Below are 97,070 nucleotides of genomic sequence, written 5' to 3'. Positions count from 1 at the left end.
CTCGGCTTCTCTTATCATCTTATCTATGGCACTTCTAAGCCGCGTACACTCGCCCTTTGCTCCGTCCATTCTAAAAACGCAGACGTTCTTAGCCTTAACTGCGTTCTGCTCGTTAACGCCAATCCACTCGCCTGCTCTGCTTAAATCTATTCCATCAAGTGTATCTTTCTGGGTCTCAATCTGTCTGATATATCCGTCGATAACTGTCTGTTTCTCCCTCATTGCTCTGATATCTTCTCTGATCTCTTCAATCTTTCTTCTGCAATCCCCGATTCTACTCACTATAACCTCCAATACGTTGTTGTAACATATTTTTTTACATAGCAAATGTGTCAAACACAGGCACATTAATCATCTTTGTGAATATTAATTTTTAATTCTTCACAAACATTCACAAAAGTATTATCACACAATCCAAACATGTTGTAAATCAAAAATAGTAAAACCATCAATTACATCGTTTTTCAAAATAACTGCCCTTATTCGCAGTATACTTGCCAAAATTTAGTCCGGTTATTTAACGATATACTAGATGATGTCCTTAATCAGGCGGTGAACGCCGTCCTTAGATTCGTAAACAAAGATTTCGCAGTTCTTGGGACGGGGACGCCAGATGTAGCCGCGTTTTGAGTTTTCAAAATAGCCGCGGATTGGACGAATGATTCCGCCGTGGCAGACAACGAGTACGTTTTCATAATCTTTTTGCTCAAGTTCTGTGAGGAAAGATTTGGTGCGATCGACCATGTCTTTTACCTTTTCGACTCCCGACGGTGCGGGAAAGATTTCGGGAATCGTCCAGTATGCAGTCATTGGAAGTGCAACTTTGTAATAGTTTACTCCGTCATATTTTCCAAAGTCCGCCTCTATGATACGTTCATCCTTTATAATTTCCGAAGGATCTGTATCTCCTATTATCGATGCAGTCTGAACCGCTCTAGTAAGCGGGCTTGCATATACCGCGTCAAACTTAACATCGCCGATCTTGGCTTTGGTTGCGCGTGCCTGCTCCATTCCTGTCTCATTGAGAGGAATATCAATTCTTCCCTGCATCAGTTCTTTTTTGTTGTAATCTGTCTGTCCGTGTCTTGTAACGTATATCTTCATCTTGTATTCTCCATTGATGCGGATTTCTGCAATTTCATTTAAAATGTCATGCTTCTTAATTATCAAGCGCAAAAGTCAGCGTCTTGCTTTTTTGCTGTAATCCGGCCTTGCGTTCTTTAAATCCTCATATATTATCTTGTAATTTTCGTAGCGAACCGCAGAGATTTTCCCTTCGCTGAGCGCATTTTTTACTCCGCAGTCCGGCTCTGCAATATGCGAGCAGCCACCGAATCTGCACTCGGGCTCATACTCCTCAAATTCAGGATAGTACTGCATAAGATTGTCTGTCGTGACATCATTTAAGTTAAGTGAAGTAAATCCCGGAGTATCGAAAAGATAGGTCTCTTCGTCGCCCTGCGACAACTCACTTACGTAAAAGAGCTCCGAATGTCTTGTTGTATTTTTTCCTCTGTCTATCTTACGACTAAGTTCTCCCGTCTGCATAAGAGCATCAGGTACGAGCTTATTTAAAAGCGAAGATTTTCCGACTCCGCTTGGTCCCGCAAGAGTTGTGGTCTTTCCGCGAAGGAGCTCTTTTAACTCATCAAGCCCCTTTTCCTCTTTTACACTTATAAAAAGAACTTTGTATCCACACTTCTCATATGCATTATAAAGTTCCTGCTGCTCTTCCTGCGTCGCAATGTCCTGCTTGTTGAAGCAGATAATCACGGGAAGGTTCTGCTGCCTCATCATGATAAGAAAGCGATCAAGCAGATTGTAATTGGGATCAGGCTTAACTATGGCAAACAAAATAACCGCCTGATCCACATTGGCAACAGGCGGTCTTAAAAGCCGGTTCTTGCGGGGAAGTATCTCTGTGATATTCCCCTTTTTATTCTCTTCGTCGATAATGTCTATCATGACGTTATCGCCAACCAGCGGTTTTACATTATCTTTTCTAAAGATGCCCTTTGCTTTACATTCATAGATTTTCTCATCATGAGTTTCTATGTAGTAAAAGCCGGCAATTCCTTTAATTATCTTTCCCTGCATTAATGGGTCTCCTGTGTAAACTGAGCTCGCATTTGAACATCAACCCGCTCCGGAACATAGCCTGCATCGGGTTCTTGTGCAGGTACTGATACGTAATATGTATAACTTACAACACCCGTAGGTGTTTTAATTCCGGTAATCTCAACAGGATACGGGAATGAAGTTGTATCAAACTCGCGAAGTACCGCACCATCAGAAGAAGTAATGGATATATGTACTTTATCTCCGGGATTATAAGGATATTTTCCACCTTCAGGTAAAGGTAAGCTCTCCTTAAATGAATATGAAACTTCTCCGGGGCCTGTAGATACCTCTATGTGCACAACAGTTCCTTCCTTGACCTTCTTTCCGGCTTCGGGAATCTGTCTGCAAACCTTATCCATAAGTTTAGGATCGGAATTCTTCACATCCTTGGCTGTTCCAAGTTCAAGTCCTGCTTCTACCAACACAGCCATAGCTTCATCTGTCTCAAGTCCGACAAGATCCGGAACTTCTATCTCACCTTCCATTGAAGAAGCATCAGATGATGCATCTGCTTTTCCCTTATATTTTGAACCGTTACTTACATACACAGTGATCGTAGAGCCTTTATCAAGCTTCTCACCGGCCGCAGGTGATGTTGATACAACGGTATTGTTGGGCTGTGTGTTATCTTTATCGGCTTCTTTTTTTACCTTATAGCCTCTGTCATCTTCAAGCAATGACTTTGCCTCTGCATATGTCTTTCCAACTACATCGGGAACTTTTCCCTTGTCGCTGTCCTCGGCTGTAACCTTAGCATCACTTGCACCTGAGGAGCCTTCGTTAGACTCAATCGTTCCGAAAAGTCCGATTCCTCTGGCAACAAGCAAGACAACAACAAGAGCAACTATTACCGCCATCACAATGGCTATTGAAGATGTGATTCTCTCAATCTTACCATCTTCCTGCATTGTTCCTCTGCGTCTTCTGTCATGCTCTTCGCGGTAATAATAATCTTCCTCTTCTTCATCGGCATCGTCGTCTTCATAATCTCTGCCGTATTTTCTTATTTCTCTATCATAATCGTCATAGTCATCCTGTTCATATTCTCTGACAACATCGCGTTTGAGCCTCATCTGCTCAGGTTCAGGCATACGTGGATCTCTATTCTTCACATGCCTCACCTCCTCATCGGACGCAACTCTGGTTACGCCGTCCTCATCGGGATCTACCATGGATACAAAATCCTTGTCAGGTGTAATAAGTGACTTCTTAAGATCCTGAATAAGCTCAGCTGCATTCTGATATCTTCTGTCAGGACTCTTTTGACAACATTTAAGAACAATCTTTTCCACACTGATAGGAATTTCTTCATTAAAGTCCGTCGGTGTGGGAAGTTCCTCCTGAATATGCTTAATAGCTATTGCAACGGTAGTGTCCCCGTTAAAAGGAACTCTTCCGGTAAGCATCTCAAAAAGCGTGATACCAAGTGAGTAAATATCACTCTTGGCATCGCTGTATCCGCCTCTTGCCTGCTCGGGAGAAGTATAATGCACCGATCCCATAACATTTGAGGTGATGGTGTTACTTGTAGCTGCTTTTGCAATACCAAAGTCGGTAACCTTAACCTTACCGTCTTTGGAGATCATAATGTTCTGAGGCTTGATATCTCTGTGAATAATATTGTTATTATGTGCAGCCTCAAGACCCATGGCAACCTGTATGGCAATGCTGACAGCCTCTTTTACAGAGAGTCTGACCTTTTTCTCAATATATTTTTTGAGAGTGATTCCGTCTACAAGTTCCATGACGATATAGTTGATACCGTCCTCGTCACCAACATCATATACGTTTACAATGTTAGGATGCATAAGCCCCGCTGTTGACTGCGCCTCAACACGAAACTTTGCTACAAAATTCTCGTTCTCGGAAAATTCCTGTTTCAGTATTTTTACCGCAACAAGACGATTAAGTTTATGATCTTTTGCTTTATAAACATCGGACATTCCGCCGGTGCCGATCTTCTCAAGCACCTCGTAGCGATCTCCGATCACCATACCTATTTTAATCATTCAGTCCTCCATCGCGAGTGGGTTCATCGGCAAAGGGTTCTATCAGGATAACTGCTATATTATCCTTGCCTCCGTTATTATTTGCCGCGACAACCAGCTTCTGGGCCTTCTCAATAATGTCTCGCTGACCGCTGACAATCATGCGGATTTCTTCATCTTCAAGCATATTCGTGAGACCGTCCGAACACATAAGGACGATATCCCCTCGATTAAGTTCCACTGTAAAAAAATCGATGTCTACAGTTTCCGTGGCACCGATTGCCCTCGTGATAATATTTTTATCAAGATGTGTCCGAGCAGTTTCTCTATCAATTCCGCCCATTCTGACCATCTCTTCCACAAGGGAATGGTCTCTTGTTATCTGGGTGATTTTATCATTGATGACGTAGAGCCTGCTGTCACCGACATTCGCTACTTGCAAATACCTGCCGATAACCGTACATGCGACAACCGTTGTTCCCATACCAAAGAGCGACGGGTTTTCTGCCGCTTTTTCTCTAAGGTTGCGATTCGCTATCTTAATCGCGTTCTCCAGAATTTTAACAGGACTCTGTTCAAAAGACTTCTCTATCTCTTCTACCATTGTGTCAACCGTATACCTGGACGCATAGTCACCTGCATTGTGACCTCCCATGCCGTCCGCAACAATAAACACATTGGAAAGATTACCGATTTTTCTGTCTGAGGAAAAGATATAATCCTGATTAAGCTTTCGCTTCTTTCCAATATCCGTCACGGAAAAAGTCTTCAACAAACCAACATCCTCCACAAACCCTTTTTCATCATACACACACAAAATAAGCAGGTACTACACTTTCTCCTCCAAAAGCTTCCTGCAAAGTAGTTTACAGGCGCTATAAACATCCCTGCTCATTTCACTCCTAATTATAACCAACTTTATAGTCTTTAGCAATTATAAGTGTTTGATATTGTATTTGCAATCTTTTCATATTTTAGTCATCAAATGCCTTTATATCCCCATTTTTATGTATCGACCGCGATCACTTTTACATTGCCATCGCAAGAAATGCCAAAATATATATCGCTATAACCGATACCGTCGCAAATATATCAAATATACCTAAGATCTTTACAGTCTTGTCGCCTTTTCCCAATGAACGTCCCACAAAAAAGAACACAAAGCCAAAAAATGCAAAAAACATTGTAATTGAATTGATTGCTCTTATAAAGTTTGAGTCCTCAAAAGCATATAAAAAGATAAAATTCAAAACTGCCGATACTATCGGTACTATCTCCACTATTGTTGCTATCTTTTTCTTGTCCATTCCCCTGTTATCATGGTCATCCGAAAATGACCATTACTCCTTTCCTTTTCTTTCCAATCACTTGAATTCTATTCTAACTCATAATCGGATTTTTTTTAAGTTTCGATATTTCGTCAACCCCAGAAATAATCAGAACTTTCTCCCCGAACCGATCTCAAAATGGCACTTCACGATGCCGATATCCACCTTGCTGAAAGGGCCGCCCTTGTCAATAAATTCAACTTTTTCACCATCTGCAAATTTTATCACGAACTTCTGCTGATTTATTGCAGTGGGAGCCAAAAGAGCCATCTCAACGCCTTGATTAAACCAATCCGGACGCTCACCTGCTGCCTCAACCACCTGCTCAAAAGTCTTGGATTTTCTAACTTTCCCCTGATCCTTGCCATAACCTATTGCGATAGCTATAACAAGTTTTTCATCGGGAGCAACTTCGGCAGATATGGTCTTATGATTAAAGCCCCCTGTCCAGCATGTGTTAAGTCCTAAACTCTGTGCAAAAAGAACCAGTTTCTCGCCATAGTAACCAATCTTTTGTTCCAGGTCATCCGAAGCTCTGCCGACACATGCGATAACGCTCGGTGCCGAACCAAGTCCCCTTGCTCTGTTTATCAGATTATTATATATTCTTCCCGCATCTTCAATAAACTGCAAATGAAGTCCGCTCTCAGCATTGAGCTCACTCACTTTGGCTCTTAGCTGTATGATTTTCTCCGGCTCGATCATCTGCGGCTTATAACTTCTAACCGAATGTCTGGCCTTGATTGCTTCGATTTCTGTCATATTTTTTCTCCTTCCAGATATGAAATGGTCTTCCCATGTCTCTTTGCATATTCAATCTCAGATCTTGTGCTGTCTCCGATATAACCTCCGACATTTATCACAAAAATCTCATCAGCCATATCTATCTTTCTCTTATGCATATCATCAAGCATTTCTTTTGTCTTTGTAAGCGTTCCCTCGTCCATGCTCTCCCAGACTTCTTTATCACCTGAATGACCAAAAAGCCCTACGCTGATAACGATTTTTCCATCCAATGTCAGTTTCTTCTGAGCTTCCATAAACTCGCTCTTAAAACGTGTGCTGCCGCATAATGTGACTACTTTGTAGTTTCCGACCATTGATAAACACTCCCATTGTGTATTTTTCTTATCTCTATTTATTCTTGAATATAACATTCAGATATTTTATGAACAAGGTAATTTTTATATTTATTTTATACTTTTTCTCTTCATATACAAAACGCTTCCGTCGATAATAAAAATAAGAAATGGGTAAGTATTCGCTCATTGTATTTGAAACGGATGTCAGCACTGATACGCTCTATGTTTTATGACAATTTACCGGAGCGTTTTTTACAAGGAGGTAAAAAGAATATGTCAGGAATTAACAGTATTTCCTCATCCGGAGGAAGCTCAGAAATCAATAAAACTTCTTATACAAATAAAAGCAATCAGACAAGCTCAGCGAAAAATACTCAGTCGTCTAAAGTTGAAACCAAGTCATGGAGCCCGATAGATACAAAGAGTTCACTTGTTCCATCTATGACCGATTACGGCATGACTATCGGCAACGTTGAACTTTCGGACAAGGCTAAAGATTACCTTGATAAACTCAAAGCCAAATATCACAACATGGAATTCATTACCGTCAGTAAGGATATGAAAGCGCAGGTTCAGCAGAATGCTGCTGCGTACGGCAATGCCAACAAAATGGTGGTTCTTATAGATGAAGAAAAACTCGAGCGAATGGCTACAGACGAGAATTTCCGCAAGAAATATGAAGGCATCATCGCTTCATCTCAGGCAAAAATGTTACAGGCAAAGATGGGCCTTACAAGCAGCGGCGCAAATATAAAGAATTTCGGAATGTCCGTCGATTCAAACGGAAAAGAGAATTTCTTTGCTACAGTTGGTGACTCTCTGGATCTGCAGAAGAAGCGTATCGAGAAGAAGGCCGCAGAAAAGAAAGCTGAGAAAGCAAAGGAAAAGAAAGAAGCCGAAAAAGAAGCCCGCGAAGATCGCATTCAGAAAGCAAAAGACAAAAAAGCCGAAAAAGCTGAACCTGATAAGAGTGAATCGGATAATGATATTGATGAAGTCAATGACGAGAAATATGTTATGTTTGAAGCTGATTCAATGGAAGAGCTTCTTTCCAAAGTACAGACCTACTCTTACAACAGCTCATCAAACAAGATCATGGCCGCTTCCGAGCGCACCATCGGCACCACAATTGATTTCAAGGGATAAAAAGCAAATGCCTGAGCGCTGTCGCTTAACAATGCTCAGGCATTTTTCTATTTTTCACCGACATATCTTCTTCTGAGCTGGCCACAGGCTCCGTCTATGTCCCTGCCCATCTCTCTTCGAATTGTCGCATTTATCCTGCTCTTTTCAAGCTTTTCCTTAAACTTAACCGCATGAGAACGGTCGGTAGGTTTGAAATCTCTTTCTTTTATCGGATTCACGGGAATAAGGTTTACAACGCAGTTAAGCCCCGACAAGAGCGTAGATAGTTCAGCCGCATCCTCATCCGAATCGTTAACTCCGGCAACAAGCGAATACTCAAAAGTAAGCTGTCTTCCGGTCTTGTCAAAATAGGTCTTGCAGGCGTTCAGAACCTCATGAATCTCGTACTTGTTTGCTATGGGCATTAGCTCTTTTCGCTTGTCGTTATTGGATGCATGAAGAGAAAGCGCCAGATTTATGGACAATTTCTTTTCCGCAAGCTCCAAAATTTTAGGCACGATGCCGCATGTGGATACCGTAAGATTGCGCTGTCCGAGATTCATTCCGTGCTCATCTGAAAGAAGCTCAATGAACTTAAGCAGATTATCATAGTTATCAAGCGGCTCTCCGCTACCCATGACAACGACTCTGGATATCTTTTCCCCTGTATAACATGCTATCGCGTATATCTGATCAAGGATCTCCGAGGGCAAAAGATTTCGCACCACGCCGTCAATTGTAGACGCGCAGAACCTGCATCCCATCCTGCATCCAACCTGAGATGATACGCAGACGCTGTTGCCGAATTTGTATTTCATGAAAACACTCTCGATAACGTTGCCGTCGTAAAGTCCAAAGAGAAACTTCTTGGTGCCGTCAATCTGCGATTCCTGCACCTGCACAACCTCAAGGCATGTATAACTGCACTTCTGCTCGAGCTTCTCTTTAAGAGACTTCGGAATATTCTTCATCTCATCATAGTTTCTTGCTCTCTTTACATGCATCCAGTCATAGAGCTGCTTTGCCCTAAATGCCGGCTCACCGATTTCCTTTACAAAAGCCGTAAGTTCATCGAAGTTTAGGGATTTTATGTCTATTCTGTTATCTTTTCCTAAAATGTAATCGTTCATAATTCTTTCCATTGACTATCAAACATTCGTTCTATATAATCTTATTTTGGTGCTACCAGTAATTACGGTAGGCGGTTAGTCCTTCAATCGGAGGACTGTGACCTCCGTTAATCATAGAAATCTCTCATGAGAAATCTTTGTTGGAGGAACTTGCGTATGCTCACCATCACTGACCTTATCGCAGTGCTTGCGCTGTGTGCGACTTTTTATAGTCTTGGTTATATGCATGGAAAGCATGATTCCAAGACACAAAAATAACCGCCCATCGTCCTGCCAGACTGAGCGGTTATCAAAATAACTTATCACGAATCAGGACTAACCGTCTACCGGTAGCACCTTTTCTTTTATTATACTACCATCAACTTATAGCATCGTCAAACAATTCTTCTCTACTCCTGGCATAACACCTCACCTCTGCAAACTCTGCGGTTTCTGAGTATCAATCCCAGCACCAGTATAAACGCCAAAGGAATAATACCGCTTACAGGATTCATAAATATATCATAAGTCTTATTTAATTTAAATTTCCCTGCAGGCACAAAGATAAGCGAATATGAAAGTTCCTCGGTCATATGCAATAAATACGCAGGAATAAATGATCTAGTAGCTCTTCTTACTTCAACAAACAGCGGTGTCCACATAAGCATAATCACGATTCCCGAAAGTATTGTTTTTAATTTCATATCGCCATCCAGTCCGACAAAGTAAAGATAATACGGGATATGCCAACATCCCCAGATAAGTCCTGTTGAAAGATATATCAAATAATCGTTCCACTCTGTTTTTTCAAAAAAAGGAACCATATTGCCGCGCCAGGTTATTTCTTCTACTAGGTTCTTGAGAACAGCCCCGGCCACAACAACACCTACAAGCGATCTGTTAAATCCACCAACTATAGTCTGATTAAACTGATATGCTGTTCTTGTACATACAATTGAAATCAACGGAAAAATAAGAAGTGAAATAGCATAGATTTTTGCATTCCGGCCAAAGTTCATTTTGAACCCAACAGGCTCGAAGTACCCCTTATTGGTCAATCTGATGATCACAGATATAAGAAGCGGAAGTATTAACCATATCAGCATTCCCAAAGACTGCCCTTCAGGCTGCTCTGTCAGTACCATATCTACAGCTCTTCCTATAAAACCTGCTGCCAAAGTAAAAACAGAAAAAGCAACAATTACAAGCTTATCTCTTTTCTTCATTATTCAATCCGCCTTCCGCCTTATTATGTCATTTCAGTAACTTCTTTGCCTTGGTACACCACTTGAGATACGTCTCGCATGTATCTATCCCGAAAGTAACCGTGAGATAGAAATTTATATGATCTTTTTCATCTATTACTTTTTCAAGATTCTCCTTATATATCCTAAAAATCTGCAATTCATCTTTTACCTGATTCTCAAAAACTTCAATATTGCGTATTGTTACTGCCTTATCTTCCCCGCCGCCAAAATAGATTTTTAAAAGCGTCTCGTACTTAAGGTCATTGCTTGCACATTCTTCCTTATGAGATGCATTTTCCTTTTTCGGCTTCTATATGGAGTTGCGGCAAATGAAGCCGGCCAGGACTGATCCTGTAAACCGACACTTTAATTATCTTTTTTATTTCACTACTCTTTTAAGCTTTGCAATAAAGAACCCGTCTGTTCCGAATTCTCCGGGAAGGAGCTGTATGTAGCCCTTCTTTGCGGTATCTTTTATGTTATATTTATCATTTTCAATGATGTACTTAGGAAGTACATCTGTGATATCCACGGGTTCAAACGGAAGCTCGGTGCAGATTCTTTTTACCATCTGCTCATTCTCGGCCTTGTTCACCGTACATGTAGAATACATTAGCGTTCCGCCGACCTTAACATAGTCCCAGCAAGACTTTACGATGTCCCACTGAAGTTTGGTAAGTTCGGTCAGTTTTTCTTTTTTGATATTATGCTTGATATCGCTCTTTCTTCCTATGATCCCAAGTCCGGAGCAAGGAACGTCGAGATAGAGATAATCAGCATTTCTCTTCATGTTATCATCATGAATTTTGGCATCGACGACCTCTATCGTGATGTTATCAAGTCCAAGTCTGGCGGCGTTCTCTGCAATAAGCTCTTTCTTGGACACCGATACGTCTCGGGAAAAGACCTTTCCGTCCGCGCCGACTTTCTGCGCCGCGTGCATGCTCTTTCCACCGGGAGCGGCACATACATCAATGACTGTATGTCCTTTTAAAATACCGGCAATCTCAGTCACAAGCATGGAACTTACGTCCTGAACCGCAAATCTTCCTTCCGCATATCCGGGAAGATACTTAATGTTATCAGTCTTCTCAAGTTCAAGAGCATATGGCAGGATCGGATTCTCTTTTACAACAACTCCAGCATCCTCAAGCTCTTTCTTGAGCTTATTGGCATTTTCCGTTGCAATTTCCATATCTGATGATCCACTAACCCCGTCCCTGGGGTCCACTGTGCATCTGATGGCTGTGGGGCGAGGTTCAAGGAAGAACTTGAGCATTTCTTCGGTTCTTTCAAAGCCGTACTCAGTAAGCCACATCTTGCAAAGCCAGACAGGAACCGAATAGAGCACCGAAAGATAGTCTGCTCCCCCGTTCTGCGTTTTATCCGGATATGAAATGTTTTCTTTATTCCTTGAAATATTTCTGAGAACGCCGTTCACAAAACCCTTGAGTCCCGCGAACTTATGCTTCTGCGCAAGTTTAACCGCCTCGTTACATGCTGCGCTGTCGGGAATGCTGTCCATAAACATTATCTGGTACGTTCCCATTCTTATAAGACTTCTTATCAGAGGCTGCATCTTTTTTACCTCTGTCTTGGAAAAAGAATCTATAACGTAGTCTATCTGTATATTTCTCTCAAGACAGCCCTCAACCACTCTTTTGATAAACGCTTTGTCTCTTGTTTCAAGATAATCGTATTTTTCAAGCGCATCCTTTAAAAGCGTAGTTTTCCTGCCGCCGTCCTTGTCGTACTCCATCAGGATGTTAAGTACTATCTCCCTAATATTCACCATTTATCAGTGCCTCTCATTTTTATTTTCGTATCTTTCGCAGAACCTTGCAGAAAAAGAAGGTTCTTCCCCCGCGATATTAAGATGAGTAATGTCTCCCATGCCTATTGTTCTGAACGTTCCTATCCCCTTTTCGCGCTCCTCGGAAGCGACGATCGTAACCGAAGTCGGTGCAAGTGCAATAAACTGAAGTGGAACAAAAGGTGAGACATTCCATAGATATGACAGAAGAACAGACGTAATGCCATAGTGGCAGAAAAAAGCTATAACTTTGTCATTACTCTCATTTATCTTAAATATCAGTCCGTCTTTCTCATACCCTTGCCTACGCAAGAATTCATCAAAAGACGAAACTACATAATCATACACCTTACACATGTCGCTGTATATAACAGGTTCGGCATTTCTCCACGCATCTTTGTCAAAAAGCTCCGGATGAGCGCCATAATACGACGGAAGCATATCCCACAAAATCCTCGTCTCGTATTTGCCTGTCGCAGGATCTGTCTTAAGCTCGGTTTTATAAGCCTGCCTTGCACTCTCTGAAAGATTCGGATCGAACTGAGCCGAGAACTCTTTTAACCAGTCATAAGTAACCGCCTCTTTTCCTAGTGCCTTAAGCGAATACTCCGCAGTTTTCTGCGCCCTTCCAAGAGGCGACATATAGATCTCATCGATGTTGTAATTCTTTATGTACCCGGCAAGGAACTGCGCCTCTCTCTGCCCCTTCTCGGTGAGCCCGTCAATCTCATAGTCCGGATCACCGTGCCTAATAAATATCAGTTTCATTTCTCTTTCCTTCATCAAAAAAATTAGCTTTCGCCATGTAATTATTATATATCCAAAACGGCTCACGGTGGGCTCTTATTAAGAATCCCGCTTTACAAATCCCGTCTCATTTTTCTCGACTTTCAAAAAACTTTTATTGTTTCTCAATAAAAAAATATTGCAAATCAAAAAAGAACGTGTTATAAAAAAATTATACAAGTACTTGGTGAAACAATTGGAGGATAACATGGATAGTAGATTAAATAATTTCGTTAAAGCCATCTTGGATCTTTGCTTTTATTTCGGGCTTGTGGTCATTGTCACAGTTCCTTTTTTCCTAAAGCATGCAGTTAAGCTGGCAGTCTACACTTTAGGTGAAAGCACAGAATACAGTGCGATCAACGATCACTTCGGATACGCGCTGGTTTCTATCATGATCGCGGGCAGTGCTGCTCTTCTCATTTTGTACGAACTTCGAAAGATGATGAAAACAGTAACCGATGACAACTGTTTTGTTGATGCGAATGTAAAAAGCCTGTACCGCATGGGAACTTACGCTTTTATCATAACAGGGATCAAGCTTCTTAGATGTTTCGTATACTTCACCCCGGCAGCAGTGGTTATCGCAGGTGTATTTCTTTTCGCCGGACTGTTCAGTAAAGTCTTGGCAAGGGTCTTTGACAGGGCCGTGAGATACAAGCAGGAAAACGATTTAACCATTTAACGGGGCAGGTGAGAATATGATTGTAATTAACTTAGATGTAATGATGGCAAAGAGAAAAATGGGACTGACCGAGCTCGCCGGCAAAGTCGGTATCACCCTGGCTAATCTTTCTATCCTAAAAAACAATAAGGCGAAGGCCGTCAGGCTCGAGACCCTTGATGCAATTTGTAAAGCTTTGGATTGTCAACCGGGAGATATCCTTGAATACGTTGACTCTCAGGAGGAATAAAAGTATGGAAACACAAAATAATCAGATGCCGCAGAATAACAATAACGGATATGAATATAATGGACAAACAGGCAATTACACCCCTGTCGGAGCCATGCAACAGCCCTTAAATCATTTTGCGATTCAAGCTGCTGCCGTTCAAAAAGAAAGCGCTGAACATTTTAAAAAATACGGAATATTATCCGCTATATTCGGCTTAATATACAGCATCTGTCTGTATAATAACCACTCAAGCATAACATACCCCGTATTTATGCTCTGCGCTCTGATAATACTCAAACTTGTAAGGGGAAAAGACGGCCTCTCACTGATAGCCGACTGTAACGGAAAAAAAGGACTCGGAATCTTTTACGTAGTTTCCCTGATGCTTCTTTCCGTTCACAGATGCCTTACAACCAGTTTCACATTGGCTTTTTGGGAAAGAACCGCTATCTTCATGCTGTTCTTCAGCTACATAATCTATCTTTATGTAGACACGACAGGATTCAGTATCGGTGAGTGGCTCATAGGTCTTTTTTCAACCGTCATAAAACCTTTTGAGCACTTTTCACGCCCGTTCTCAGACTTTGTTGCACATGTCAAGCTCAAGAACAACGATGTTGACACAAGTGAGAAAAAGAAAACTATCCGTGCGGTACTCATCGGAATTGCCATCGCAGTGCCTATGCTTCTTGTGATTGTTCCTCTCCTTTGCTCTGCGGATATGGTTTTTAAAGATGTACTGACAACCATAAATATCGATTTCAGCATCACTGAAGAAATCTATCATACGATAATGATGGTCTTTACTGCAGTTTTTGTCTTCTGGAGTTCGTATACCATCATCACTTCGATGATTGCAAAAGAACTGAAAATAAAGATCAATGACCTCGGCACAAAGAATCCTGTAATTGCCATTACATTCACAGGCATCATCGGCGCTGTTTATGTTCTGTTCTGTATTATTCAGCTTCTTTATCTTTTTAGCGGAAGCGTCGCTCTTCCCGAAGGATATACTTATGCAGAATATGCGCACGAAGGTTTCTACCAGCTTTTGACCGTTTGTATCATTAACATCGTTATGGTATCGGTCTGCCAGACCTTTTTCAAAGAATCAAAGGTACTTACAGCCCTGCTTACAGCCATAGCCGGATGCACATATATAATGATCGCATCTTCAGCAATGAGAATGATACTCTACATCGGCGTTTATCACCTGACATTCCTTAGACTTTTCGTGCTCTGGTTCCTTGCCGTACTGTGCTTCTGGCTCGCCTTTCTTATTGCAAGCATGTACATCAAAAACTTCCCTGTATTCAGAGCCGGAATGGTGACGATAACAATTGCGTTTTTGATATTTATCTACAGTAATCCGGAATACAGGATTGCCAAATACGACATTGAAGCGACAGGCCCGTCAATAAACGTGCAGTCTCCCGACGCCTCATATATAAAGTGGTTTCTTTCTTACGATGCGGTTCCGGCGCTTGAAGGAAATGAAGTCTTAATATATGACTACAAGGACGGCCGCAAAGATTACAAATTTGATGATGAGAAAAAATATACGGGACTTAGAAGGTTCAATTTTTCGTATCATATTGCGCAGAAGTATCTGAAATAAACTTTTCAGGCGGACACCTTTACGTGCCCGCCTGAATTTTTACAAAGAAATTTCTTTATACGATACTTCCGTATACATTTCCGGAATCCCAGCCTCCTTCGAACAAACACAGAGACTGTAATTTCCTTCAAATTCATATCTCATAAAATGATATTCACCGGATTCTTCACCATTTTCACAAAGTATGTACTCTCCATCTTTTTTTACGATTCCAAACTTATCAAGCGGCTTGGACAATCCCATCCCGATACATTTTATGTACGCCTCTTTAAGACTCCACATGTCGTAAAAGAGCTTTCTCTTTGCAATATCTGAATCCGGAGCTTTTTTAAGCGCATCTTTTTCTTCCTGTGAAAAGAATCTGTCGGCTATATCAAGACTTCCACTCTTATGCTCCTGCACATCGATTCCGACAGGGCTACCGGCGACCGCGCATACCACATAGTCTCCCGAATGTGAGATATTGAAATGAACACCTCTTTTTCCGACTACATGAGGCTTTCCGTACTTATTCTTTTCCACTCTTATCTCATCTGAAGAAATTCCAAACGCCTTAGCTATCGCATATTTGGATAAAAGAATTCCTGCGAGAGCTCTTTTTTTATCCTCAATGAAATGAAATCTCATTATCCTGTCTTTCTGCTCAGGATCTATCTTGGACAAAGCGCATTCAAATTCAGCATCACTTAATTCATTTAGCGCATTTATAACATATACCTGCATATGCGATCACCATTCAGACAAGTACTCCGCTTGCTTTTCTCCCTCGATTATCTTTTTGATCTTTCTTGTAAAGACTGCTCTTACAAGGAAACAGATCAAGTTTAATATAACAAACATATAGACAATCGTAAAACCTGAAACCTGAAACGGCATGTAATCGCCTGTTGCAAATGACGTATTTATCTGTATTTTTCTCGCCGCATATATGCAAATCGGAATCGATAGGAAAAAGATTATATTCGATACGATCAGGTACGGATCAAGAAGTATACTGTTTATCTTCTTATTGTCATATCCAAGCAGGTCAAAAATCAGGATGCTCTCCGTGTTTCCGGACAGTCCTATAAATATCGCAAGGAAGATAAGCAGGCACCCTGTTGCAACGCCGATGCTCTGGTTTATTATCGCGCTCGCTTTGTTGGAAGTCTGATCTCTTGAAAGCGCCTCCATCTTATCTTCATAGAGAGTGCTTGCGCTCTCATCCAATGGAGCATTTGACCAAACACCGTTGTATGCTGCATTATCAACATCCATTAACGCGGCAAGTTTTTCTTTTGAAATGTACATGCTCTTTATGCCGGCATTTCTTGCGAGATTCGTCGCTTCGATTTCAACTGCTTTTCCATTAACCTCGATACTTAATTTGTCTCCGACTTTAATGCCATAGTTCTCGGCAAGTTCAGGATTAAGAACAACGCCCGGTTCGTTTGAAAGATCGATTTTATTGTGCTTTTTATCATATAGGGAAAAGAGCTCATTATTGCTGTCGGTGCCTATGATGTTGTAGGATATCTTTTCGCCGTCATGATCGATTGCTGCATTATATCTGAGATAATACGAAATATCACCGGCGCTGTCAGGTGGTACTGTATCTGTGTTTCCTTCATCTGCAGTACTTTCCTCGACATTTCTTACCTCATCATACTCAGTCACATAGCTGTATTCTCTTCCTTCGCGCTGCGATCCCATAATCTCTCTGCTACTTAGAAGAAGTGATACGCTAAGAACAAACATGATTCCAAACGTAACAATCGCAGTGACAAGAAGCAATAACTCACTTATATTCTTCAAAGTAAGCTTGTACTTATATCCGCCTTTCATCTTGAAGAATCCGATGAACTTCTCGACAAATCCGGGTTTACCCGCTGAGCTGTCAGCTTTTTTCATAAGGAGTGCGGCTTCCTTGTTAGCGGATAATGCATATGCAATAAGGGTCACGATATCTATAAACGACGCCCATGCAAATGGATAAATGAAAGCCGCAAAGCTTATACCCTTTGAAAGAGACTCCACCATGTAGGTCTTCTTATATGCGGAAATAAGTATGCTTGAGCCGAAAAATCCGGTAAAAGCTCCTATCAGAGCAGTAATCCAAGACACTACACTCAATAAAGTGAAAGTATGTCTTGCTATATCCCAGGTTGTAAATCCAAGCGACTGCAAGAGTCCCACCTTTGCCTGATTCTTCTTTATGGTATTTGTCAAAAAAAGAAATAGTATCAAAAGAAATACAACAATCATCGCAGATGACATATTTCGAATCAGAACTTTATTGATCTCAAGCGCGTTAATAAACTTGAGCTCGTTCTCGGCAAGAGCCGATTGATCAAGGTTTCTGTATATCTTTAAGTTTTTATCAACAGAAAAGTGAACAAAGTAATGTAGAAAGGATGTACCGATTAAAAACAACGACAGAATCGCCATCATTGTTTTTTTTGCCAAAAAATCTTTTTTAATATGCTTATATAATAATTTCATTGTGCTCAAATCCCCCATGCCATCGCGTCAGGCTCAATGATCTCATCGTTCATATAATCGTTTATGATATTTCCGTCTTCGAGCACCAGCACCCTGTCGGCTGTCTTTGCTATTTCTCTGTTATGTGTGGTAAAAAAGATCGTGGTTCCGAATTTCTTTTTTATCTCATGAAGGAGCTTAACGATATTGATGCTGTTATCCTTATCAAGCGCTCCCGTTGCTTCATCGCAGAACAAGATCTCAGGATTTTTTGCAACAGCTCTTGCAATGCATACTCTCTGTTGTTCGCCTCCCGAAAGCTTATATGGGTACTCGTCAAGATACTTATCTATTCCAAGAAGTGCGCTTAGTTTCTCAATTTCACTCATATCAGTTTTATCATGTTCATAAACATCTCTTTTCTCCGCTCCAAGGAAAATATTCTCTCTTACAGTGAGATTCGGAAGAAGCATATAGTGCTGGAAAACAAAGCCTATCTTGTCTCTTCTTAAGTTTGCTATCTCTCCCTTTGAAAATCGGGTAATATTTTTTCCGTTATAAAAAACTTCTCCGCTTGAAGGCGTAAGAATCGTTGAAAGAACATTTAAAAGTGTCGACTTTCCGGAGCCGCTATGCCCCAAAGCCGCGATAAAATGGCCTTTTTCAACAGAAAGACTGACTTCGTTAAGTACATTTCGTTCGTCAAATTTCTTTGTTACTGATTTTGCTTCAAGAATTACGCTTCCCATGACTGTCTCCTCTTTTCCTACTGCTGTCTTTTGTTTCATTAGTGTTGCTGTCTCAATAACATGTTTCTACTTTTAGCCGACGTTGAACTTCTCAAATGTAGTCTGCTCAACAACCCTGTTTCCCAGAAGTGTAATTGCCTGCGCAGGGCAATGACTGATACATCTGTAGCAAATGGTGCACTTGCCCTGCGGCACCGGTTTACCGCCTGATTGCTGCACAAGATTGTCCATTGGACATTCATTGACGCAAAGTCCACATCCCACGCATGCATCACTTATTTTTAATTTATCCGAATACTTTAAAGTCTTTCCGTAAAACCACAAGCGCTGGCCGAACAAACCTGCAATATGATCGCAAAATCCAAGTCCCTCTTTCGGGTACTTTCCGCTCTTGATCTTCGCTACCCATGCTTCAATCTTTTCATCAGCCTGTTTAACTATCTTCTTATTTGCCTCTTCTGTCTTTTTCAAGAGCTTGCTGTCACAAACAGAATCAGGCATCTTGATCTGCAATCCGCCTGTCACCGTAGCTCCGTAAATCTTAAACAATCTTGCGGTGCAACCTGTACCGTCGCCGCTAAAAGCACCCATGGTATTTATGCAAAAGATTCTTTTACCTTCCCAAATGGTGCTGTTATTCCTGATAAAATCTCTCACCATAAGCGGTGCATTGGAAAATTGCGTAGGATAGCCCACAACAATATCCGTCTCATTTTTAATTTCTTCAATAACTTGTGGATTTTCAATTGGAAAAGTCCTGCCGTTTTCATCAAGTAACTGCACAAACTTTTCCACACAGTGCTTAGAATTGCCTGTTCCGCTTAGATATAAGCCAATCATTCCCCCTACCTCCCTGTTAAAACAACATAAAATATATTTTAGCAGGGTAACGTAGTGAATTGCAACTCTTTCCATTCAAAAAGAGTGCTATCTCGCACTAAGATAACACTCCTCGTATACTTTACTCAACACTCTCTATCATAAATTTGACCGTCTCACCGCAGTCTGTGCACTGGTAAGGACCCGGTCTGAGATTTCCGCCTCTTCTGAAAGCATAGACAAAGGGATAAATTGCATTCATCGCAACCATGCACACATTGTCGCTCTTCTCTTTATCAAGCAGACTTCCTTCGAAGCAGATCACATCACCCTCTTTATACTTGGGGCAATGGCTCTCGATCACTGTAACTTTCACTTTATTATCCGTAAAATTCATTTATCAGTCTCTCCTTCTGCCGTTCAAGAGAATAAGTCTAAGAAGCTGTACTACTGCTGCCGCTGCACTAGCAACATATGTCATTGCAGCAGCTGAAAGAACTTTTCTTGAATCCTTAACTTCCTCGTAGCCGAGAATACCGTACTCTTCAAGCATTACAAGTGCTCTGTGAGAAGCGTCAAACTCTACGGGAAGTGTCACAAGCTGGAACAAAACAGCTAATGAAAATACCCATATTCCTATTGTGATAAGCGGAGAAAAGCTTACCAACATACCAAGGAAAATAAGTGGGATTCCTGCCTTTGAGCCGATATTGGCAGCAGGAACTATAGCTGTCCTTATCTTAAGAGGTACGTAGCCGTAATAATGCTGGCAAACGTGGCCGCACTCATGCGCAGCAACGCCTATTGCCGCAACACTCGGAGAATTGTATGTCGCATCCGAAAGACGGATAACTTTCGCCTTCGGATCGTAATGATCTGTAAGATTACCACTGACGTGCTGTATCATAACATCGGTGATCCCGTTTCTTCTAAGTATCTCAGCAGCAACCTGTGCTCCTGTCATGTTACACATACTGCGGATTCTCTCATATTTTTTATAAACGGATGAAACCCTGTGACTTGCGATAAGGCACAAAATACCCATTATTATCACAAGAAAATACATTGGATCAAATCCATATCCGTACATCATTCTTCCATAACCGTAACCCATTTAACTCACCTCCGATTCCGGTATACCATCATCCTATCACTATGCATTGCATCTACTACAGTAAAAATCTGCCGTCTACCATAAATGCTTTGCTCAGATCATATAGACTAATTCTTATTAAATCATATTATCAACGCATCTGGAAACTTGTCCCGATCTCTACTTTATTTCCAAGCAAAAAATCTTTCACAAGCATCCTCTTTTTACCTTCAAGCTGAACTTCCTTTAAAACCAAAGTTCCCTTTCCCGTTGCAACGCCGATAACTTCTTTTGTGACAAAAGAAACTGTTCCTGGCTCAGCATTCTTCATAACTTCGGCATTTCCCGCAATTTCTTTTACATTCTTATCATCAATAGCGTCAGCGGTCCAAATCTTGAGCATCTTGCCGTCAAGACGGGTAAATGCACTGGGCCAGGGATTAAGGCCTCTTACAAGATTCCTTATATCCGCCGCGCTCTTATTAAAATCTATTTTTCCCATGTTCTTGGAAAGTTTTCCACACTTTGTCGCGAGTTTTTCATCCTGCGGAACAGGTGTAAGCTCGCCTCGCTCTATCTTGGGAAGCGCCTCTACGATAAGCTCCGCGCCAAGTTCCGACAACTTATCAAACAGACCGCCACCCGTTTCATTGTCGCCAATAGGTATTTCCCTCTGAAGGAGAATATCGCCTGTGTCCATGCCTGCTGCCATCTGCATGATCGTGACGCCCGTTGTTTTCTCGCCGTCAATAATTGCCTGCTGGATAGGCGCAGCTCCTCTGTACTTGGGAAGGAGCGATGCATGAATATTGACGCATCCAAACTTAGGAATATCAAGGATTTCCTGAGAAAGAATCTGTCCGAAAGCTGCAACAACGTATATGTCAGCCTCATAGTTTTTTAAATAAGCAACATTTTCGGGAAGCTTTATTCTTTCAGGCTGAAACACAGGGAAACCATGTTTCAGAGCACATGCCTTAACATCCGAAACCTGAAGTTCGCCGCTTCTGCCCTTTGGCTTATCGGGCTGTGTAACCACCAGAGTTATCTCATGCCCCGCTTCAACTATTTTTTCCAAAGCGCTCGCCGCAAAATCAGGCGTACCCATAAAAATTATTTTCATATTTACGCATCCTCATTTTCAGCCATGAGATTTTCGTTATCTACAAGCTCGCCCTCAACTTTTTCAACATACATATGTCCGTCAAGGTGATCGTTTTCGTGAAGAATCGCTCTGGCCATGAGCTCTTCGCCTTCTATAATAAACTCTTCACCTTCAAGATTGATTGCCTTAGCCTTTACATAATTAGGTCTTGTTACGATTCCTGATTTTCCGGGAAGTGAAAGGCATCCCTCATATCCCGTCTGCTCTCCGCTTGTCTCAAGTATCTCGGGATTGATAAATACTATCGGTGAATCACCCTCAGGAGATACATCTATAACAAATACTCTTTTAAGTATTCCAACCTGCGGAGCGGCAAGTCCTACACCGTTTGCATCATACATGGTGTCGATCATGTCCTGCACAAGCTCTTTTATCCTGGGCGTGATCTCTTTTACTTCTTTACAACGGCTCTCAAGTACATTGTCGCCGTATTCTCTTATAGTTCTAAGTGCCATTTCGGTCTCCTCTTACACGTTTATTAGAAAAACAACTATAGACGATTGTCTAATATTTTAGTTTCATCATGTTATTATAAAACGCACCCACACTATTATCAAATCATTTTAATATCGGCCATTATAACATAGTTTCTTTCAACATCCGTCTTATTCCTTTAATATCAAGAGGATTTCCTATTGTTTCATATGTAAACAGCAGATTCTTCCCGGGATATATTCCGTTATCCCTGTAAATATCCATCTTACATAAAGTATCTTTTCTATAGCTCTCATCATCCATAAAGCCAAAGTGTTCAAGATATACAACTTCTCCCGTTCTCTTTTTAAGCAAAGTAAAATCCGGATACTTTATCTTTCCATCTCTTAGCCTAACCGGACACTCGTAATGATACGGAATCCCCATTTCAAAAAGCATATCTGCGATTATAGCTTCAGATTTAGACCTGACTTTTTCTCCTCTTCTCGTGTCATATATTTTATTTTCAATTTTATATGGATTTGTCTTAAATGTCTTAGACTGCCATTCTTCAGCAATTTGATCATCCGACGGGATATATGATGTAACAAGATTTTGTCTTTCTTCAGATAGGTCTTCATATGCGGTTTCAGATTGTTTTTTTTGATAGCTTGCAAGCATTTTCTCAAGCATTTTCAATTCGTCCGCAGCAGATTTAAGAAAATGCTTATTGTAGTCTTTTTGTGCCAAAAGCCTTATCATGCACATTTGCTCGTTCTTGGGCAGATACTCTCCGCTTGTATCCCGTTCTTTACTTACTTTATAATACCGTATTCTCCCGTTACTCCTACTGGTTCGTAATCTCCCTTTCGGAAAAGAGCCTTTCTCCTTCTCTGCGCGCCTTATTACACGCTTCAGAAACGCGATACGATTGTTTACACTTTCAATAATGGTATTCATTTTTCTTTTGATAATCTCCTTTATTATTTGCTTATTGAGTCTACTTTGGGTTTTGCACTTTTTACTTCTGTGTTTGTACTGCCTGCTTCTGTTTTTGTACTGCCTGCTTCCATGGAAGACTTTCCGAACATTGTAAAAAATACAAAAAGTGACTAATTCGATCGTTTTCATGTTCCTTAGTCACATTTTCCGCTAAAATCTGCGCTTTTGGAACCTTCAATACCGGAAAAGGTGAGAGAATTTTGACTATATCAAATGTTATGAAACATATTAGTCACTACACCCTTATATATTCAAGAAAAAACGTGACTAAATCGATATATTTTTTACGCATTAGTCAAAAAATGGATTTTTCACGAAGACTGCGCTATAGAGCGCGTTCGTAGCATCTTGCAGAACACTCCGCAAGCACTGCAAGCAGCGCCATAGAGTATAATCGACGCGACGGAACCAACCGCCGCGATTGAGTAATAGTACTGCTGTCCCCCAATATCTCGCCCTTTTAAGAAAAGTAAATTGTCATTCTGCAAAGCAGAGGAATGAGCTGTACCGAGCGATACGGCAATTGCCGACAACAATGCAAAAAACACTTCAGCCAAGTAATAAAGTCGACTTATTTGGTGACAGCAACACTATTTTATATATAGTATCAGAACCCATTTACCGGGTCAAAGTCAAACTGAACCGATATAGTCTTAAGCCTGCCGGAATCCTGCAAATCTTTTATGTATTTCTCAAGTACATCTTTCAGAAGGATCAGGCCGTCATAGTCATCGAGCTTAACGTACACAGCGATTCTGTACACATCGTTGATCCTGCCGATTGTGGCAAGCGCCGGCCCGATAAATACAGCATTTTGAATATGCTGTTGCTCCATAAGAGCTCGTAGCCTATTTGAAAAAGCCATTCCCTCTTCTTCATCCCTACTCTGGATCTGAACCGACATCATATGAGAGATCGGAGGATATCTCAAAATGTCCCTATATGCGATTTCTTCGGCATAGAAGGCATCGTAATCCTGCTTTGCCGCCGTCTGAATGCTGTAGTGGTCGGGCTGATAGCTCTGAATAACTACGTTTCCTGCCCTGTCTCCTCTTCCTGCTCTTCCTGCGGCCTGCGTAAGAAGCTGGAAAGTCCTCTCACTTGCTCTGTAATCCGAAGCATAGAGCGACATATCCGCGGCTAGCACGCCTACAAGCGTAACATTGGGAAAATCGTGTCCTTTGACTATCATCTGCGTTCCCACGAGAACATCCGCTTCCTTATTTGCAAATGCGGACAAAATCTTCTCATAACTTCCTTTTGTCCTCGTTGTATCAGCGTCCATTCGAAGGACTCTCGCATCAGGCCAGAACTTTTTGACCTCATCCTCAATCTGCTGTGTTCCTGCCCTAAACGAAGACACGAACTTGGATCCGCACTTGGGACATATCTTCTTTACAGGCTCCTCATATCCGCAGTAGTGGCAGACAAGCCTGCCGCCCCTGTGCTCCGACAAAGACACATCGCAGTGAGGGCATTTAAACACATGACCACAAGACCTGCAGGAAACAAATCCCGCAAGCCCTCGCCTGTTGATAAAGAGCATCGCCTGCTCGCCTTTTTTTATTCTGTCATCCAGAAGTTCCTGCAATCTCAGGGAAAAAATAGATCTGTTACCTTTTCTGAGTTCTTCTCTAAGATCCGCTATCTCAACGGTAGGAAGCGTTCCTCCCGTTAGTCTCTTAGTTAGTTCAAAAAGCTCGTACTCTCCGCTTTTTGCTTTGTAATATGCTTCAAGAGAAGGTGTTGCACTTCCGAGCACCACACAGGCGCCGTCCGGAACGAGCCTTGCAAGCTCTATCGCGGTCTCTCTTGCATGATATTTGGGCATCGTCTCACTCTTATAGGTAGTCTCATGCTCCTCATCGATTATGATGATTCCCGTATTGGGGAACGGGGTAAAAAGAGCCGATCTGGGACCTATTATTATATCTATATCCCCTGTTCTTGCTCTCTCCATCTGATCAAACTTTTCGCCCGGAGACATAGAGGAATTTACCACAGATACCCTGTCTCCAAAATGCCTGTAAAAGCGCATAAGTGTCTGATATGTAAGTGCTATCTCAGGAATAAGGACTATCGCCTGTTTTCCCTTTTTTACAATCTCATCTATAAGCGCTATATAAACTTCAGTCTTTCCGCTTCCGGTTATGCCGTGAATCAAGTAAGTCTTTCGTTTACCCTCATCGTAATCTCTTATAACACTGTCAACAATGTTCTGCTGTTCGTCGCTTAGAGTCTTTTTCCCATACCTTGTGGTTTCTGCAGCAACAGGATTTCTATAGTATTCTTCACTGTCTATCCTGATGATTCCTTTATCCGAAAGGCTCTTTAATGTTGCAGAAGTGACATTCAGCTTACTTGTCACAAGTTCATAAGGGATCCTGTCTTCGGGATTATCGAGAAGTTCCCTGATGATTCTCTCCCTTGCCGTCTGCTTCTTTCTCACACATTCGTAGTAATACTCGGTCGCATCACGCTGGGATATTCTGAGCGAAACATATTTGTGAACCTGCCTGTTCTGCTTTTTTCCCGAAGGAATAACCGTACGGAGAGCCGCATTCATGGTTGAACCGTAATGTCTTTTCATCCAGGCCGCGAGCTTCATTGAAAGGTCTTCAGCCGAAACGGTATCTCCGGCTATATCAATGATTTCTTTTATCCTGTCCACTTCCCACTGAGGCTCGTCGGTAAGTTCGACAACATAGCCTTTCCTGACATTGTTGCCTCGCCCAAAAGGAATGTTCACCGGACTTCCTACATCCACCTTGCCGATAAGCCTGTCCGGAATACGGTACTGAAAGGGTCTGTCAACCTTCTCATGCGATATGTCTACTATTACATTAGCGTATATAAACTCGGCCACAGCCCCTCCTTCATGCGCAATTTATTTGATAGGTACTATCAAATAAATTAGTTTAATGAATTAAACTAATTTTATTTCTCATCCAATATCTCCTGAATTAATTCTCTTTCATCCATGTGATATTTTACACCTTTTATTTCCTGATAATCCTCATGTCCTTTTCCGGCAAGAACAATGATATCTCCCTTCTCGCCGTTCTCGATAACGTAGCGGATTGCTTCTTTTCTGTCGGTTATCTTGATATATTTGCCATCAGTCTTCTTCATACCTGTCTCGATGTCATCGATGATGGCTTCAGGCTCTTCAAATCTCGGGTTATCAGATGTAATAACTGTAAAGTCTGCATACTTTCCGCTTACTTCACCCATCTCAAAGCGTCTGTATCTGCTTCTGTTTCCGCCGCATCCAAAGAGACAGATAAGTCTGTTAGGATGATAATCCTTGAGCGTTGTCAAAAGACTCTTGAGCGCCATTGCATTGTGCGCGTAATCTATCATAAGAGTAAAGTCATCGGAAACCTTTACCATCTCAATTCTTCCTTTTACCTTGGCCTCTTTGAGAGCAGGTGCGATTTCCTCAGGTGTGCAATCAAAATGTCTCGCAACAGCGATAGCGCAAAGCGCGTTATAAACGCTGAACTTACCGGGAGTTCTTATCTCGGCGTGCATGTTTATAAGTCCGTCTGTGTCAAAGAAGACGCCAAGCTGACCCGGCTTATGGATATATGCAAGATTTATTGCTCTTATATCCGCACCCTCAGAGAATCCGTATGTCTCAACTTCGCAGGTATGACCTTCAAGAATATCATCTGTATGCACATCATCGGCATTGCAGATACCTACTTTACACTGTTTGAACAAAAGACCTTTGCAATGCATATAGTCTTCAAAATCCTTGTGCTCGTTTGGTCCGATATGATCCGGTTCAATATTTGTAAAGATACCCATATCAAAAACAAAGCCCTGACTTCTGTGAAGCATAAGTCCCTGAGATGAAACTTCCATAACAACACTGTCGCAGCCTGCTTCTACCATTTTTGACATATAATACTGAAGCATATATGACTCAGGTGTAGTATTCTCGGCATGTATATGCTCATCACCGATGATAACTTCGATTGTTCCGATAAGACCTACCTTGTGGCCTGCGTTCTGAAGCATATCTCTTATAAGATATGTAGTTGTTGTCTTTCCCTTCGTTCCTGTTATTCCTATTGTCTTAAGCTTCTTTGCGGGATGTCCGAAGTAAGCCGCAGAAATAAATGCCATCGCATATCTTGTATCTTCCACATGAACAACAGGCATTTCACATCCTTCGGGAAGTTCTACATCATGGCAGACAACGATAGCTCCGGCCTTTTTCTCGGAAGCCTCTGCCGCACAGGAATGTCCGTCAAAATTTGCGCCCTGAATACATAAGAATAAAGAACCTTCCGCAATCTTTCTGTTGTCATTTACCACATCTTTAATCTCTACAGACGCGGGATCAACGGTCTTATCTGTGTTTCCGGCAGTTACAGTAAATGTAAGTCCCTCTAATAATTCACTTAAAAGCATATTCAATCCTCCGTTTACTTTTATTAAAATTATCTCTAAAATAAGAAAGTTTAATTATCGAATTTAGCTCAAAAAGATTAATTCTAATTTTTTATATTTTCGACACAATTTATTCATAATTTTAGTATATGATTAATAACATAGAAGTGAGTTGTTAATTCAACTCGCTATCTCCCCCTCATAAGAAACCGCAAACACACGCTTCGCGTGTGTTTTTGTGGTTTATGCGGAACACTTGCTGAGGTCTTATCGAAGCTAGTGTATGCTATGGGATATACTTAACGAGGTTCCTCACGAGTTTAGTATATATCCCATATGCGGAACTTTTTAATAAATTATGTGAAGTCATTCATAATTATCTGAATACTTTCTCTTCCCTGATACGTATTTATATCAGGCTGATACGCGATACTGACTTTCATTGTTCCGTCAGTTGATCCGCTGTACAGATTTTCCACATTACTCTCACCATATTTATCCTTGAGGAAATTATGCCATCTTTCCATATCACCAAAGAACAACATGTCATATAACTTACCGCCTTCATCGGTGACTCTGTATTTACCGCAATTTTTATTCTTGCCCATAATACGTCCCGATAAAAGAGATACGTCTCTTTGTGCAAATAAAGGCTTTGAATTGCCGGTTCCGAACGGCTCCAATATAGAAAACTCTTTTACAAGATCCATATCGATATATTTAAGCGGCATGACCATATCAAGATGCAATACGGGAACAAAGTCCTCCTCGGTAAGATCGCAATTCTCATTGAGCTTCGTTCTGAGGATCTCTATATTCTCTTCGGGAAGAGAAAGCCCGGCCGCCATCTTATGGCCTCCAAACTTGGTAAAAAGCTCCTTACAGCGAGATAATTCCTCGTACATATCGTAGCTTTCGATAGAACGTCCGGATCCCTTCGCACCGCCATCTGCCGCCTTTGTGAGGACTATTGTGGGTCTGTAATACTTTTCCTTTATCTTACCTGCAATAATTCCCGCAATCGACTCATGAACTTCAGGAAGGTACAGAACGATCACCTTGGGCATTCCGCCCTTTTCGATTTCCTGCTCAACAAACGTAACCGCCTCATCAACTCCGTTTTTGGTCATATCCTTTCTGCTGTCGTTAAGGCTCTTCAAATCCCCTGCAATCTTGGCTGCCTCAGCGGCATCATCCTCAAGGAAAAGAGAAAGCGCCCTTGTTGCAAGATCAAGTCTTCCCGTTGCGTTAAGGCACGGTCCTATAACGAATCCGTAATTATATCCGGTCATATGATATGCATCAAGACCGTTTACGTCTATAAGAGCTTTTAAGCCCTTATTATCCGTTTTTGGAATGCGTTTAAGTGATTCCCTAACTATTACTCTGTTTTCGTCCTTAAGCTCCATTACGTCGCACACAGTGGCTATACCGGCAAAGATAAGCTTCTGGAAAAAGAATTCCTCTCTTTCCTCCTCTGAAGGTCCTTCTTCTTTGCTAAGCTCAGACATTGCTTCAAGGAACTTATACGCAACAACAGCTCCACAGATTTCTTTAAACGGATATTCTCCTTCAGATCTCTTGGGATCAATCACGGCATCAGCCGGAGGAAGTATCTCCGTTTTGTTTTCATCATCGTCCATCTCAAAAGGAACTTCGTGATGATCGGTAACAACAACAGTCATTCCCTTTTCCTTTGCGTGCTCAATCTGCTCCGCTGCGGCGATTCCGTTGTCACAGGTAATTATGGTATCAATTCCCGCTTCATAAGCCTCATCAACAAGTTTGACGCTCAGACCGTAGCCATCTTTTATCCTGTCCGGAAGAACACAATCAACATCAGCTCCAAAAAGCTTTAAGCCGGATACCAGTATGTATGAAGAGCATATTCCGTCAACATCGTAGTCGCCGATAACTCTTATGCTCTTATTATCGCGTATCTTATCGAGGATAATCCTTGCACCCTGCTCCATGTCCTTCATCAAAAAAGGATCGTGGAGAAAAGAGATATCCCCGTTTATATAGGTCTTAACCGCTTCCTCGTTACACTGAATATTTTCTTTTGTCCTGTCTGTGATAAGCCTGTTGGCTATCAGTCTCGCAGTTATGTTTTTTATGGAGAATTCGCGGGCCAGCCCGTCAAAATCCGCCTTCTTATTTGCTATCATCCATTTTGCCATATCAAACTCCGTATATATATATTAAAAAAGGCTTATGAGTTGGTAATAAATGCTGTGAAAAAAGGTAATACTACCCCCTAAGCCCGGTGAACTTAAAAACGCCGTCTTGGGTGTAAAACTACACCAAAGACGGCGCCCTTATTTATTATACATCAGCAATTACTTTTTAGCTGCCTTTTTGACCTTTGTCTTAAGATCATACCATACAGGTGATGCGATGCAGATTGAAGAATATGTACCGCAGATCACACCAACCATAAGAGGAAGTGCAAATGCCTTAATATCGGCCACACCAAAGATATAAAGAGCAAGTACTGTGAAGAATGTTGTCAAAGATGTAAACAAGCTTCGTGTGATTGTCTGAGACACACTCTTATTAACAAGTTCGCCAAGCTCTTTCTTATTGGTTGCATTGTGCTGGTTCTCACGGATACGGTCAAATGTAACAATCGTATCGTTAATTGAATAACCGATAATGGTAAGAACTACAGCAATGAATGTTGTTCCTACAGCATATCTTGAAATTGCATAGGCAACAACAACGACAAGTGCATCATGTGCGAGTGCGATTATAGCAGCCGCACCAAATTTAATATCCTTAAATCTGATCCAGATGTAGATAAGCATAAGTATAAGAGCAATAACAAGTGACTTAACCGCATCTACTCTCATCTCACCACTGATGGTTGAGCTGATCGTCTCGGCAGCAATGTTGTCATTGCTTACGCCATACTTCTCTTCCATCATCTTATCAAATGCTTCTCTCTGATCTACAGTAAGTGTACCTGTCTTAAATACAATCTGATTTGTTCCTTCTACAGCCTGAGGAAGGACTTCCTTAGCACCTGTAACTTCTTTGATCTGAGGAACTATGTCAGACTCTACTGTAGCAAAATCATATGCCTTATCAAATGTAACGGTTGTAGATGTACCACCTACAAAGTCAAGGCTGTAATTGAATGCTCCCTTTCCCTGTGAAGCATTAACTATCATAAATACTACTCCGACTGCAACAACAGCGCATGAAATAGCATAGAATATCTTTCTCTTCTGTACGAAAGGCTTTGTTGAAACTGTTTTAGCCTTGCCGTAGAATACAGGATTCTGAATACCAAGTCCGAAGAAGATTGAAGTAATCGCTCTTGTAACAACAAGTGCCGTGAACATTGAAAGGATGATACCAAGGATAAGTGTCTCTGCAAATCCCTTAATTGATCCTGTTCCTCCGACTCTAAGAACTATGGCAATAATAAGTGTTGTAATATTTCCGTCGAGGATTGATGAAAGAGCTTTGTTATAACCGTTCTTTCTCGCATCATCAACAGCTTTTCCGACTGCAATCTCTTCTCTTATTCTCGCAAATACAAGAACGTTTGCGTCAACCGCCATACCGATTGAAAGAATGATACCTGCAATTCCGGGAAGTGTAAGCGTCATCTCGAATGCTGAAAGCAGGAATACGATAAGTCCGCAGTAGAATCCGAGAGCAAGTGTAGCTGAAAGACCGAGTATTCTGAAGAATACGATCATAAATACCGCAATAAGTGCGAATCCGACAGCTGCTGCGATCAAACTTGTTCTGATAGCATTTGAACCAAGCTGTGCTCCGACAACATTTGAACGAAGTTCCTGAAGCTGAAGCTTAAGCGATCCGACTCTGATATTTGTTGCAACCCTATCAGCCTCTTCAAATGTAAATCCACCGCTGATAACACTCTTTCCGTCAAGGATTTCAGCCTTAACAGAAGGAACGCTTATGAATCTTCCGTCATAGTAGATTGCAATAGTATCCTGATTGTTGTTAAATGCTTTTTTGGTTGCTTCTGCGAAAGCTTCTCCGCCCTCTTTAGTAAACTCAAGCGATACTACAGGCTCCTGCTTACCATACTCATCATTCTGTCCGACTACCTGAGAAGATGCAACCTGATCACCCGAAAGAACAATCGATCCGTCCGCAAGAAGCTCATCTATTGACTTATTGAGCTGATATCCGGGCGTAACACCTTCTTCAAGTTTCATATTACCGTTTTCATCGGTAGTAAAACCACTGTGATATGTGTAATTCTCATTGCCGTCCTTATCAAGATGGCTGATGAAGTAAAGATTACCGGGCTGACCAAGTTCCGAAAGAATCTTGTTTGCATCGGAAGCTCCGGGAATCTCGATGTTGATTCTGTTGCTACCCTCCTGATAAACCTGTGCCTCTGTGCTATACTGATCGACACGCTGCTGAAGCTTGAAGATTGTATCGTTCATATCTTCCTTGCTGGGATTCTCATCACCAACAACTTCGTAAGTGATGCTGACACCACCTGCAAGGTCAAGTCCAAGGTCAATACTTGACAATGATCCGGATTTGTCTGCACCCAATCCGTATGCTGCTGAGTAACCAATTCCAACCAAAAGAGCAAGCATAAGGATCAAAGCAGGAATCCACTTTAACTTTTTCATTATACAGTTCCTCCCATGAATTTTTCTTATTCGGCCAACGCCGCTTTAATCATAATCGCACACTCTATACGTTTTCTCTGAAGCTCACAACCATGCTTGTAAGTTGCATTGATGTCTCCGTTGAAATTGTATGCGTTAGCAGCACAACCACCGCTGCAATAATATCTTGCAAAGCATTTCTGACATTCGGGTCTTGAATAAACATTGCTCTTCTTGAACATGTCCCTTATGTCGGGTCTGGTTATTCCATCGAAAACGTTACCCATGATAAAGTCTTCGTTACCAACGAACTGGTGGCAGGGGTAAAGGTCTCCCCAAGGTGTTACACCAAGGTACTCACATCCCGATCCGCAACCTGACAATCTCTTGGCAACACAAGGGCCGCCCTCAAGATCTATGTTAAAGTGGAAGAAATTAAATCCTTTTCCTTCCTTGTGTTTCTCAATATAATACTTTGCAAGTTTGTCGTACTCTTCACAGATGATCGGAATATCCTCATCCTTAAATGCGTACCAATCTTCAGGCGAAGCAACTACAGGCTCTACGGATATCTGCTTAAATCCAAGCTCTGCAAGATGCTTAACATCTTCCGAGAAATCAAGATTGGCATGAGTAAATGTTCCTCGAACGAAGTATCTGAGCTGGTGACGGCTCTCCGCAACCTTCTGATACTTGGGAACAATGTCATCATAGCAACCCTGTCCGCCTGCTCTGGGACGCATGGAGTCATTGACTTCCTTTCGTCCGTCGATGGAAAGGACTATATTACCCATCTCCTTATTAACAAACTTAAGTATCTCATCATTTAAAAGAGTTCCGTTTGTTGTGATAGTGAAACGGAAATTCTTGTCATATTCTTTTTCAATTGAGCGTCCGTACTCAACGAGCTTCTTGACAACTTCCCAGTTCATAAGGGGTTCGCCGCCAAAGAAATCGACCTCGAGGTTCTTTCTTCCGCCTGAATTCTTTACAAGGAAATCAAGCGCAGCCTTTCCGACCTCTTCGCTCATAAGCGCTCTTCTACCGTGATACTCACCTTCATCCGCAAAGCAGTATTTACATCTCAAATTGCAGTCGTGAGCCACATTCAGGCAAAGTGCCTTAACAACGGTTTCTCTGTTCTGAAAATCATCCACATATCCTTCATACACATCATCCGTAAAAAGAACCTGTGCCGCTCTCAGTTCAAGAATCTCTTCGATTCCCTCTTTTATATCCTCGGTTGAATATTTAGATGCCAGATCTGTTTTTGCCAGGACACCTTTATACAACCTGTCAAGTTCGCCCGTAATAACCGTAGTCTGACCTTCGGGTGCCGCTGCGGTACCGTATGTTCTCTTAAGCTTATCCTCAATGATCTTGACAAGGTCAAAAACTACATCGTCAACAACATGTACCGATCCGCTATTAACATCCAGAACAATATTATACCCATTGTTCTTATATGCGTGAATCATAATATCTCCTGTAACCTACATACGGCGGGCAGCGACCATGGCCGCTGCCCGCCTAATTTTACTTTAATTAAACAATATTATTTGCTAAGCTGCTCACAGCTCTGATTTCCAACTGTGCATGATGTCTTGCATGCTGACTGGCATGATGTCTGGCACTCACCGCATCCGCCCTTCTTCATTGATTCTTTAAGATTTCTTGTAATCAAAGACTTAACGTGCTTCATCGATTTTCCTCCTACTGATTGCCTCAAAATACTTATAGTTTCTGAGCCTTATACATCGACTCAGTATATCATATATTTCTGAAATATTAAAGTGTTTCTTTTTGTTCCTTCGATAGTTCGCAGTTGACTGTCATAAGCACTTTCGTGATCCTGTTTCTCTTGATACCGCGCGCTGTAAGCGTTATTCCGCTGTCAAGAGTGACCGTCTCCCCGTAGCTCGGAAGCCTGTCAAGATTCTCTATCATCAGACCGCCGATAGAATCGTAATCTTCTGATGAAAGATCGGTTCCGAGAGCATCATTGATATCTGCGAGCTTCATATTTCCTTCCACAAGGTATTTCCTACCGCCTACATTCTTTATTAGCTCGGCTTCATCCGAATCATACTCATCTCTGATCTCGCCGACTATCTCCTCAAGAAGATCTTCAAGCGTTATCATTCCCACAGTAGATCCATATTCCGAAAGGACAAAGGCTACGCTTCGTGTCTTTTCTCTCATTTCCACAAGAAGGTCCGATGTCTTCTTGTATTCATATGTGTAATAGGCCTTTCTGATGTGGTCTTTTACCTTGAAATTCTCTTTATCCTTGATAAGAATGAGATCTTTTACATTTATAAGACCAATGATATTATCCTGATCGTTTCCGTCATACACAGGAATTCTTGTGTACATATCCTCTTTGAATACGCGCATCACCTCTGTATAATCGGCATCCGAACTCACACAGCTCATATCAATCCTGGGAATCATTATGTCTTTTGCAAGCGCATCGCTGAAATCAAAAAGGTTAAAGATAATCTTCTTCTCATCACTTTCGATAACGCCGTCCTCATGGCTTACATCAACATACGTCTTAAGCTCATTTTCGGTCACCTTCTGTTGCTTGTTGGTATCAATCCTGAAGATCTTAAGTAATGCAGTCGCTATCCCATTGATAACAAAGCTGAACGGAACCATAAGGATCATAACGGTCTCTATGAGCGGTTCATACAAAAGAGCCATGTTCTCCGCATATGCCTTGGCTATTGTTTTCGGAATAATCTCACCAAATATTAGAACTACCAAAGTAAGCGCTCCGGTTCCGAGCCCTATGTAAAGATTGCCCCACATATCCGTGACAAACACTGTCATAAGCGCAGAAGCACTCAAGTTTACAATATTGTTTCCGATAAGGATCGCAGAAAGCATCTTCTGCGGGTCGTCATATATAGCAAGGATCCGTCCCGCCTTTTTATTCCCATCATCTGCAAGAGCCTTGATTCTGACTCTGTTGATCGTCATGTAAGCTGTCTCCGCGGATGAAAAAAATGCAGACAACAGAACCAATAATACCAAGGTGATTATTCTGACTAAGTGGGTGTCCAATCACATTCCTCCTCTAAGAACCCGGGCCGCTCTGCCTGTCTTATTCAAGCGGCTTGTCATAAAAGTCCCTGAACTCCTCATATCCCTGCTCTGTAAGGCTCTGCTTCTGGAACTTCTTATTCTTATTCATACGTACAACAAGAACCTGCTTTCCTTCCGCTCTCTCCTTCTGCGCTTCGGATATGATCTCCGCAAGTCTGTCGCCCTTTATACCCTTTTCGATAAGGAAAGCAACTTTTGTGCTCGCGCCGGGAATCTTGAATCCTTCGTCCATCATTATCATGATGATTCTCTCAAATCCGATTGAGAAGCCGCAAGCAGGTGTATCCTGTCCAAGGAACTTTCCTACCATCTTGTCGTATCTTCCGCCACCACCGCAGCTTCCGCCGTACTGAGGCATGGATACTTCGAAGATTGTTCCCGTATAATACGACATTCCTCTTACAAGCGTGGGATCGAATACCATCTCAAACTGTGCCGACTTTGTCTTCTCAACACTGTCGATGATCTCGGTAAGACCTTCACTGACCTCAGCGTCAAGATTATCACTGATCTTGTCTGCAACTGCCTTAAGAGCATCAATTCCGCTCTTTCCGCTTATAAGTTCAAAAAGCTCGATATACTTATTTACAGAATCGGCATCATAACCGTCCTTAATAAGCTCTTCCTTTACTCCGTCAAGTCCGATCTTATCCATCTTATCAAGTGTGATGAATACGTCATCGTACTTCTCCTCAGGGAATCCGCTGTATGCAGCCATTGCCTTGAGAATCCTTCTGTCATTGATACGGATCTTAAAATCCTTGAATCCGAGATTTCCGAGCGTTGTGGTTGTCGCAAGAATAAGCTCTATCTCAGCAAGATTTGAAGGCTCTCCCAATATATCAATATCGCACTGCATGAACTGACGGTATCTTCCCTTCTGAGGTCTGTCGGCTCTCCATACATTTCCCATCTGAAGTGCCTTAAAAGGAGCCGGAAGCTCATTTGCATGATTTGCATAAAAACGAACAAGAGGAACCGTAAGGTCATAGCGAAGTCCTGAATCCGTAAGGTCGTTCTCTTCCTTCGCCGTAGCCAGGTTAAGCTTTTCTCCTCTCTTCATTACCTTGAATATAAGCTTCTCGTTCTCTCCGCCCTGCTTACTGTTGAGGTTTGCAAGTGACTCAACACAAGGTGTCTCTATAGATGTGAAGCCAAATTCAGCATATGTCTTCTTAATAATACCTATACAATAGTCTCTAAGTTGCATCTCGGAAGGAAGAATGTCCTTCATTCCGGTAACCGGTTTCTTTATCAGTGCCATACTTTACCATCCTTAAATTATAATCAAGCATAAATTTTACACTCACTAAGCCCCCATTGCAAGGAAATACTGATCAAGTAAGTTCCCCTCAATTATTATTCTGCAGGAACTCAATGAACTGGTCCCTTGGCATAGGTCTTGCATAGAAAAAGCCCTGAATATGGTCGCATCCAAGCCTGATTATCTGCTTTGCCTGCTCTCCAGTCTCAACTCCCTCAGCCACTATTTCTTTTCCGAGGCTCTTAATTATCTTTATCATATTATACATGATCATGTATGAATTCTCTGATTCAAAGGCCACCTGAACGGTACTCTTATCAAGTTTAAAGATCTTGACCGGCATATCGGCAAGTCTTGAAAAATTCGAATATCCCGTTCCGAAATCATCCATGGAAAAAGTGATTCCCGAACTCATAAGTTTGCTGATATTCTGATCGATCACGGATGTAACATCTTTATCCCAAGTCTCCGTTATCTCAAGATTTATCCTCGAAGGTCCTATATTATACGCTTTCAGAATTTTAAGAATACTCTCGGCAAGATTGGTCTGAATGCAATCGACAACGGAAAGATTGACTTCGACATATTCGAGGCCGTAACTTACCGCCTTCGTAGTTGCCAGCATCTCACATACAGATGAAAGTACAAATCTGTCAATTCCAAGAACCGTTCCGTTCTTCTCAGCTATCGGCATAAATACAGCAGGAGAAATATAGCCCGCCCTCGGGTCCTTGAGCCTTATAAGCGCCTCACATGAAGAAAACTTTCCGGTAACAGGCGAATAGATAGGCTGATAATAAACTTCAAGCAAACCGTTATCAAGAGCATGACGCACAAGATTTCCGATCTTTTTATCATATTCGATATGCTTAAGATTAAGGTCCGACACCCTGAGCACATATTTACTGTCCCTCGAAAGTGCCTTGTACATCATATTGCTTATCTCATCAAACCGCTCTATCGTTTTGAAATCAGCTGGAAATCCTATCGCGCTTGTACTTACATCAAAGCCAACTTCCAAATCTCTTAATTTAAAAGGCTCTTTAAACCTCGCCTTTATGGCATCCGAAAGCTTGTCGATATCCTCCGAATTTGATTTTACATCAGGGATGAGCAGGGCAAAAAAGCCGTCTCTTGGAAAAAATACTTCCGCTCCGAAACAGGACTTTTTCAAAAACTCGGTCATCTGCCTCAAAAGATCGGAAGCCGCTTCCACCGACTCACTTCCGATTGTTATGGGAAGTTTATCCACTCTTATTTCCATGAGTGTGAACGTCTTCTTTTGTAAAAGTTTTGTATATACTGCGAAATTCAGGGCATTTTTTGTACCGACTCCGGACATCCTGTCCACAAATTCACTCGGATTCTGGAAAGTAAAGACGCACAGCAAAAGAGAAATCGCAACGCTGAACTCGAACACAGTCCCCGTCCTGAATATGATCCTCATGGGAACTCCAAGGAGCATCAGAATGTAGTACGTATAGATAGCCATAGTTTTTTCGCTCGCCAGAACTCTTCCGTATTTGATCATCAGATATGACGCAAAGATAAGATACAGAACTATTCCGATACTTACAAGAATCTCATTTGGGAAAAAATAGATAATCTCACCGTTATGATCGAAGTAATAGAAAAAGTCGGTAAAATATCCCAACATCAAAATAAGGATTGTAAACACCGTCGGCAATATTATGACAAGTTTTTTCCACAACTTGTTTAATTGCATACCAAAAATAGCCATCAGATACAGGATGGAAAAGAATGCAACAAGATACGACATCACTTTTTCCACCATGACCACAAGGCAATTCATTTCGTAAGTCAGGCAATCTTTCATCCACCTGTTGTTCACCCACAGAATATGAATTAATCCCATCACATTAAGAATCGTTCCGACTATGATCAATACGCCAAAGATACGACTCTGCTTTCCGTAAGAGAACTCTTCCGAAGAATATATGATTATGATAACTGCCATCAGCACAAGTGCCGATATCGATAAGCAAGCATCATAGCTGTTCGGATCGGTTAAAAATCCCATCAATACCCCTTTTCAAAATACTCATCAATCCTGTTCACGTATGAACTGTCATTTACCGGTTTTCCCATGTAGTTACCTATAAGATAATCGCACCCGATTTCTTCCGCTATATCCTTGTCCTCAGCTGTATCCACTCCTGAAGCACACACAAACAGACTGATATCGTGGAACATATTGACCAGCCCGCTTATAACGTTCATCATCCGCTTTGATTTCCCCGCCATTTTGATCAGGCTCTTTGCAAAATTTATCTGAACCACCGGAAGCGAAATTATTCTCTCGATATTTCCGTATCCGTTTCCGTATTCGTCAACTATAATATTGACATTGATATCACCGAGCATCTTAAGATTTCTTTCAGCCACATTATTCATTGTTGTTATCGCTGTCTCTGTGAGCTTTAAGCTGATCCAAGATCCTTCAACTTTTTCTTCTTTGAGAAGTGCCTTAAACCACCTTAAAAAATCTGTTCTTGATATTCCCGCCTGTGACATCGGGATAATAGCTCTGTACTTACCGTTCTTATCTCCGGCATTCCAAAAAGACAACACTCTCAGAGTATTTTTTAAAACATACTCATCGATGTCGATAATAGTCTGAGTAGATCCGGTATCTTCTATATACTTTCTTACCTCAACTTCTCTCTCGTTATCGTCATATATATAGCAGACCGCTTCGGCCGTGTAATCAATCCTGTAAATTTTGGAAAGAATAGGTCTGAATTTAACGATTGCCTTTTTCTCGGCAATATTTTTCTTTGCAAGTACTTCATAGTCATACGCGCCAAGCTTTTTCTTGAAATCTATCTTATCAATATCGATCACGGCATCTGACCACTGTGCCACATCATCGCTTATAAGCTCAACTTTCGACATAAGCTCCGCAAGATTGCCATACCTGTCGGGATAGCTCATCATAAAGCAATGGCACTCGGCCTTTATGGTCATATCCATATAATTCCAGGGTTCACGGATTCTGGTCGCAATCTTATACATAAGAGACTCGGCTCTTTTTTTATCATTTGTATTTACCGATATCGCAAAGATATTATCACTGTATCTGTAAACATATGTGACAATATTCAGCTCTCTGCTTCCCACTTTTTTAAGATAACCGGCAATTGTCTTGATAACGCCGTCAGCCTGATTATTACCGATCTCGGAGCTAAGGGCTCTTACATTGTCTATTGTCACAAAAACTATATAATGCGGAGTTTTCTTTTTTATCTTAAGACCAAGTGACTCGAAAAAGGCTCTTCTGTTAAGGACATTTATCCTTCCGTCCACCATTTCACCCGGATTCTGAAGAGTTATAAATACCAGGGTTATACTGATCGTGCTGAGGAAATTTTCTATAAGAAGCTGCGGATAGCGGTACTGCAGATAGATTCCCAAAGCAACAAAACCAACATGAGTAAGAATGATCACCTTGGTCTTTAATCTCATCAGATTGCTGTATTTCAGCGTCAAAGTAACTCCATACACAATGTAATAAAAAGCGATCAGATAAAATCCGACTATGAGACTGCCTCTAAAATATATTCCCTTTTCGTCATATCCAAACAAAAGCGGGCTGAACCAGTTCATTATGACCGTTATGATTCCCATGACATAGCCGAGATACACAACAAAGAAGCCCTTAACGGATTTCGTGTCATAAAAAATATCAAGAACAGCCATTATGTACAACAGATAGCAAAGTCCCGATCCCAGATGCGCAAGAAAATAAAAACTTCCGCAGACCATCTCCGCATAGTGATACCATGCTCCCTCATACGGATTCATCTGCAGGAAAGTCTCTATTCTCTCAAAAAGAGTTGACATAAATACAGCAAAAAGAAGCAGCGAATAAACTTTCTCTCTCGATGACGGAACTCTTTTTCTGGACAGAGAGATTATTCCAATCGTTGCCAGTATACATAACGCACATGTGTCAAAGTAAAAATTGTATTGCATGGAAAACTCCGTAGCTTCTATTTTTAAATAAACACAACAGATAATATTATTATACGTCAAATCGTAATATTTTCATACGATATACAATAATTAGCCAAATTTCTTCATGTAATATGAACCCGTCTGAGTGATAAGCCCCTTTCCGCACATATCAAACAACTCCTTAAGAAGGTCCGGAACCGCGATATCTATGCCAACCATGCTAAGCTTGTCAGCTATGTAGGAAAAAGAAACAGGCACAGCGTCAAGCAGATCAAGAATCGCTTTTTCTATATGCGATGCACAGGCTCCGCTCCGGTCTTCATCAAAGCTGTGCGGATCCGCCAAAGAATCTTTTCTGTAATTCCATGACGCAAGTCTTTCTATCACGTCATCAACATCAAGCACAACTCCCGCCCCCTGACATATAAGGCGGTTACATCCGTCACTTAGCCTGTCCGTGACTCTTCCCGGTACCGCAAGAACCTCTCTTCCCTGCTCAAGCGCAGTATCTACGGTTATCTGCGTTCCCGAATGAAGTCTTGCTTCCACAACCACAACAATGTCGGACAATGCGCTTATTATCCTGTTCCTCATAGGGAAAAAAGATGCTTTGGGCATAGTTCCCGGCGCATACTCCGAAATAATTCCTCCGTTTAGTGAAAGTTCCTCGTAAATTTCCCTGTTTTCATCGGGATAGCATATATCCGCGCCGCACCCTACAACAGCATAGGATTTTCCTCCGGCGCACAATGCCGCTTTCTGACTTACGCCGTCAACGCCCTTTGCCATTCCGCTTATAACCTTAACTCCCGCAAGCGCCAATCCTCTACCGAGCTGCCTTGCCATGTACCTGCCGTATTCTGAGCAAAGCCTCGCCCCTATTATTGCAACCGACGGACTGTCGTCTCCCGGAAGTTCCCCTTTTACATAGATAGCAAAAGGGGGATTCGGGATATTCTTTAGCTTCTCGGGAAAACGCGGATCAATCCTTGATATAAACTTTATGTCGCTCTCTGCAAGTTTCTTTTTCTCCTTAGTAAAATCCCAAGTGTATCTTGTATCCAAGACCGCCGAAACCTGCTTCGGTCTTAAAAGTTTCTTAAGCTCCGCCTCTCCCATCTCATATATTTCCCTGCATGTCCTTCCTCCGCATAAGAGTCTGTCAGCAGAGACATTTCCTATGCCCGGAGTTGAAAAAAGCCAGTGAGCATAGTCATTTTCCGTTATATTCTCTGATTTATTTTCTGATACTTGTGCTTTTGCTGTCTGCATCAGCCTTCCTCCTGTCTCCAATATTTTCCGTCTGTCATCCTGTAGCTGACAGCCTCCATCAGATGTATCTCTTTTATCATCTCCTCGCCTTCCAGATCGGCTATTGTCCGCGCAAGCCTGAGAACCTTATGATAGGCTCTGGCGCTCAGATCCATGGAACAAAAAGTCTTTTCCAAAAAAGCTCTCTCCCTCATACCAAGCTTGCAATATTTTCTTATATCCGCAGGCGTCATCTCGGAATTGAACTTGAGGCTCGTTCCCCTAAACCTCTCTTCCTGTTTCTTCCTTGCCAAAAGAACTCTTTCTCTCATGGTCTTACTTGATTCATTACAGGTATCGCTCTTCCCCGAAAGCTCCCTGATATCGACTTTGGGTGCTTCTATGCAGATATCGATCCTGTCCAATATCGGCCCCGATATTCTGCCAAGGTACCTTCGAATCTCATTTGATGTGCACTTGCATTTATTCCTGTCGGGATAATACCCGCACGGACAAGGATTCAGCGCACCTATAAGTTGAAAGTCCGCAGGGTACATGAAAGTTCCTCTGTTTCGCACGATATGAACCTTTCTGTCCTCAATCGGTTGCCTTAGCATATCAAGTTTTGTTCTGGGGAATTCAGGCATTTCATCCAGAAAGAGAATGCCTCTGTGTGCCAAAGAAATAGCACCGGGTCTTGGAATCGTACCGCCTCCGACAAGCGATGCTTCGGTTATAAGGTGATGCGGACTAACAAACGGCCTCTTTGTTATAAGCGCCTTGTTCTCGCCCATCATTCCGGCAACCGAATAGATTGTTGAAACTTCAATACTTTCTTCAAGAGAAAGACGCGGAAGTATCGTAGGAATGCGCTTTGCAACCATACTCTTTCCCGAACCCGGAGGTCCTACGATCAAAATATGATGAAAGCCCGCCGCCGCTACCATCGCCGCTCTCTTAACGGCTGATTGCCCGTTGATATCTGCAAAATCCACTCCTTCACTACTTTCTTCATCTTCAGAAAAAATCTTATCAAGGTTAACCCTTGTTGGCTCTATAAGCCCATCCCTTTCTCTTTCGGGCGTCGAAAGATACATGATAACTTCTTGAAGCGATGATACTCCGACAATCTTCATCCCGCTTACCACAGCACCTTCTCTGGCATTTTTGATAGGAAGGATAACTGTCTTGTATCCTGCTTCTTTTGCCTTTGTAACTATGGGGAGAACCCCTTTTACTTCTTTAATATCTCCGTCAAGTCCGACTTCGCCGAGCACGACCGTATCATCGGCACATCCCGGGCTGACCTCTCCTATTGCCTCCAATATTCCGACGGCAAGCGGAAGATCTACCACAACGCCTTCTTTCTTGATATCTGCCGGGGACAGATTGACGGTTATCTTTGATGCGGGAATCTTTATACCGGCGTTTCTTAAGGCAACTTTTACTCTGTCACCTGCCTCTCTGACGTCGCCACTCATGAATCCCACCATGTTGAATCCGGGAAGCCCGGAAGATACATCCACTTCGATCTGCATCAGATAAGAAATAATTCCTCTGACGCCACCGGATGTAATAGAACTGTACATTTTTCCTCTTTTCCGATATGAGCATAAACAAAAATAGGAAATTATACGCACAACGACCTGCTGATTATACAGCAGGCCGTTCTATAAAGTCTTTAAGGTTTTCTTAGTATTTCCTTAAGATTTTATGTAGTTGATTTTATCTTAACTTTTTGCCCCGACAATTATTATCTGAGCATTTTGTTCTGCATTGTCTCAGGATCCTGAGCAAACTGAAGGGCAGCTTCTCTTGTGATCTTCTGCTGCCTGTACAGCTCAATAATAGCCTCATCCATGGTTATCATTCCCTGTTTCCTGTATGTCTGCATGTATGTAATGAGCTGATGATTCTTACCCTCACGAATAAGGTTTCTCACAGCGCTGTTTACATGAAGAACTTCAAATGCCGCAAGTCTTGATGATCCGTCAGCCGCAGGAAGAAGTTGCTGTGAAATAACTGCTTCAAGCACGCTCGCAAGCTGTATTCTCACCTGTTGCTGCTGATGAGAAGGAAATACATCTATAAGTCTGTCCACCGTATTAGACGATCCAATCGTATGAACGGTAGAAAGAACGAGATGTCCCGTCTCCGCTGCCGTAATAGCTGTACTTATGGTCTCAAGATCTCTCATCTCTCCGACAAGGATAACATCGGGATCTTCTCGAAGTGCCGCTCTCAAAGCATTGGCATATGAATTCGAATCGGTTCCTATTTCTCTCTGATTGACTATCGATAATCTGTGCTGATAAGTAAACTCTATGGGATCCTCAAGTGTAATTACATGCGCTTCCCTGTTGTTATTTATCATGTCGATAATGGAAGCAAGTGTTGTAGACTTACCGCTTCCCGTAGGTCCCGTAACAAGCACAAGACCTCTTTTTTTCTTATAAAGATCAATAACGGTCTCAGGTATGCCAAGGCTCTCCGCTGTGGGAATCTCTGTTGCAACAACTCTGAAAGCCATCGCTATGGAGCCTCTTTGCTTAAAGATATTAAGTCTGAATCTGCCAACTCCCATGATAGCGAAGGACAAGTCGTGTTGACCGTTCTCCTCGAGCATCTGCTTCTGTTTATCATTTGTAACTTCATGTGCGATTTCCTGAGTGTCGCTCGGCATCATCTTGCCATAGCTTTCCATGGCTATAAGTTTGCCGTTAAGTCTCATCTTAGGCGGCACACCGACAGTAATATGAACGTCCGAAGCGCCTTTTAACTTTGCTTCCTTCAGGATTTCTTCAATTTTAGACATATACTTCCATCCCTGTTCTGATAAATTCTATTTGTATGTGTCGCAAGTACAGCTATACACCACAGCATAATCCGCACTTTCACACATACTCAGGCTCTTCCACGACAATACCGAGGCCTTTGACTTTGGACAGATCCATCATATATCTGTTATCCATAGTCTTCATAATATCTATAATCTCAATATCACCGTATGCCCTTCTATTCGAAAGGTCGATAATGCTGTTATCCTTAAAACTCAAAACAGTCGGACGCAGGAAATCAAGATCGTTAGTCTTGATAACCAGAGCTTTTTCACCGGTGTTAAGCTCAACGCTGACTCCCGGAACAAGAATGTTTATGGAATCAACAAGTGCCTGAACCACTCTCGGGTCAAAAACATCACTTCTCTGCATCATCCTTCTGATAACAAGAACTTCGGAAATAGGCGCATCATCTACTCTCGCAGCCGTTTCCTTATCAAATATTCCCGCAACTATAAGAATCCTTGCAGATAAAAGAGTCTTGGAAATGTCCACATCATTTCCTTTTCTGTAGTCAAGAAGTACTTTTCTTGCCTGATTACATGCTCTCTTTACATTCGGCAAAGAAGAAAATGCATCGTCAATGATAGGATAGCCCGCCATCTCATGGGCATCTATCGTATTTATCTCTTCAGGTGTACACTTAAGTTTGGACTGAAGTTCCGCAGAAAGAGTAAGTTTTCCGATATCATGTATAACACCGGCCATTACCGCTTCGTTCTGATCGGAAAGCGAAGCATTTAACGAATGTGCGATCATCGCCGAAATGATTCCCACATTCAGGCTGTGTTTGTATATATAATCCTCGGTACTCCTAAGTCCCTGCTGGAAAGTAATCTTCTTTTTTAGATTACCGTAATTCTTTATAATCTGGGCACAAATATTAGGAAACTTCTCCTGTTTGTGCACCTTAACAATATGAGCAAGTTCCTCCATGATATCGTGATACATAACGGTCTGAAAACGCTCAAACTCAATATCGTCCTGAGTCATAGGCGGAACAGGCTCTGCGGGTTCAAGAATAAACACGCCAATAAGCCCAAAGTTCCTGATATTATCAATACTTTGCTCATCCTTAAGGACATGGGCCCTGTCATATAAAAGTGCGCCTTTCCTACTGTATATCGGTCTTGCTAGTCTCATCCCCGGTCTCAGTTCATCACACTTAATAAAAAGCATGGTAAATATTTCCTCCCTATATACAAAGCATAACACCCCAATTTATACACTAATTATCGCGCTATCATGCGGAAAAATCAATAAATAAAGTCTTAAGTTAACTCATCCAAAGTATTTCCGTAAGATGAAAGGAACTCATTTACAAAATCAAGAACCTCGGGAAGCTCCATATACAGGCTTCTCACGGATTTTTCAGTGCTCTCCTTCGCGGTTCTGAACTCATTGTTGCCGGCACTTGTTTCTGCCATACACTTGATAAGTGCGGATAATTTGTCTGCAGCTTTTACAAGACGTCTCATATAGCGCTCATCTTCGCTGTCATCCGCCTTAAACACCTGTTCAAAAGAAGGCTTAAGATCGTCGGGAAGCTTTTCAAGCAGCTTATCATCTGCAATCGCCTCAACCTGCTTATATGCTGTTTTTAATTCCTTATTGTAATATTTTACGGGAGTCGGCAGATCTCCTGTAATGATCTCGGAAGCGTCGTGATAAAGTCCGACAAGAGCCGCCTTATTGGCATCGAGATGCCTTCCGTACCTTGTATTTCCTATAACACAGAGAGCATGAGCTATCATTGCAACCTCCATTGAATGCTCACAAAGATTTTCCTGCCTTGTATTTCTCATAAGTGCCCATCTGTCTATATATTTCATTCTTGAAATAAGTGCAAAGAAATTGTAATTCATCTTTTATTCTCCCAAGTTATACATTCAGAATAAATATATCATCAAAGTAAAAAGTCCGCCATTACCGTATTGCAAACGTCAAATCCCCGCTCGGACAATCTAAGATATGCCGCCTTCTTTTTATCACAGGTGATATTCATATCCTTATCACGAAGCTCAAGAAGCGACATCATAAGATATTTATCGATAACTTCGTCATAGACATCAAATACTGTCTTTCCGAATTCTCTATTAAAATCATCCGTTCTTATACCTTCCGTAAGCCGAAGCCCAAGGAACATAAACTCTTCCGTCTGTGCCCTTACGGAAAGTTCTTCTCTGTCTATTTTTATCCCGTCTTTAGATAAGCTTATGTACTCCGCCATGTCACGGGTGTTACTAAAACGCACATTGTCTACAAGAGAGGCAGCACCAAGTCCCAATCCAAGGTAGTTTCCCCTTTTCCAGTAAACCTTATTATGCCTGCAATCAAATCCGTCTTTGGCATAATTTGATATTTCGTATCTGTGATATCCGTACTCATTAAGGATTTTGGCGGTCTTGTGATACATATCCCTGTCTGCGTCTTCTCCCGGAAGGTCAAGGTCCATGTCAAAAAACGGTGTTCCCTCCTCAATAATAAGGCTGTACGCCGAAATATGCTCAGGGCCCAACTTTACCGCTTTATTAAGAGTATCAGTGTAAGATTCCACGCTCTGCCCCGGAAGCGCACTCATTATGTCGATATTTATGTTGTCAAAGCCCGCTCTCACCGCATCTTCGTAGGTTATAACCGCAGTCTTTGAATCATGTATTCTTCCGAGTCTTTTAAGTTCTTCATCGTTAAAAGACTGTATGCCTATACTTAATCTGTTAAATCCCGCATCCCTGTAGCTTCTCATCTTGTCAAAAGAAGCTGTTCCGGGATTAAGTTCAAGACTTATTTCCGCATCTTTGGATAAAATATAATTCTCTTTTATATCGGCTAAAATATTACAAATATAAACCGCATTAGGCAAAGAAGGTGTTCCTCCTCCGAAGAACACCGTTTTTACCTCTCTGTCTCTATAATCGCCCGCACTTTCCTTAAGTTCTTTTGAAAGTGCCTTAAAGTACTCATCCATAAGGCTTTCTTTATCACCAAACGACAAGAAGTCGCAGTAAAGACACTTCCTGACACAAAAAGGTATGTGCACGTATAAAGATAGTTCGTTATTCATTTAGTAATGCCTCATAAAACTTTCAAACAATAAAACCTGATTTTTGCATCACATCAGTCTGTACTGTCAAGCTTAAGAACGCTTAAGAATGCTGCCTGCGGAACTTCTACGTTACCGATCTGGCGCATCTTCTTTTTACCCTCTTTCTGTTTCTCAAGAAGCTTCTTCTTACGGGTAATATCACCACCGTAGCACTTGGCAAGGACATCTTTTCTATAAGCCTTTACTGTCTCTCTTGCTATTATCTTGCCGCCAACAGCAGCCTGGATAGGCACTTCGAAAAGGTGCCTCGGTATCTCTTCCTTGAGCTTCTCACACATCTTGCGTCCACGCTCATACGCACCGTCCTTATGAACGATAAATGAAAGCGCATCGACTTCTTCTCTATTGATGAGAATATCAAGCTTAACAAGATCCGATCTCTCATAGCCCTTGAGTTCATAATCAAATGAAGCATAGCCCCTTGATCTTGACTTAAGCGCATCAAAGAAATCGTAAATAATCTCATTGAGCGGAAGTTCGTACTTAAGAATCGCTCTTGTCTGCTCAATGTAATCCGTACTTATATATTTGCCTCGTCTCTCCTGACAAAGCTGCATTATAGCTCCGACATAATCGGTAGTTACCATGATCTCGCCGTTTACCATAGGCTCTTCCATGTACTCTATCTCTGTAGGATCGGGCAAATTGGAAGGATTGGTAAGATCAAATACTGTTCCGTCATTCTTATGCACCTTATACACAACGCCGGGCGCTGTAGTAACGAGGTTAAGGTCATACTCTCTCTCAAGTCTCTCCTGAATAACTTCAAGATGGAGGAGTCCCAAGAATCCCGCTCTGAATCCAAATCCGAGAGCCTGTGAAGTCTCCGGTTCATAGAATAAAGAAGCATCATTAAGCTGAAGCTTTTCAAGTGCATCTCTAAGATCTGAATAATGCGCCGAATCTGCAGGGTAAAGTCCGCAGTAAACCATCGGCATAACTTTCTTATATCCGGGAAGTGCCTCTGCGCAAGGGCTTGCAGAATCAGTTACCGTATCACCGACTCTGGTATCCTGAATATTCTTGATAGAAGCCGTGAAGTATCCGACATCTCCGGCTGTGAGCTCATCGTTCGGAATAAATCTTCCGGGTCCGAAATATCCAACTTCAACTACTTCGGATTCTGCGCCGGTAGCCATGAAACGTACCTTCATGCCCTTCTTAAGAACACCGTCTCTTACTCTTACAAATACGATAACTCCTCTGTATGAGTCATATATGCTGTCAAAAATAAGCGCTGTAAGAGGCTTTCCTGCATCTCCGTTAGGAGCGGGGATTTTCTGTACGACCGCCTCAAGAACTTCCTCGATTCCTATTCCGTTTTTTGCCGAAATAAGCGGAGCGTCCTGAGCCTCAATGCCTATAACATCTTCTATCTCATCCTTAACTTCCTGTGGCTGTGCACTGGGAAGGTCTATTTTATTGATAACAGGAAAAACATCCAGATCATGGTCGAGCGCCATATACACATTTGCAAGTGTCTGAGCCTCTACACCCTGCGTAGCATCGACAACAAGAATTGCTCCGTCACATGCCGCAAGACTTCGGGAAACCTCATATCCAAAATCTACGTGTCCGGGAGTATCTATCATATTAAATGTATATTCTTCTCCGTCCTTGGCCTTATATATCATTCTTACAGCCTGAGACTTGATGGTAATTCCTCTCTCCCTCTCAATATCCATATTGTCGAGGACCTGGTTCTGCATCTCTCTGCTGGTAAGAACACCCGTCTTCTCGATCATTCTGTCTGCAAGAGTCGATTTACCGTGATCGATATGTGCAACTATACAAAAATTTCTAATTTTACTCTGATCCACAAAGCTACCTCTATTCCTATTCATCTTTCATTACATCATCATATGATACCATGACAAAAGGCAAAAATCTATTGACAGTTTCTTGAAATTCATCTAATATATTTACCGTATGTAGCATTAACTGTCCGTGTCCGGCTTAATGCGCACACGAACTTACAAATAATAATCATATTATTTTTCGGAGGTAACTATGGCAAATATTAAATCCGCCAAGAAAAGAGTTTTAGTTAATAAGAAAAAAGCAGAAAGAAATCAGATGATCAAGTCAGCAGTTAAGACTGAGATCAAGAAAGTTAGAACTGCTATCGATGCAGGTAACAAGGATGAGGCTGCTAAGGCTCTTCTCGCTGCTACATCTGCAATCGACAAGGCTGAGTCAAAGGGTGTTTTCAAGAAGAACACAGCTTCAAGAAAAGTTTCTCGTCTTGCTCAGGCTGTAAACAAAATGGCTTAATTATTTTAAAATTGTGTATATAACAAAACCTCATGTCTTCTCACCGACATGAGGTTTTTTATTTCTTTGATTTTTGTTCTGTTTTTATTTCTTACGAATGTTTGAAACCTTTTCTTTTATTTCTTCCAAGCTAAGCTTAAACTTCTCTGATACCATACCCGGATTTCCCTGAATAGTCTTTTCCCTGTACCATTCAAAGAATCCCTTTATAGGCTCGGGAGTAAGCTTGGACATAAGGATTCTGTACTTTGCATAAAGCTCGGATATCTCATCCTTAACATCATTCACATAGCCTGAAGGATTCACGTTTATCTTTTCCCTTATCTTCTTAAAAGAGCTGTCGAGCGTTGCACTGAGCGCATCAACTCTCGTTTCGATTCCGCCTCTCACATTCTCACTCTTGGATGTAATAAGTGCATCAAGCCTCTTCTGCATCTTTCTCATCTCATCCTTGGCTTTCTCCATATAGATAAGAACATCTCTAAGATCGAGAGCAGTCTTAAATGCTATCATGAAATCTCCGCCAAGAAGGAAAGTAACAATAAGAGTAACTATAGAGAGCACGTGATAAGGAATCGCACGTACCAGATGCTCTATGGGAATCTGGAAAAAGTGCGAAAACACTACCGTCAGAACTCCCCAAAAGAGTGTTGATTCAAGACAGATATGCCCCTTGAAATTAAAAGGCTTATGAGAATAATCCCAGTATCTTACCTTAAACAACGCCTCCATGGTAACTCCGGTGATATATTCAAGCAGAGTTGCTCCAATGCAGCCGGCAATATATACCATAAGTATATTGTTGTAGAAAGGCTTTGATACAACAAGCATCATTACTCCGCCACATCCGTATAACGGCAAAAAGGGGCCTCTCATAAAGCCCCTGTTTACCAACTTTTTCTCTAAAATTGAAACATATGCAGATTCGAAACACCAACCAAAAAAGCTGTAGAAATAAAACAGAAATAACCACTGTATTGGAAGATATTCAAACATATAAGCTCCTGTTTTTACATATATTATTGCTGAGGATTAGAGAAATCAATTACAGGATACTCGGGAGCATCCGTCTTCTCTATAGAAAGCGCCTCAAGAACCGGTCCTTCCCCGTTGTACTCGGGAACAAATTTCTTTGTAACTTTGGCAGTCACAAGAATCCATTCTTTTTCTGTAAGAGTATCTACTTTGTCATACTCACAGGCAAATCCAAGGAACTGCATATCCTCCGCACAACAAGTCATAGCCATTCTTCCCGGAACAAATCTGTTCTTAGGGAACTCAGGCGGTATAAGTACCATCGCCTTGAACTTAACGTTCTTTCCTTCATATCTTTCAACATGCTCAAGAGCATCCAGATAGAACATTCCGTATCCGAAATTATTGAGCTCTATTGGATCTGCGTTAAGGTCAAAAGGAAGATCCTCATCAAGTGTAACATCAACCTCGCCGTTCATATCTTCAAATATGATATCAGCCTTCCGGTTGATTGCTTTTACATTTCTCTTAAACGAAGCAAGATCTCTTATTCCGTCACATCTGTTGAACAAAATGAGGTCGGAACCACGAAGCTGTTCTGCCAAAAGAGACTTCATGTTATTGAAATACAACTCAAAATTGGAAGCATCTATAACAGTGATCTGCTGTTCCAGATTCCACATAACGGGAAGCTTCAGATTCTTATAGTTCCACATTCCGTTGTACTCGATAAGAATACGTTCCGGATTGTACTTGGCGTCAAGTTTTACCAGATTATCGGGATTAAGCTCCTCTTCATCTTCTATCTTCTCAAGAATAGTATTTGTAGACTTAAGAAGTTTCTCTTCATAATCATTCTCACCCTCTTCACACACCAAAAGAAGAGTCTTACCTCTGGTCCTGAAATAAGGCTGAGCTATTGTATAACGGAAAAAATCAGTCTTTCCGCTGTCAAGGAATCCATTGATAATATATACCGGTTTCAATTTCTTTCTCCTTATCAAAGTTTGCGGAAAAGCTGTTCAAGTTTATCTTCGTTAAGACCTGAACCGATTACGCAGATCTTTCCTGTAACATCGGCAGCGCCGCTTCTTACATCAGCTTCGCCGGGAACATAGTCAAATTCGATCCATGTGCCGTCTGTTGCGGGAACAACGCCCTTAGAACGAAGAACAATTCCGTAATCAGAGTCTTCATCAAGCTTTTCAAGCATATCCTTGATCTCGTCAGCCGTATACTTAACGGGAGTTTCCATTCCCCAGCTTGTAAACACCTCATGAGCCGCATGATCGTGATCATGCCCGTGACCATGACAGCAGCAATGATCGTGCTCTTCTTCGTCCTCATCGTCATGATGATGGTGACAACAATGTCCATGCTCTTCTTCATCTTCATCGTGATGATGGTGGCAGCAATGTCCGTGCTCCTCTTCATCTTCATCGTGATGATGGTGGCAGCAATGTCCGTGCTCCTCTTCATCCTCATCGTCGTGATGATGGTGGCAGCAATGTCCATGCTCTTCTTCATCTTCATCGTCGTGATGATGTGCTCTGTATACTACAGAACCATCTTCGTTAACCTCTTTGTGGTTTCCGTGATGATGATGGTGATGGTGATGTTCCTCAGCCTCTTCCATTACAAGCTTAAGGAGCTCTGCCTCAAGATCGCTGTTTCCTTCGAATGTATCAAGGATCTCTTTTCCTGTTATCTCATCAAGAGGAGTTGTTATAATGGTAGCCTTCTCATTGTGGCTGCGGATAAGCTTAACCGCCTCCTCGATCTTCTTCTGATCTGCCTTATCTGTTCTTGAAAGAATAATGGTTCCGGCATTCTCAATCTGATTAATAAAGAACTCACCGAAGTTCTTGATATAAACCTTAGCCTTAGATACGTCAACAACAGTAACCGCGCTGTTAAGTTCCATATTGTCATCTGCATCGGCAATATTCTGAATTGCTCTCATTACATCTGAAAGTTTACCAACTCCCGAAGGCTCAATGAGAATTCTCTCAGGAGCATATGTTGTCATAACTTCCTTAAGAGATGTCTCAAAATCTCCTACAAGCGAGCAACAGATACAACCTGAATTCATCTCTGTGATCTCTATTCCGGACTCCTTCAAAAAGCCGCCGTCGATACCAATCTCACCAAACTCATTTTCAATAAGAACAACCTTGGTTCCGTTAAGCGCTTCCTTAAGAAGTTTCTTTATAAGGGTGGTTTTTCCGGCACCCAAAAATCCTGATATAATATCAATCTTTGTCATTTGTACTCCATTCCGCACATGTTAGTCTGTGCTACATCTACTACAACAAAGTATATTCTATTAACACAATATCAAAATGTCAAGGAAACGCTATATCACTGACTTTGATTCCTATTTGCTCACCCGCGCCCCGTTCCGGTAACGTAGTCTCACAATCCTCTTTTTCTTCGATACCACTACTCTGTTCAGCATTTCCACTATAATCTGCAGTTTCTTCGCTACTATCCGCCGATGCATCTTCCTTTTCCGGTACATCATTACCATTATTCAGATTTTTTATCAATTCGCACGCCACGCCTGTTTCCATATTTGATTCAGCCGTTCCTTCTTTGTTACATGTTTTATCATCCGGCTTTTCGCAGACATTTTCGGCAGTTCCTGCGTTCTGAGTAACTTTCTCATCTTCGCTATGTACATCTTCTTTTATACTCTCAGGTGCGGAAATTTCCGGAGAATCTGAATATTCACTGTCGCTACCATCGTTATCTGAAGACTCCTCATAGTCTTTTAATGCATCAATACGTGATTGCATCTCAGAATTACTAAGCCTGAAATCCCCAAAGGGCGCTGTCACGGCTCTTGTAGCTATGTTACTTGTCCTAAGTGACCTCGATGCATTTATTGCAGGCACTGTCGAATTATATCCCGAATACCTGCCATTGAACTTAATGTGAGCCGAAACCACCTGTCCATGAGCAAAACCGCAGGAAGGAGAATACCCTTCAACGTAGCTCTCATTTTTATTACATACCATTATTGTCTGTGAATTAACTCTTACTACAACGCCATCCCTATCCTTAGCTTCATCAAGTGAATAAACAGTTTCTTCATGCCAGCCGTTGGTATTGTTAAACCTTATTCCACAGTGCTTACACTCATACGAAAAAACCGGTGTTCCGTCCGAATAATCTTTTACATGACCGCGTCGCCTTGTATCTTTATTTGTACTGATGACATACACGTTACTTGTACTATAGCACGCATCGGTATGTCTGTGATATACAGGTGTCGTGTAACATCCGCCATATCTGTCCGTTGATACATAATTATCGCCGCAGGTCTGCCCTCTTCCGTCTTTATGATAGTGATAATCATACTCGATACTTGCCGCGGTATCACCGGAATCGATAACAACCTGTGCAGGTATGTTCTCTATGGCTCTTACAAATTCCATAAATGTGGCATCCTCTTTTATCTTTACACCCTTAGTGAGTAATGCGGATGCCAAAAGCTTTTTGCCATTACTCACACGCTGAAAAACCTGGTCGAGCTTGTTGTTTATTCCTGCGGATTTCGCATCGATATAGCCCTTAATACCATCCATATTTGTGCTTATATTTTTGTTTATGTCGGCATTGATATTGGTAATTCTTTGGTCAATCTTATCACCTCTTGCCTTACTTTCAGAATTGTAGTTTTCTATCTTTTGGCCAAGCGCATCTCCGCGTGCTTTGCTTTCCGAATTATAATTTTCAATCTTCTGTCCGAGAGCATCTCCCATCGCCTTATTATCCGAATTATAATTCTCAATTCTTTGTCCAAGGGATTCGCCTATAGCCTTATTGCCCGAATTGTAATTCTCTATCTTTTGACCGAGAGCATCTCCCATCGCCTTATTATCCGAATTATAATTCTCAATTCTTTGTCCAAGGGATTCACCTATAGCCTTATTGTCCGAATTGTAATTCTCTATCTTTTGACCGAGTGCATCTCCCATTGCCTTGTTATCTGAATTATAATTCTCTATCTTTTGGTCAAGCGCTTCGCCCATCGCTTTATTCTCAGAATTATAATCATCAATCTTTTCATTTATCTCTTTTCCGAGGTTTTCACTCAAAGTTTGAAATTCACTCTTTAAATCCGAAACAGAATCCATATTTCTTTTTTCAAGTTCCTTATCTAACTCTGTAAGCTTCTTTAGGAGCTCCTCATATCTTGTAAGTGAATCCGTTGATATCTTGTCATCGCCATTCTTCACCTCGGTTCTGATCTCATTATCGAGGTCTTCCATCAGCTCTTTATTCTGCTTCTTTACATTTTCATATTCATTTTTTATATTCTCAAGCTCTCTTCCAATCTCATCAAATTCCTTGGCTGCCTTTTCTCTTGTCTCGCCGTTCCCGTTTTCGATAAGTTCTTTAAGGCTCTCAATTCTGGTCTCTGTGCTGTTTACCGAAGTATGAATATCTTTTAGATTCGTACCAAGTCCGGTAACCTTCTCACTGACCGCATCTGTATTTTTATCACCCTCAAGGCGATCATTCCTGGTCTTTTCATAATAAGAATCGATTCCCTTCTGATTCTTAACGATCATCTTATCAATATCCGTCAGGTAATTATGAAGTTCATCAAGCTTCTCAGTAGTCTTTTCGTTATTCTTGTTTTCCTTCTGCACAACCTGATCCCTTGCGCTCGCCGCAACAACGGGAGTACTCATATAGATAAGTCCTCCGCACAAGACAAGTGCAATAACAACCGCCACAGTTACAACAAAAGTGTCGTGTCTTCTAAGTTTCTTCATAAGCAGTTTGACTGAATTATTCTGCTTTTCCCAACGTTCTCTTAAATTCATTTCGTTCCTTTCCATACTCATCAAGCACGGAAAAAAGCAGACTTTTACCGCGCCAAACAGTAATAAATAATATTGATTAAAAAATGTGGAATTATCCCGGATGAATATCCAAGATTTCGTCAGCAGAAAACTGACAGAAATTTATTATACATATAAAAAACAAAAATGCAACCCGTTTTTTCAAAGACGAAAACAATTACCACATTCATAATTGAAATGCTATTTTTGCAATGTTTTCTGATATACTTTAGTTTGAAATTATTTATATGAGAGGCTTTTAGTGGATAAAAAACTATTCAAAAAAAATGATCTTATTCTCATAATCTTTTTAACACTTACTTCAGTCGTCATGCTGATCGGCATCTCTCTTTTTTCCCAAAAAGGTGCAACAGTAGTCGTCAGTGTCGATGGAAAGGAAGTCGCATCTTTTCCCCTTGACGAAGATACCGTTTACAACATCGGCGGATATCACGGAGGCGAGAATATTCTTGAGGTAAAAGACGGAAAAGCTCATCTTACAGATGCATCATGTCCCGACAAGCTTTGTGTCAGCATGGGCTATATCAACAAAAGCGGCCAGTCTATCATATGCCTTCCCAACAAAGTAGTAATCGAAATAAAGGGAAATACCAAAGATAACAATAACTTTGACACCATATCGGAGTAAAAGAATTTATGAATATAAAGACCAAAACAAGTAAAACAGCAATCTACGGCGTACTTACCGCACTCGCAATAATCCTAGGCTATGTAGAAATGCAGCTTCCGGCCTTCTTTGCCGTTCCGGGCATCAAACCCGGTTTTACAAACATCGTAGTAGTAGTCGCCCTATATTCTATGGGTGAAAAGAGCTCACTCTTTATCAACTTCGTCAGAATTGCCATAGTATCCATGCTCTTCGGAACCCTAATGGCTTTCATGTTCTCACTGGTAGGCGGTCTACTCAGCACCATAATCATGATTCTATTTAAAAAGACCGGCAAATTCAGCCCCATCGGTGTAAGTGCCGTAGGCGGTGTAACCCACAACATCGGTCAGATCATCGTAGCTATGTTCGTAACCGGCACCACCAACGTCCTCTGGTACTTGGTTGTCCTGTGGATTACCGGCACCGTAAGCGGAATCATCGTCGGACTCATTGGTGGGCTAATCTGCAACCACCTCGATATTAGTAAGATATGTAAAAACTGATTTTGGCATAATCCTGATTTCGTAGACAGCCCTGTCCCAAGCTATCCGTTTAGAAACGTAGATATTTCACCATAAGGCAATAAGGCGGATTTTCGCAGTATTTAAGTATGTTGCAATATTCAAGAGCAATAAAAAGACTTAAGCTTTCATTCTGTTCTCGCTCCAACTGTTTGAGCCCATTTATGGGCGAGTTTTGGAGCGAAGAATAAAAGCTTAAGTCTTTTTATGCCTTGAATATCAACATACTTGGCAACAAGAAAATCCGCCTTATTGCCTTATGGTGAAAAACAACCGCCTTCAAACGGATAGCTTGGGACAGGGATCGAGCAAGTAAAGGCTGCCGCACCAAATTGGTGTGACAGCCTTTATATGATTTAATATTTTATGAAGAATACTTATTAAACAATACCCTGAGCCTTCATAGCCTCTGCAACCTTAAGGAAGCCTGCGATGTTAGCACCTGCAACGTAGTTGCCTTCCATGCCATACTTCTTAGCTGCATCATCAATGCTGTGGAAAATGTTAACCATGATCTGCTTAAGCTTAGAATCAACCTCTTCGAATGTCCATGAAAGTCTCTCGCTGTTCTGTGACATCTCAAGAGCTGATGTAGCAACACCACCTGCATTTGAAGCCTTACCACAAACAAAGAGAACCTTGTTAGCCTGAAGATACTCAGTAGCCTCGATAGATGTAGGCATGTTAGCACCCTCACATACAGCCTGAACACCGTTAGCTACAAGCTGCTTAGCATCCTCAAGAAGAAGCTCGTTCTGTGTAGCGCAAGGAAGAGCTACATCACACTTAACTGACCATACACCCTTACCTTCGTGATACTCAGCAGACTTTCTTGCTGCAGCATACTCTGTAAGACGTGCTCTCTTAACTTCCTTAACTTCCTTAAGAAGCTCAACATCGATTCCTTCGGGATCATAAATCCAACCTGTTGAATCTGAACATGTTACAGGCTTAGCACCAAGCTGCTGTGCCTTCTCGATAGCGTAGATAGCAACATTACCTGCACCTGAAACTGCAACCGTCTTACCCTTGATATCAGAGCCGTTGCACTTAAGAAGCTCCTCTGTAAGGTAAAGAAGTCCATATCCTGTAGCCTGTGTACGAGCAAGAGATCCGCCATATGTAAGGCCCTTACCTGTAAGTACGCCTTCGTATACGTCTCTGATTCTCTTGTACTGACCGTACATATATCCGATCTCACGTCCGCCAACACCGATATCTCCGGCAGGAACGTCTGTATCAGCACCGATGTGTCTGTAAAGCTCTGTCATGAAGCTCTGGCAGAATGCCATAACTTCTCTGTCTGACTTACCCTTAGGATCAAAGTCAGAACCACCCTTACCACCGCCGATAGGAAGGCTTGTAAGAGAGTTCTTGAAGATCTGCTCGAAACCAAGGAACTTGATGATACCAAGGTTTACTGAAGGATGGAAACGAAGTCCTCCCTTGTAAGGTCCGATAGCTGAGTTAAACTGTACACGGAAACCGTTGTTAACCTGAACCTGTCCCTTATCATCTACCCAAGGTACTCTGAAGAGGATCTGTCTCTCGGGAGTTACAAGTCTCTCAAGAAGAGCATCCTTACGATACTCGTCCTCGTTAGCTTCAATAACAACACGAAGTGACTCAAGCACTTCTTTTACTGCCTGATGGAACTCAGGCTGAGCAGGATTCTTTGCTACGACATAGTCGTAAATCTCATCTACATATGACATTTTTTGGTTCTCCTTCCTGTGCAAAAGCACATAAAACATTTAATTACTGAGTAAAAACTCATATTAACACAATTCATAATGTATCTGCACACCGTCTTTCCTTAATAGAAAAAGGGCGTAGGAAACCAGTGGTCTCCACGCCCCATTGCGCAAACATCATTGTCTGAATGGTATTATACGCTTTAGACTTTTAAAGTGCAATAGTCTTTATTACATTAAATCAAAAAAATCTTTCCGCTTTTTTCAAGTGAAGATATTTACTCGTCATCGCTGTCATCCTCATCGTTCGAATCATCATCTGAATCATCGCCCGAATCCTCGTCATGGTTTTCTTCTTCATTGTTCTCTTCCGCAGGAGCTTCCTGATTCTGTTCAGGCTGTGGCTGCGATTGCTGCTCCTCTGGCTGTGGTTCTTCCGGAGGTTTCTCCTTGACAACCCACTTGTAAAAGAATGCATGATTACCTACCATGGTATACTCAGCTATTCCATAATGATCGGCCCAGTACCTTGTCATAAAGAAAAGATAATCACCTGTACGGGCGCCACCCAAAACTGCCTGTGCTGCTTTTAAGCACATAGTATTGGGACCTCTACCCATAATAAGTTCAACTTTACCCGAGCGATATGATGCAAACTGCATATTCTGAGTAATAACACCGACAACATCATTGGGAAAAGCCGAACTCTTTACCCTGTTCATTATAACAGAACCGACACCAAGCTTTCCTTCATAGGACTCTCCGTCAGCTTCCGCCTGTATTGTAGCCGCCAGCCACAAAAGTTCGGAATCCGAAGCGGCATAAGCACCACCTGTATTCTCTTTAGGTCTGTTGGTAAGTCTTTTTGCATACTCAGCCTGTGCGGAAGCAACTTTAGCAGCCAGTTCCTTCTGAAGCTGGTCAAGTCTTGCAAGCTCTTTATCATAGTCCGCAAGCTTTCCGTTTTCGTCACTAAGCGTTTTGTTTGTCGACCGTAACTGTCCGTTGACAGTTGCTGTCAAAGATTCCAATGTATCCTGCTTATTATCAAGCTCATTCTGTATGGACTGAAGTCTTTCTTCTTCATGCTTAACTTCATCGGTCTTCGCTTCTATCTCTCTCTGTAAAGCCTTGTATTCGCTGATTTTCTTATTATCATAGGCAACTACCGCATTTAAGTATTCAAACCTTGTCAAAAAATCACGAAAAGAGCCGGAACCCAAGAGAGTCTGCAATACACCCTTATCTCCGCCTTTTTCATAAGTTGCCTTTATACGAAGCTTAAGATTCTTATAGCGCTCTTCTTCCTGCGCTTTTGCTTCGGAAAGCTCATTTGACAACCTGATTATATTTTCCGAAACCGCATCCATCTCAGCTTCGTTGTTCGATATTTCCTTACTTATAACATTTAATTTGTTGGAATAATCATTGATCTGATTCTGAAAACCTTGTTTTTGATTCTTAAGATTTTCTACGTTCGACTTTGTCTTCTCTTTTTCACCCTGAAGATTTTCTATAGCTTTTCTGGCTTCATCAGTCTGCCTCTGCAGATCGGAGATCTCTCTCTCTGACTCTGCGATCTTATCATCATATTCATCGGCATGACCGGACACAGGAAAACTAACCCACAAGAATATAAATACAAGTGTCCCCAAAAAAAACTCTTTTTTCATATTTCTTCCGCTCAACTGACTTTTTTTACCGTTTAATTATAGCTTATTCAAAATCGTCCTCTTCGGCTTCTTCATAAAACTCATCTTCATCTATTTCATCAATTCCTTTCCACTCCCCGGGGAATGTTATATCATTTCTTTTCCTAATAAAATCCATAAATTTGAGCATCATGAGAGACTCAGAATGAGGCATTTCGGAACATTCCGTCAATTTCTGCTGTATAGCCTTCACACAGGCATCAATCTCATATTCGTATCCGGTCTTCTGCCTGTGACGCTTATGATATGCAACCTCATTGTGATTCTCATCATATACCGAAATTCCTTCGATATTATTGATGTTATCTACGATAATATAGCCTTTGCTTCCATAAATGACACCACTTCTGTCGCTCATAGAAAGCGCAGAAGCATTGAGCACAGCCATCCTACCATCCTTATATTTTATGGTGATGCTGTCATTCATGTCCATTCCTTCATCGTTATAGGTACAAACGGAAATAATATCATCAACATCATTGCCAAACACCATAGAAGCAAAATTAAGCGTATATACACCAAGATCAAGGAGAGCACCGCCTCCAAGCTCCGGTTTTGTTATCCTGTCTTTATCGGCAACGTTATATCCAAGGCTCGCAGTAAGCATATTGGGCTCACCGATAACGCCGCTCTCAAGTATTTCCTGAAGCTTCTTACGCATAGGATGAAATCTTGTCCACATAGCCTCAGAAAGAAAAATACCGTTCTCCTCGGCGTAATTAAATACCAAATCCGCCTGTTTCTCATTAAGCATAAATGCTTTTTCACATAATACATTTTTTCCGGCTAAAAGAGCCAGTTTTACGTTCTTAAAATGCTCAGAATGAGGTGTCGCAATATAGATAAGGTCTATCTTGGGATCTTTTACCAATTCCTGATATGAACCGTATGCTTTTTTTATGCCTAACTTCTTCGCAAAGCTGTCGGCACTTTCTTTTGTCCTGGAACCAATAGCATAACATGACACATTTCTCATTGATTTGAGTGTCATTGCCATGAGCTCAGCCATCCTGCCGGTGCCCATGATTCCCACCTTAAATCGTCCAAACATTCAACAACCTCCGTATTACTGGTCGATAAATTCACTCTTAATATATCCTGTCTGTCCCTCATATTCAACTTTTGACCATCCGGATGGAAGATTCTCAAGCACTTTAACAGTTGCTCCCTTATCCATGCTGGTCAGAATAGCGGAATCTGTTCCCTGTCCGCTACGGAGTCTGACTGAATCTCCATTTACAGTCTTTGTCTCGCCTTTTCCATCTGATTTGTTATCTTTAGTATCAGTGTTTTTATCATCAGTGTCTTTTTTATCTGACGAACTATCTTCTGCACTGTTATCTGTAGATTCTGAAGAAGCATCATTTGCAGCATCTTCGGATTGCTCATCATCTGCACCGGTTCCGTCATCGATAAGCTCAAAATACTCCGACTTTACATATGCTTCAATGGTCTCTCCATTTCTCTCATAAGAGATCTTGCTCCATCCGTTGGGAAGTTTCTCGATTTCCTGATATTCCTTACCTATCTCAGTCTTCTCAATAACTTCTGCCTCTGTACTGTCACTCGCTCTGATATTTACAATATCGGTAGCTCTGATAATACGCACCTGGTGCGCATCAATATTTTGCCACTCTTCTTTCTTTTTCTCATCAGCAATTGCAGCATTGGCCTTTGCCTTATCTTCCAATCCATCTTCCACTTTCTTCTTGATTGCAGTGCTCTTTGCCGCAAGAAACGATGAAAGAGATTCATCAGAATTTAGTATCTCATTATATTCAGATGAAACCTTATTGTTAAGATCGATCACATCTGCCTGGGCATTCAGTGCTTTAACATACTCAATGACCGTCTGATCATCCGTATCACCGCATATGTATAACTCTCCGTTTTCCGTGTTGGTACAAATATACAGCGTTTCCAAACCGGGTAATGCTTCGTCGTAATCAGCAAGCTTTACCAGCTGATATATAAATGCAATATAACTGTTGGGAACGGGACCGGGCTTAGTATATACCCTGATTGAATCATATCTCTCAATGATTTCGCTTAAAGCCTCAGCCTTTATTCCCTGCGAATTATCAAATCCTTTGTAGATACTGTTTACTTCATCCGCATTGCCTTCAATGATGGCAGTATAGTACCTGCTGATAAGATTAATTATATCGGGATCAGTACACTCTTCAAGAGCGCTCTCCTCAATCTGATTTGATCCGCCCATGGAGGCTTTACCGGCCTTAAGTGCAGAATTGGACACCATAAGATTTGCCTTATATGAAACTGCTACAGTTACAAATGCAGCGGCAAAAAATATTATAGGCATAAAAATGTTTTTATTGTCGGAAAAAAACGACCCTTCTCTATGCCTTACATTTCTCACTTCTGCAGATTGATTTTTCTTTTTTCGTTTCATGATCTACCCCTGCCCGACGACAACTTACTTATCAGCCGTCGATAAACTCGCTCTTAATATATCCTGTCTTTCCATCATATTCAACTTTTGACCATCCGTTAGAATATCCCTCGATTACCTTAACAGTTGAGCCCTTATCCATAGTAGCCAGGATAGCTGAATCGGTTCCCTGTCCCTTACGCAGTCTGACAGAGTCACCTTTTATCTTCTTGCTTTCATTTTTGGCTGTCGCATTACCGTCTGCTGAATTCGATGCAGCATCTGATGATGTATCTGCCTGTCCCTCACCAACTTCGGTTCCGTTATCGATTCTTTCAAAGAATTCTGTCTTTACAAAAGCTTCGCCGCCGTTATATTCGATCTTACTCCAACCATTTGGCTGTGCTTCAATCTCTGTAAGTTCATCACCGGCTTCAACCTTACCGATTTCCTCGGCGTCCGTACTGTCGCCTTTTCTGACTTTTACATTATCCTTAGCTTTGATAGTGTGAGTAGTTGGCACCTCAGCGTCCATAGAAGCTCCGTCTGAAGCAGCCTCTCCCGAGTTGTCCGCAGATGCATCTCCTGATGACTGATCAACCATTGCTTCAGCCACCTTAGCCTGAATATCTTTTCTCATGTTTGTAAGCTGTGCCGCAAGATTTTCATCGTCATTAATCATCTCGTTATATTCAGACGCAACCTTATTGTTAAGATCGATTACATCAGCCTGAACACTAAGAGACTTAATATAATTAATGATGGTCTCATCCTCTGAATCACCATTAATATACACTTCTCCATTCTCATCTGTACATACATAAAGTGTTTCAAGTCCCGGAAGAGCCTTGTCATAATCATACAGCTTAACCATATTATAAACATATGCTATATAACTGTTCTGAATCGGCCCCGGCTTTGTATATACCTTGATTGAATCATATTTTTCGATAAATCTGGATATAGCCTCTGCCTTAAGTCCCTGCGTATTATCAAGTCCTCTGTAGATATTATTGACTTCTTCCTTATTTCCGTCAGCCATAGCCTGATAATATCTGTTAACGAGATCTACTATGTTCTGATCTTGGCATTCTTCCATTGTGATTTCCTGAATCTCATTCACTTCTCCAACCGAAGAATTATCACCCGCCAATGCATCTTCAGAAGCCGTGCGGTTTGCCTTAAATACAATTACTACAGTTATAAGGACCGCAATAAAAAAAATAACCGGCATGAGAAACTTCTTATTATCGGCAAATATCGCCAAAATACCGGTTCTATCATTTCTCCAGCCTGTAACTTGACTACGCTTTCTTTGTTTCATGCTCTACCCCTGATCGTTTCTTAATAGAGAATGCATTACACTCTCAAAGCAAATACACCCGACAGGAATCGAACCTGCATTAAAGGCGTCGGAGGCCTCCGTTCTATCCATTAGACTACGGGTGCATACCCAACAATAATACCATATGGGCATTGCAATGTCCAACCGGAGCGAACTTACAGGTTTAATGATTCCAGCCGATGTGTATATTTTTTAAATCTTTAATTACCTCCGTATCACTGCTCAATAAATTCTGTCTTTACGTAACCTGTCTGTCCCTGATACTCAACCTTTGACCAACCGTTATCGCAATTTTCGATAACACTTACGGTTACTCCCTTGTCAAGGCAAGCAAGTACAGCAGAATCCGTTCCCTGTCCTTTACGAAGATTTACTGCATCATTTTTGATCTTCTTGTTTCCTAATTTTCCATTTGCACTATCTGCATTATTATTAGCTTCCGTTGTATCGGATGAATCATTCTGTCCATCACCCGCCTGCTCATCAACACGATCAAAGAACTCTGTCTTTACGAAAGCTTCTCCGCCATTGTATTCGATCTTACTCCATCCGTTAGGCTGAGCTTCGATCTCTACAAGTTCCTGGCCGGCTTCAGTCTTACCAAGTTCTTCGGCATCTGTGCTGTCTCCTTTTCTGATCTTAACAACTTCTCTTGCTTTAATAGTATGAGTAGTAGGCGCCTCCGGTTCCTGTGATGCCTCTTCAGAAGCAGCATCACCCGCCTCATCTGTAGATGCATCGGCATTTGCCTGATTAACCATGGCTTCTCCCATAGCTGACTTAAGATCATTCCTCATAGCTGTAAGCTGTGCTGCAAGATTCTCATCCGAATTTATAAGTTCATTGTACTCAGACGCAACCTTATTATTGAGATCGATAACATCAGTCTGTACGCTAAGAGATTTAATATAATCAATGATCATCTGATCTTCAGAATAAGCATCAAAATATAAATCCCCGTTTTCATCTGTACAGATGTACAACGTTTCAAGACCGGGCAGAGCTTTATCATAATTTACCAGTTTAACCATATTGTACACATATGCAATGTAACTGTTGGGAACCGGACCGGGCTTAGTATATACAGTAATAGATTCATACTTCTCAATAAACTGTGATATTGCCTCTGCCTTAAGTCCCTGTGTATCATCAAGTCCCTTGTAAATACTGTTTACTACATCCTTATTTCCTTCAGCCTGTGCCTGATAATATGTATTAACAAGATCGATTATTTTCTGATCCTTACACTCTTCCATCTTGATCTCTTCAACTTCTTTTACATCTTCCATGGAAGCCTTGTTTACTTTCAGTGCCGACTCAGATGCCATAGTATTTGCCTTATGTGCTACAGCTACAGTTATAAGAACTGCTACCAAAAAGATTCCAGGCATAAGAAACTTCTTGTTATCGGCAAACACTGCCAATACCCCCTGTCTGTCGTTTCTCCATCCTGTTACTTGATTTCTTCTTTTTCGTTTCATGATCTACCCCTACCCTCTATGCGTTGTTGTGCATAATATTTTGTTGCAAAACAATTAATCTAATTACAATATATATTTTAACATTTAATGAAGATAAAATAAAGTATAATATATATTCAGTATTTATGCACGTTTCAGCGCACACTTATTCACAAACGGCGAGATTTCCTACACTTTTTTCATAGTAATAAATCTTATCGCTCAAAAATTCTTCTCTTGTAAGCACTCCTGCGTTGACTTGGCGCACTATTGATTCAAGCATTTCTGCTTCATTTTCATCGCCTCGTTCCGGCAAAACCAAGACTTCATGCACCGATGCAGGAAGAACATACAGGTTTTTCCCGTATTTATCGGATATTTTCTCAAGTACTCCCGGATATAATATGGCACCTGCTCCATAATTCTGTTCTTTGTTAGAAACTATGATGATATTTTGTAAAAACCCAGAATCGTTAATATATTCTTCACCAAGAAAATCAGACATACTTACCAACTTTATCCGGGATATTTTTGCAGCATTCTCTATAAGGTTTTCCCATAATCTGTCATAGGTTATTCCCCAAAGATCCAGATGCGAATTCTTTATGGTAATATGTCCTTCTCCTATTTCAGCGTTTCTTACCATACATATAGGCACCATTGCAAGATCTTCAAATTTACGGTAGGGAATATCTTCAAGATACTCCAAATTATCTTTAATACCAATTAATTTAAATGACAATTTATCCTCAACGCCATCAAAGCTTCCAAAGAAACTTAAATCAATATTTCCATTATTTACTATAATATTTCTCATTAATATCTCTCCTAAAAATAATAAAAGACAATAGCTTGCGCATATATAAATGCGAAATCTATTGTCTTACATTTGTTTCTTTATAAATTTAATATGACCGTTTTACGTGTCAGTTAGGTATTGTGTCCAGATTATACTCTTGAAAGATACTCGCCGGTTCTTGTATCAATCTTAATTACGTCTCCTTCGTTAACGAAGAGAGGAACTGCTACTGTAGCACCGGTCTCAACTGTTGCAGGCTTTGTAGCACCTGTTGCTGTATCACCCTTGAATCCGGGCTCAGTCTCTGAAATAGTAAGCTCTACGAACATAGGAGGCTCAACTGCGAATACGTTTCCGTTATAAGAGTTAACCTTGCAGATCTCGTTTTCTTTAACGAACTTGAGAGAATCTCCGATCTGATCTGCTGTAAGTCCGATCTGCTCATAAGTCTCGGAATCCATAAAGTTGTAAATATCTCCATCCTGATAAAGATACTGCATATCCTTCTTGTCGATACGAGCTGCAGGGAACTTCTCAGTGGGGCGGAAAGTTGTCTCTTTAACACCACCGTTGATAATATCCTTGAGCTTAGTTCTTACGAAAGCAGCGCCTTTACCGGGCTTAACGTGCTGGAATTCAATAATCTGACATACATTGCCATCGATTTCGATGGTCATACCATTTCTGAAATCACTTGCAGAAATCATATAATAATCCTCCTAAAACTTTACATCAAACAACTAGTTTATATTAAACTATAGGATTTGATTTTTCAACTATTTTTTTCATCTTCTCCGTTATTATCTATATCAAATATTGAGCTGCGTATCATATTTGTATAGAACGGATTCATGCTGTTTGCAGCAATTTCTCTCTGTGTCTGATGCTCCGATACTTTAATTACATCAGTATTAAATCTACTGTGTGAAGCGATATTGTCAGCGATCATGCTGCCTATATCATACTTGGGAAACGGAACGGTTGTATCTATACGCCTTGCACTATCCGATTCAGCTGTAGTTGCTGTATTTTTTGCAGGCGAAATATCTGCCTTATCATAATTATATGGATAAGCTGCCGGGGGATCCATGCTACCAAGCAACGACTTAAATGCGCCTTCACCTGAAATGCCCTCGGTTTTCTTCTGCGTTTCATCAAGCATAGCCTTATTAAGATACTTTTCAAAAAGGCCGCTCAGATTGGGATCAAAAGCCGTCTCGCTTTTTTTCTGCGCAAGAAGCTTATTGGTATCGGATATAGAGTTTAAATACTTATTTACCGATCCTGTAATTGCAGACAGATCAATTTCCATCTCATTTCCCCTCAAAATATTTTAGTGAACGATAACCGCCGTACCTACGTCTATCATATCATACAATTCGTAAGCCGTCTCGGTAGGAAGATTTACACATCCGTGAGATCCGTCGGATTTATAGATATTTCCGCCAAATTTGCTTCTCCATCCGGCGTCATGCAGTCCGACATTTCCCGTAAATTTCATCCATCTGTCAACCCATACGTTCCATGTAGGTCCGACAAGATATTTTCCCGGAATCTTGGTTCTTAAAACAAAACTGCCCTTCGGAGTTGAATTACCCGTGTTTGGATTACCTGTAACACAAGATGATGATAAAACGACCTCTCCGTCTTTGTAAAAGGTCATCGTCTGGTTTGCGATATCAACATCAACATATGTATCGATTGAACAAGAAGCCACGCCTGTTGCCTCTTCTGCAGCATTCTTAAATCTTCCCTCATTCATTCCGAAATTGAGGTAATGACAGTAAAGATCTATCGGTTTGCTTCCAATAACCGCACGAACATCGGGATATGCATTGGCATAATATTCTGCATCAAAATCATCTGTATCACTCGCGTGTGAAGGCACTGTACATATTATGTTCAAAAATAATACCGCGAAAACAAGTGCACTCATTCTTATAATTGTTTTCATACTATAACTCCTTTAAAGAAATATTTATTCACATACGTAATATCTCCTTAACAATTTAACACATTATAAGCATAAGTCAATCATTCGTGGTTATATTTATAAATTATTTTTTTAGAAATCATTATCTAAAGCGTTCGTTTAGCCTTATATAATATATTTATTTAAGCTTGATCTCTTTAATATAATCAATCGCTTCAAGATAACCGTCAAGACCGTGTCCATATATCTGCTTATCGCAGGCAGGTGCTGTCACGGACACTTTTCTAAACTCTTCTCTGGAACTGATATCCGAAATGTGCACTTCCACTTTTGTGATATTCTCAAGACTCTTTAGAGCATCGTGAATGGCATAGCTGTAATGTGTATATGCGCCCGGATTTATTACTATTCCGTCGGTTCCGTCAAAATACGCTTCCTGGAGCCTGTCTATTATCGCGCCTTCATGATTGGACTGGAAAAGAATTACTTCATCTTTTTCAGCATCCGCTTTCTCTTTGATCATATTGCAAAGATAGTCATAATCCTGATTTCCGTAGATTGCTTTCTCCCTGATCCCAAGAAAATTCAGATTAGGCCCGTTTATTACAAGTATTTTCATCGTTCACATCTCCCTATCATTAAGATATACAAAATATTTCGCTTAATATTATATCCAAGTAACCCTGAGATTCCTATACTCGGCTGTAAGCTCGCTGCTTTGCTTAAATCCGATGCTTCCGCCCGTAAGTATATCTCCGCTGGTAATACCGTCATCCCTGAAATCAAGAATAACTGTCTCATTTTCTGAAAAAGTCACCCTGTTTCCCTGCTTAATAACGCACATTCTGTACCATGGAAGATCTTCCGACGCATCGGGAATAGGATCCGGCCCTTCCGCCACGATAAACTCCCCTTTGTCCTTTATGAGTTTACACATATGAAAAGCCCTGTCTTTATCGTTTTTTCTTCTGAAATATGAGACATAAAAAGCATTCTCATCCTTAATCGCAAAAATAAACGTAGCTTCTCCGGGCTCCTTAAGCGGTCTGAACTCCCATTCAACCTTGATATCTGCAGGAAAAGAAACAGGACACCACAAAACTACCGGCATATCATTTACTCTTTTGCCCGAAAGCCTCATGGCATTGTTCTCAAAAGATATCTCGGCGATGTGCTCACACACAAAATCTTTAATATTTTCTTGTATTCCAAGCGAATTTTCGTAGATTAATTTAGACATATTTTTTCCCCATAGCTCATTGCATAATTATAGCATATCTTGGCGCTTCTCGGGGAATAAATGTTAAAAAGAAATTTATATCATCACATTTTCAGAATAAAGAATTCCCGGCCTTAACCAAATAAGACCGGGAATTAAACTACTTAGAAATATACTGATTTTAACCAGTTATAACTTAATATTTTATATACTTTAGCACCGCTTAAATCTTTGCGATATCAACAAGCTCAAGTCCTTCTTCCGTGCTCTCGTTCTCAAGACTTGTAACAAGGGCTTTTGCGGTATCAAGGGCTGTAATAACATTTACGCCTGTCTCGATAGCGGTTCTTCTGATAAGGAATCCGTCACGGCTCTTATCTCTTCCCTGTGTAGGTGTATCGATAACAAGATCGATCTTGTGTCCTAGTATAAGGTCGATGACCGTAGGTGATTCCTGGTTGATACGATTGATCTTTCTTGCCTTTACGCCGTTCTCTGTGAGCGTATCAGCCGTTGATCTTGTAGCGTAAATGATATAGCCAAGCTTCTCATAACGTCTTGCAATATCGATGATCTCGCCCTTATCGGAATCCTTAACAGTGATGATCATCTGCTTATATTTAGGAAGGTTGACTCCCGCACCAAGGAATGCCTTATAAAGAGCTTCGTTAAAGTTCTTACTGATGCCGAGACACTCACCTGTAGACTTCATCTCAGGTCCAAGACTGATCTCAGCGCCTCTGATCTTCTCAAATGAGAATACGGGCATCTTGATAGCCACGTAACCCGCTTCAGGCTGAAGTCCGGGTGTATATCCGAGGTCTTTGAGCTTCTTTCCGAGCATTACTTCTGCAGCGAGGTCAACGATCGGAATACCTGTTACCTTACTGATATAAGGAACTGTACGTGATGATCTCGGGTTAGCCTCGATGATATAAACATCATCCCCTACAGCAATGAACTGTACATTTATAAGTCCGATTACATGAAGTGCTTTTGCAAGTCTTCTTGTATACTCTGCAATTGTCTGCTTAACCTTATCGGAAAGAGACTGTGCGGGATATACAGAGATTGAATCTCCTGAGTGGATACCGGATCTCTCGATATGCTCCATGATACCGGGGATAACAATATCCTCACCGTCGCAAACCGCATCAACTTCAGTCTCAACGCCCTGAAGGTACTTATCTACAAGGATAGGATGATCCTGCGCATATCTGTTGATGATGTTCATGAACTCTTCTATCTCTTCATCGCAAAGAGCAATCTGCATGCCCTGTCCGCCAAGTACGTAAGAAGGTCTTACGAGTACGGGATATCCGAGGCGGTTGGCAACTTCTTTTGCTTCCTCTGCAGTATAAACAGTAGCACCCTGTGCGCGCTTGATCTGAGTCTCTTCAAGAATCTGATCGAAGATCTCTCTGTCTTCTGCCGCATCTACGTCCTTAGCATCTGTTCCGTAGATCTTTACGCCCATCTTCATGAGATCCTGAGTGAGCTTGATAGCTGTCTGTCCACCGAACTGAACAACCGCTCCGTCGGGCTTCTCAAGTCTTACGATATTCTCAACATCCTCGGGTGTAAGAGGCTCGAAATAAAGCTTATCGGCAATATCAAAGTCTGTACTTACAGTCTCTGGGTTGTTATTTATAATGATTGTCTCAAATCCGGCTTTCTTAAATGCCCATGTTGCGTGAACAGAGCAATAGTCGAACTCGATACCCTGTCCGATTCTGATTGGGCCTGAACCGAGTACAAGGATCTTTTTCTTGTCAGTGCTACTCTTAAGTGCTGCCTCATCCTCTGAATCGGGTCCGTTGTAAACTGAGTAGTAGTAAGGTGTCTCAGCCGCAAACTCAGCCGCGCAGGTATCAACGATCTTAAATGTAGCCTTGATGTTGTAGTCATATCTGAGCTCTTTTAACACATCCTCAGAGAAGCGTGTAAATCTGCTGATAACAGCATCGGGATACTCAAGACGCTTAGCCTCAAGAAGTGTCTCAAAGCTGATGATCTTCTTTGCTTCCGCAAGGTCTGCATCCTTACCCATTGTATTCTTCTCACCGATTCTAAGAAGCTTAAGTTCCATCTTAACAAGTGAATGAAGCTTATCAATGAACCAGATGTCGATGAGTGTGATGTCATGGATATCTTCGTGTGAGATTCCTCTTCTGAGTGCCTCTGCGATAACCCAGATTCTCTGGTCGTCTACAACTTTAAGACGCTCTCTGAGTTCTTCATCATCAAGCTCTGAGAAGTCATAGCTTGTAAGGCAGTCAACATGCTGCTCAAGTGAGCGGATAGCTTTCATCATGGCACCTTCAAAGTTGGTGCAGATACTCATTACCTCACCTGTAGCTTTCATCTGCGTTGTAAGAGTTCTCTTTGCAGTGATGAATTTATCGAAAGGAAGTCTCGGGAACTTAACTACGCAGTAGTCAAGTGTAGGCTCGAAACTTGCATATGTTTTACCTGTAATTGCATTCTTGATCTCATCAAGTGTATAGCCGAGCGCGATCTTAGCCGCAACCTTAGCAATCGGATAACCTGTTGCCTTAGAAGCAAGTGCAGATGAACGGCTTACTCGAGGGTTAACCTCAATTACGCAGTACTCGAAGCTTGTGGGGTGAAGAGCGAACTGAACGTTACATCCACCTGTGATCTCGAGCTCATCAATGATGTTGAGAGCTGCGCTTCTGAGCATCTGGTATTCCTTATCTGAAAGTGTCTGAGAAGGAGCCACAACGATGGAGTCACCTGTATGTACACCGACGGGATCGATATTCTCCATGTTACATACTGTGATGCAGTTTCCTGCTGAGTCACGCATTACCTCGTACTCAATCTCTTTCCATCCTGCAATGCATCTCTCTACGAGAACTTCATTTGCACGTGAAAGTCTGAGTCCGTTCTCAAGAATTTCCTCGCACTCAAGCTGATTGTGAGCGATACCGCCGCCCGATCCACCAAGTGTGAACGCGGGACGAAGAACTACGGGATATCCGATTTTGTTAGCAAACTCAACACCGTCCTGTACGTTATGAACAACGAGTGATGCTGCGCAAGGCTCACCGATTCTCTCCATGGTGTCCTTGAATTCCTGCCTGTCCTCGGCCTTTCTGATTGTCTCGGCTGTTGTTCCGAGAAGCTTTACGCCATGTGACTTAAGGAATCCTGACTCATCAAGTTCCATACCAAGGTTAAGTCCTGCCTGTCCTCCAAGTGTGGGAAGGATTGAGTCGGGCTTTTCTTTTTCAATGATCTGCTCAAGGACCTTGACTGTAAGAGGCTCGATATAAACCTCATCGGCAATGTCCTTATCTGTCATGATTGTAGCGGGGTTGGAGTTTACGAGGATAACCTCTACTCCTTCCTCTTTAAGTGAACGACATGCCTGAGTTCCTGCATAGTCAAACTCAGCAGCCTGTCCGATTACGATAGGTCCTGAACCGATTACCAGTACCTTTTTTACATCCTTATTCTTTGGCATCAGTTCTTACCTCCTACTTTTCCTTTTTTCATCATATCTATAAATCTGTCAAACAAATAGCTTGAATCCTGTGGTCCGGGGCATGCTTCGGGATGGAACTGCACTGTAAAGATGTTCTTACCAACATAAGCAAGTCCTTCGTTTGTTCCGTCGTTAACGTTTATGAAAGCAGGCTCAGCCACGTTCTTATCAAGTTTGTCCATGTCTACTACATAACCGTGGTTCTGTGATGAGATGTAAACTCTGCCGTTTGAAAGGTCTTTTACCGGGTGGTTACCACCTCTGTGACCATACTTCATCTTGAATGTATCCGCACCTGTTGCAAGCGCCATGAGCTGATGTCCAAGGCAGATTGCAAAAATAGGTGTCTCTGAATCGTAGAGTTTCTTCACCTCTTTAATAACATCCACACACTCCTTCGGGTCTCCGGGGCCGTTTGAGAGCATGATTCCGTCGGGAGCGTCCTTAAGGATCTCCTCGGCCGTTGTATTTGAAGGATAGATTGTAACATCACATCCTCTTGCTGCAAGTGAATCAGCGATATTCTTCTTGGCACCTACGTCGAGAAGCGCTACCTTAAGACCTTTGCCGTTAAGTTCTTTAACGATTGCAGGTCTCTTTTCTCTTTTTGAATGATCTCCTGCAAGATCGGCCTTGTAGTTCTCTGCATTAAATACCGCACTTCCTGAAAGAGGTCCGTTCTCTTCAAGGCTTGAAACACCCTTTAAGAACTTCTTTTCTTTGCAGGAAACCTTGCTTACAACATCGCCTGTTGTATAAGCGTGAAGTTTTTCCTTAATATCATCGTACTTTAAGTTCTTGTTTGTTGTGATGATACCGTTCATTGTTCCCTTTTCTCTGAGAATTCTTACAAGTTTTCTTGTATCGATTCCTTCGATTCCGGGAATCTCGTATTTATCCATAAAGTCCTGAATGGACATGTCACAGCGGAAGTTTGAAGGTATATGAGAAAGCTCTCTTACGATGATCGCATCAACCCAGGGTCTCTCTGATTCCATATCATCGAGACAAACTCCGTAGTTTCCGATAAGCGGATAAGTCATACATACCGCCTGTCCTGCGTAGGAAGGATCTGTGAATACCTCTGTATATCCTGCCATAGATGTGTTAAAAACAATCTCGCTTATCACATCTTTATCTGCACCTATGTGCTTGCCTTCAAAGACTGTTCCGTCTTCTAATATCAAAAAAGCTTCCATTACTACCTCCGATTTTCTATGCTAAAGTTCTGTCTTGTTAAAGCCCCCGATCTTACTATGACCAAGACCTTTTTTCAATTACTTGAAGTACTTTACACCTGACTCAAATATCTTAATATCCTGATCTCCGAAGATGTTTACGGCTACGCCGTCGCCTCTTCTCTCTGAGTGAGCCATCTTACCAAGGCATCTTCCATCAGGTGAAAGAATACCTTCAACTGCTCTGTAAGATCCGTTGATATTCCACTCATCATCCATTGTTACATTGCCTTCAAGGTCGCAGTACTGTGTTGCAATCTGGCCGTTCTTGAAAAGTTCATCAAGAACCGCATCGGGAGCAACAAATCTTCCCTCTCCGTGAGAAGCAGGGTTTGTATATACTCCGCCGAGCTTTGCTTCCTGAAGCCAAGGTGAATTGTTTGAAACCACCTTGATATATGCCATCTTGGAAATGTGTCTTCCGATGGTATTGAATGTAAGTGTAGGTGAATCCTGAGTCTGGCCTGTAATCTTTCCGTTAGGAACAAGTCCGAGCTTTATCATAGCCTGGAAACCGTTACAGATACCAAGCGCAAGGCCGTCTCTATTCTGTAAGAGGTCTTCAACCGCCTCTTTTATCTCCTGATTCTGGAACGCTGTCGCAAAGAACTTAGCACTTCCGTCAGGTTCGTCACCGGCTGAAAATCCACCGGGGAACATGATGATCTGTGCATCCTTTATAGCTTTCTTAAACTCTGCTACAGACTCCACGATATCCTCTGCATTTCTGTTCTTGAATATCTTGATGTTTGTATTTGCGCCTGCTCTCTCGAATGCCTGGGCACTGTCGTACTCACAGTTACTTCCGGGGAAGACAGGGATGAATACTGTAGGCTTTGCAACCTTATTCTTGCATACATATACGCTGTCAGCCTTGAACAGAGGGCTTTCTACAGCTGTCTTTTCCTCATTTACGGTTGAAGGGAATACCTTTTCGAGGCTTCCTTTCCATGCTGCAAGAGCTTCATCCATTGTGATAACGGCTCCCTGAACCTCGAATGCAGCGTTGTCCGTAACTTCACCGACAAGGCGTGCACCTGCTACTTTAAGAGCATCTGTAAGCTTATCTGCGCTTACTTCTGCAACGATGTCAGCCATATCGTTTGTAAAGAGCTCTTCAGCCTTAACACTGTCGTCAATCTTTACTCCGAGGCCGTTACCGAATGCCATCTTACTTACTGCAGCGGCGATTCCGTAGCTGTCCTCAGCATATGCTGAAACGATACTTCCGTTTCTCATAAGCTCTGTAATTGCACTATATATCTCCATGACCTTATCGTAATCGGGAAGGTCATATGAATCTCTGGGAAGCTTGAACTGTACAAGCTTGTTTCCTGCCTTTTTAAGCTCAGGTGTGATAACATCCGAAAGCTTTGCAACATCTACCGCAAAAGATACGAGTGTAGGCGGAACGTTGATCTCATTAAAGGATCCTGACATTGAATCCTTACCACCTATTGAAGCGATTCCGAAACGAAGCTGTGCTTCGAAAGCTCCAAGGAGTGCTGTGAAAGGCTCGCTCCAACGCTGCGCATCTTCGGTCATTCTCTTGAAGTATTCCTGGAATGTGAAGTGGAGCTTCTTATAATCACCACCTGATGCAACTATTCTTGATACAGACTCTGTTACTGCATAAGCAGCTCCATGATAAGGGCTCCAACTTGAAAGATAAGGATCGAAGCCGTAGCTCATCATTGTTACCGTGTCAGTCTTTCCTGAAAGAACAGGAAGCTTTGCAATCATTGTCTGTGTCTCTGTAAGCTGGTACTTTCCACCGTAAGGCATAAGAACCGATCCTGCGCCAATTGATGAATCGAACATTTCTACAAGACCTTTCTGTGAGCATACGTTGAGGTCCTGAAGCTGTGCTATCCATGCAGCCTTAGCGTCATTACCTGAAAGTGCAGACTTAACTTTATCTGATGCTACTTTATTGAAGTAGTTATCATTTTCCTTAGGAAGGTCAACTTTAACCTTTGTCTCCTGATGTGCTCCGTTTGTATCAAGGAATGCTCTCTTTAAGTTAACGATCTTCTTGCCTCTCCAGTTGAGCACAAGTCTGGGATCTTCTGTTACAACGGCAACCTTAACCGCCTCAAGGTTCTCCTCTGCCGCATAGCCAAGGAACTTCTCTGCATCGGCAGGAGCAACAACAACTGCCATTCTCTCCTGTGACTCAGAAATAGCAAGCTCTGTTCCGTCAAGACCTGCATACTTCTTGGGTACAAGATCAAGGTTGATATCAAGACCGGGTGCAAGCTCACCGATTGCTACGGATACACCGCCGGCACCAAAGTCGTTACATTTCTTGATAAGTTCACTTACTTCAGGTCTTCTGAAAAGTCTCTGGAGTTTTCTCTCTGTAGGTGCATTACCCTTCTGAACTTCTGCTCCGCAACTTGTAAGTGACTTTGAATCATGAGCCTTGGAAGAACCTGTAGCTCCGCCGCAGCCGTCTCTACCTGTACGTCCGCCAAGGAGAATAATGATATCTCCGGGATCTGCAGACTCTCTGATCACATGTTCCTGAGGAGCAGCACCCATAACAGCACCGATCTCCATACGCTTTGCAACGTAGCCGGGATGGTAAACTTCTTTTACATATCCTGTTGCAAGTCCGATCTGGTTACCGTATGAAGAATAACCTGATGCAGCACCGCGAACGAGCTTCTTCTGTGAAAGCTTGCCCTTCATTGTCTCAGCAACGGGAACTGTAGGATCTGCAGCACCTGTTACGCGCATTGCCTGATATACATATCCTCTTCCTGAAAGCGGATCTCTGATAGCACCGCCAAGACATGTTGCAGCGCCACCGAAAGGCTCGATCTCAGTAGGATGGTTGTGTGTCTCATTCTTAAAGAATACAAGCCAGTTCTCTCTCTTTGTTCCCTCGCCGTAATCTACGTCGATAGGTACAACAACTGTGCAGGCATTGTTCTCTTCAGACTCTTCCATGTCTGTAAGCTTTCCGTCTTTCTTGAGCTTCTTCATACCCATAAGGGCGATATCCATAAGAGAAATGAACTTCTCTTTTTTCTTCTCTTCTGTCTTATAGAGGTCCTCTCTTGCTGAAAGGTACTCGTTATATGCATTAACAATAGGCTCTTTGTAGAAGCCGTCCTCGAACACAACTTCCGTGAGCTCCGTTCCGAAAGTTGTGTGACGGCAGTGATCTGACCAGTATGTATCAAGAACTCTGATCTCAGTCATTGAAGGATCGCGGTCCTCATCATCGTGGAAATAAGTCTGGATCCACTTGAAATCGTTGAATGTCATTGCAAGTCCAAGTGACTCGTAGAGCTTTTTGAGCTCAGCCTCATCCATATCCTTGAATCCGTCAAAGATTTTTACATCTTCAGGTTCGTCGAATACAGAAACGAGTGTCTCAGGCTTCTTGTCAGCTGCGATTCTTGAATCTACAGGGTTCATTGTGTAATCGCAGATCTTTTTAACTTCTTCGTCGGAGACGTTACCGATAAGCATGTATGTAACTGCTGTCTTGATGACAGGCTCCTCGTCTCCCTTTATAAAGCGAACGCACTGTTCAGCTGAATCAGCTCTCTGGTCGAACTGACCGGGAAGTGCTTCTATGCTGAATGTTTTGGCATTAGCCGGAACTTCGATCTCTTCTCTGTAAAGAATGTCTACAGGAGGCTCGGAAAATACTGTTGTGCAGGCTTTCTCAAACACTTCATCAGAAACATTTTCAACATCGTATCTGATGAAGATTCTTACATCCTCAACACTCTTTATTCCAAGGTAGCCCTTGATCTCAGCCTTAAGCTCCTTAGCCTTGCCTGCGTAAGGTGCTTTTTTTTCAACATAGATTCGTTTTACAGTGCTCATAATATCTCCTTGTTTATCATAAAAATTTATAGCTAACTCATAATAATAGAGTGCCTTAAAAAAAGCACTCTCTATTAATCATCATTAATATTTAATTCTTCGGGCACTAATCCCTCTAAAACATACATTAGTTCTTTGTCAATGGCTTCTTCTGAAATGCCGACAGTCTTGGAAGTAATCTTGAGTCCTTCCACAACGTACATAAGATTGCGAGCACACCCCAAAGGGTTCTCACAATAAAACTCACCGCTCTCGATGCCGTTTTCAATTAATCTCTCAATAATCCTGACAGCAGTATCAAACTGGTCTTTCAAAGGATTATCTTTTGGCGATACTTTATTAACGGAAAAATATTCATATGTTGCGACAGTAAGATTGTTCTTCTTTCTGAGAATTTCTTTCTTCTGTTCCTTCAAAAAAAGAGCCAACATATCACCGGCAGTTGCAGTTCCTGTAAGAGCGGCAGTAATGGTCTCTTCATCATCCTCATCGGTCTCTGAAGAAAGAACCGAAAGGAATAATTCATCCGTACTTGAGAAATAGAGATAAAGACCCCCACGACTTATCTCGCAGGCATCAACTATATCTTTCATTGTTACATTCTTAAAACCTTTATCAGCAAAAACTGTTCTTGCTTTATCAAGAATGTACTTTTTCTTGATCTCGGACTTTTCTCCCATTCTTCGCTATCCTTACTTACAGTCTAAAACTATTTGATGTACCTTCGCCCTGTCCCCAGAACTCTACAAGCTCATTCATCTTATTAACTACGCTGTATAAAACTCCGTTATTAACACCCTCGGCCCATACGGTGCCTTTGGTCATACCGGAAAGAATATACTTGGACAAAATTCCGGAAAGCTCATCCATTTCGGTGATTCCGGCTTTTTCTATAAAAAGAAGTTCATCCTTGTAGTTACGAAGACGATTTCTGCTGTAAACATAGACATAATTGCGGTCGAGCAGATTTGTACTCTGTGCTGCCTTTACAAAAGCCAACAGATTGGAGTCGTATATCGGAAAAGACATAGACTTAAGCTCGCTGTTGGAATATGCCTGCGCTACATCAACGCTTGCGTTACTCCTAAGCCATTTCAAATATGGAGTCAATTTCTTGAGCTCAGGACGATATCTTTCAACGACATCTTCGACACTGCCTTCATTGACATTGTTGTCATTTTCTAAATTCATGAAAACTCGCTCCTGTTCTGGCTTTCAGCCACATGCCACCCGATTTTTTGCATTCAAAAAAACTCCCAGTCAGAGTTCTTGAAACATTATAACAAGGTCGTTTGGTAATATCAACTAATTTTTGCTAGAATAAAAAAAGAAAAAAGGAGCAAGACATGACCAACAACCTTGAATATTACAAAGTATTTTATTATGTAGGAAAGCTCTCAAGTATAACTCTCGCATCCAAGGAATTGTCCATCTCACAGCCTGCCGTGAGCCAGTCAATCCACCAGCTGGAAAAGGCGCTTGGATGTACTCTTTTCCGAAGGACCGCCAAGGGCGTACATCTCACAACGGAAGGAAGCCTTCTCTACAGATACATAGAAAGAGGCTATGAACAGATAGAGCTCGGAGAACAGCGCCTTAAACAGCTCCTTCATCTTGACGCCGGCGAAGTCAGGATCGGCGCAAGCGACATGACGCTTAGATTCTTTTTGCTCCCTTATCTTGAGAAATTCCACGAACAATATCCAAACATAAAGGTTACGGTCACAAACGGCCCGACTCCAGAGACTCTTGATTATCTTTCGGATGACAAGATCGATTTCGGTGTGGTCTCGACTCCTTTTATAATGAAAGAAGACATTTCATCTCTCCCTGTTGCAGAGATTGAAGATATATTCGTTGCGGGCAGAAAGTTTATCCAATATAAAAATAAGATGCTTGATTTCTCAGATCTTGAGAAAGTTCCTCTCATAATGCTTGAGGGCAAAACAAGTACAAAGAACTATATCAGTTCTTTCCTTGCAGAGAACAGAGCCGATATACGCCCCGAATTTGAGCTTGCAACAAGCGATATGATCGTTCAGTTCGCGCTCAGAAACTTAGGCGTAGGCTGTGTCGTAAAGAGTTTTGCGGAAGAATATCTGGAAAGCGGTGTTCTCTTTGAACTTCGCTTTAATAAGATCATTCCAAAAAGAGAGATCTGCGTCATCACCGATGACACGAGACCTCTCTCAATTGCCGCAAGTAAATTATATGAACTTATAAAAGAAGATATTTCAAAAGAAAAATAAACTTCCTTAATATATAACTCCGAGTGCTTCAAGTTCTTTTTTGGTGCTCGCATAGTCCTTGTACACGATTCCGTTCCAGCCAAGTTTTTTTGCCGCATCGATATTTACCTTGGTATCATCGATGAACACGGTCTTTTCCGGAACAAGGTTGTAACGCTCAGCAAGCAGGTTATATATAGCATGATCGGGTTTTACGACCTTATCTCTGTAGCTTAAGATTCCGCCGTCAGTCTCATCGATAAATGCCATTGCATCGGGACAAGCTTCAAGAACCTGCCATGAAAAGTTTGAAAGATACAATACCTTATATCCTGCTGCCTGAAGAGCCTTTATCCAAGGAATCGCATTATCCCTCTTGGTAACTATATCGGTAAGGTCCTCGAAGGTCTTCTCTATCACATCCGCAATCTCGGGATCGTTTTTCTTAAATCCGTCAATTATCTCTTCTGTAGAAAGAACGCCGCGGTCATATTCCGTCCACTCTTTGCTGTGAACAGAGGCGTCTGCGATTCTTTTTGCCAGCTCTTTATCAGAAACTTTTTTCTCAATAAAATCCATGTAAACAAAGTCTGTGAGCACATTTCCGATATCGAAAACAACCGTATCAATCTTGCCCTCAGCCACAACGTTTCCTCTTAAATCGTGCTGCTTATTTGAAGTCAGAGGATCAAGCGATGCGATCGTATGTCTTCCGGTTATACTGCTGAAAGCCCAGATGCAGATCCATGTAAAAATGGGAATAGCTACCGTAGCCACAACAGCGCCCATAAAGTAATCAAACGGCGTGCCTATTATCGCCATCACAAAGAGAATCACGTAAGTTGATAAAAGAGCGATTATTCCGATTATCGCGATCACTCTTTTTGCCATAGGTGTCTTGTTATTATCCGTCATTTTAAAACCATCCTTCTATATATTACTGTACTTCATTTTGACATTTATATCGCGGTTGTAATTTCCAAAGCCCTTGCCGAATATCGTAAGACCCCCGACGTGTTCTGCGTTCTCGGGAACTTCGAGCCTTAGTTTAAGCGGCGTCTTATGAGTCAGCTTGAGTTTGTCGACTGTGACATCAGAGAGCTTCTGTCCGTCTATAAAAACGCCCTCATGATTTATGACAAGCATCTTAAGTAGACCATACTGATTCCACAACGGGAACCACCAGTCCGGTGTAAAAAGACCTTTCACATCGCCGAAATCCCCCGGAGAAGTCCATGTTCCGAGCAATGTGCCATTCAGATAAAAGTATATGTCGGAAGGGTAATTATTATTATATCCGGGCGCCTCTGAGCACATCTCTGCCGCAATACTAAGCTCATCTATCTTCTGATTAAACGGCACAAAATTGGGAATGTCATATTCGACATAGCCTCTTGTAAACCAGAGAATGTCGGCATCGAATCTCTCGCCATGCGCAAAGTATCTTGGATCGTCGACTTCTCCTATAACCTTCTCCGAAGAAGCAAGTCCGCATGTCGGCTCTATATGGCAGTCCGAAAAATGTCCAACCTTTATGTCAGTCTCATAAATAGCCTCATTCTTTTTAGGTGACCTTATATCAATAAGGATATTGTCAGGCTGAACTGAGCATATTTTCTGGTTGCCATGCCCCGTTGTTTCCGAAGTAACCTGAACAATACCGCACTCTTCAAGCTTCTTGATATGGCTTGTAAGCGCACCGTTTGTAATCTTGAGGCGCGTCGCGAGATCATTCATATTTGAACTTCCCTCAGAAACAAGGATCTTCACAATCTCAACTCTTATGTCCGATCCAAGCGCCTTAAAAAGCGCAAGTCCTTCGTCCAATGACTGTATATGAATCATAGTTATATACCTTTCAGTTATATACTTTTAATAAGATATATTGAATATGTCTGCAATACGAACATTATAAAGTAGAGCTTTTGTAAAAGCAAACAGACAATGGAAAAAGTCCCCCACGCAGACCCTGTCTACGCAAAGGACTTTTGTAAACTACCCCAAAATACATTTAGGATATGCAATTAACCACTTATTGTAAATTTTCCGATGAGGTCGTTGAGACTCTCTGACTGTATCGAAAGTTCCTTGGATACTTCGCTTGACTGCTCGGCTGTCTCGGAGTTCTTCTGAACTACTCCCGAGATCATCTCAATTCCCTTATCGATCTCTTCCATGCTCTGAGCCTGTGCCTGAGCAAGGTTTCCGGTATTTTTGATCATATCTGTGATTTCTTCTACGCTGTGCTGCATGGCATCGAGCGCATCCGTAGTCTCGGCAACAACCGCATTTCCGTTCTTGATCTCTTCCATTGTATCTGCAATGAGCTGATGCGTATTCTTTGCAGCTTCACTTGACTGATCTGCAAGCTTTCCTATCTGATCGGCAACAACCGCAAATCCTTTTCCTGTTTCACCTGCTCTTGCAGCCTCTATCGAAGCATTGAGGGCAAGGAGCGATGTCTGGCTTGCAATCTCTTCAATTGTATTCGTAACCTGCTCAATCTCTGCAGATGCTTCCGTAATCCTTGTCATGGCGTCGGTAACAAGATGCATCTTTCTGGCACTGACTTCCGCCTTGTCCTTAACATCTCCCGCCATGCCGTGGCTTCTCTGTGCAACTTCCGCAAGCTGTCTTGTCTGATCTGTAACGGAGTTTACAGATGCCGTAAGTTCCTCAACTGCAGCCGCCTGATCCGTAGATCCTTCCGCAAGGTCCGTTGCCCCTTGTGACATATTAAGAGCGCCGTCCGAAACAAGCGTAGATGAGTTTCTTACTTCAAGAAGTGTATGACTTAAGTTACTTGAAATATTTCTAAAAGCCTCTTTTATCTGAACATAATCACCTATATAGAGCTTCTCATTTCTTGAACCGCAGGAGAAATCTCCGGTAGACATGCGATTGAGAGTATCACTTATATCTTTTACAATATCAGCGATAACATCGGTCGAATATGTTATATCATCAGCAAGCTTTCCGAGCTCATCTTTTGAATCGGAAGGAACCTTGATGTCAATCTTACCTTTAGCCATATCATCGGCAGCTTCTGAAAGAGCCTTTATAGGATCAAGGATATTACTTGCAAGTGCGGCTTTCGCCTTATTTGAATAAAGAATTGCATATATAACGATAGCCATTGAAAGAACCGTAAGTATGATAACTATCGTAAGTGCTCCGTTATATGCCTTCTGAGCCTGCTCCTTGGCAGATATTCCAATTTCTTTAAAATCTTTTACAACTATCTTGATAGCTTCATTTACATTAGCAACATAGTATTCATACAATTCAGTGTGCGATGCGCCCGATGAAAACATGCCGTTAAGAGTCTGCCCGTAGTTGTCTATATCAGCGATATGCGAATAGACCGTAGTAAGATCGTCTTTATAAACTTTACTCAGCGTTCCGAGTCCGTCATTCAATTCCTGGATCTTTTCGGAAGCTCCTTTCATCTGTTCATCGCGGTCGGCGTCATCCTCGGCATTAAGCGCCCAGAGATAATACTTTGCAAGAGCCTGGATTGTTATACGAATCTCGCCCTGCTGCGTATTCTGTTCATAGAAAACGTTATATATACTGTGCAGATTGAATATTGAAAAAGCATCTATCAGTAGAACCACAATAAAAACCAGAACCAGGTTGTTCTGAAGTCTATAAAAAACTTTTTTGAGCTTATCCGCTACAGAAAGATTTTTAAATGTCTCGTTACCAAATTTCTTCTTATCATCGATCGCTTTTGCCATACTGACCTCCTGATACTATTGAATAAAGAGCTTCTGTGACTCTTTCACGCACGAATTAATCTAATGTACAGCCACTTACAGATTATATGTATAATTGTAGCGCTTTTTTGACGAAAATGTGTCAATAAACTGTATAATTTTATATAAAATTTCGAAAAATAAGCAATACTTATATCATTCATAAAAAATATTGATTTTACTTATATTTCTTTTTCCGTTATTATACTAATGTACGATTTTAATCATGTTTTCTATTAAGGAGGAACAATAAATGGTAAAAGCAGTCGTAGGCGCTAACTGGGGCGACGAAGGAAAGGGCAAGATCACAGACACTCTTGCAGACAAAGCCGACGTTGTAATCCGCTTTCAGGGAGGTGCCAACGCAGGACACACCATAGTTAACGATTATGGTAAGTTCGCACTTCACACAATGCCTTCAGGCGTTTTCCATCAGAATATAATGAACATCATCGGAAACGGTGTTGCTTTTGATATTACAAAGTTCATGAACGAGCTTAACGAAATCACATCAAAGGGCGTTCCCGCTCCTCAGATCATGATTTCAGACAGAGTACAGGTTATGATGCCTTACCATGTTCAGTTTGATTCCCTTGAAGAAGCAAGACTTGCAGGAAAGTCATTTGGTTCAACAAAATCAGGAATCGCACCTTTTTATTCAGATAAATATTCAAAGATTGGCTGGCAGATCAACGAATTTTTCCAGGATGACGATGTTATCAAGGAAAAGATCGACAGAATTGCCCAGATTAAAGATGTAATCCTCGTTAATCTCTACCATGCAGAGCCTATCGACAAAGAAGCGCTCTTTAATCAGATCGTTGAATGGAGAGAGCAGGTTAAGCCTTATATCGGAAACGTATCTCTCTACCTCGATAAGGCAATCAAGGAAGGAAAGACAATCCTCTTAGAGGGACAACTCGGAACCATGAAGGATCCCGATCACGGAATCTATCCTATGGTTACATCATCTTCTCCTCTCGCAGCTTACGGTGCTATCGGAGCAGGTATCCCTCCTTATGAGATAAAAGAGATCGTAACTGTTTCCAAGGCTTATTCTTCAGCTGTAGGAGCAGGTGCATTCGTATCTGAGCTCTTCGGCGACGAAGCAGACGAACTCAGAAATCGTGGCGGAGACGGCGGCGAATATGGCGCAACAACAGGAAGACCCAGACGTGTGGGCTGGTATGACTGCGTAGCAAGTAAGTACGGTTGCAGACTTCAGGGAACAACAGATGTAGCTTTCACTGTACTTGACGTACTCGGCTACCTCGATGAGATTCCTGTATGCGTAGGTTATGACATTGACGGAGAAGTAACAACAGAGTTCCCTGTTACTCACCTTCTCGACAAGGCTAAGCCCGTATATAAGACTCTTCCCGGTTGGAAATGCGAGATCAGAGGAATCAAGAACTACGAAGATCTCCCTGAGAATTGCAGAAAATACATCGAGTTTATCGAAGAGCAGATCGGTTACCCCATCACAATGGTAAGTAACGGTCCCGCAAGAACAGATATCATCTATAGAAAGAGCGCTCTTAAAAAGAACTGATATTATCTGATTCATGTGAAAAGTAAGAAGCCATCGCGGTTAAGCGATGGCTTCTTTTTAGTGGGGGATACAATTAAAATTTTATGTTTATTTAACCTGCGGAATCCTGCCACATGAACGCAGCAGAACGTTCATGTGACTTTTTACAGGAATAAACTGCGTTATTAAACGTGCTTTTTAAGAGTTTCTCTTACAGCACCTGTGCCTGCGATAAGCTCCTCGAAATATCCGATGATGATATCTGAAAGACCTGCAGCTTCAAGATCTGTTCCAAAGATTGTAGCATCCTTAAGAAGAGGAAGAACCTTGCTCTTAAGTGTCTCTTTGTCATAGTTTCCGCCAAGCTCGATGTCTTTTACATAAGACTGTGCCTTCTCAAGAAGCGGATCGGGGCTGGGCTCAAAACTGTTGCCGTTATCGTCAACACCCATGAGGTAACGAAGCCATCCTGCATGTACAAGAGGAATGCACTTAAGATCAGCTACATTGAGCTTATCTGAAGCCATGTAAGCCTTAATTGTCTCACCAAATCTGATTGCAAGCTTCTGTGATGTATCTGTTGCAATTCTCTGAGGTGTATCAGGCATAAACTTGTTAGGTATTCTTACATTTACTACTGTATCGATGAATTCCTGAGGCTTGATAACTCCGGGATCTGTAACAACGGGAAGTCCCTCTACATATCCAATAGTCTTAACGAGCTTTACAAGCTCCTCATCCTTCATCTCTTCTGAAATCTTGTCATATCCAAGGAGGCATCCGTATACAGCAAGTGCTGTGTGAAGAGGATTAAGGCATGTGCAAACCTTCATGCGCTCAACCTTATCAACTGTCTCCTTCTCTGTGAAGATAACACCAACTTTCTCAAGTGCAGGTCTTCCGTTAGGGAACTTGTCCTCGATTACGAGGTATTCGCTCTCCTCAGCGTTTACGAAAGGAGCAACCCAAGTCTTCTTAGAAGTAACTACAGGCTCAAGCTCTTCTACACCGTCGTTCTTAAGAATCTCATTAACTGAATCATCAGGTCTGGGTGTAATCTTATCGATCATTGACCAAGGGAAGCTAACCTTGCTGTCATCCTCGATGTAAGCAACGAATCCTGCCTCTGCCTTGCCGTTTGCAGTCCACTCTTTTGCGAACGCATGAACAGCATCAAAAAGCTTATCTCCGTTGTGTGAGCAGTTATCTGTGCTCACCATAGCAATCTTCTTCTCTCCTGCAAGGAATCTCTCATAAAGAAGAGCTGCAACCTTACCGATATAGCTCTGAGGCTTTGAAGGTCCGTTTACGAAATCGTCCTTAACAGCTGCAAGAAGCTCGCCTGCGGGATTTACAAGTGAATATCCCTTCTCTGTGATTGTGAAAGTAGCAAGCTGAAGAGAATCGCATCTGAAGATCTCTTTTAATCTGTTGAATTCCTTATCATCGTTTGAATCAAGGATGCATGACTCAGCGATGCTGGCAATAACTGACTTCTCAACAGAACCGTCTGCCTTAAGTGTAACAAGAAGTGAAAGATTGTCATGAGGTCTGTACATCTTCTCGATGATCTCATAATCAAATCCCTCTACTACTGTAAGTCCCTTGTCGTTCAAGCCGCCATCAAGCATTCTCTGAGCGAGATTAGCCTGAAAAGCTCTGAAGATGTTACCTGCTCCGAAGTGTACCCACTCAGGTGCCTCAACTGTCTTCTTTATCATGTCTTCCTGGTTAAAAGTAGGGATATAATATCCTTTCTCTTTCCAAGTGCTGTCTGTTGCTACGCTATTAGCATTTAATTTCATTGTTAACCCTTTCCGCTTTATCCCATATAACAAAGCTTATGTTTAAATTCCACGCTGGTGTGACTTCTCAATAGCCTCCCAGAGACCGTTGATGTATGTTGCTCCGAGTGCTCTGTCATAGAGACCGTAACCGGGCATTGCAACTTCACCCCAGATCATCCTTCCGTGGTCGGGACGGATAGGTCCGTCAAATCCTGTCTCGTAAAGAGCCTTAACTATCTCATACATATCGAATGTTCCGTCAGATGAAAGGTGTGCTGACTCCTCGAAGTTTGTAGGAGAAATGAACTTAAGGTTACGAACATGTGCAAAGTGAATTCTTCCCTCAAGTGCTCTGATCATGTGAGGAAGGTCATTTTCAAGGCTTGTTCCGTATGAACCTGAGCAGAATGTAACACCGTTGTGTACATCATCCACTGCCTTCATAAGCTTAAGGATGTTCTTCTCGTTGTTGATGATTCTGGGAAGTCCGAATACAGACCAAGCAGGATCATCGGGATGGATAGCCATCTTGATATCATATTTGTTACATACGGGCATGATTGCCTTTAAGAAATAAACGATGTTCTCGAAAAGCTTCTCTTCGTCGATTCCCTTGTAGAGTTCAAAGAGCTCCTTAACATGCTCCATACGCTCAGGCTCCCAACCGGGCATAACAGATCCGTTTGTGTCACCTGAAAGTGTCTCAAACATCTTCTCGGGATCGATCGCATCGATTGCTTCCTGTGTATAAGCAAGAACTGTTGAACCATCGGGTCTCTTTCTGGCAAGCTCACTTCTTGTCCAGTCAAAAACGGGCATGAAGTTGTAGCAAACCATGTGGATATCTTCCTTACCAAGATTCTCAAGAGTCTTGATGTAATTATCTATATGCTTATCTCTGTCCGGTGTAGCTGCCTTGATGGCATCTGAAACGTTGACAGACTCGATTCCTGCGATGTGCATATTCTCAGCTGCAACTTCGTTCTTCAGAGCCTTGATCTCGTCCTGCTCCCAAAGCTCGCCTGCCTGCTTGTTGTAAAGAGTTGTGATAACTCCCTTTACACCGGGAACCTGTCTGATCTGCCATAACTTAACAGTGTCATATTTGCTGCCATACCAGCGAAGTGTCATTTCCATTGATACTAAATACTCCCTTCGTCTAATAAATCATTTCCTACTTTGTTAAAAAAACAGTTTTCGAACGTTAATATCCGTATACATATACAATAACTTTTTAAGCAAAAAAATAGAATTGAATATTTTGTTTCACACCTTGCAAAAATTGCCACAGGTAGTTATTATGTATTTATGAAAAATAAATTACGATCATCATTTAACACAAGACAATACATGGTATCTTCGGATTTCGAGGTCTACTACTATTCCGACAAGAACTTTACAACCTTGAAGCCGCACGCCCACGACTACTACGAATGTTACCTTTTCATCGAGGGTGATGTCACCATGGAAATATTCAATGCGGAAGGAGTTGCATCAAGATACAAGATGTCTCCCGGCGACCTCATGCTCGTTCCTCCGGGAATAATGCATCACGCCCTTATGAACAATCCCGAGGCAAACTACAGACGTTTTCTTTTCTGGATAAGCAAAAGTTGCTGTAACAGGCTCATGCAGGAATCTGTGGACTATATGTATCTGATACAGAAAGCGGAGGCATTCCACAAGTACATATATCACATGACTCCCGCCCAGTTCCATATGATAGAATCCAAATTCCTTCGTCTTCTTGAAGAAGTATCAAGTGAGAGATACGGAAGCTCGGCCTTTATACACCTGTGCCTGTGCGACCTCATTCTCACCATCAACAGGATTGTTTACGATGAAGAGAATATGAAAAACTCAAGCGATGAGCTCACTCTTTTCCAGAATATCATTTCTTACATCGAGGGAAATATTGAGGAATCGCTTACACTTGACGATATTGCGGGCAAATTCTTTATAAGCAAATACTACGTTGCCCATCTGTTCAAAGATACGCTCGGTGTCTCGCTCCATCAGTATATTATAAAAAAACGTCTCGATGAATGCCGAAATGCTATAACAGGCGGAGCAAGCATCACGGGAACTTACGAGAAATTCGGCTTTAGGGACTACTCAAGTTTCTTTAAGGCGTTTAAAAAAGAGTACGGTATGTCGCCGAAGGAGTACCAGAGCCTATACTCGCACAACCTCATTCCGTAATGTGGCACAATATATGAAAAAATAAGGAAGTGCTGATTCAATCAGTGCTTCCTTTGATACATTATTTATGGATAAACAATCCAAGATACAAGGACAGACTATGATTCAGGATATTTCACCGGCACATCTTAACAATCATTACGATCCGACAAAGACAGCGGACGAAAACTCAATAATATTATTTTTTACAAAAGAAAAAAAGCTCCTGGGACGCCTTGACGACAGCACTCAAGAGATTTCTTTTCCCAGATTTAAGGATGCAAAAGATATTGCAAAAGAAAAACTCACTTATCTTTTCAGTATTGATGATGAGGATTTCTTTTTGATGGTCGCAGATTCCGAAAATATGGACTTTTTGGATGTCTCTGCACAAGATTCGGATTCCTACATGTTCCATGATTTCAGAAAGTTCAGAAGTGCATACTACTATCCGCAAACTTACGTCTATGCATCCTTTACGGCATACCAGCTCGCCGAATGGTACATGGTCACCAAGTTCTGCGGAAAGTGCGGTGCAGAAAACGAACACTCTAAAAAAGAGCGCGCCATGATCTGCCCAAAGTGCGGAAATATAATATATCCGAGAATTAATCCCGCTGTGATAATCGGAGTAATCGACAAGGAAACCAATAAACTCCTTGTTACCAGATACAGAGTTGGCTACGGCCACAACGCTCTCGTGGCGGGCTTCACCGAAATCGGCGAAACTCTTGAAGAGACCGTGAGCCGTGAAGTCATGGAAGAAGCCGGCATCCATGTAACCAACATCCGCTACTACAAGTCGCAGCCATGGGGCATCGCAAGCGACATCCTCGTAGGTTTCTTCTGCGAAGTAACCGGAAGCCGCGAGATCACCATGGACAACAACGAACTAAAATTCGCAAGCTGGCTCTCTCCCGAAGAGATTGAACTCCAACCACTTGAGTACAGCCTTACCAACGAAATGATGAAGGTATTTAAAGAAGGAGATGTGCACTGAATTAGTGTACATCTCCTTTTTTAATCATCATAATTCTTTTATATAATTCTTACTTCATTAACAGCATGTGCATCTACACCATGGATAACCTGCACTTTCCCTACTCTCTCCCAAAATTCTTTTCGGTAATGATTAGTCTGAAGCTTAGATGATTCGTTCATCTCAAGCGGAATATTCCTTTGGAGGGCACCTTCAATTATCCGATCAGCCATCTCAGTCATGTCTACTGACCATGTTTTTTGCTTCCTGAAAATCCTGTCAGGATGAGCAACCACATCAAAATATCCACTCTCAATTCCCTGTATCTGCGCATTTCCAAGGGCTATATATTCTTCACGGCATAGCTTTTCTTTATCCCACGAAAAAGTATATTCCCCAAGGCCTGTCTCTGCCATGTGCTGACCTAGCAACAACACCTCTAAATTATCTTTTGATTTGAGTTCTTTGTAATATCCTGCCTTGTCAAAAGACGGAAAATACTCAGTCTCCAGACCAATATGAACGCTTATTGCACTTTCATATTTCTGCTTTAATTCAAAAAGAGTATTAATATACTCATCGAGCTCAGAATACTTCATTCTATTCCCAAACGGATCTCCCGGAAATGGAGCATGATCCGTAAACCATATTCCCGAAGCCCCTAGAGATATTGCCTTTTTTATATATTCTTCGTCCGAAACATTTTCGGCATGTCCACAGCGAAATGTGTGTACATGAAAAATATCTTTTTCTCTGATGTCCATCTTCTTCAACCCCAAAATTTATTTTGCTATTGAGATTAAAGCCTCAATAGCCTTTATAATTTCAACACCATCCTCAGAAAAATCCCCCTCCGGGTGATTATGTGTGACAGAAATCCATTTTTCTTTATTAAATCTAACCACTTTCTTATATAAATCAACCTCATCAACATCTGCAGCTATTGCATATTGATTCTTTTTCGAAAAATAAATAATCAATCGCGGGCAACCTTCATAATATTTTGAATTCCCTTCATAATCAAAATCCTCATTTGGAACCCATTCTACTCTATACATTCCTTTATAATAGTTATAAACGCTTTCCATTTCTGCCTTTTCAGCATTACTCATCACACTGGTCCTCTTCTTTTTTATTCCATTTTTCACCCCAAGCGGAATATGTGTTTTATAACAACGTATCCACAACTACTTTCTTATTATTAGGAAAGTTTTGTACAGTTAGAGCGGGGTAATCCCCGCTCTAACTGTATACTATTTCTTAATTCCTTAAAAAATTATATATTATGTTATGATATATCCACATAGAATATCACATTTTACTATTACAAGCCTTTTCTGTTAAAACAAATCTTAACCCCTTTCTTATCCACAGCAGAATTAAATTTCATAATGTTTTCCCATTCATCACCGCAAATAAAAATAGTTTCGCCACATTTATCTACTGCCCTAATGCCGCCTACCCTAACGCATGGAGTCAAATATTGTATGTCGCTTATCTTTACATTTCTTATCCCCTTAAATGAAATTACACAAATCTCTTCAGAAAACATTACTAAGCAATATGTATTGTAAAAAAATACACCATACATAGCTATTGCAATATTAAAAGCCGTAAGAATTGAAATCAAAATAACAGCAGCTATTTCTCCTGTGCTGTAAATTATCATTGGGCTCAAAAAAGCATATGCTAAAAAACATAATGCATAATTAGCATATTTGGAAAAGATTGATTTATTACCCGGATAGCAATAATACTCCCCGAAACGTAACCTAGTTTTATAAATTTAGGTTTCAAAATTATATTTGTGCTCATACTATGCATCACTCTCCTGATTTTTTTCAACCTGAATAGACAAATACTTCATTCCTTGACCAATTGGACCTCTTTCAAAAGATTTCTTGCATCAAGGTGTCTTGATATCTTAAACTCTACTGTATAAAGTAAAATAGCGTCATGACTGCGCCTACAAAAACAAGGCAAAAATTCAAAATAACACCTATAAAAATTGTCATATTTAACCCTCGCATTCATATGCAAAATCTGCCACTGCATTTGCACAGTGACAGATTAATAATTTAGCTTTATTGATTAAACATACGCAATACTGTGTACTGTCATAAATTGCATTGTTGCTGTTTTATTCTACGCACAACATTTTCCGATATCAGCTCTTTGCATGGTATTATTCAACTCATTCTATTTATTATTGGTAAGTCTTCTCCATTCTTTTCTAAAATAATAGATAATGAAAATGAGTTCCGGAATACTACCTCCAATAACAAAAACACTATAACTAATCGGATACTTTTTATATATAAAATAAATACCAAGCAGCCATAAAAAGACAATTTGTAAACCTGCACCAATTATAAATTTTATAAGTTTTCCTCTATCGCTCTCTTTATCAGGAGAAATCTTCTTTTCCGGAATTGTTACTATATTTTCTTTTTTCCAATATTTATCATTTAGTTCAGCAAGAACTTCTTCACTAATGTTCTTAATAATTATCTTGTCTGTATCAACAGAAACGACTAATGAATTTCCACTTTTCTCTATATTTGTAATCTCTTCTTGGCCATAAAATTTGGTAAAGATAATAGTATCATCAAAAATCATACCGTTAGACTTCTGAATAAATATTTTTCTTGAATCACATATTGGTATCAGATAACAATTAAATATAGTTATTATCAATATATTTTTCCAAATATAACCGGATGCACACCCAAAAAGTATCAACAAAATCAAACAAACTTGTTCCGTAACAAAAGAATATTTCAGAATTTTATTTAAAGTTTCATATTTATAAAACGCATATTTATCTCTATCTGATAGCAGAGAAAACACATAATATATCAATCCAAATACTATTATAATAAATGACGTAAACAATTTAGTCTTTGCATTATCCACAGTCAATTCCCATAAGTATGTCAAAGGTGTAATAATAAATAATTTTCGATAATATGTAATCATTGCTATCAAAAAAAACCCAAAACCTCTACATACAAACATATCAGATTTAGTTTCTTTTTCTTTCTCATTAAGCAATGCTGAATTATTTACTATAGAATACAATGCTATAGTTGGAATGCAAAAAATCATCATCACAGAAACAATTAACATATAAATTATTCACATCCTCCCTCATCAAAAATAATATCTTTTGCTTTTTCAAATAATAATTTTGTTCCCCAATCCGCGATGAGGTAATTACCAAATCCTAGAGGGCCTTGTCTAAGTACATCATTAATTATTGTCCATGCTGCCTTACTATACTTATCCGTCATAGCTTTTCCTAAAATATCTCCTGTTCCACCAGCTATTCCTTGTAGAAGTGCATATATTGACGATGTAGACATTATTTCCTCGAAAGATTTTGTACTTGTTCCTTCCGCAACATTCAATGCTTCCGTTAAAGTATTCCCAACAAATCCTGCGCGCATGTTTCCAATAAATCCCCCTCTTTTAAACGTCATTAGATTATTTACTGCTCCTCCAATAAATCCAGCACCAAAAGATCCTCCTGTACCGACATTGGAAAGTCCACTAACCGAGCCAACTAATGTAGCTTTTGCATATTTATTAGTGAGAACTGTTGCTATGCCACTTACTCCTTCGGCTGCAATTGTTCCCACCGACCACACAGAAGTTGCCCCAATAGCCGCCCCTGCAGCTGCATTACTGCATGCCTTATGTAAATTTGCGTGTTTATCATTTTTCCAATCGGATATTACTGACGCATCATACGCAACGCCAGCTCCAACAACAGCACCCGCTGCTATAAGCGGAAGAGAAACCGGTGCAGAAGCTGCAATAGCTAGACCAATTGCAGCTGCTCCAAAACCGGCAGCTATAGTTCCCACTGCCATAACTGCAATTGCAGCACCATCATGCGCATTTAAATCTTTTCGTTTAATCCACTTTCCGTTATTATCAACATAATCTAAAGGACTATTTTCACAATATAAATATTTATTTAAAGTATTAGGAGATCCTTGGATTCCTGTCAGCTGATCTTCACCTAAAAATCGTCCATTATCTGCACTATAGTATCTTGCCTGCGCAAACTTAAGGCCTGATATTTCATCTTCCTGATAGCCAGTGAATGCAAACGGTTGGATGATGTTGCCCTGCTTGGTGTATCCGTGTTTCTTCTGTTTTCCTGTGAATGGATCTATGTTTCTTCCAAAGTCATCAAATGCATATGAGCTTACAGCCATTCCGTCTGTACCTGTCATATACATAGGTGATCCGAGTTCATCCTGAAGGTAATAGAAGTTGCTTCCGCTCTTTGACATCGAGATCACGTTGTTATCGTAAACAAAGCTCTCTGTCTCTCCGTTTACAGTTCTTTCAAGAAGGTTATAGTAATCCTTCGAAAGGTCGCAGAGATAGTCTATTCTTTCCTCAGGTCTTGTAGACTCTACTCTAAATCCAAGACCGTTATAGCAGTTTTCAAGTTCTCCCTTATCCTTATCGACTACCTTTGAGAGCATATTTGTAGCATCAAAAGTAAAGGTTTTCTGTAAGAGACCATTTATAAATTTCTTTGTCTGATTACCACGGTTATTATAATCGTAGGTCTTAAGGATTGCCTGATATTTATATCATTGCTTTCATTTGTCTAATATATAAAAACGATTCATCCATACCTATATCTGTTTTTTGGTTCAATATATCTGCCGCAAGTAAATAATCTTTTGATTTAACTTTATCGATTACTTCTGAAATATCCACTTTACACTCATCAAAAAATTGGGTTGTACTCGACCTGTCAAAGGAATATCGTGATTTATTTTCCATATTGGAATAGTAATATAACGGACTGTCAGAATACATCCCCAGTATTCCACGTTCAACCAAATAATCTTTTAATAAATCATAATCCGACAAATAATATGGAAGCTTTATTTTTTTTCCGTTATATATTTTCATGACCACTCTTGCATTAGTATATCTTCCACAGCTATCTAGATAAACTTTGCAAACATCCCTCCAGCGATATGACCGTATCTTTTTTGTCGGCAAAACATGCATAACGCCCGTATCCGAAACTATAATTTTCTCATTTGCCATAGACAAAAACAAAGGTATGTTAAACATTGTATAAATAAAATATGAGAACAATATCCATTTCAAAATATCTAAATGATATTTTTTATCCACATATATAAAAAATGGAATTAGTAAATATACCATTGCCTCTGCTATAACATAAGTAATGCACCTTTTAGTAACAGTTACTTTATCAACACTCATTACTACACGTTCTCCTCTTTTCAAATTACGCGCATAACATTAGTAGTAACTATATGCCAAAGAACCATACATTTCTTCTATTTCCTTTTTTGATATATCCCCTCTGGGCGCTACAATAATTTCAATAACGCTTTTGTTATCTGCTGTAAAAAAATATATGATTTTTTCAATATCTTCCAATCTATATTGTAAAAAACACTCATCAAAACTCGGCTTATTACTTACCCCACTATCAACAACAACTCCACTGTTATTCCCAACAAATTCTGTTAATTCATACGCATTCTTGATTGAATTTACTTCTTTAATTTTTTCAAATGAAATATCAAACTGCTCTAAAATATCAGAATCTATGCCTTCACAATCAGGACCAACTCCCAAAACCAAATAATCATCAGAATGAAGGAATACATAATCCTCTCCCTCAATTCTATCTAACCCACCTGTAATTCTATTAGGCAAACGAAAATGGGTATCACCAAATCTTATGACATCATATTTTGAATTTTTGTTCATTCCCTTTACCATGAAAAGAATGATAACAAAAACAACTATATATACCCATATTTTGGACCAATCAACTTTTTTTACCCTGCACATTCTCCATCTCCTCTATAAATAGAATTCATTATGCTTTCTTTAATATCTGTAATCATATTATATATATACTCTACCGGATAAAATGTTTTTGAAGTTTCAGACATAGTTACATGCCCCTCCGCCACACTTGGTGTTACGTTAGCGCCCACACTCACGTATCCACCATATCTATGTTTATCCTTTATACCGTTTTCTCCAGATCCCCATTCTCCAGAAGCCCAAAAGCCGCCTCCTAATACTATGACTTCGCCTCCGCTTCCGCCAACTTCAGTTCCAAAGCCTTCTAGCTCAGATATACTTTCAGCTGAATATGCTCCAAGGTAAATTGTTGCTTTTGCTTCACCAGGGCCAGCGCTTATAATTCCTCCTGTTCCACCTACTGCCTGAAATCCCAAAGCATGTGCAGGATCTGTAATCACCTTTAGTGGATCCAAAACCATTTGACCACCACCACCAAGATATAAATCTTGCCCAAATGCCCCTGAAATGCCAAACACAATAATAGGACGTTCGTCACCCTCAAAATCTTCAAGTTTTTCAATTATCTGCTCTTTAACCTTATTTGCAGAAGATATTATTGATTTTCCAAATTCTTCTGTATCCTTAATGAATTTTGGCAAATTGCCATCATTATCGACAAGTACTATCGGATTTGCCCAACAATAGCCATAATGATTGAGTGTAAATGGTCTATTGACGAATCCCTTTACATTATCTTCAGACTGGAACCTTCCATTATCAGCGCTATAGTATCTCGCCTGCGCAAATTTAAGCCCTGATACTTCATCTTCCTGATAGCCCGTAAAAACAAAAGGCTGAATGATATTGCCGTTTGTTGTGTAAGCGTACTTTGATGCATTCTGATTTCTGTCGTTACGTACTTTTCCTGTTAACGGATCGATATTTCTTCCAAAATCATCGAA

Annotated in this window: 83 protein-coding genes, 1 tRNA gene and 1 pseudogene; 11 read left to right on the top strand and 74 right to left on the bottom strand. The window is 41.3% G+C overall.

Features of this window, described 5'->3' with window-relative positions; translation table 11 throughout:
- The 8 genes from DL92_RS0111135 to DL92_RS0111100 all read right to left on the bottom strand — a co-directional run.
- A partial coding sequence (locus tag DL92_RS0111135) for a hypothetical protein (protein ID WP_026667748.1) occupies positions 1 to 282 on the bottom strand: 282 nt, incomplete at its 3' end.
- A gap of 246 nt (positions 283 to 528) precedes the next feature.
- Positions 529 to 1,104, bottom strand: a complete 576-nt coding sequence (locus DL92_RS0111130) for a histidine phosphatase family protein (RefSeq protein WP_026667747.1) — start codon at positions 1,102 to 1,104, stop codon at positions 529 to 531.
- A 75-nt stretch (positions 1,105 to 1,179) separates the two neighbouring features.
- A complete protein-coding gene (gene rsgA / locus DL92_RS0111125; RefSeq protein WP_026667746.1) occupies positions 1,180 to 2,097 on the bottom strand; it encodes a ribosome small subunit-dependent GTPase A in 918 nt (305 codons plus the stop codon).
- Positions 2,097 to 4,130: a Stk1 family PASTA domain-containing Ser/Thr kinase gene (gene pknB, locus DL92_RS19040; protein ID WP_051625311.1), complete on the bottom strand. Its 2,034-nt coding sequence runs from the start codon at positions 4,128 to 4,130 to the stop codon at positions 2,097 to 2,099. Before pknB ends, rsgA begins: the two co-directional genes overlap by 1 nt.
- Positions 4,123 to 4,881: a Stp1/IreP family PP2C-type Ser/Thr phosphatase gene (locus DL92_RS0111115; protein WP_026655447.1), complete on the bottom strand. Its 759-nt coding sequence runs from the start codon at positions 4,879 to 4,881 to the stop codon at positions 4,123 to 4,125. Before DL92_RS0111115 ends, pknB begins: the two co-directional genes overlap by 8 nt.
- A gap of 256 nt (positions 4,882 to 5,137) precedes the next feature.
- Positions 5,138 to 5,416, bottom strand: coding sequence for a hypothetical protein (locus tag DL92_RS0111110; RefSeq protein ID WP_026655448.1), 279 nt, complete (start codon positions 5,414 to 5,416; stop codon positions 5,138 to 5,140).
- Positions 5,417 to 5,545: 129 nt separating this feature from the next.
- The gene (locus DL92_RS0111105) at positions 5,546 to 6,199 is read right to left on the bottom strand and encodes a nitroreductase family protein (RefSeq protein ID WP_026667745.1); all 654 of its coding nucleotides are present in this window, start codon (positions 6,197 to 6,199) and stop codon (positions 5,546 to 5,548) included.
- A complete protein-coding gene (locus DL92_RS0111100) occupies positions 6,196 to 6,537 on the bottom strand; it encodes a hypothetical protein (protein WP_026667744.1) in 342 nt (113 codons plus the stop codon). Before DL92_RS0111100 ends, DL92_RS0111105 begins: the two co-directional genes overlap by 4 nt.
- A gap of 255 nt (positions 6,538 to 6,792) precedes the next feature.
- Between DL92_RS0111100 and DL92_RS0111095 the strand changes: the two genes are divergently transcribed.
- A complete protein-coding gene (locus DL92_RS0111095) occupies positions 6,793 to 7,665 on the top strand; it encodes a DUF6033 family protein (protein ID WP_051625310.1) in 873 nt (290 codons plus the stop codon).
- Positions 7,666 to 7,712: 47 nt separating this feature from the next.
- On the opposite strand, the gene rlmN is transcribed toward DL92_RS0111095, so the two are convergent.
- From rlmN to DL92_RS0111070, 5 genes and pseudogenes are all read right to left on the bottom strand, one after another.
- Positions 7,713 to 8,774, bottom strand: coding sequence for a dual-specificity RNA methyltransferase RlmN (rlmN, locus tag DL92_RS0111090; protein WP_034468973.1), 1,062 nt, complete (start codon positions 8,772 to 8,774; stop codon positions 7,713 to 7,715).
- A gap of 389 nt (positions 8,775 to 9,163) precedes the next feature.
- Positions 9,164 to 9,979 carry a CPBP family intramembrane glutamic endopeptidase gene (locus DL92_RS0111080; RefSeq protein WP_026667741.1) on the bottom strand — a complete coding sequence of 272 codons (816 nt, stop codon included), beginning with the start codon at positions 9,977 to 9,979 and terminating at the stop codon, positions 9,164 to 9,166.
- Positions 9,980 to 10,007: 28 nt separating this feature from the next.
- A pseudogene (locus DL92_RS21860) lies at positions 10,008 to 10,244 on the bottom strand (hypothetical protein); the annotation flags it as partial.
- Between the two features lie 135 nt (positions 10,245 to 10,379).
- The gene (gene rsmB / locus DL92_RS0111075) at positions 10,380 to 11,795 is read right to left on the bottom strand and encodes a 16S rRNA (cytosine(967)-C(5))-methyltransferase RsmB (RefSeq protein ID WP_026667740.1); all 1,416 of its coding nucleotides are present in this window, start codon (positions 11,793 to 11,795) and stop codon (positions 10,380 to 10,382) included.
- 3 nt (positions 11,796 to 11,798) lie between these two features.
- Positions 11,799 to 12,581 (bottom strand): histidine phosphatase family protein, encoded by a 783-nt coding sequence (locus DL92_RS0111070; RefSeq protein ID WP_026667739.1) that lies wholly within the window; start codon positions 12,579 to 12,581, stop codon positions 11,799 to 11,801.
- Positions 12,582 to 12,807: 226 nt separating this feature from the next.
- Between DL92_RS0111070 and DL92_RS0111065 the strand changes: the two genes are divergently transcribed.
- The 3 genes from DL92_RS0111065 to DL92_RS0111055 are packed head-to-tail and all read left to right on the top strand — an operon-like array spanning position 12,808 to position 15,113.
- Positions 12,808 to 13,284, top strand: a complete 477-nt coding sequence (locus DL92_RS0111065; RefSeq protein WP_026667738.1) for a DUF2975 domain-containing protein — start codon at positions 12,808 to 12,810, stop codon at positions 13,282 to 13,284.
- 16 nt (positions 13,285 to 13,300) lie between these two features.
- Complete coding sequence (locus DL92_RS0111060; protein ID WP_026655458.1) at positions 13,301 to 13,513, top strand: helix-turn-helix domain-containing protein; 213 nt, start codon at positions 13,301 to 13,303, stop codon at positions 13,511 to 13,513.
- Positions 13,514 to 13,517: 4 nt separating this feature from the next.
- On the top strand, positions 13,518 to 15,113 hold the full coding sequence (locus DL92_RS0111055) for a DUF4153 domain-containing protein (protein WP_026667737.1): 1,596 nt from the start codon (positions 13,518 to 13,520) through the stop codon (positions 15,111 to 15,113).
- A gap of 39 nt (positions 15,114 to 15,152) precedes the next feature.
- Here the strand turns inward: DL92_RS0111055 and DL92_RS0111050 are convergent, their stop codons facing one another.
- The 26 genes from DL92_RS0111050 to lepA all read right to left on the bottom strand — a co-directional run bounded on the left by DL92_RS0111050 (position 15,153) and on the right by lepA (position 49,217).
- The gene (locus DL92_RS0111050) at positions 15,153 to 15,836 is read right to left on the bottom strand and encodes a 4'-phosphopantetheinyl transferase family protein (RefSeq protein WP_026667736.1); all 684 of its coding nucleotides are present in this window, start codon (positions 15,834 to 15,836) and stop codon (positions 15,153 to 15,155) included.
- Between the two features lie 6 nt (positions 15,837 to 15,842).
- Positions 15,843 to 17,594, bottom strand: a complete 1,752-nt coding sequence (locus DL92_RS0111045) for an FtsX-like permease family protein (RefSeq protein WP_026667735.1) — start codon at positions 17,592 to 17,594, stop codon at positions 15,843 to 15,845.
- A 5-nt stretch (positions 17,595 to 17,599) separates the two neighbouring features.
- The gene (locus DL92_RS0111040) at positions 17,600 to 18,361 is read right to left on the bottom strand and encodes an ABC transporter ATP-binding protein (protein ID WP_242845856.1); all 762 of its coding nucleotides are present in this window, start codon (positions 18,359 to 18,361) and stop codon (positions 17,600 to 17,602) included.
- Between the two features lie 33 nt (positions 18,362 to 18,394).
- Entirely contained in the window at positions 18,395 to 19,162 is a 768-nt protein-coding gene (locus DL92_RS0111035; RefSeq protein ID WP_026667733.1) for an EFR1 family ferrodoxin, read from the bottom strand.
- A gap of 121 nt (positions 19,163 to 19,283) precedes the next feature.
- Entirely contained in the window at positions 19,284 to 19,538 is a 255-nt protein-coding gene (locus DL92_RS0111030) for a TIGR04076 family protein (protein ID WP_026655465.1), read from the bottom strand.
- Positions 19,539 to 19,541: 3 nt separating this feature from the next.
- A complete protein-coding gene (locus DL92_RS0111025) occupies positions 19,542 to 20,255 on the bottom strand; it encodes a zinc metallopeptidase (protein ID WP_026655466.1) in 714 nt (237 codons plus the stop codon).
- Positions 20,256 to 20,385: 130 nt separating this feature from the next.
- Entirely contained in the window at positions 20,386 to 21,357 is a 972-nt protein-coding gene (gene fmt / locus DL92_RS0111020; RefSeq protein ID WP_026667732.1) for a methionyl-tRNA formyltransferase, read from the bottom strand.
- Positions 21,358 to 21,359: 2 nt separating this feature from the next.
- Complete coding sequence (gene def / locus DL92_RS0111015; RefSeq protein ID WP_026667731.1) at positions 21,360 to 21,854, bottom strand: peptide deformylase; 495 nt, start codon at positions 21,852 to 21,854, stop codon at positions 21,360 to 21,362.
- Between the two features lie 121 nt (positions 21,855 to 21,975).
- Positions 21,976 to 22,773, bottom strand: a complete 798-nt coding sequence (locus DL92_RS0111010) for a PDDEXK family nuclease (protein ID WP_026667730.1) — start codon at positions 22,771 to 22,773, stop codon at positions 21,976 to 21,978.
- A 649-nt stretch (positions 22,774 to 23,422) separates the two neighbouring features.
- Positions 23,423 to 25,681, bottom strand: coding sequence for a replication restart helicase PriA (gene priA / locus DL92_RS0111000; RefSeq protein WP_242845855.1), 2,259 nt, complete (start codon positions 25,679 to 25,681; stop codon positions 23,423 to 23,425).
- A 71-nt stretch (positions 25,682 to 25,752) separates the two neighbouring features.
- A complete protein-coding gene (locus tag DL92_RS0110995) occupies positions 25,753 to 27,237 on the bottom strand; it encodes a UDP-N-acetylmuramoyl-L-alanyl-D-glutamate--2,6-diaminopimelate ligase (protein WP_026667728.1) in 1,485 nt (494 codons plus the stop codon).
- Positions 27,238 to 27,572: 335 nt separating this feature from the next.
- A complete protein-coding gene (gene recJ, locus DL92_RS0110990) occupies positions 27,573 to 29,396 on the bottom strand; it encodes a single-stranded-DNA-specific exonuclease RecJ (protein ID WP_026667727.1) in 1,824 nt (607 codons plus the stop codon).
- Between the two features lie 159 nt (positions 29,397 to 29,555).
- The gene (locus tag DL92_RS0110985; RefSeq protein ID WP_026667726.1) at positions 29,556 to 31,847 is read right to left on the bottom strand and encodes a protein translocase subunit SecDF; all 2,292 of its coding nucleotides are present in this window, start codon (positions 31,845 to 31,847) and stop codon (positions 29,556 to 29,558) included.
- Between the two features lie 26 nt (positions 31,848 to 31,873).
- On the bottom strand, positions 31,874 to 33,304 hold the full coding sequence (gene scfB, locus DL92_RS0110980) for a thioether cross-link-forming SCIFF peptide maturase (protein WP_026655475.1): 1,431 nt from the start codon (positions 33,302 to 33,304) through the stop codon (positions 31,874 to 31,876).
- A 77-nt stretch (positions 33,305 to 33,381) separates the two neighbouring features.
- Positions 33,382 to 33,528 carry a six-cysteine ranthipeptide SCIFF gene (scfA, locus tag DL92_RS19030; RefSeq protein WP_034462031.1) on the bottom strand — a complete coding sequence of 49 codons (147 nt, stop codon included), beginning with the start codon at positions 33,526 to 33,528 and terminating at the stop codon, positions 33,382 to 33,384.
- 86 nt (positions 33,529 to 33,614) lie between these two features.
- Positions 33,615 to 34,856, bottom strand: coding sequence for an HlyC/CorC family transporter (locus tag DL92_RS0110970; RefSeq protein ID WP_255367642.1), 1,242 nt, complete (start codon positions 34,854 to 34,856; stop codon positions 33,615 to 33,617).
- Positions 34,857 to 34,935: 79 nt separating this feature from the next.
- Positions 34,936 to 36,201: a histidine--tRNA ligase gene (gene hisS, locus DL92_RS0110965; protein ID WP_026655478.1), complete on the bottom strand. Its 1,266-nt coding sequence runs from the start codon at positions 36,199 to 36,201 to the stop codon at positions 34,936 to 34,938.
- 88 nt (positions 36,202 to 36,289) lie between these two features.
- On the bottom strand, positions 36,290 to 38,242 hold the full coding sequence (locus DL92_RS0110960) for an EAL domain-containing protein (protein ID WP_026667724.1): 1,953 nt from the start codon (positions 38,240 to 38,242) through the stop codon (positions 36,290 to 36,292).
- Positions 38,242 to 40,197, bottom strand: coding sequence for an EAL domain-containing protein (locus DL92_RS0110955; protein WP_026667723.1), 1,956 nt, complete (start codon positions 40,195 to 40,197; stop codon positions 38,242 to 38,244). The genes DL92_RS0110960 and DL92_RS0110955 overlap by 1 nt, the downstream gene beginning before the upstream one ends.
- 90 nt (positions 40,198 to 40,287) lie before the next feature.
- The gene (dprA, locus tag DL92_RS19025) at positions 40,288 to 41,451 is read right to left on the bottom strand and encodes a DNA-processing protein DprA (RefSeq protein ID WP_051625308.1); all 1,164 of its coding nucleotides are present in this window, start codon (positions 41,449 to 41,451) and stop codon (positions 40,288 to 40,290) included.
- Positions 41,451 to 43,019, bottom strand: a complete 1,569-nt coding sequence (locus tag DL92_RS0110945) for a YifB family Mg chelatase-like AAA ATPase (RefSeq protein WP_026667722.1) — start codon at positions 43,017 to 43,019, stop codon at positions 41,451 to 41,453. Before DL92_RS0110945 ends, dprA begins: the two co-directional genes overlap by 1 nt.
- Positions 43,020 to 43,183: 164 nt before the next feature.
- Positions 43,184 to 44,245, bottom strand: coding sequence for a type IV pilus twitching motility protein PilT (locus DL92_RS0110940; RefSeq protein ID WP_026655483.1), 1,062 nt, complete (start codon positions 44,243 to 44,245; stop codon positions 43,184 to 43,186).
- Between the two features lie 79 nt (positions 44,246 to 44,324).
- On the bottom strand, positions 44,325 to 45,446 hold the full coding sequence (locus DL92_RS0110935) for an HD-GYP domain-containing protein (RefSeq protein ID WP_026655485.1): 1,122 nt from the start codon (positions 45,444 to 45,446) through the stop codon (positions 44,325 to 44,327).
- 92 nt (positions 45,447 to 45,538) lie between these two features.
- On the bottom strand, positions 45,539 to 46,132 hold the full coding sequence (yfbR, locus tag DL92_RS0110930; protein ID WP_026655486.1) for a 5'-deoxynucleotidase: 594 nt from the start codon (positions 46,130 to 46,132) through the stop codon (positions 45,539 to 45,541).
- A gap of 41 nt (positions 46,133 to 46,173) precedes the next feature.
- On the bottom strand, positions 46,174 to 47,331 hold the full coding sequence (hemW, locus tag DL92_RS0110925; RefSeq protein WP_026667721.1) for a radical SAM family heme chaperone HemW: 1,158 nt from the start codon (positions 47,329 to 47,331) through the stop codon (positions 46,174 to 46,176).
- 53 nt (positions 47,332 to 47,384) lie between these two features.
- Complete coding sequence (gene lepA / locus DL92_RS0110920) at positions 47,385 to 49,217, bottom strand: translation elongation factor 4 (RefSeq protein WP_026655488.1); 1,833 nt, start codon at positions 49,215 to 49,217, stop codon at positions 47,385 to 47,387.
- A 166-nt stretch (positions 49,218 to 49,383) separates the two neighbouring features.
- Here lepA and rpsT point away from each other — a divergent pair, with 166 nt between their 5' ends.
- On the top strand, positions 49,384 to 49,647 hold the full coding sequence (rpsT, locus tag DL92_RS0110915; protein WP_026655489.1) for a 30S ribosomal protein S20: 264 nt from the start codon (positions 49,384 to 49,386) through the stop codon (positions 49,645 to 49,647).
- An 84-nt stretch (positions 49,648 to 49,731) separates the two neighbouring features.
- Here the strand turns inward: rpsT and DL92_RS19020 are convergent, their stop codons facing one another.
- The 4 genes from DL92_RS19020 to DL92_RS0110895 all read right to left on the bottom strand — a co-directional run bounded on the left by DL92_RS19020 (position 49,732) and on the right by DL92_RS0110895 (position 55,460).
- Complete coding sequence (locus DL92_RS19020) at positions 49,732 to 50,643, bottom strand: putative ABC transporter permease (protein WP_026655490.1); 912 nt, start codon at positions 50,641 to 50,643, stop codon at positions 49,732 to 49,734.
- Between the two features lie 23 nt (positions 50,644 to 50,666).
- Positions 50,667 to 51,608 carry a TIGR03943 family putative permease subunit gene (locus tag DL92_RS0110905; protein ID WP_026655492.1) on the bottom strand — a complete coding sequence of 314 codons (942 nt, stop codon included), beginning with the start codon at positions 51,606 to 51,608 and terminating at the stop codon, positions 50,667 to 50,669.
- 14 nt (positions 51,609 to 51,622) lie between these two features.
- Positions 51,623 to 52,888 carry a CobW family GTP-binding protein gene (locus DL92_RS0110900; RefSeq protein WP_026667720.1) on the bottom strand — a complete coding sequence of 422 codons (1,266 nt, stop codon included), beginning with the start codon at positions 52,886 to 52,888 and terminating at the stop codon, positions 51,623 to 51,625.
- 79 nt (positions 52,889 to 52,967) lie between these two features.
- On the bottom strand, positions 52,968 to 55,460 hold the full coding sequence (locus DL92_RS0110895) for a coiled-coil domain-containing protein (protein WP_026667719.1): 2,493 nt from the start codon (positions 55,458 to 55,460) through the stop codon (positions 52,968 to 52,970).
- A 280-nt stretch (positions 55,461 to 55,740) separates the two neighbouring features.
- Here DL92_RS0110895 and DL92_RS0110890 point away from each other — a divergent pair, with 280 nt between their 5' ends.
- Positions 55,741 to 56,127: a NusG domain II-containing protein gene (locus DL92_RS0110890; RefSeq protein ID WP_026667718.1), complete on the top strand. Its 387-nt coding sequence runs from the start codon at positions 55,741 to 55,743 to the stop codon at positions 56,125 to 56,127.
- A gap of 8 nt (positions 56,128 to 56,135) precedes the next feature.
- Positions 56,136 to 56,651, top strand: a complete 516-nt coding sequence (locus DL92_RS0110885; RefSeq protein ID WP_034462035.1) for a Gx transporter family protein — start codon at positions 56,136 to 56,138, stop codon at positions 56,649 to 56,651.
- A gap of 398 nt (positions 56,652 to 57,049) precedes the next feature.
- On the opposite strand, the gene gdhA is transcribed toward DL92_RS0110885, so the two are convergent.
- The 18 genes from gdhA to DL92_RS19005 form a co-directional block, all read right to left on the bottom strand.
- Positions 57,050 to 58,384, bottom strand: a complete 1,335-nt coding sequence (gdhA, locus tag DL92_RS0110880) for an NADP-specific glutamate dehydrogenase (protein WP_026655495.1) — start codon at positions 58,382 to 58,384, stop codon at positions 57,050 to 57,052.
- 257 nt (positions 58,385 to 58,641) lie between these two features.
- Entirely contained in the window at positions 58,642 to 60,036 is a 1,395-nt protein-coding gene (locus DL92_RS0110875) for a cell wall hydrolase (protein ID WP_026667716.1), read from the bottom strand.
- A gap of 43 nt (positions 60,037 to 60,079) precedes the next feature.
- A complete protein-coding gene (locus tag DL92_RS19015) occupies positions 60,080 to 61,126 on the bottom strand; it encodes a Gfo/Idh/MocA family protein (protein ID WP_051199037.1) in 1,047 nt (348 codons plus the stop codon).
- 15 nt (positions 61,127 to 61,141) lie between these two features.
- On the bottom strand, positions 61,142 to 62,488 hold the full coding sequence (locus DL92_RS0110865) for an SH3 domain-containing protein (RefSeq protein ID WP_026667715.1): 1,347 nt from the start codon (positions 62,486 to 62,488) through the stop codon (positions 61,142 to 61,144).
- A 31-nt stretch (positions 62,489 to 62,519) separates the two neighbouring features.
- On the bottom strand, positions 62,520 to 63,791 hold the full coding sequence (locus tag DL92_RS0110860; protein ID WP_026655499.1) for an SH3 domain-containing protein: 1,272 nt from the start codon (positions 63,789 to 63,791) through the stop codon (positions 62,520 to 62,522).
- Between the two features lie 53 nt (positions 63,792 to 63,844).
- A tRNA-Arg gene (locus DL92_RS0110855) sits at positions 63,845 to 63,916 on the bottom strand.
- A 111-nt stretch (positions 63,917 to 64,027) separates the two neighbouring features.
- On the bottom strand, positions 64,028 to 65,293 hold the full coding sequence (locus DL92_RS0110850) for an SH3 domain-containing protein (protein ID WP_026667714.1): 1,266 nt from the start codon (positions 65,291 to 65,293) through the stop codon (positions 64,028 to 64,030).
- Positions 65,294 to 65,438: 145 nt separating this feature from the next.
- Positions 65,439 to 66,089, bottom strand: coding sequence for a DUF5688 family protein (locus tag DL92_RS0110845; protein ID WP_026667713.1), 651 nt, complete (start codon positions 66,087 to 66,089; stop codon positions 65,439 to 65,441).
- A 131-nt stretch (positions 66,090 to 66,220) separates the two neighbouring features.
- Positions 66,221 to 66,778, bottom strand: a complete 558-nt coding sequence (gene efp, locus DL92_RS0110840; protein WP_026655502.1) for an elongation factor P — start codon at positions 66,776 to 66,778, stop codon at positions 66,221 to 66,223.
- Between the two features lie 65 nt (positions 66,779 to 66,843).
- Positions 66,844 to 67,383 (bottom strand): hypothetical protein, encoded by a 540-nt coding sequence (locus tag DL92_RS0110835; RefSeq protein ID WP_026667712.1) that lies wholly within the window; start codon positions 67,381 to 67,383, stop codon positions 66,844 to 66,846.
- Between the two features lie 21 nt (positions 67,384 to 67,404).
- Entirely contained in the window at positions 67,405 to 68,025 is a 621-nt protein-coding gene (locus tag DL92_RS0110830; RefSeq protein WP_026667711.1) for a L,D-transpeptidase, read from the bottom strand.
- Positions 68,026 to 68,182: 157 nt separating this feature from the next.
- The gene (locus DL92_RS0110825) at positions 68,183 to 68,623 is read right to left on the bottom strand and encodes a type II 3-dehydroquinate dehydratase (RefSeq protein WP_026667710.1); all 441 of its coding nucleotides are present in this window, start codon (positions 68,621 to 68,623) and stop codon (positions 68,183 to 68,185) included.
- Positions 68,624 to 68,671: 48 nt separating this feature from the next.
- Complete coding sequence (locus DL92_RS19010; RefSeq protein WP_051625307.1) at positions 68,672 to 69,244, bottom strand: DUF1961 family protein; 573 nt, start codon at positions 69,242 to 69,244, stop codon at positions 68,672 to 68,674.
- A gap of 202 nt (positions 69,245 to 69,446) precedes the next feature.
- The gene (gene carB, locus DL92_RS0110815; protein WP_026667709.1) at positions 69,447 to 72,713 is read right to left on the bottom strand and encodes a carbamoyl-phosphate synthase large subunit; all 3,267 of its coding nucleotides are present in this window, start codon (positions 72,711 to 72,713) and stop codon (positions 69,447 to 69,449) included.
- Positions 72,713 to 73,933 carry a carbamoyl phosphate synthase small subunit gene (locus DL92_RS0110810; protein ID WP_026515514.1) on the bottom strand — a complete coding sequence of 407 codons (1,221 nt, stop codon included), beginning with the start codon at positions 73,931 to 73,933 and terminating at the stop codon, positions 72,713 to 72,715. The genes carB and DL92_RS0110810 overlap by 1 nt, the downstream gene beginning before the upstream one ends.
- Before the next feature lie 78 nt (positions 73,934 to 74,011).
- Entirely contained in the window at positions 74,012 to 77,818 is a 3,807-nt protein-coding gene (locus DL92_RS0110805) for a phosphoribosylformylglycinamidine synthase (RefSeq protein WP_026667708.1), read from the bottom strand.
- A gap of 74 nt (positions 77,819 to 77,892) precedes the next feature.
- Positions 77,893 to 78,498, bottom strand: a complete 606-nt coding sequence (locus DL92_RS0110800; RefSeq protein WP_026655510.1) for a TetR/AcrR family transcriptional regulator — start codon at positions 78,496 to 78,498, stop codon at positions 77,893 to 77,895.
- 16 nt (positions 78,499 to 78,514) lie between these two features.
- Positions 78,515 to 79,009 carry a hypothetical protein gene (locus tag DL92_RS19005; protein ID WP_051199039.1) on the bottom strand — a complete coding sequence of 165 codons (495 nt, stop codon included), beginning with the start codon at positions 79,007 to 79,009 and terminating at the stop codon, positions 78,515 to 78,517.
- A 155-nt stretch (positions 79,010 to 79,164) separates the two neighbouring features.
- Here DL92_RS19005 and DL92_RS0110790 point away from each other — a divergent pair, with 155 nt between their 5' ends.
- A complete protein-coding gene (locus DL92_RS0110790) occupies positions 79,165 to 80,067 on the top strand; it encodes a LysR family transcriptional regulator (protein ID WP_026667707.1) in 903 nt (300 codons plus the stop codon).
- 6 nt (positions 80,068 to 80,073) lie between these two features.
- On the opposite strand, the gene DL92_RS0110785 is transcribed toward DL92_RS0110790, so the two are convergent.
- The 3 genes from DL92_RS0110785 to DL92_RS0110775 form a co-directional block, all read right to left on the bottom strand.
- Complete coding sequence (locus DL92_RS0110785; RefSeq protein ID WP_051625306.1) at positions 80,074 to 80,961, bottom strand: HAD family hydrolase; 888 nt, start codon at positions 80,959 to 80,961, stop codon at positions 80,074 to 80,076.
- A 15-nt stretch (positions 80,962 to 80,976) separates the two neighbouring features.
- Positions 80,977 to 81,891, bottom strand: coding sequence for an ArsR/SmtB family transcription factor (locus tag DL92_RS0110780; RefSeq protein WP_026655513.1), 915 nt, complete (start codon positions 81,889 to 81,891; stop codon positions 80,977 to 80,979).
- A gap of 179 nt (positions 81,892 to 82,070) precedes the next feature.
- Positions 82,071 to 83,786, bottom strand: a complete 1,716-nt coding sequence (locus tag DL92_RS0110775; protein WP_026667705.1) for a methyl-accepting chemotaxis protein — start codon at positions 83,784 to 83,786, stop codon at positions 82,071 to 82,073.
- Between the two features lie 271 nt (positions 83,787 to 84,057).
- Between DL92_RS0110775 and DL92_RS0110770 the strand changes: the two genes are divergently transcribed.
- Positions 84,058 to 85,356: an adenylosuccinate synthase gene (locus tag DL92_RS0110770; protein WP_026667704.1), complete on the top strand. Its 1,299-nt coding sequence runs from the start codon at positions 84,058 to 84,060 to the stop codon at positions 85,354 to 85,356.
- Between the two features lie 164 nt (positions 85,357 to 85,520).
- Here DL92_RS0110770 and DL92_RS0110765 read toward each other — a convergent pair whose 3' ends face one another.
- Complete coding sequence (locus tag DL92_RS0110765) at positions 85,521 to 87,140, bottom strand: mannitol dehydrogenase family protein (protein WP_026655517.1); 1,620 nt, start codon at positions 87,138 to 87,140, stop codon at positions 85,521 to 85,523.
- 42 nt (positions 87,141 to 87,182) lie between these two features.
- Complete coding sequence (gene uxuA / locus DL92_RS0110760) at positions 87,183 to 88,259, bottom strand: mannonate dehydratase (RefSeq protein WP_026655518.1); 1,077 nt, start codon at positions 88,257 to 88,259, stop codon at positions 87,183 to 87,185.
- 171 nt (positions 88,260 to 88,430) lie between these two features.
- Here uxuA and DL92_RS0110755 point away from each other — a divergent pair, with 171 nt between their 5' ends.
- The gene (locus DL92_RS0110755; protein ID WP_026655519.1) at positions 88,431 to 89,324 is read left to right on the top strand and encodes an AraC family transcriptional regulator; all 894 of its coding nucleotides are present in this window, start codon (positions 88,431 to 88,433) and stop codon (positions 89,322 to 89,324) included.
- Positions 89,325 to 89,391: 67 nt separating this feature from the next.
- A complete protein-coding gene (nudC, locus tag DL92_RS0110750) occupies positions 89,392 to 90,303 on the top strand; it encodes an NAD(+) diphosphatase (protein WP_242845853.1) in 912 nt (303 codons plus the stop codon).
- A gap of 38 nt (positions 90,304 to 90,341) precedes the next feature.
- On the opposite strand, the gene DL92_RS19000 is transcribed toward nudC, so the two are convergent.
- From DL92_RS19000 to DL92_RS18995, 8 genes are all read right to left on the bottom strand, one after another.
- Positions 90,342 to 91,046, bottom strand: a complete 705-nt coding sequence (locus tag DL92_RS19000; protein ID WP_051625305.1) for a PHP domain-containing protein — start codon at positions 91,044 to 91,046, stop codon at positions 90,342 to 90,344.
- Positions 91,047 to 91,064: 18 nt separating this feature from the next.
- On the bottom strand, positions 91,065 to 91,394 hold the full coding sequence (locus DL92_RS0110740; RefSeq protein ID WP_026667702.1) for a hypothetical protein: 330 nt from the start codon (positions 91,392 to 91,394) through the stop codon (positions 91,065 to 91,067).
- 212 nt (positions 91,395 to 91,606) lie between these two features.
- Positions 91,607 to 91,960 (bottom strand): hypothetical protein, encoded by a 354-nt coding sequence (locus DL92_RS0110735; protein WP_207640537.1) that lies wholly within the window; start codon positions 91,958 to 91,960, stop codon positions 91,607 to 91,609.
- Positions 91,961 to 92,481: 521 nt separating this feature from the next.
- Entirely contained in the window at positions 92,482 to 93,411 is a 930-nt protein-coding gene (locus tag DL92_RS0110725; RefSeq protein ID WP_026667700.1) for a hypothetical protein, read from the bottom strand.
- A gap of 5 nt (positions 93,412 to 93,416) precedes the next feature.
- Positions 93,417 to 94,784 carry an RHS repeat domain-containing protein gene (locus DL92_RS0110720; RefSeq protein WP_026667699.1) on the bottom strand — a complete coding sequence of 456 codons (1,368 nt, stop codon included), beginning with the start codon at positions 94,782 to 94,784 and terminating at the stop codon, positions 93,417 to 93,419.
- A gap of 106 nt (positions 94,785 to 94,890) precedes the next feature.
- Positions 94,891 to 95,547 (bottom strand): hypothetical protein, encoded by a 657-nt coding sequence (locus DL92_RS0110715; RefSeq protein ID WP_026667698.1) that lies wholly within the window; start codon positions 95,545 to 95,547, stop codon positions 94,891 to 94,893.
- Positions 95,548 to 95,586: 39 nt separating this feature from the next.
- Positions 95,587 to 96,147: a hypothetical protein gene (locus DL92_RS0110710; RefSeq protein ID WP_026655019.1), complete on the bottom strand. Its 561-nt coding sequence runs from the start codon at positions 96,145 to 96,147 to the stop codon at positions 95,587 to 95,589.
- The coding region (locus tag DL92_RS18995; RefSeq protein WP_034468966.1) for an RHS repeat-associated core domain-containing protein at positions 96,135 to 97,070 on the bottom strand (936 nt) is incomplete at its 5' end. The genes DL92_RS0110710 and DL92_RS18995, both read right to left, overlap by 13 nt.

This window comes from Butyrivibrio sp. AE2005, assembly GCF_000686965.1.
Classification (GTDB): Bacteria; Bacillota; Clostridia; order Lachnospirales; family Lachnospiraceae; genus Butyrivibrio; species Butyrivibrio hungatei_A.
The sequence above is the reverse complement of the archived record's forward strand: the minus strand, read 5'-3'. Positions and strand labels throughout refer to the sequence as shown.

Bases quoted from the DNA above. Each gene is read 5' to 3' on its own strand.
- DL92_RS19000 (WP_051625305.1), bottom strand. From the start codon at position 91,046: ATGGACATCAGAGAAAAAGATATTTTTCATGTACACACATTTCGCTGT.
- rsmB (WP_026667740.1), bottom strand. From the start codon at position 11,795: ATGGTGAATATTAGGGAGATAGTACTTAACATCCTGATGGAGTACGAC.
- DL92_RS0110740 (WP_026667702.1), bottom strand. From the start codon at position 91,394: ATGAGTAATGCTGAAAAGGCAGAAATGGAAAGCGTTTATAACTATTAT.
- DL92_RS0110785 (WP_051625306.1), bottom strand. From the start codon at position 80,961: ATGACGGATAATAACAAGACACCTATGGCAAAAAGAGTGATCGCGATA.
- lepA (WP_026655488.1), bottom strand. From the start codon at position 49,217: ATGAATAGGAATAGAGGTAGCTTTGTGGATCAGAGTAAAATTAGAAAT.
- DL92_RS0110850 (WP_026667714.1), bottom strand. From the start codon at position 65,293: ATGAAACGAAAAAGAAGAAATCAAGTAACAGGATGGAGAAACGACAGA.
- DL92_RS0110765 (WP_026655517.1), bottom strand. From the start codon at position 87,140: ATGAAATTAAATGCTAATAGCGTAGCAACAGACAGCACTTGGAAAGAG.
- DL92_RS0111060 (WP_026655458.1), top strand. From the start codon at position 13,301: ATGATTGTAATTAACTTAGATGTAATGATGGCAAAGAGAAAAATGGGA.
- DL92_RS19005 (WP_051199039.1), bottom strand. From the start codon at position 79,009: ATGAATTTAGAAAATGACAACAATGTCAATGAAGGCAGTGTCGAAGAT.
- DL92_RS0110960 (WP_026667724.1), bottom strand. From the start codon at position 38,242: ATGGGATTTTTAACCGATCCGAACAGCTATGATGCTTGCTTATCGATA.
- DL92_RS0110830 (WP_026667711.1), bottom strand. From the start codon at position 68,025: ATGAAAACAATTATAAGAATGAGTGCACTTGTTTTCGCGGTATTATTT.
- DL92_RS0111100 (WP_026667744.1), bottom strand. From the start codon at position 6,537: ATGGTCGGAAACTACAAAGTAGTCACATTATGCGGCAGCACACGTTTT.
- DL92_RS0110900 (WP_026667720.1), bottom strand. From the start codon at position 52,888: ATGACAAAGATTGATATTATATCAGGATTTTTGGGTGCCGGAAAAACC.
- DL92_RS0110865 (WP_026667715.1), bottom strand. From the start codon at position 62,488: ATGAAACGAAAAAAGAAAAATCAATCTGCAGAAGTGAGAAATGTAAGG.
- DL92_RS0110895 (WP_026667719.1), bottom strand. From the start codon at position 55,460: ATGAATTTAAGAGAACGTTGGGAAAAGCAGAATAATTCAGTCAAACTG.
- DL92_RS0111035 (WP_026667733.1), bottom strand. From the start codon at position 19,162: ATGATTGGCTTATATCTAAGCGGAACAGGCAATTCTAAGCACTGTGTG.
- efp (WP_026655502.1), bottom strand. From the start codon at position 66,778: ATGATTTCTGCAAGTGATTTCAGAAATGGTATGACCATCGAAATCGAT.
- DL92_RS0110995 (WP_026667728.1), bottom strand. From the start codon at position 27,237: ATGCTTTTAAGTGAATTATTAGAGGGACTTACATTTACTGTAACTGCC.
- DL92_RS0111080 (WP_026667741.1), bottom strand. From the start codon at position 9,979: ATGAAGAAAAGAGATAAGCTTGTAATTGTTGCTTTTTCTGTTTTTACT.
- DL92_RS0110810 (WP_026515514.1), bottom strand. From the start codon at position 73,933: ATGGAAGCTTTTTTGATATTAGAAGACGGAACAGTCTTTGAAGGCAAG.
- uxuA (WP_026655518.1), bottom strand. From the start codon at position 88,259: ATGGAAATGACACTTCGCTGGTATGGCAGCAAATATGACACTGTTAAG.
- DL92_RS0110885 (WP_034462035.1), top strand. From the start codon at position 56,136: ATGAATATAAAGACCAAAACAAGTAAAACAGCAATCTACGGCGTACTT.
- DL92_RS0111055 (WP_026667737.1), top strand. From the start codon at position 13,518: ATGGAAACACAAAATAATCAGATGCCGCAGAATAACAATAACGGATAT.
- scfB (WP_026655475.1), bottom strand. From the start codon at position 33,304: ATGATTCACGCATATAAGAACAATGGGTATAATATTGTTCTGGATGTT.
- DL92_RS0110935 (WP_026655485.1), bottom strand. From the start codon at position 45,446: ATGCTTTTTATTAAGTGTGATGAACTGAGACCGGGGATGAGACTAGCA.
- DL92_RS0110955 (WP_026667723.1), bottom strand. From the start codon at position 40,197: ATGCAATACAATTTTTACTTTGACACATGTGCGTTATGTATACTGGCA.
- hemW (WP_026667721.1), bottom strand. From the start codon at position 47,331: ATGAATAACGAACTATCTTTATACGTGCACATACCTTTTTGTGTCAGG.
- DL92_RS0111045 (WP_026667735.1), bottom strand. From the start codon at position 17,594: ATGAAATTATTATATAAGCATATTAAAAAAGATTTTTTGGCAAAAAAA.
- DL92_RS0110775 (WP_026667705.1), bottom strand. From the start codon at position 83,786: ATGGCAAAAGCGATCGATGATAAGAAGAAATTTGGTAACGAGACATTT.
- fmt (WP_026667732.1), bottom strand. From the start codon at position 21,357: ATGAAAATAATTTTTATGGGTACGCCTGATTTTGCGGCGAGCGCTTTG.
- DL92_RS0111030 (WP_026655465.1), bottom strand. From the start codon at position 19,538: ATGAATTTTACGGATAATAAAGTGAAAGTTACAGTGATCGAGAGCCAT.
- DL92_RS0110875 (WP_026667716.1), bottom strand. From the start codon at position 60,036: ATGAAAAAAGAGTTTTTTTTGGGGACACTTGTATTTATATTCTTGTGG.
- DL92_RS0111050 (WP_026667736.1), bottom strand. From the start codon at position 15,836: ATGCAGGTATATGTTATAAATGCGCTAAATGAATTAAGTGATGCTGAA.
- DL92_RS0110780 (WP_026655513.1), bottom strand. From the start codon at position 81,891: ATGATTCATATACAGTCATTGGACGAAGGACTTGCGCTTTTTAAGGCG.
- hisS (WP_026655478.1), bottom strand. From the start codon at position 36,201: ATGGCACTGATAAAGAAACCGGTTACCGGAATGAAGGACATTCTTCCT.
- recJ (WP_026667727.1), bottom strand. From the start codon at position 29,396: ATGGCAAAATGGATGATAGCAAATAAGAAGGCGGATTTTGACGGGCTG.
- DL92_RS0110720 (WP_026667699.1), bottom strand. From the start codon at position 94,784: ATGCTCTCAAAGGTAGTCGATAAGGATAAGGGAGAACTTGAAAACTGC.
- DL92_RS0110800 (WP_026655510.1), bottom strand. From the start codon at position 78,498: ATGGGAGAAAAGTCCGAGATCAAGAAAAAGTACATTCTTGATAAAGCA.
- DL92_RS19010 (WP_051625307.1), bottom strand. From the start codon at position 69,244: ATGTCTAAATTAATCTACGAAAATTCGCTTGGAATACAAGAAAATATT.
- DL92_RS0110725 (WP_026667700.1), bottom strand. From the start codon at position 93,411: ATGTTAATTGTTTCTGTGATGATGATTTTTTGCATTCCAACTATAGCA.
- DL92_RS0110985 (WP_026667726.1), bottom strand. From the start codon at position 31,847: ATGAAAAAGTTAAAGTGGATTCCTGCTTTGATCCTTATGCTTGCTCTT.
- DL92_RS0111065 (WP_026667738.1), top strand. From the start codon at position 12,808: ATGGATAGTAGATTAAATAATTTCGTTAAAGCCATCTTGGATCTTTGC.
- rpsT (WP_026655489.1), top strand. From the start codon at position 49,384: ATGGCAAATATTAAATCCGCCAAGAAAAGAGTTTTAGTTAATAAGAAA.
- DL92_RS0110770 (WP_026667704.1), top strand. From the start codon at position 84,058: ATGGTAAAAGCAGTCGTAGGCGCTAACTGGGGCGACGAAGGAAAGGGC.
- DL92_RS0110835 (WP_026667712.1), bottom strand. From the start codon at position 67,383: ATGGAAATTGATCTGTCTGCAATTACAGGATCGGTAAATAAGTATTTA.
- DL92_RS0110940 (WP_026655483.1), bottom strand. From the start codon at position 44,245: ATGTCTAAAATTGAAGAAATCCTGAAGGAAGCAAAGTTAAAAGGCGCT.
- DL92_RS0110710 (WP_026655019.1), bottom strand. From the start codon at position 96,147: ATGTGCAGGGTAAAAAAAGTTGATTGGTCCAAAATATGGGTATATATA.
- yfbR (WP_026655486.1), bottom strand. From the start codon at position 46,132: ATGAATTACAATTTCTTTGCACTTATTTCAAGAATGAAATATATAGAC.
- pknB (WP_051625311.1), bottom strand. From the start codon at position 4,130: ATGATTAAAATAGGTATGGTGATCGGAGATCGCTACGAGGTGCTTGAG.
- DL92_RS0111010 (WP_026667730.1), bottom strand. From the start codon at position 22,773: ATGAATACCATTATTGAAAGTGTAAACAATCGTATCGCGTTTCTGAAG.
- DL92_RS0110715 (WP_026667698.1), bottom strand. From the start codon at position 95,547: ATGAGTGTTGATAAAGTAACTGTTACTAAAAGGTGCATTACTTATGTT.
- DL92_RS19020 (WP_026655490.1), bottom strand. From the start codon at position 50,643: ATGTTTGAATATCTTCCAATACAGTGGTTATTTCTGTTTTATTTCTAC.
- nudC (WP_242845853.1), top strand. From the start codon at position 89,392: ATGGATAAACAATCCAAGATACAAGGACAGACTATGATTCAGGATATT.
- gdhA (WP_026655495.1), bottom strand. From the start codon at position 58,384: ATGTCATATGTAGATGAGATTTACGACTATGTCGTAGCAAAGAATCCT.
- rlmN (WP_034468973.1), bottom strand. From the start codon at position 8,774: ATGAACGATTACATTTTAGGAAAAGATAACAGAATAGACATAAAATCC.
- dprA (WP_051625308.1), bottom strand. From the start codon at position 41,451: ATGCAGACAGCAAAAGCACAAGTATCAGAAAATAAATCAGAGAATATA.
- DL92_RS0111095 (WP_051625310.1), top strand. From the start codon at position 6,793: ATGTCAGGAATTAACAGTATTTCCTCATCCGGAGGAAGCTCAGAAATC.
- DL92_RS0110860 (WP_026655499.1), bottom strand. From the start codon at position 63,791: ATGAAACAAAGAAAGCGTAGTCAAGTTACAGGCTGGAGAAATGATAGA.
- DL92_RS0111130 (WP_026667747.1), bottom strand. From the start codon at position 1,104: ATGAAGATATACGTTACAAGACACGGACAGACAGATTACAACAAAAAA.
- DL92_RS0111070 (WP_026667739.1), bottom strand. From the start codon at position 12,581: ATGAAACTGATATTTATTAGGCACGGTGATCCGGACTATGAGATTGAC.
- DL92_RS19015 (WP_051199037.1), bottom strand. From the start codon at position 61,126: ATGTTTGGACGATTTAAGGTGGGAATCATGGGCACCGGCAGGATGGCT.
- DL92_RS0110945 (WP_026667722.1), bottom strand. From the start codon at position 43,019: ATGTACAGTTCTATTACATCCGGTGGCGTCAGAGGAATTATTTCTTAT.
- DL92_RS0110825 (WP_026667710.1), bottom strand. From the start codon at position 68,623: ATGAAAATACTTGTAATAAACGGGCCTAATCTGAATTTTCTTGGGATC.
- DL92_RS0110805 (WP_026667708.1), bottom strand. From the start codon at position 77,818: ATGAGCACTGTAAAACGAATCTATGTTGAAAAAAAAGCACCTTACGCA.
- def (WP_026667731.1), bottom strand. From the start codon at position 21,854: ATGGCACTTAGAACTATAAGAGAATACGGCGACAATGTACTTGAGAGC.
- rsgA (WP_026667746.1), bottom strand. From the start codon at position 2,097: ATGCAGGGAAAGATAATTAAAGGAATTGCCGGCTTTTACTACATAGAA.
- DL92_RS0111040 (WP_242845856.1), bottom strand. From the start codon at position 18,361: ATGAAACAAAAGACAGCAGTAGGAAAAGAGGAGACAGTCATGGGAAGC.
- DL92_RS0110790 (WP_026667707.1), top strand. From the start codon at position 79,165: ATGACCAACAACCTTGAATATTACAAAGTATTTTATTATGTAGGAAAG.
- scfA (WP_034462031.1), bottom strand. From the start codon at position 33,528: ATGAAGCACGTTAAGTCTTTGATTACAAGAAATCTTAAAGAATCAATG.
- DL92_RS0111110 (WP_026655448.1), bottom strand. From the start codon at position 5,416: ATGGACAAGAAAAAGATAGCAACAATAGTGGAGATAGTACCGATAGTA.
- DL92_RS0110845 (WP_026667713.1), bottom strand. From the start codon at position 66,089: ATGAGAAATATTATAGTAAATAATGGAAATATTGATTTAAGTTTCTTT.
- DL92_RS0110755 (WP_026655519.1), top strand. From the start codon at position 88,431: ATGAAAAATAAATTACGATCATCATTTAACACAAGACAATACATGGTA.
- DL92_RS0111025 (WP_026655466.1), bottom strand. From the start codon at position 20,255: ATGGGTTACGGTTATGGAAGAATGATGTACGGATATGGATTTGATCCA.
- DL92_RS0111105 (WP_026667745.1), bottom strand. From the start codon at position 6,199: ATGACAGAAATCGAAGCAATCAAGGCCAGACATTCGGTTAGAAGTTAT.
- carB (WP_026667709.1), bottom strand. From the start codon at position 72,713: ATGCCAAAGAATAAGGATGTAAAAAAGGTACTGGTAATCGGTTCAGGA.